The 110,981-nt window shown below is 59.2% G+C and carries 115 protein-coding genes, 1 tRNA gene and 4 pseudogenes (2 of these 120 only partly in view); 67 read left to right on the top strand and 53 right to left on the bottom strand.

The annotated features are described in order from the left end of the window. Positions 1–69: the beginning of an HAD-IA family hydrolase gene (locus tag AC0V6U_RS08185; RefSeq protein ID WP_472645665.1), read on the bottom strand. The gene continues 771 nt to the left of window position 1, outside the view; only the first 69 of its 840 coding nucleotides appear in the window; the start codon lies at positions 67–69; its stop codon lies beyond the left edge, outside the window. Positions 70–160: 91 nt separating this feature from the next. Between AC0V6U_RS08185 and glmU the strand changes: the two genes are divergently transcribed. The 4 genes from glmU to AC0V6U_RS08165 all read left to right on the top strand — a co-directional run bounded on the left by glmU (position 161) and on the right by AC0V6U_RS08165 (position 3,533). Beyond that, a complete protein-coding gene (gene glmU / locus AC0V6U_RS08180; RefSeq protein ID WP_472645664.1) occupies positions 161–1,519 on the top strand; it encodes a bifunctional UDP-N-acetylglucosamine diphosphorylase/glucosamine-1-phosphate N-acetyltransferase GlmU in 1,359 nt (452 codons plus the stop codon). Then, entirely contained in the window at positions 1,516–1,791 is a 276-nt protein-coding gene (locus AC0V6U_RS08175) for an HNH endonuclease (RefSeq protein ID WP_472645663.1), read from the top strand. The genes glmU and AC0V6U_RS08175 overlap by 4 nt, the downstream gene beginning before the upstream one ends. Positions 1,792–1,884: 93 nt before the next feature. Continuing rightward, complete coding sequence (locus AC0V6U_RS08170) at positions 1,885–2,781, top strand: methyl-accepting chemotaxis protein (protein WP_472645662.1); 897 nt, start codon at positions 1,885–1,887, stop codon at positions 2,779–2,781. Between the two features lie 101 nt (positions 2,782–2,882). Further along, a complete protein-coding gene (locus AC0V6U_RS08165; RefSeq protein ID WP_472645660.1) occupies positions 2,883–3,533 on the top strand; it encodes an SOUL family heme-binding protein in 651 nt (216 codons plus the stop codon). A gap of 56 nt (positions 3,534–3,589) precedes the next feature. On the opposite strand, the gene AC0V6U_RS08160 is transcribed toward AC0V6U_RS08165, so the two are convergent. Both AC0V6U_RS08160 and AC0V6U_RS08155 read right to left on the bottom strand, forming a co-directional pair. After that, positions 3,590–3,829, bottom strand: a complete 240-nt coding sequence (locus AC0V6U_RS08160; protein ID WP_472638356.1) for a DUF1153 domain-containing protein — start codon at positions 3,827–3,829, stop codon at positions 3,590–3,592. Between the two features lie 229 nt (positions 3,830–4,058). Further along, the gene (locus AC0V6U_RS08155; protein WP_472645731.1) at positions 4,059–6,104 is read right to left on the bottom strand and encodes a prolyl oligopeptidase family serine peptidase; all 2,046 of its coding nucleotides are present in this window, start codon (positions 6,102–6,104) and stop codon (positions 4,059–4,061) included. Between the two features lie 364 nt (positions 6,105–6,468). Here AC0V6U_RS08155 and AC0V6U_RS08150 point away from each other — a divergent pair, with 364 nt between their 5' ends. Then, the gene (locus AC0V6U_RS08150; protein ID WP_472645658.1) at positions 6,469–6,849 is read left to right on the top strand and encodes a hypothetical protein; all 381 of its coding nucleotides are present in this window, start codon (positions 6,469–6,471) and stop codon (positions 6,847–6,849) included. A 9-nt stretch (positions 6,850–6,858) separates the two neighbouring features. Here AC0V6U_RS08150 and AC0V6U_RS08145 read toward each other — a convergent pair whose 3' ends face one another. Continuing rightward, positions 6,859–7,479 (bottom strand): hypothetical protein, encoded by a 621-nt coding sequence (locus AC0V6U_RS08145; RefSeq protein WP_472645657.1) that lies wholly within the window; start codon positions 7,477–7,479, stop codon positions 6,859–6,861. Between the two features lie 62 nt (positions 7,480–7,541). On the opposite strand from AC0V6U_RS08145, the gene AC0V6U_RS08140 reads away from it, so the two are divergent. Then, a complete protein-coding gene (locus tag AC0V6U_RS08140; RefSeq protein WP_472645656.1) occupies positions 7,542–8,033 on the top strand; it encodes an RrF2 family transcriptional regulator in 492 nt (163 codons plus the stop codon). A 47-nt stretch (positions 8,034–8,080) separates the two neighbouring features. Then, complete coding sequence (locus AC0V6U_RS08135; RefSeq protein ID WP_472645655.1) at positions 8,081–8,683, top strand: SRPBCC domain-containing protein; 603 nt, start codon at positions 8,081–8,083, stop codon at positions 8,681–8,683. A gap of 70 nt (positions 8,684–8,753) precedes the next feature. On the opposite strand, the gene AC0V6U_RS08130 is transcribed toward AC0V6U_RS08135, so the two are convergent. From AC0V6U_RS08130 to AC0V6U_RS08105, 6 genes are all read right to left on the bottom strand, one after another. Next, a complete protein-coding gene (locus AC0V6U_RS08130) occupies positions 8,754–9,011 on the bottom strand; it encodes an ATP synthase F1 subunit epsilon (protein WP_472645654.1) in 258 nt (85 codons plus the stop codon). Positions 9,012–9,032: 21 nt separating this feature from the next. After that, on the bottom strand, positions 9,033–10,490 hold the full coding sequence (atpD, locus tag AC0V6U_RS08125) for a F0F1 ATP synthase subunit beta (protein WP_472645653.1): 1,458 nt from the start codon (positions 10,488–10,490) through the stop codon (positions 9,033–9,035). 23 nt (positions 10,491–10,513) lie between these two features. After that, a complete protein-coding gene (locus tag AC0V6U_RS08120) occupies positions 10,514–11,383 on the bottom strand; it encodes a F0F1 ATP synthase subunit gamma (RefSeq protein WP_472645651.1) in 870 nt (289 codons plus the stop codon). A 131-nt stretch (positions 11,384–11,514) separates the two neighbouring features. Then, positions 11,515–13,044 carry a F0F1 ATP synthase subunit alpha gene (gene atpA, locus AC0V6U_RS08115; RefSeq protein WP_472645650.1) on the bottom strand — a complete coding sequence of 510 codons (1,530 nt, stop codon included), beginning with the start codon at positions 13,042–13,044 and terminating at the stop codon, positions 11,515–11,517. Positions 13,045–13,056: 12 nt separating this feature from the next. Beyond that, on the bottom strand, positions 13,057–13,611 hold the full coding sequence (locus tag AC0V6U_RS08110) for a F0F1 ATP synthase subunit delta (protein WP_472645649.1): 555 nt from the start codon (positions 13,609–13,611) through the stop codon (positions 13,057–13,059). A gap of 176 nt (positions 13,612–13,787) precedes the next feature. Continuing rightward, the gene (locus AC0V6U_RS08105; protein ID WP_472645648.1) at positions 13,788–14,177 is read right to left on the bottom strand and encodes a DUF1304 domain-containing protein; all 390 of its coding nucleotides are present in this window, start codon (positions 14,175–14,177) and stop codon (positions 13,788–13,790) included. 133 nt (positions 14,178–14,310) lie between these two features. Between AC0V6U_RS08105 and AC0V6U_RS08100 the strand changes: the two genes are divergently transcribed. After that, positions 14,311–15,138, top strand: a complete 828-nt coding sequence (locus tag AC0V6U_RS08100; protein WP_472645647.1) for a TauD/TfdA dioxygenase family protein — start codon at positions 14,311–14,313, stop codon at positions 15,136–15,138. A gap of 27 nt (positions 15,139–15,165) precedes the next feature. Here the strand turns inward: AC0V6U_RS08100 and AC0V6U_RS08095 are convergent, their stop codons facing one another. Beyond that, positions 15,166–16,773: a trypsin-like peptidase domain-containing protein gene (locus AC0V6U_RS08095; RefSeq protein WP_472645646.1), complete on the bottom strand. Its 1,608-nt coding sequence runs from the start codon at positions 16,771–16,773 to the stop codon at positions 15,166–15,168. A 59-nt stretch (positions 16,774–16,832) separates the two neighbouring features. On the opposite strand from AC0V6U_RS08095, the gene AC0V6U_RS08090 reads away from it, so the two are divergent. The 3 genes and pseudogenes from AC0V6U_RS08090 (at position 16,833) to AC0V6U_RS08080 (ending at position 18,648) form a co-directional block, all read left to right on the top strand. Further along, entirely contained in the window at positions 16,833–17,897 is a 1,065-nt protein-coding gene (locus tag AC0V6U_RS08090; RefSeq protein ID WP_472645645.1) for a bifunctional transcriptional activator/DNA repair enzyme AdaA, read from the top strand. 1 nt (position 17,898) lies between these two features. Next, entirely contained in the window at positions 17,899–18,087 is a 189-nt protein-coding gene (locus AC0V6U_RS08085; RefSeq protein ID WP_472645643.1) for a hypothetical protein, read from the top strand. Positions 18,088–18,089: 2 nt separating this feature from the next. Next, a pseudogene (locus tag AC0V6U_RS08080) lies at positions 18,090–18,648 on the top strand (isocitrate lyase/phosphoenolpyruvate mutase family protein). Positions 18,649–18,671: 23 nt separating this feature from the next. Here AC0V6U_RS08080 and AC0V6U_RS08075 read toward each other — a convergent pair. Next, positions 18,672–19,685 carry a VOC family protein gene (locus tag AC0V6U_RS08075; protein ID WP_486169424.1) on the bottom strand — a complete coding sequence of 338 codons (1,014 nt, stop codon included), beginning with the start codon at positions 19,683–19,685 and terminating at the stop codon, positions 18,672–18,674. 2 nt (positions 19,686–19,687) lie between these two features. Continuing rightward, entirely contained in the window at positions 19,688–20,386 is a 699-nt protein-coding gene (locus tag AC0V6U_RS08070; RefSeq protein WP_472645641.1) for a glutathione S-transferase, read from the bottom strand. Positions 20,387–20,507: 121 nt separating this feature from the next. Here AC0V6U_RS08070 and AC0V6U_RS08065 point away from each other — a divergent pair, with 121 nt between their 5' ends. Beyond that, complete coding sequence (locus AC0V6U_RS08065; RefSeq protein ID WP_472645640.1) at positions 20,508–20,909, top strand: nuclear transport factor 2 family protein; 402 nt, start codon at positions 20,508–20,510, stop codon at positions 20,907–20,909. Between the two features lie 9 nt (positions 20,910–20,918). On the opposite strand, the gene AC0V6U_RS08060 is transcribed toward AC0V6U_RS08065, so the two are convergent. Together AC0V6U_RS08060 and AC0V6U_RS08055 are read right to left on the bottom strand one after the other, a co-directional pair. Beyond that, complete coding sequence (locus tag AC0V6U_RS08060; protein WP_472645639.1) at positions 20,919–22,481, bottom strand: cryptochrome/photolyase family protein; 1,563 nt, start codon at positions 22,479–22,481, stop codon at positions 20,919–20,921. A gap of 44 nt (positions 22,482–22,525) precedes the next feature. Further along, positions 22,526–24,694, bottom strand: a complete 2,169-nt coding sequence (locus AC0V6U_RS08055) for a primosomal protein N' (RefSeq protein WP_472645638.1) — start codon at positions 24,692–24,694, stop codon at positions 22,526–22,528. 176 nt (positions 24,695–24,870) lie between these two features. Here AC0V6U_RS08055 and fsa point away from each other — a divergent pair, with 176 nt between their 5' ends. From fsa to AC0V6U_RS08015, 8 genes and pseudogenes are all read left to right on the top strand, one after another. After that, the gene (fsa, locus tag AC0V6U_RS08050; protein ID WP_472645637.1) at positions 24,871–25,524 is read left to right on the top strand and encodes a fructose-6-phosphate aldolase; all 654 of its coding nucleotides are present in this window, start codon (positions 24,871–24,873) and stop codon (positions 25,522–25,524) included. An 83-nt stretch (positions 25,525–25,607) separates the two neighbouring features. Further along, positions 25,608–27,446 carry a cobaltochelatase subunit CobT gene (cobT, locus tag AC0V6U_RS08045; RefSeq protein WP_472645636.1) on the top strand — a complete coding sequence of 613 codons (1,839 nt, stop codon included), beginning with the start codon at positions 25,608–25,610 and terminating at the stop codon, positions 27,444–27,446. Continuing rightward, entirely contained in the window at positions 27,443–27,856 is a 414-nt protein-coding gene (locus AC0V6U_RS08040) for an SMI1/KNR4 family protein (protein WP_472645635.1), read from the top strand. Before cobT ends, AC0V6U_RS08040 begins: the two co-directional genes overlap by 4 nt. Further along, positions 27,853–28,512 carry a nitroreductase gene (locus AC0V6U_RS08035; protein ID WP_472645634.1) on the top strand — a complete coding sequence of 220 codons (660 nt, stop codon included), beginning with the start codon at positions 27,853–27,855 and terminating at the stop codon, positions 28,510–28,512. The genes AC0V6U_RS08040 and AC0V6U_RS08035 overlap by 4 nt, the downstream gene beginning before the upstream one ends. Before the next feature lie 109 nt (positions 28,513–28,621). Then, positions 28,622–30,067 (top strand): cysteine--tRNA ligase, encoded by a 1,446-nt coding sequence (gene cysS / locus AC0V6U_RS08030; protein WP_472645633.1) that lies wholly within the window; start codon positions 28,622–28,624, stop codon positions 30,065–30,067. Positions 30,068–30,191: 124 nt separating this feature from the next. After that, a complete protein-coding gene (locus AC0V6U_RS08025; protein WP_472645632.1) occupies positions 30,192–31,130 on the top strand; it encodes a D-2-hydroxyacid dehydrogenase in 939 nt (312 codons plus the stop codon). Positions 31,131–31,220: 90 nt separating this feature from the next. Beyond that, entirely contained in the window at positions 31,221–32,876 is a 1,656-nt protein-coding gene (locus AC0V6U_RS08020) for an acetolactate synthase large subunit (protein ID WP_472645631.1), read from the top strand. Between the two features lie 27 nt (positions 32,877–32,903). Beyond that, positions 32,904–34,344, top strand: a pseudogene (locus tag AC0V6U_RS08015) (aldehyde dehydrogenase family protein). Here AC0V6U_RS08015 and AC0V6U_RS08010 read toward each other — a convergent pair. Together AC0V6U_RS08010 and AC0V6U_RS08005 are read right to left on the bottom strand one after the other, a co-directional pair. Beyond that, positions 34,341–34,775 (bottom strand): hypothetical protein, encoded by a 435-nt coding sequence (locus tag AC0V6U_RS08010; RefSeq protein ID WP_472645630.1) that lies wholly within the window; start codon positions 34,773–34,775, stop codon positions 34,341–34,343. The pseudogene AC0V6U_RS08015 and the gene AC0V6U_RS08010 sit on opposite strands and share 4 nt — an antisense overlap. Beyond that, entirely contained in the window at positions 34,765–35,088 is a 324-nt protein-coding gene (locus AC0V6U_RS08005; protein WP_472645629.1) for a hypothetical protein, read from the bottom strand. The genes AC0V6U_RS08010 and AC0V6U_RS08005 overlap by 11 nt, the downstream gene beginning before the upstream one ends. 124 nt (positions 35,089–35,212) lie before the next feature. Here AC0V6U_RS08005 and AC0V6U_RS08000 point away from each other — a divergent pair, with 124 nt between their 5' ends. Further along, positions 35,213–35,695 carry a hypothetical protein gene (locus tag AC0V6U_RS08000; protein WP_472645628.1) on the top strand — a complete coding sequence of 161 codons (483 nt, stop codon included), beginning with the start codon at positions 35,213–35,215 and terminating at the stop codon, positions 35,693–35,695. Further along, the gene (locus AC0V6U_RS07995; protein WP_472645627.1) at positions 35,676–35,912 is read left to right on the top strand and encodes a S24 family peptidase; all 237 of its coding nucleotides are present in this window, start codon (positions 35,676–35,678) and stop codon (positions 35,910–35,912) included. Before AC0V6U_RS08000 ends, AC0V6U_RS07995 begins: the two co-directional genes overlap by 20 nt. Positions 35,913–35,943: 31 nt before the next feature. Here the strand turns inward: AC0V6U_RS07995 and AC0V6U_RS07990 are convergent, their stop codons facing one another. Then, on the bottom strand, positions 35,944–36,615 hold the full coding sequence (locus AC0V6U_RS07990; RefSeq protein ID WP_472645626.1) for an HAD family hydrolase: 672 nt from the start codon (positions 36,613–36,615) through the stop codon (positions 35,944–35,946). 161 nt (positions 36,616–36,776) lie between these two features. Between AC0V6U_RS07990 and AC0V6U_RS07985 the strand changes: the two genes are divergently transcribed. Then, positions 36,777–37,196 (top strand): DUF3617 domain-containing protein, encoded by a 420-nt coding sequence (locus AC0V6U_RS07985; protein WP_486169423.1) that lies wholly within the window; start codon positions 36,777–36,779, stop codon positions 37,194–37,196. Between the two features lie 115 nt (positions 37,197–37,311). Further along, the gene (locus AC0V6U_RS07980) at positions 37,312–37,953 is read left to right on the top strand and encodes an MBL fold metallo-hydrolase (protein WP_472645730.1); all 642 of its coding nucleotides are present in this window, start codon (positions 37,312–37,314) and stop codon (positions 37,951–37,953) included. 22 nt (positions 37,954–37,975) lie between these two features. Here the strand turns inward: AC0V6U_RS07980 and AC0V6U_RS07975 are convergent, their stop codons facing one another. Continuing rightward, positions 37,976–38,371 carry an MAPEG family protein gene (locus tag AC0V6U_RS07975; RefSeq protein WP_472645624.1) on the bottom strand — a complete coding sequence of 132 codons (396 nt, stop codon included), beginning with the start codon at positions 38,369–38,371 and terminating at the stop codon, positions 37,976–37,978. A gap of 220 nt (positions 38,372–38,591) precedes the next feature. Here AC0V6U_RS07975 and rpmF point away from each other — a divergent pair, with 220 nt between their 5' ends. From rpmF to AC0V6U_RS07945, 6 genes are all read left to right on the top strand, one after another. Continuing rightward, on the top strand, positions 38,592–38,768 hold the full coding sequence (rpmF, locus tag AC0V6U_RS07970; RefSeq protein ID WP_472645623.1) for a 50S ribosomal protein L32: 177 nt from the start codon (positions 38,592–38,594) through the stop codon (positions 38,766–38,768). A 30-nt stretch (positions 38,769–38,798) separates the two neighbouring features. Continuing rightward, entirely contained in the window at positions 38,799–39,899 is a 1,101-nt protein-coding gene (plsX, locus tag AC0V6U_RS07965) for a phosphate acyltransferase PlsX (protein ID WP_472645622.1), read from the top strand. Continuing rightward, complete coding sequence (locus tag AC0V6U_RS07960; protein ID WP_472645621.1) at positions 39,896–40,873, top strand: beta-ketoacyl-ACP synthase III; 978 nt, start codon at positions 39,896–39,898, stop codon at positions 40,871–40,873. The genes plsX and AC0V6U_RS07960 overlap by 4 nt, the downstream gene beginning before the upstream one ends. Before the next feature lie 130 nt (positions 40,874–41,003). After that, the gene (locus tag AC0V6U_RS07955) at positions 41,004–41,306 is read left to right on the top strand and encodes an integration host factor subunit alpha (RefSeq protein ID WP_472638387.1); all 303 of its coding nucleotides are present in this window, start codon (positions 41,004–41,006) and stop codon (positions 41,304–41,306) included. A gap of 3 nt (positions 41,307–41,309) precedes the next feature. Next, a complete protein-coding gene (locus AC0V6U_RS07950) occupies positions 41,310–41,456 on the top strand; it encodes a MerR family transcriptional regulator (RefSeq protein ID WP_472645620.1) in 147 nt (48 codons plus the stop codon). Further along, complete coding sequence (locus AC0V6U_RS07945; protein WP_472645619.1) at positions 41,449–41,733, top strand: MerR family transcriptional regulator; 285 nt, start codon at positions 41,449–41,451, stop codon at positions 41,731–41,733. Before AC0V6U_RS07950 ends, AC0V6U_RS07945 begins: the two co-directional genes overlap by 8 nt. A gap of 51 nt (positions 41,734–41,784) precedes the next feature. Here the strand turns inward: AC0V6U_RS07945 and AC0V6U_RS07940 are convergent, their stop codons facing one another. The 4 genes from AC0V6U_RS07940 to AC0V6U_RS07925 all read right to left on the bottom strand — a co-directional run bounded on the left by AC0V6U_RS07940 (position 41,785) and on the right by AC0V6U_RS07925 (position 47,485). Then, complete coding sequence (locus AC0V6U_RS07940) at positions 41,785–45,207, bottom strand: chromosome segregation SMC family protein (protein WP_472645618.1); 3,423 nt, start codon at positions 45,205–45,207, stop codon at positions 41,785–41,787. A 30-nt stretch (positions 45,208–45,237) separates the two neighbouring features. Next, on the bottom strand, positions 45,238–45,987 hold the full coding sequence (locus tag AC0V6U_RS07935) for a DsbA family protein (protein WP_472645617.1): 750 nt from the start codon (positions 45,985–45,987) through the stop codon (positions 45,238–45,240). Positions 45,988–46,136: 149 nt separating this feature from the next. Then, on the bottom strand, positions 46,137–46,910 hold the full coding sequence (locus tag AC0V6U_RS07930) for a thioredoxin domain-containing protein (RefSeq protein ID WP_472645616.1): 774 nt from the start codon (positions 46,908–46,910) through the stop codon (positions 46,137–46,139). After that, the gene (locus tag AC0V6U_RS07925; protein WP_472645615.1) at positions 46,907–47,485 is read right to left on the bottom strand and encodes a DUF721 domain-containing protein; all 579 of its coding nucleotides are present in this window, start codon (positions 47,483–47,485) and stop codon (positions 46,907–46,909) included. The genes AC0V6U_RS07930 and AC0V6U_RS07925 overlap by 4 nt, the downstream gene beginning before the upstream one ends. 41 nt (positions 47,486–47,526) lie before the next feature. On the opposite strand from AC0V6U_RS07925, the gene AC0V6U_RS07920 reads away from it, so the two are divergent. Further along, positions 47,527–48,609, top strand: coding sequence for an A/G-specific adenine glycosylase (locus AC0V6U_RS07920; protein WP_472645614.1), 1,083 nt, complete (start codon positions 47,527–47,529; stop codon positions 48,607–48,609). Between the two features lie 13 nt (positions 48,610–48,622). On the opposite strand, the gene AC0V6U_RS07915 is transcribed toward AC0V6U_RS07920, so the two are convergent. Further along, positions 48,623–48,844, bottom strand: a complete 222-nt coding sequence (locus AC0V6U_RS07915; protein ID WP_472645613.1) for a hypothetical protein — start codon at positions 48,842–48,844, stop codon at positions 48,623–48,625. Positions 48,845–48,958: 114 nt separating this feature from the next. On the opposite strand from AC0V6U_RS07915, the gene AC0V6U_RS07910 reads away from it, so the two are divergent. From AC0V6U_RS07910 to AC0V6U_RS07895, 4 genes are read left to right on the top strand one after another with little or no spacing between them, the layout of a single operon-like run. Next, positions 48,959–50,266 (top strand): serine hydrolase domain-containing protein, encoded by a 1,308-nt coding sequence (locus AC0V6U_RS07910; RefSeq protein WP_472645612.1) that lies wholly within the window; start codon positions 48,959–48,961, stop codon positions 50,264–50,266. 5 nt (positions 50,267–50,271) lie between these two features. Then, a complete protein-coding gene (gene nudC / locus AC0V6U_RS07905) occupies positions 50,272–51,204 on the top strand; it encodes an NAD(+) diphosphatase (RefSeq protein WP_472645611.1) in 933 nt (310 codons plus the stop codon). Next, positions 51,201–51,914 (top strand): DsbA family oxidoreductase, encoded by a 714-nt coding sequence (locus AC0V6U_RS07900; protein ID WP_472645610.1) that lies wholly within the window; start codon positions 51,201–51,203, stop codon positions 51,912–51,914. Before nudC ends, AC0V6U_RS07900 begins: the two co-directional genes overlap by 4 nt. Positions 51,915–51,930: 16 nt before the next feature. Then, on the top strand, positions 51,931–52,794 hold the full coding sequence (locus tag AC0V6U_RS07895) for a DUF1295 domain-containing protein (protein ID WP_472645609.1): 864 nt from the start codon (positions 51,931–51,933) through the stop codon (positions 52,792–52,794). A gap of 19 nt (positions 52,795–52,813) precedes the next feature. On the opposite strand, the gene AC0V6U_RS07890 is transcribed toward AC0V6U_RS07895, so the two are convergent. Both AC0V6U_RS07890 and mgtE read right to left on the bottom strand, forming a co-directional pair. Continuing rightward, positions 52,814–53,209, bottom strand: a complete 396-nt coding sequence (locus AC0V6U_RS07890; protein WP_472645608.1) for a DUF1489 family protein — start codon at positions 53,207–53,209, stop codon at positions 52,814–52,816. Positions 53,210–53,240: 31 nt separating this feature from the next. Then, positions 53,241–54,704, bottom strand: a complete 1,464-nt coding sequence (mgtE, locus tag AC0V6U_RS07885; protein WP_472645607.1) for a magnesium transporter — start codon at positions 54,702–54,704, stop codon at positions 53,241–53,243. Between the two features lie 131 nt (positions 54,705–54,835). Here mgtE and AC0V6U_RS07880 point away from each other — a divergent pair, with 131 nt between their 5' ends. Together AC0V6U_RS07880 and AC0V6U_RS07875 are read left to right on the top strand one after the other, a co-directional pair. Next, positions 54,836–55,297, top strand: coding sequence for a peptidylprolyl isomerase (locus AC0V6U_RS07880; RefSeq protein ID WP_472645606.1), 462 nt, complete (start codon positions 54,836–54,838; stop codon positions 55,295–55,297). 23 nt (positions 55,298–55,320) lie between these two features. Beyond that, complete coding sequence (locus tag AC0V6U_RS07875; protein ID WP_472645605.1) at positions 55,321–56,262, top strand: alpha/beta hydrolase family protein; 942 nt, start codon at positions 55,321–55,323, stop codon at positions 56,260–56,262. A 122-nt stretch (positions 56,263–56,384) separates the two neighbouring features. On the opposite strand, the gene AC0V6U_RS07870 is transcribed toward AC0V6U_RS07875, so the two are convergent. Continuing rightward, entirely contained in the window at positions 56,385–56,750 is a 366-nt protein-coding gene (locus AC0V6U_RS07870; RefSeq protein ID WP_472645604.1) for a hypothetical protein, read from the bottom strand. 246 nt (positions 56,751–56,996) lie between these two features. Here AC0V6U_RS07870 and miaB point away from each other — a divergent pair, with 246 nt between their 5' ends. Further along, the gene (gene miaB / locus AC0V6U_RS07865) at positions 56,997–58,322 is read left to right on the top strand and encodes a tRNA (N6-isopentenyl adenosine(37)-C2)-methylthiotransferase MiaB (RefSeq protein ID WP_472645603.1); all 1,326 of its coding nucleotides are present in this window, start codon (positions 56,997–56,999) and stop codon (positions 58,320–58,322) included. 13 nt (positions 58,323–58,335) lie between these two features. On the opposite strand, the gene AC0V6U_RS07860 is transcribed toward miaB, so the two are convergent. Further along, positions 58,336–59,262, bottom strand: coding sequence for a hypothetical protein (locus tag AC0V6U_RS07860; RefSeq protein ID WP_472645602.1), 927 nt, complete (start codon positions 59,260–59,262; stop codon positions 58,336–58,338). A gap of 479 nt (positions 59,263–59,741) precedes the next feature. After that, entirely contained in the window at positions 59,742–60,692 is a 951-nt protein-coding gene (locus AC0V6U_RS07855; protein WP_472645601.1) for a hypothetical protein, read from the bottom strand. A gap of 260 nt (positions 60,693–60,952) precedes the next feature. On the opposite strand from AC0V6U_RS07855, the gene AC0V6U_RS07850 reads away from it, so the two are divergent. From AC0V6U_RS07850 to AC0V6U_RS07835, 4 genes are all read left to right on the top strand, one after another. Further along, the gene (locus tag AC0V6U_RS07850) at positions 60,953–61,999 is read left to right on the top strand and encodes a PhoH family protein (RefSeq protein ID WP_472645600.1); all 1,047 of its coding nucleotides are present in this window, start codon (positions 60,953–60,955) and stop codon (positions 61,997–61,999) included. A 12-nt stretch (positions 62,000–62,011) separates the two neighbouring features. Beyond that, positions 62,012–62,500 (top strand): rRNA maturation RNase YbeY, encoded by a 489-nt coding sequence (gene ybeY / locus AC0V6U_RS07845; protein ID WP_472645599.1) that lies wholly within the window; start codon positions 62,012–62,014, stop codon positions 62,498–62,500. A gap of 91 nt (positions 62,501–62,591) precedes the next feature. After that, on the top strand, positions 62,592–63,470 hold the full coding sequence (locus AC0V6U_RS07840) for a hemolysin family protein (RefSeq protein ID WP_472645728.1): 879 nt from the start codon (positions 62,592–62,594) through the stop codon (positions 63,468–63,470). An 81-nt stretch (positions 63,471–63,551) separates the two neighbouring features. After that, positions 63,552–64,436, top strand: a complete 885-nt coding sequence (locus AC0V6U_RS07835; RefSeq protein WP_472645598.1) for a LysR substrate-binding domain-containing protein — start codon at positions 63,552–63,554, stop codon at positions 64,434–64,436. A gap of 30 nt (positions 64,437–64,466) precedes the next feature. On the opposite strand, the gene AC0V6U_RS07830 is transcribed toward AC0V6U_RS07835, so the two are convergent. The 7 genes from AC0V6U_RS07830 to AC0V6U_RS07800 all read right to left on the bottom strand — a co-directional run bounded on the left by AC0V6U_RS07830 (position 64,467) and on the right by AC0V6U_RS07800 (position 68,970). Beyond that, positions 64,467–65,339, bottom strand: a complete 873-nt coding sequence (locus tag AC0V6U_RS07830) for a lysophospholipid acyltransferase family protein (RefSeq protein WP_472645727.1) — start codon at positions 65,337–65,339, stop codon at positions 64,467–64,469. 37 nt (positions 65,340–65,376) lie between these two features. Then, positions 65,377–65,799 carry a Fur family transcriptional regulator gene (locus tag AC0V6U_RS07825; RefSeq protein WP_472638410.1) on the bottom strand — a complete coding sequence of 141 codons (423 nt, stop codon included), beginning with the start codon at positions 65,797–65,799 and terminating at the stop codon, positions 65,377–65,379. Positions 65,800–66,017: 218 nt separating this feature from the next. After that, positions 66,018–66,452: a Ros/MucR family transcriptional regulator gene (locus tag AC0V6U_RS07820; protein WP_472645597.1), complete on the bottom strand. Its 435-nt coding sequence runs from the start codon at positions 66,450–66,452 to the stop codon at positions 66,018–66,020. 129 nt (positions 66,453–66,581) lie between these two features. After that, complete coding sequence (locus AC0V6U_RS07815) at positions 66,582–67,061, bottom strand: GNAT family N-acetyltransferase (RefSeq protein WP_472645596.1); 480 nt, start codon at positions 67,059–67,061, stop codon at positions 66,582–66,584. Then, on the bottom strand, positions 67,058–67,681 hold the full coding sequence (gene tsaB / locus AC0V6U_RS07810) for a tRNA (adenosine(37)-N6)-threonylcarbamoyltransferase complex dimerization subunit type 1 TsaB (RefSeq protein WP_472645595.1): 624 nt from the start codon (positions 67,679–67,681) through the stop codon (positions 67,058–67,060). Before tsaB ends, AC0V6U_RS07815 begins: the two co-directional genes overlap by 4 nt. A 67-nt stretch (positions 67,682–67,748) precedes the next feature. Next, positions 67,749–68,357, bottom strand: a complete 609-nt coding sequence (locus tag AC0V6U_RS07805; protein WP_472645594.1) for a malonic semialdehyde reductase — start codon at positions 68,355–68,357, stop codon at positions 67,749–67,751. Positions 68,358–68,391: 34 nt separating this feature from the next. Beyond that, a complete protein-coding gene (locus AC0V6U_RS07800; protein ID WP_472645593.1) occupies positions 68,392–68,970 on the bottom strand; it encodes a NifU family protein in 579 nt (192 codons plus the stop codon). Between the two features lie 147 nt (positions 68,971–69,117). Here AC0V6U_RS07800 and AC0V6U_RS07795 point away from each other — a divergent pair, with 147 nt between their 5' ends. The 7 genes from AC0V6U_RS07795 to AC0V6U_RS07765 all read left to right on the top strand — a co-directional run bounded on the left by AC0V6U_RS07795 (position 69,118) and on the right by AC0V6U_RS07765 (position 79,198). Next, positions 69,118–72,174, top strand: a complete 3,057-nt coding sequence (locus tag AC0V6U_RS07795; protein ID WP_472645592.1) for a M16 family metallopeptidase — start codon at positions 69,118–69,120, stop codon at positions 72,172–72,174. 212 nt (positions 72,175–72,386) lie between these two features. Continuing rightward, positions 72,387–73,760 carry a class II 3-deoxy-7-phosphoheptulonate synthase gene (locus AC0V6U_RS07790; protein WP_472645726.1) on the top strand — a complete coding sequence of 458 codons (1,374 nt, stop codon included), beginning with the start codon at positions 72,387–72,389 and terminating at the stop codon, positions 73,758–73,760. Positions 73,761–73,943: 183 nt separating this feature from the next. Then, complete coding sequence (locus AC0V6U_RS07785; RefSeq protein ID WP_472645591.1) at positions 73,944–75,005, top strand: GGDEF domain-containing protein; 1,062 nt, start codon at positions 73,944–73,946, stop codon at positions 75,003–75,005. 126 nt (positions 75,006–75,131) lie between these two features. Beyond that, the gene (gene egtB / locus AC0V6U_RS07780) at positions 75,132–76,436 is read left to right on the top strand and encodes an ergothioneine biosynthesis protein EgtB (RefSeq protein WP_472645725.1); all 1,305 of its coding nucleotides are present in this window, start codon (positions 75,132–75,134) and stop codon (positions 76,434–76,436) included. A gap of 15 nt (positions 76,437–76,451) precedes the next feature. Further along, a complete protein-coding gene (gene egtD / locus AC0V6U_RS07775; protein ID WP_472645590.1) occupies positions 76,452–77,438 on the top strand; it encodes an L-histidine N(alpha)-methyltransferase in 987 nt (328 codons plus the stop codon). A gap of 64 nt (positions 77,439–77,502) precedes the next feature. After that, on the top strand, positions 77,503–78,453 hold the full coding sequence (locus tag AC0V6U_RS07770) for an NAD(P)/FAD-dependent oxidoreductase (RefSeq protein WP_472645589.1): 951 nt from the start codon (positions 77,503–77,505) through the stop codon (positions 78,451–78,453). 67 nt (positions 78,454–78,520) lie between these two features. Next, the gene (locus AC0V6U_RS07765; RefSeq protein ID WP_472645588.1) at positions 78,521–79,198 is read left to right on the top strand and encodes a retropepsin-like aspartic protease family protein; all 678 of its coding nucleotides are present in this window, start codon (positions 78,521–78,523) and stop codon (positions 79,196–79,198) included. Positions 79,199–79,282: 84 nt separating this feature from the next. Here the strand turns inward: AC0V6U_RS07765 and AC0V6U_RS07760 are convergent. Both AC0V6U_RS07760 and yghU read right to left on the bottom strand, forming a co-directional pair. Then, positions 79,283–79,357: transfer RNA gene (locus AC0V6U_RS07760), tRNA-Gln, on the bottom strand. 90 nt (positions 79,358–79,447) lie between these two features. Continuing rightward, positions 79,448–80,302, bottom strand: coding sequence for a glutathione-dependent disulfide-bond oxidoreductase (yghU, locus tag AC0V6U_RS07755; RefSeq protein ID WP_472645587.1), 855 nt, complete (start codon positions 80,300–80,302; stop codon positions 79,448–79,450). 230 nt (positions 80,303–80,532) lie between these two features. Here yghU and AC0V6U_RS07750 point away from each other — a divergent pair, with 230 nt between their 5' ends. Both AC0V6U_RS07750 and AC0V6U_RS07745 read left to right on the top strand, forming a co-directional pair. Next, positions 80,533–82,608, top strand: coding sequence for an NAD(+) synthase (locus tag AC0V6U_RS07750; RefSeq protein WP_486169422.1), 2,076 nt, complete (start codon positions 80,533–80,535; stop codon positions 82,606–82,608). Positions 82,609–82,683: 75 nt separating this feature from the next. Continuing rightward, entirely contained in the window at positions 82,684–84,975 is a 2,292-nt protein-coding gene (locus tag AC0V6U_RS07745; RefSeq protein WP_472645586.1) for a methyl-accepting chemotaxis protein, read from the top strand. A 73-nt stretch (positions 84,976–85,048) separates the two neighbouring features. Here AC0V6U_RS07745 and AC0V6U_RS07740 read toward each other — a convergent pair whose 3' ends face one another. From AC0V6U_RS07740 to AC0V6U_RS07730, 3 genes and pseudogenes are all read right to left on the bottom strand, one after another. After that, on the bottom strand, positions 85,049–85,471 hold the full coding sequence (locus tag AC0V6U_RS07740) for a DoxX family protein (RefSeq protein ID WP_472645585.1): 423 nt from the start codon (positions 85,469–85,471) through the stop codon (positions 85,049–85,051). 28 nt (positions 85,472–85,499) lie between these two features. Continuing rightward, a complete protein-coding gene (locus AC0V6U_RS07735) occupies positions 85,500–86,093 on the bottom strand; it encodes an FMN-dependent NADH-azoreductase (RefSeq protein ID WP_472645584.1) in 594 nt (197 codons plus the stop codon). An 81-nt stretch (positions 86,094–86,174) separates the two neighbouring features. Beyond that, positions 86,175–86,889, bottom strand: a pseudogene (locus AC0V6U_RS07730) (pirin family protein). Positions 86,890–87,043: 154 nt separating this feature from the next. On the opposite strand from AC0V6U_RS07730, the gene AC0V6U_RS07725 reads away from it, so the two are divergent. After that, positions 87,044–87,934 (top strand): LysR family transcriptional regulator, encoded by an 891-nt coding sequence (locus tag AC0V6U_RS07725; RefSeq protein WP_472645722.1) that lies wholly within the window; start codon positions 87,044–87,046, stop codon positions 87,932–87,934. A 14-nt stretch (positions 87,935–87,948) separates the two neighbouring features. On the opposite strand, the gene AC0V6U_RS07720 is transcribed toward AC0V6U_RS07725, so the two are convergent. From AC0V6U_RS07720 to AC0V6U_RS07685, 8 genes are all read right to left on the bottom strand, one after another. After that, the gene (locus tag AC0V6U_RS07720) at positions 87,949–88,098 is read right to left on the bottom strand and encodes a hypothetical protein (RefSeq protein ID WP_472645583.1); all 150 of its coding nucleotides are present in this window, start codon (positions 88,096–88,098) and stop codon (positions 87,949–87,951) included. Next, on the bottom strand, positions 88,098–88,331 hold the full coding sequence (locus AC0V6U_RS07715) for a hypothetical protein (protein WP_472645582.1): 234 nt from the start codon (positions 88,329–88,331) through the stop codon (positions 88,098–88,100). The genes AC0V6U_RS07720 and AC0V6U_RS07715 overlap by 1 nt, the downstream gene beginning before the upstream one ends. A gap of 161 nt (positions 88,332–88,492) precedes the next feature. Next, on the bottom strand, positions 88,493–88,798 hold the full coding sequence (locus AC0V6U_RS07710) for a hypothetical protein (RefSeq protein ID WP_472645581.1): 306 nt from the start codon (positions 88,796–88,798) through the stop codon (positions 88,493–88,495). Positions 88,799–88,882: 84 nt separating this feature from the next. After that, positions 88,883–89,254 carry a hypothetical protein gene (locus AC0V6U_RS07705; protein WP_472645580.1) on the bottom strand — a complete coding sequence of 124 codons (372 nt, stop codon included), beginning with the start codon at positions 89,252–89,254 and terminating at the stop codon, positions 88,883–88,885. 36 nt (positions 89,255–89,290) lie between these two features. Then, the gene (locus AC0V6U_RS07700; protein ID WP_472645579.1) at positions 89,291–89,953 is read right to left on the bottom strand and encodes a glutathione S-transferase; all 663 of its coding nucleotides are present in this window, start codon (positions 89,951–89,953) and stop codon (positions 89,291–89,293) included. Then, positions 89,950–90,987 carry an oxygen-dependent tRNA uridine(34) hydroxylase TrhO gene (gene trhO / locus AC0V6U_RS07695; RefSeq protein WP_472645578.1) on the bottom strand — a complete coding sequence of 346 codons (1,038 nt, stop codon included), beginning with the start codon at positions 90,985–90,987 and terminating at the stop codon, positions 89,950–89,952. The genes AC0V6U_RS07700 and trhO overlap by 4 nt, the downstream gene beginning before the upstream one ends. 358 nt (positions 90,988–91,345) lie before the next feature. Continuing rightward, entirely contained in the window at positions 91,346–92,440 is a 1,095-nt protein-coding gene (locus AC0V6U_RS07690) for a branched-chain amino acid aminotransferase (RefSeq protein WP_472645576.1), read from the bottom strand. 657 nt (positions 92,441–93,097) lie between these two features. Beyond that, positions 93,098–93,511: a hypothetical protein gene (locus AC0V6U_RS07685; protein ID WP_472645575.1), complete on the bottom strand. Its 414-nt coding sequence runs from the start codon at positions 93,509–93,511 to the stop codon at positions 93,098–93,100. Between AC0V6U_RS07685 and AC0V6U_RS07680 the strand changes: the two genes are divergently transcribed. After that, a complete protein-coding gene (locus AC0V6U_RS07680; RefSeq protein ID WP_472645574.1) occupies positions 93,498–93,668 on the top strand; it encodes a hypothetical protein in 171 nt (56 codons plus the stop codon). The two genes, AC0V6U_RS07685 and AC0V6U_RS07680, sit on opposite strands and share 14 nt — an antisense overlap. Positions 93,669–93,716: 48 nt before the next feature. Then, a complete protein-coding gene (locus tag AC0V6U_RS07675; RefSeq protein WP_472645573.1) occupies positions 93,717–94,493 on the top strand; it encodes a TlyA family RNA methyltransferase in 777 nt (258 codons plus the stop codon). 120 nt (positions 94,494–94,613) lie between these two features. Here the strand turns inward: AC0V6U_RS07675 and AC0V6U_RS07670 are convergent, their stop codons facing one another. Both AC0V6U_RS07670 and AC0V6U_RS07665 read right to left on the bottom strand, forming a co-directional pair. Then, positions 94,614–95,270 carry a DUF6969 family protein gene (locus AC0V6U_RS07670; protein ID WP_472645572.1) on the bottom strand — a complete coding sequence of 219 codons (657 nt, stop codon included), beginning with the start codon at positions 95,268–95,270 and terminating at the stop codon, positions 94,614–94,616. 60 nt (positions 95,271–95,330) lie between these two features. Continuing rightward, a complete protein-coding gene (locus AC0V6U_RS07665) occupies positions 95,331–95,504 on the bottom strand; it encodes a hypothetical protein (protein ID WP_486169421.1) in 174 nt (57 codons plus the stop codon). Positions 95,505–95,936: 432 nt separating this feature from the next. Here AC0V6U_RS07665 and AC0V6U_RS07660 point away from each other — a divergent pair, with 432 nt between their 5' ends. From AC0V6U_RS07660 to AC0V6U_RS07630, 7 genes and pseudogenes are all read left to right on the top strand, one after another. Continuing rightward, positions 95,937–96,485 (top strand): TspO/MBR family protein, encoded by a 549-nt coding sequence (locus AC0V6U_RS07660; RefSeq protein WP_472645570.1) that lies wholly within the window; start codon positions 95,937–95,939, stop codon positions 96,483–96,485. 194 nt (positions 96,486–96,679) lie between these two features. Further along, positions 96,680–96,931: an accessory factor UbiK family protein gene (locus AC0V6U_RS07655; RefSeq protein ID WP_472645569.1), complete on the top strand. Its 252-nt coding sequence runs from the start codon at positions 96,680–96,682 to the stop codon at positions 96,929–96,931. 90 nt (positions 96,932–97,021) lie between these two features. Next, entirely contained in the window at positions 97,022–99,013 is a 1,992-nt protein-coding gene (locus AC0V6U_RS07650) for a S9 family peptidase (protein ID WP_472645568.1), read from the top strand. 28 nt (positions 99,014–99,041) lie between these two features. Further along, a complete protein-coding gene (gene recO, locus AC0V6U_RS07645; RefSeq protein WP_472645567.1) occupies positions 99,042–99,644 on the top strand; it encodes a DNA repair protein RecO in 603 nt (200 codons plus the stop codon). A gap of 10 nt (positions 99,645–99,654) precedes the next feature. Then, positions 99,655–100,716 (top strand): 3-isopropylmalate dehydrogenase, encoded by a 1,062-nt coding sequence (leuB, locus tag AC0V6U_RS07640; RefSeq protein WP_472645566.1) that lies wholly within the window; start codon positions 99,655–99,657, stop codon positions 100,714–100,716. A 21-nt stretch (positions 100,717–100,737) separates the two neighbouring features. Then, positions 100,738–101,848: pseudogene (locus tag AC0V6U_RS07635) on the top strand (glycosyltransferase). A 35-nt stretch (positions 101,849–101,883) separates the two neighbouring features. After that, positions 101,884–102,189: a GIY-YIG nuclease family protein gene (locus tag AC0V6U_RS07630; RefSeq protein WP_486169420.1), complete on the top strand. Its 306-nt coding sequence runs from the start codon at positions 101,884–101,886 to the stop codon at positions 102,187–102,189. Between the two features lie 51 nt (positions 102,190–102,240). On the opposite strand, the gene AC0V6U_RS07625 is transcribed toward AC0V6U_RS07630, so the two are convergent. Further along, positions 102,241–103,515, bottom strand: coding sequence for a phospholipid carrier-dependent glycosyltransferase (locus AC0V6U_RS07625; RefSeq protein ID WP_472645564.1), 1,275 nt, complete (start codon positions 103,513–103,515; stop codon positions 102,241–102,243). Positions 103,516–103,563: 48 nt separating this feature from the next. Further along, entirely contained in the window at positions 103,564–103,986 is a 423-nt protein-coding gene (locus tag AC0V6U_RS07620) for a hypothetical protein (protein ID WP_472645563.1), read from the bottom strand. Between the two features lie 75 nt (positions 103,987–104,061). On the opposite strand from AC0V6U_RS07620, the gene AC0V6U_RS07615 reads away from it, so the two are divergent. From AC0V6U_RS07615 to apaG, 6 genes are all read left to right on the top strand, one after another. Further along, positions 104,062–104,622, top strand: a complete 561-nt coding sequence (locus tag AC0V6U_RS07615) for a TetR/AcrR family transcriptional regulator (protein WP_472645562.1) — start codon at positions 104,062–104,064, stop codon at positions 104,620–104,622. 10 nt (positions 104,623–104,632) lie between these two features. Further along, positions 104,633–105,850, top strand: a complete 1,218-nt coding sequence (locus AC0V6U_RS07610; RefSeq protein ID WP_472645561.1) for a trans-sulfuration enzyme family protein — start codon at positions 104,633–104,635, stop codon at positions 105,848–105,850. Between the two features lie 226 nt (positions 105,851–106,076). Then, positions 106,077–107,540 (top strand): SulP family inorganic anion transporter, encoded by a 1,464-nt coding sequence (locus AC0V6U_RS07605; RefSeq protein ID WP_472645560.1) that lies wholly within the window; start codon positions 106,077–106,079, stop codon positions 107,538–107,540. A gap of 315 nt (positions 107,541–107,855) precedes the next feature. Continuing rightward, positions 107,856–108,485: a 2-hydroxychromene-2-carboxylate isomerase gene (locus AC0V6U_RS07600; RefSeq protein WP_472645559.1), complete on the top strand. Its 630-nt coding sequence runs from the start codon at positions 107,856–107,858 to the stop codon at positions 108,483–108,485. 114 nt (positions 108,486–108,599) lie between these two features. Continuing rightward, positions 108,600–110,573: an alpha/beta hydrolase family protein gene (locus AC0V6U_RS07595; RefSeq protein ID WP_486169419.1), complete on the top strand. Its 1,974-nt coding sequence runs from the start codon at positions 108,600–108,602 to the stop codon at positions 110,571–110,573. Between the two features lie 143 nt (positions 110,574–110,716). Beyond that, positions 110,717–110,981, top strand: the 5' portion of a protein-coding gene (gene apaG / locus AC0V6U_RS07590) for a Co2+/Mg2+ efflux protein ApaG (protein ID WP_472638450.1). 140 nt of this gene lie beyond the right edge of the window; only the first 265 of its 405 coding nucleotides appear in the window; the start codon lies at positions 110,717–110,719; the stop codon falls past the right edge of the window.

Below are 110,981 nucleotides of genomic sequence, written 5' to 3'. Positions count from 1 at the left end.
ATCGCGAAACGTGTCTAGCAAGGTGCCATCTAGGTCGAAGCCCACGGCATCAAAGGGGAAATCTGTCATGAGGAGGCGGTTGGCCCAACGGACGTGAAATCGCAAGGTTTTGCGAGCGCACGGCTTCACTTCATGCAAGCAGACTTATAAGGGAGGCCGCATGACTGATTTTGCTGCCATCATCCTTGCTGCGGGCAAGGGAACCCGGATGAAATCCGACCTCCACAAAGTGCTTCATCCGATTGCGGGGCGGGCGATGCTCGACCATCTGATGGCTTCGGTTGATGAACTGAACCCTGCGCGGCGCGTGGTCGTGGTTGGCGCTGGCAAGGAGCAAATCGAGGCGGCCGTTGCTGGCCGTGCTGACACCGCTTTGCAGGAGCCGCAGCACGGCACAGGCCATGCGGTTCAGCAGGCGCAGGCGCCGCTAAAGGGCTTTGAAGGCGATGTGCTGGTGCTCTACGGCGATGTCCCCTTTGTGCGTGCGCAAACTATGCAGGCCATGCTGGAGCGGCTGCATCAGGATGATGCACCTGCGGTTGTGGTGCTTGGCTTTGAGCCGGAGGATGCGCTGCAATATGGCCGCGTGATTGCGGATGGCGACGGCGCGATCAGCAAGATGGTTGAATTTAAAGATGCGAGCGACGCAGAGCGCGCTTGCCGGATGTGCAATTCGGGCCTGATGGCGGCGAGCGCCAAGGATATGTTTGCTCTGCTGGACCGGGTCGGCAATGACAATGCGCAGGGCGAATATTATCTCCCCGACATCGTCAATATTGCGATTGCCGATGGCCGGGTTTGCGCAGTCGTATGCACTGACGATCCCGATGAAGTTGCGGGCATTAATTCACGCAGTGAACTCGCCCAGGCAGAAGCGCGTTGGCAAGTGGCGCGCCGCGAACAGGCGATGGTCGATGGCGCCAGTCTTCGCGCGCCTGAGACGGTCTTCTTCAGCCATGACACCAAGATTGGCCGCGATGTCACGATTGAACCCAATGTTGTGTTTGGCCCCGGCGTCACAGTCGCTGACGGCGCGCATATCAAGGCGTTCAGCCATGTTGAGGGCGCATCTGTCGGAGGCAATGCTCAAGTCGGCCCATTCGCACGGCTGCGGCCCGGTGCAGTGCTGGAAGAGGGCGCGTTTGTTGGCAATTTCGTCGAGATGAAGAAGGCGACGCTTGGCCCCGGCGCAAAGGCAAGCCACCTGACCTATCTTGGCGATGCGACCGTCGGCGCGGGCGCTAATATCGGCGCGGGCACAATTACCTGCAATTACGATGGCTATTTCAAATATCAAACCGTGATCGGCGAGCGCGCCTTTATCGGCTCGAACAGCGCGCTGATCGCTCCGGTTACTATAGGCGCTGACGCAATCGTTGCGGCAGGCAGCGCGGTTAGCCGCGATGTTGCCGACGGAGAGCTGCGCATGGTGCGGGCCGAGCAATTCGTGAAGCCCGGCTGGGCCGACCGCTTTCACGACACGATGAAAAAGAAGAAGGCGGCCAAGAACAAGGGGTGAGTGAAGGCGAGGATCTCAATTGCTGGTTGTGCGAGCGTCCGTTTGGCGCGCTGATCCAGTGGCATCACCCGGTTCCTAAGTCGAAGAAGGGGCGGGGCACCGTTCCTGTCCATCCGATCTGCCACCGGGCGATCCACGCCAATTTCACCAATGCAGAGCTGGCCCGCATTGGTGACGAAGCGCAAACCATTCGCGCCCATCCCAAAGTGGAAAAATTCACAAAATGGGTGGCCAATAGACCACCTGATTTTCATGCATCAACCCGCCGATAACAGTCACTTAGTCTGATGGCACAGCTGCGGCCCCTGCCGCGCGGGCCATTATGGTTAGAATTTCCTTAAGTATCCGGCCCTATGTCGCAGTGCATGAGTGATCAGGGTGAACAAAATTTCAGGCAGGCCAAGGTGCTGGCCGAGCAAGTGCTCAACAACGCGCAGCGCGTTAACTCAGCCTCGCTGGAGCGTGCGGCCTTTGTCGACAATCTCACCGAGAGATCGCAGTCTATCGGCGAAGACATCGGTTCACTGCGCGCGCAAAATGAAAGCGCACGCGATGCGCTCAACAATGCCTCGCAAGCTACCAACAATATGTCGAACGAGGTCGACGGTATCGTCGAAACGCTCGATAATGCGCTGAAACAGATCGAAGATTTGTCCTCACGGCTCGCGGAGTTTCAAAGCCGCTTTGCCGAAGTTGAAAGCGTTTCTAAAGCTATTCAACAAGTCGCCAGCCGCACCAATATCCTCTCAATCAATGCTCTGATCGAAGCGGGCCGGGCGGGTGTGCACGGCCACGGCTTTGGCGTTGTTGCACAGGAAGTGCGCGAGCTTGCCAATCTAACCAGCGACAGCGCAACCAGCATTTCCAGCACGATTTCCGAGCTCACCAATGATGTGGGATCATTGGTCTCCAGCTGCAGCAGCCTGGAATCGCGCATGATCAGCAGCACCGAGAGCGGCAAAAAAAGCATCGAGGTACTCAAGACCGTGGACCGCAGTCTCGACGAGTCGCTCTCGCTGGCGGACTCGACCTATGCCGCGTCATCGGCTCATTTGGAGCAGCTTTCCCAAATCACCGACGGTATGGGCAAGCTCAAGGATGACACCATTGCGGCGATTGAAGGCTCAGCAGAGAACATTCAAATCTCGTGCGAGCTTCAAGGCTGCATCGATGAAATGCGTGCGGCCTGGAAGAAGGGCGATCAGCGCAGCGAATCCGTCACTTCTGACACCGAAGTGACCGAAAGCGTCCGAGCCGCCTGACGGGCCCCTCAGCGGCGTCTGAGCCCCTGAAACTAACAGCATCCGGGAACCATTGGCCTGCGTAACTGCTACATAGACAGTCACGCACAGGAGCCGAAGGTATGGGTATCAAGAAATGGATCGCAGCAGGCGTTGGCGTAGCAGCCATCGGAGCAGCTGCGGGTTATGCACAATACCGCGATATTGAAGTGCCTGCCTATCAGGTTGTGAAGGCCGAGGCTCCGTTCGAGCTGCGCGATTACAAGCCGATGATCGTGGCTGAAGTCACTCACACTGGCGATCAAAGCCGCACGCGCGGCGAAGGCTTCCGGCGACTGGCAGCTTACATCTTTGGTCAGGATCGGCCTGAGGGCGGCGAAGACATCGCGATGACCGCGCCGGTCATGCAAGACCGGGCCGTTGATCAAGATGAAGCGATTGCGATGACCGCTCCGGTGATGCGAGACAGCCCTGAGGCGGATCAGTGGCGCACGCGCTTTGTCATGCCATCCAAATACACTCTGGAAACGCTGCCAGCTGCGCCTGCGGATATCACTCTCACAGAGGTGCCCGGGCGAAGGATCGCTGCGGTGCGGTTCAGCGGAACTGCCCGAGCGGGCGATTTGGCCGACATGGAGACTGAGCTTAGCAAGTGGGTTGCGAGCGAAGGGCTAAAGCCAATTGGCGGCTTTGAGCATGCCTTTTACGATGCGCCGATGGTGCCAGGGCCACTGCGCCGAAATGAGGTGATGGTCGAAGTTGCGGCGGAGTAAGGGGCTCCACCGCAACGTTCAGCACCAGGTCGAAGACTAGACCAGTAATGTGAGGCTTACGCCTCTTCGAGAGAGCGGATGCGATAGACGTTTCCGCCCGTCTCGCGTTCCCACTGCTCAAATTCTGCACGGCTGAGCAAATAGCGCTCGCGGGCTTCATCAAAGCTGATCACTTCCTCGCGCACGGCGCGGACAACGTCCGCCTTGCGAGCCTTTGACCAGTGAACCCGGTGTGAGTGGGGTAAGCCTGCACGCTTGATTGCCTCAGCGATGGATATGTCGCGCGGATAAGCCATTAGATAATCTCCTATTACCGCCCCCGGTGATAGAAAAGTGAGCCTCAGAGACTTAATTCCGTCTTTTCAAACATGGTTAATTTTGACCTAACCACCTTATAGGTTCTGTCCGCGCGACGAACCGTTGGAAAAGTGTCGGATGCGCTTACACAGCCCGATGCACAAAGGGCGACCGATGCGTTTTATGCACCGATCGCCCTTCGATTAAGAATCGCTAAGATGCTGAAATTCAGCCGCCAGAGGCGCTTTCGACTTCAGTTTCGCGCTCATCCATAAGGCGCTTCATCAGGTAAACATATTGCAATGCCTGAAGCTTGGCGCGCTGTTCGTTATCAACCCCGCCGGAGTGCCCGCCGGTCATATCCTCATAGTAATAATAGGGCTGACCCAGCGCCTTCAGCTTGGCTGCGCCTTTGCGGGCGTGGGCCGGATGCGTGCGGTCATCGGCGGTTGAAGCCCATAGGAACGGGGCGGGGTAGTCCACGCCCTCTACGATCTTTTGGTAGGGCGAATAGCCCTCGATCCAGGTGCGCTGCTCTGGAATGCGCGGATCGCCATATTCGCCGATCCACGATGCCCCGCGGCCGATCACATGGTAACGCAGCATATCGAACAGCGGGATCGCAACGATTGCCGCGCCGAACAGGTCGGGCCGCTGGGTAAAGGCCGTGCCGACCAGCAAGCCGCCCTGCGACCCGCCTTGGATGCCTAGATGCTGAGGCGAGGTGAAGCCGCGCCCAACGAGATCCTCACCCACTGCGATGAAATCGTCCCAGGTGCGCTGCTTGTTCTCGCGGATCGCCGTTTGGTGCCAGCCTGGGCCAAATTCGCCGCCACCGCGCAGGTTGGCCAGCACATAGGCGCCGCCTTTCTCCAGCCACAGCTTGCCCGTGGTGCCCATATATCCGGGCAGGCGCGGGATTTGGAAGCCGCCATAGCCGCTCATCAAGACCGGCGTGGTGCCATCCATCGCCATGCCCTTGGGTTTGACGATGAAGTAGGGGATTTTGGTCCCATCGGCGCTGGTTGCCTGATGCTGCTCAACTTCCATACCGGTCTTGTCGAACCGGCTGGGCGAGGTCTTGAGCACTTCAGGAGCGCCGCCATCGGAGTAATAGAGCGTCGTCGGATTGAGGAAATCCGTGACGGTGAACATGATCTGGTCAGTTTCTGATGACGATGCAGCAATACCAAGTGTCGCATTGTCGGGCAGGTCAACCTGCTCGCTGACCCATTCGCCATCTTTGAAGTTGAACTGCAGAACCTTGCCAACGACATTGTCGAGCATCGTCACGAACAGAGCATTGCCCGTGATGGCTCCGCCGCGCTTGGTCTGGCGCTCTGCCGGTGCCCAAACAAGGGTCTTGGCCGCGCCGTTTGGATCGGCTTTCCATTCTTCCAGATCAACCGCAATCAGACTGTCTGCCGGGAAGGTTTGGCCGTCCACTTCCCAATCAACATCGGTTGAATAGAGCAAGTGGCCATCGACAATCCCGTAAGGCGATGCCTTCTTAGGGATATCGAGCTGTACCCATTGGTCGTCCTTGGAAACGAAGTACTCGCTTTCGTGGAAGCTTACGCCGCGAAACGCGGTCATTGCATGGACAGTGCCGGTGTTGTCGCGCAGCAGGCTGGCGCCGACCCACACGTCCGATTTTTCACCGCGGAACACTTCACGCGCATCGGCCAGAGCCGTGCCGCGCTTCCACAGCCGCGAGGTGAAGGGATATTCGCTCTCTGTTAGGGTATCGCCGCCAAAATCGCGGCCAACCAGCAACGTGTCTTCATCGAGCCACTGAATGCCGCCTTGGCTTTTCTCAGCGAGCTCAAAACCGCCTTCGACAAAGGTCTTTGTAGAGGTGTCGAACTCCCGCATGATGGTGGCATCTTCGCCGCCATCTGACAGTGCAATCATACACTTATTGAGGGTAGGGGGCAGACAGGTTGAGCCCTGATAGACCCATTCCTTGCCCTCAGCAGCCGCAAGCGCGTCCACGTCCAAAATGGTTTCCCATTCCGGCTCATCGCTTTGGTAGCTCTCCAGCGTCGTGCGGCGCAGCAGACCCTTCGGATTCTCCTTGTCCTGCCAGAAATTGTAGAGGCCATCGGGGCGGAAGCTCACATAGGGAATGCGGTCCTCGCTGTCGAAAATGGCCAGAGCCTCGGCCTTAAGCGCTTCAAAGCGCGGATCAGCCTCCATCGCGGCGAGCGTCAGCTTGTTCTCGTTCTCAACCCAAGCGAGGGCTTCTTCGCTGCGCGCTTCCTCTAGCCAGATGTAAGGATCCTGCTCTGGGCCGGGTACTCCGTCAGCGGCGGGCTTAGCATCAGCGGCATGTCCGTCGGCTGCGGCCGGCTGTCGCGGCGGTCATCGCAAGCACTCCGGCAAGCGCGGCGGAAATTGCGTATTTGGAAACAAGTTTCAAATGTCCTCTCCAATGAGAATTCGCGTCAGATTGTCGGCGTAGAGAGTGGCGATTTGCAGGCCATATGGGAAGCGAAAAGATCACCGAATTGGCGCGGCTCCAAACTCTGCGACGGGCCAAGAGATTTACATCATTTTACAGACCAAAGTTAATCCGCGTTAACTTTTTTGCCGTCTAACGACACGCAGACGCGAACTTCTAAACACGAAGGATCACATGATGCACACGGCAGACAATCACGAACTCGCAAAGGCGACCAGCCTTTCCCTGATGATCAACGGCAAATCAGAATCCGCAGTGATTGTCTGGCTGACGCAAACCGATGCCGAGATCATCGTTGATGACAGCCTGAAGCTGCAAGCGAACCAAAAGATGTTTCTGCTGGTCGCTGGCTTCCTCAGCCTGCCACTGCGCGTTCGCAGCGTTTACGGCAATCATGTCAGCCTGAAATTTGAGCAGCGAGTGCAGCGTTCACTGATCGACTTTATAGCGCAGGAAATGCCAGGTGCAGGCATTGATGAGACCCTCGACGAACTCGAAGAGCGCGCCATGCCACTGCCGCAATGCGCCAGCGTGTTGATGGATGAGGCTGCTTAGGAGGAAGTCCTATTCAGCAACGCCCGGAAACATATCGAAATACTCGCGATAGTCTCGCGGAAGCTCGATCTCATAGAAGCTGCCACCATAGGCTAAGACGATAACCATGCCGACCAATGGCCCCACAGCCAGAGCGAACGCGTGCCACGTTTCAGGCCGGCGAAAATGCAGCGCGGCGAGAATGTGGCTGAATAGAGCGGCCACTGCCAGCAAGTAGTAGGGCGCAAACCCATATTTCAACGGCGTCAATACCAGTGTGCCAGCTGCCCAGTAGAAGTTCGTGTCGAGGCCAATGAGTAAGCGGGTCGTCAGCGCCGCTGTCGTGTGAGCAATCACAAAATATGCGAGATAACAGGCACTCGCGAATTGGACTTTGTGCCAAAAGCCTTTGCGTTTGCGCGCCCTTATGCCGCGTAGCAACCTGATGCCGAGTACAACTTGAGCCGCTAGCGCGATTACGAGGGCGATTTCAAACAGCGGGAATTGATAGAACTCGCGGCCCCATTGCAAGGCGACATTCTGCACGCCGATCCCGAAAATTGCAGAGAAGTGCCCCGCGAAATGGATAGCGAGGAAGAGGCCAATAAAGAACGCCAAGTTGCGATGCGCTTGTTTTGCTGTCCGGCTCATGGCACTTTCCTTAATCGGATATTTAATATCTGGATAAAATATATCCGATTAAGGAGTCAAGCATGCAATTGGGTAAAGGTGTCGAATGGACCACACATATCTGCACCATTCTGGCATTGCTGCGCGAAGGGCAGGGCCTCAGTGTTGATGCGTTGGCTGAGTTCTTTGAGGTGCCGTCAGCCTATCTTTCCAAACAGATGCAGCTGCTGCGCCGCGCTGGGATTGTGCAGTCCGTACGCGGGAAGGGCGGTGGTTACCGCCTCGCGCGCTCGGTCGACGATATCACGCTGCTCGACATTGTGGCTGCGATCGAAGGCCCAATGCCAGCCTTTCGCTGCACTGAGATACGTCAAAATGGTCCGTGCGGACTAAAGCTTAAGGATTGCAATGGGCCATGCGAGATCGCCTCAGCTTTCGCTGATGCCGAGAAGGTTTATCGTGATGCCTTGGCAACGAGAACGCTCGCTACGATCATGCAAGAGGCGGCCATGAATTCAACGCCGGAACACATGGTCCAAATTGCGAATTGGGTCAGCGAGCGGTTGAAGACCTAGTCTGTGCTACTGAACGTTCGTAGGTAGGAAAGAGTGGACGGAGAAGTATGATGAAGCATCTCACGTTGGCCATTGCCCTCAGTTTGGGAGCAAGCGGCCTTTTGCACGCGAAAGAAGCACCTAGCGAAAACGTAATCGACTATGGAGAGGATGATCGCAGCCTCAAACATGTCGAAGAGTTCGATGTACCTGTGGCTGAACTATGGGCGCTTTACAGCCGGGAAGAGGATATAACTCGGTGGATGGCACCGGTTGCAAAAGTGGACTTACGCGCAGGTGGCGCGATCCAAACCAACTACGACCCGTGTGCCAGTATTGGTGATCCAGGCACGATCACGCTCTCTATTCTTGCCTACGTGCCAGAACGCCTTCTCTTGCTTCAGGCCGATCTTGAGCCGCAGCGGGATGCCGCATGGATGAATCCTGAGATATTCGAAAACAGAGAAAGGCTATACAATCTGATTGAATTCGAGGCCGTTGGTGAGGGGCGCAGCCGCATCGTCAGTTGGGGCCTTGGATACGGCCAGGGGGAAGCCTGGAACACAATGATTGGCTTCTTCAATAGCGGCAATGAATGGACTTACGGCCAATTGCGAAAGGCCATCGCTGGAGAAGACGCAATGCCATCCTGCGACACTGGACAGGAATAGCGCGCTCAAAACAAAAAGGGCGACCCGTTAGAGCCGCCCTTTTCAAAATTCATCTGATCTCAGCTCTTGCTTAAGCCTCGACGTGCTCCGCTAGCACAGTCAAGCCAGCGTCGCCAACTTCAGCAAAACCGCCTTTGACTTCAATGGTTTCTGGCTCCGCGCCTTCAGTCTTGTAGATCTGCACCGCACCATCGCGAATGGTCGACATGAAAGGCGCGTGGCCTTCCAGGACGCCGAATTCGCCTTCGGCACCGGGCACAACGACCATGTGGACGTCTTCGCTACGGACCTGACGGGCAGGGGTTACGAGTTCAAAGTGTAGTGGCATCAGACTTACCTTTAAGCGCCCTTAGGCGTCCTCAGCCATTTCAGCGGCTTTCTTGACCACGTCTTCGATGCCGCCAACCATGTAGAAGGCTTGCTCTGGAAGGTGATCGTACTCGCCTTCGACAACGGCCTTGAACGAGGCAACGGTATCTTCGAGTTGCACGAAGCAGCCTGGGATACCTGTGAAGACCTCAGCAACGTGGAACGGCTGCGAGAGGAACTTCTGGATCTTACGCGCTCGGGCAACGGTCAACTTATCTTCTTCAGAAAGCTCGTCCATGCCGAGAATGGCGATGATGTCTTGCAGCGACTTGTACTTCTGCAGGGTCTCTTGAACCTTACGAGCGGTTTCATAGTGCTCTTGGCCAACAACGCGCGGTTCGAGAACGCGGCTGGTGGAGTCGAGCGGGTCAACCGCCGGGTAGATGCCCAGCTCAGAGATTGCGCGGTTCAGCGTGGTCGTTGCGTCAAGGTGAGCAAACGAGGTTGCTGGCGCAGGGTCGGTAAGGTCATCGGCAGGCACGTAGATGGCCTGAACCGAGGTGATCGAACCCTTGGTGGTCGAGGTGATGCGCTCTTGCAGGTTACCCATGTCGGTCGACAGGGTCGGCTGATAGCCCACCGCCGAAGGAATACGGCCGAGCAGAGCGGACACTTCCGAACCCGCTTGGGTAAAGCGGAAGATGTTGTCGACGAAGAACAGCACGTCCTGGCCTTCTTGGTCGCGGAAATATTCCGCCATGGTCAGACCAGACAGAGCAACACGGGCACGCGCGCCAGGAGGCTCGTTCATTTGACCAAACACGAGGGCCACTTTGGAGCCTTCGCTGATCGCTTCGCCAGCTTCGTTTTTGGCGATAACTCCTGCGTCGAGGAATTCGTGGTAGAGATCGTTACCTTCGCGGGTACGCTCACCAACACCGGCGAACACGGACACGCCGCCGTGGCCCTTTGCGATGTTGTTGATCAGCTCTTGAATAAGAACCGTCTTACCAACGCCGGCGCCGCCGAACAGGCCGATCTTACCGCCCTTTGCGTAAGGCGCGAGAAGGTCGATAACCTTAATACCGGTCACCAGGATCGCTGCTTCGGTTGACTGGTCGATGAAGGCAGGAGCCTCTGCGTGGATCGGGGCGGTCATATCCGCGCCGATTGGGCCGCGCTCGTCAATCGCTTCGCCAACCACATTCATGATGCGGCCAAGCGTTTTTGGGCCAACTGGCACAGAGATTTGCTTGCCGGTCGAGATCACTTCGCTGCCGCGGGTGAGGCCCTCGGTCGCATCCATTGCGATGGTGCGAACGGTGTTCTCGCCGAGGTGCTGAGCAACTTCCAGAACGAGCGTGTTGTCGCCGTTCTTGGTCTCGAGTGCGGACAAAATCGCTGGCAGTTCACCTTCGAACTGTACGTCAACGACAGCGCCGATGACCTGGGCAATGGTGCCATTGGTGGTCTGGTTGAGGACGGGTGCGGTAGCCATGGTGTTTCCTTAGCCTGTGATTCTTACAGCGCTTCTGCGCCAGCAATAATTTCGATAAGTTCGGTGGTAATCGCGGCCTGACGGCTGCGATTGTATTGAATTGTCAGTGAGTTGATGAGGTCGCCGGCATTGCGGGTCGCATTGTCCATAGCGGTCATCGAGGCGCCTTGTTCGGATGCCTCACGCTCAAGCAGCGCGCCGAAAATCTGCGTTTTCACATAGCGCGGAAGCAGCTCTTCGAGGATTTCCTCTTCGCCTGGCTCATACTCAACCACAGCGTCGCTGTCCTCACTGACCTCAGGCGAGGGGACCGGGATAAGCTGAGTTGTGGTTGGGTTTTGAACCAGCGCCGATTGGAAGTCAGGGCGGATCAGGTGAGCCACGTCAAATGCGTCGGCATCGAACATCTCGACCAGCTCAGCGGCAATCGCGTCTGCTTCCTCAAAGCCCGGTGTGCGGACGTTGGAGGTGTCGAAATGCTTGGCGATGCCATTAGGATATTCGCGTTTGATCGGCGCGCGGCCTTTTTTGCCGACGAGGTAGAACGAGACATCCTTGCCCTCAGCGATCAGCTTCTTCGCCTGAATCTTGGCTTCTTTGACCAGGTTTGAGTTCAAACCGCCGCAGAGGCCCTTATCTGTGTTGACCAGCACCAGCATGTGACGCTGGTTCTTGCCATTGCCAGCGAGCAGGCGCGGTGCACCATCGCCGCTCACCTTGCTGGCGAGCGAAGCCATAACGGCGGAAAGCCGCTCTGCATAAGGGCGCGCAGCTTCAGCAGCGGCCTGCGCACGGCGCAATTTCGCCGCTGCGACCATCTGCTTGGCCTTGGTGATCTTCTGAGTCGATTTAACCGACCCGATCCGATCTTTCAGTTCCTTGAGACTTGCCATTTTATGTCCCTAATCCGTTCGCCCTGAGCTTGTCGAAGGGCTGTTCTTCACTTTTTGACGTTCGTCCGAAAAGGAATGCAGTGCTTCGACAGGCTCAGCACGAACGGGTTTGTAGGTTTGCTCCTTTGATCCTACGCGAACTGCTTTGCGAAGGATTCGAGCGCTGCGACGGTTTTATCCTTCACATCGCCTTCGAACTTCTTGCTCTCGCGGATTTCGCTGAGGATGTCGGCATGCTCGCTGCGGATGAAGGCAAGCATTTGCTCTTCGTAATCGTTCACGCGCTCAACCGGCACATCATCGATGTAACCGTTGGTGCCAGCGAAGATCGACACGGTCTGCTCTTCGAACGGCATTGGCGAGAACTGAGCTTGCTTGAGCAGCTCGGTAAGGCGCGCACCGCGGTTAAGCAGCTTTTGTGTGGAGGCATCGAGGTCTGAACCGAACTGAGCAAAGGCCGCCATTTCGCGGTATTGCGCTAGGTCCAGCTTCATCGAGCCAGAAACCTTCTTCATCGCCTTGGTCTGAGCGGCGCCGCCAACACGGCTAACCGAAAGACCCACGTTAATCGCTGGACGGATGCCTTGATAGAACAGGTCGGTTTCAAGGAAGATCTGACCATCGGTGATCGAAATCACGTTGGTCGGAATATAGGCCGACACGTCGCCTGCCTGTGTTTCAATGATTGGCAGAGCGGTAAGCGAACCGCCGCCATTGTCGCCGTTCATTTTCGCAGCGCGCTCTAGCAGGCGGCTGTGAAGGTAGAAAACGTCACCAGGGTACGCTTCGCGGCCTGGCGGACGGCGAAGAAGCAGTGACATCTGACGATAAGCCACAGCTTGCTTGGAAAGGTCATCATACACGATCACGGCGTGCATGCCGTTATCGCGGAAATACTCGCCCATCGCGCAGCCGGTGTAAGGCGCGAGATATTGCAGCGGAGCAGGCTCAGACGCGGTCGCGGCGACAACGATGGAATACTCCATCGCGCCGTTTTCTTCGAGTTGCTTCACGATTTGAGCAACGGTCGAGCGCTTCTGACCAACGGCAACATAGACGCAGAAGAGCTTCTTCTTGTCGTCGTCGCCTTGGTTGATGTTTTTCTGGTTGATGAACGTGTCGATCGCAACAGCCGTCTTACCGGTTTGGCGGTCACCAATGATCAGTTCGCGCTGACCGCGGCCAACAGGCACAAGAGCGTCAATCGCTTTGAGGCCGGACTGCACGGGCTCGCTAACCGATTCGCGCGGGATGATGCCCGGCGCTTTTACTTCAACGCGCTGGCGTGAAGCGGCTTCGATTGGGCCCTTGCCATCGATTGGGTTACCGAGAGCGTCGACCACGCGGCCAAGCAGGCCCGGGCCAACGGGAACGTCCACGATGGTGCCGGTCCGCTTAACGCTGTCGCCTTCTTTAATCTCTGCGTCAGAGCCAAAGATCACGACGCCGACATTGTCCGCTTCGAGGTTGAGGGCCATGCCCTGAACTCCGTTGGCGAATTCCACCATCTCACCGGCCTGAACCTTATCGAGGCCGTGGATACGGGCGATCCCGTCACCAACGGAGAGAACGGAGCCGACTTCGCTGACTTCAGCTTCGGTACCGAAATTGGCGATCTGGTCTTTGATGACCTTGGAGATTTCTGCTGCGCGGATTTCCATGTTCGTAGTCCTTTAGGCCTTCATTGCCTGGGCGAGAGAATTGAGACGAGTACGGATCGAGCCATCAATGCGCTGCGATCCAATAGTGACGACAAGCCCGCCAAGAAGCTCTGGGTCGACGCTGGGGTTCACTTTAACAGTGCGACCTTCGCGTGCGGTCAGCTTGTCCTTGAGGGCGGAAAGTTGTTCGGCGCTGAGCGGGTGAGCGCTGGCGACATCGGCGGTAACCTCGCCGCGCTGAGCCGCCGCGATCATCTGAAACGCGCGGATCATGTCGGGCAAAGCCGACAGGCGGCGGTTGCCGGCGAGCACGCCGAGAAAGTTCTGAGTAAGCTCGCTAAGGCCGAGGTGGCCCGCGACGCCTTTAATCGCTGCGGCCTGCTGGCTGCGCGAAAGCTCTGGGTTGGTTGTAACAGCGCGCAGCTCAGCCGAATCGGTGAGCGCAGCAGCAAGACCTTCAAGGTCTGTCTCGACAGCGGTTACAGTCCCGTTCTCCGCTGCCAGCTCGAAAAGAGCTGAAGCGTAACGTCCTGCAAGGCTAGCCTGAATACCGGCGGAAATATCCACGCGTTTAAAGTCCTCTTGGGTCTATCGAAAAAACGATGCATCGCTTTGTCTGTTCCAGAGCCCAAATTGGTCTTCCGGCAAAGCTGGCGCGCGCCTAGCATCGGGTGTGAGGTGATGCAAGCCGAGTCCGCTCTTATTGGTTGCATCTTGTGCAAACGTGCTTGCGTCCTGTGGCTCTATGGCAGTTGGGACCTTGCATTGAGGCGCCCGATAAACAGGCAGATCATCGCCGCAAAAGCTGGTGCAGTTTGGACTATCGCGATCCTTGGGGAAACCGTGAACGCGCCAAAGATGCCCGCTATTGCCACGAACGCCAGAAAGCAAAATGCGACGTTGGCTTGCCACTTCGAATCTGTGATCAGCAGCGACCAGATTAGGCCTGCCGCCAAGAACCCATTATATAGTCCCTGGTTCGCTGCCATTGAGACAGTCTGGGAGAAGAGCTCTGACGGGAACGCAGGGAAAACGCTTGGCCCGCGTGTCTCCCACGCGAAGATTTCAAACCATGCGATGTATATGTGAAGAGCGGCAATGAGGCCGATCAGCACCTTGGCGAGCTTTAGCATTGTGTTGTTCCCCGGATTTAGGCCGCGCTCTGTCTACACGGTGTGCGTCTGGCGGGAAGCGTTAGGTGACTTGGCGGGGCAAACTTGCGCTCAGATCAATTTCTTTTAGAAACGGACCAGAGGAGAGGCAAACATGCACCATACAAAGATGGCGCCGCAATGCGGCGTGGAAGTTTCGGGCGTTTCGCTGGCGGATTGCAGCGATGCTGAGCTACTGGAGATCAAGCAGGCGATTTATGAGCACGGTGTTGCTGTGTTTCGTGATCAGGAATTTTCACCGGAAGATCACATCAAATTTGGACGCCGTTGGGGCGGCATCGATGTGAACAATTATTTCCCGTTGCAGGAAGATTTCAACGAAATCGCGGTGGTGAAGAAAGAGGCCGATCAATCGACCAATATTGGCGGCGCATGGCATACCGATCATTCCTATGACCAAATCCCGGCGATGGGTTCCGTGCTCGTCGCGCGCGAACTCCCTCCGCAAGGTGGAGACACCATGTGGGCACATATGGGCGCGGCATATGATGCTCTGCCGGACGATCTGAAGGCTGAGATTGAGGGGTTAGAGGCCTATCACACCGCGGACCACGTTTACAAGACCGATGGTCTTTATGCGCAAACCGACATGGGGAAATCACTGCGCGGACAAGACCTGAAAACGGGCGCGGTGCATCCTGTGGTGATCCGCCATCCTCAGACAGGTCGCAAGCTGCTCTATGTGAATGGCGGCTTCACGATCAATTTCGTTGGGCAAACGCGCGAGGAAAGCCTGCCTTTGCTCACCAAGCTGCTCGATGCAGCGCTAACCGATGACAATCAGTGCCGCTTGCAATGGGCACCTGGCACAGTGGCAATCTGGGACAACCGGACCAGCTGGCACAATGCGATCAATGATTACGCTTACCACCGCCGCGAGATGCACCGCATCACGCTGAGCGGTGAAGCGCTGGCGGCTTAGTCAGTACGCAGTTGTGGGGAGGGGAGCTCACTCCTCTCCCTCCACCGCATCGCCGCCGGTCGTGCCCGCTGAACTGGCGCGGGATTCGCAGGTGTAGACCAGCCGCTCATTCGGGCGGTCCGGGAGCAGCGCCAGCACGGCGGATTGCTGTTCGCCCAATTGGCTCGCCGCATCGGTGACGCCGCAGGAGGCAGGCTTATATTTGGAGCGCGCCTCGCGGGCCTCCTGCATTGGGCCTCGGCGCAAGAGATACCGGTCAGTTTGGAAAATCCGGGTCTGCGGATCGTAGGAATTCACCGAGACCGCGGCCTCGTCATTGGGAACGAACACGCGCGACCATTCCCCGCCTGCCATGCCATATTGCGTGCGGCCGTTGACGCAGCCGTCTGCGGCCCAATCAAACTCAACATCATCGGTCCGGGCGCCGGTCACGCGGCTGCGCTCTGGAATAAAGGTACATAGCAGCGTGCCATCATCAGCCAGCGAGGAAGGATCATCGCTCGCAGGCGCTTCTGCTTCTTCCATCGCGGCGGCGACCCGTTCTTCAATCTCGGAGAACGCAGGGCGCGTAACCCAGACGATCATTGTGCCAATCAGGGCTGCGCCGCCAATTCCAGCAGCGATCATGACCTTGTTGCCCTTTGCTCCGTCACGGCGGGCCTGATAGGCGATATATCCAGAACCAAGTGCAACAACCGCGAGCAGCATGGCCAGGGCCATCGCATTGTCGCGCTCTTCCATCACTTCAAATTGCGCCTGACGCATGGCAGCGGCGCGTTTGTCAGCGAGCTCGGCCTCGCGCGCGGCGACCAATGCGCGGGCCTCGGCGCGCTCTTGTTCAAAGCGGTCGCGCTCAGCTGCGTTGAGTTCATCGATAGAACGGCAGGGCAGGGCATTGGTGCGCGGCTCTATGTCGTTCGCGCGCAGGAAGGGGAGCAATTCACGCAAGGACACTGCGAAGTAAAACTCCGCATCCGACCCGTCCGAATCGGCCCCAAAGGAATTGACGCCGAGGACACGGCCGCAGCCATCGAGCAGCGGTCCGCCAGAATTGCCGCGCGCAATCGGGGCCGTGTGCAGGATCGTGTCAAATTGCCGGCTGGGGCGCTCGCCAGATAAGAAGCCTCGGCTTTTGACCGGCGGCTGCGCGCGGAAGATGTCGCCGAACTCCAGCCCCTGAGCGACATCGACATTCATCGGATAGCCCACGGCCGAAACCTCGCCCATATCGCTGCTGTGTGCGCCCGCAAGTGTTAGCGGTGGCAGGCGCAGCGAGCCTTCGGTAATTTCAATCAAGGCCAGATCATTGCGAGGGCTGACCGCAATCGCCCGGCCAAAGCCGCCTTCTTCGCCCTCTGTCGGGACAATGCCGATCCGCAATGTGTCATCCTGCAGCGCCTCGCGCACGACGTGGGCGTTTGTGACGATCTTCGTCGGGCTGACCGCAAAGCCGCTGCCATGGCTGATCGGAAAGACTTCTTCGCCATCGCTGCCGATAATGACCACGCGAACAACGCCTCTGGCAGCGGCGTCAACATCGCCGGCATCGGCCTGAGCGCTGATAGGGGTGAGCAGGATAAAGAAGCCTAGCAGGGCAAAGAGAATGCGGTTCATCTCTGCGTATTTGCCGGGCATTCACTTTGACCGCAAGCTTCGGGATGTGACTAACTGCGCATTGGGCTAAGACAGATTGCATGAGCAAGAACGAAATCCCCTTTGAGCAAGCCTGGGCTGCCGTAACGCAGCGCGACCGCAGTTTTGACGGGCGGTTCGTGACCGGCGTGCTGACCACGGGCATCTATTGCCGTCCGTCATGCGCCGCTCGCCATCCTTCACCTGCAAATGTTCGGTTCTTCGCAACCGGGGCTGAGGCGCGCGAAGCTGGGCTGAGGGCGTGCAAGCGCTGCTTGCCCGATGATGTTGGGCGGGACGAAGCGGCAGTGCTGGCCGCGATTGATGAGATCAAGGCCTCTGAGGGGCGGCCAACCTTGGACGATTTGGCTGAGCTCACCGGCTACTCGCCAACCCATTTTCAGCGCGTGTTTAAACGCGCCACCGGTCTGTCGCCCGCAGCCTACTCGCGGGCATTGCGCGAGGAGCGGGTGCGCGAGGCCTTAGGCGAGGAGGCCTCGGTGACTGAGGCAGTTTACGAGGCGGGATATTCGGCTCCGTCGCGGTTTTATGATGAGACGAAAGGCAGGCTCGGTATGTCGGCAAAGGATTGGGCGGGCGGCGGCGCAGGGCGCATTGTGCATTGGAGCGTGATTGAAACTTCGCTCGGCGAAATGCTGGTCGCGGCGACCGATAATGGCGTGTGCTGCCTGGCCTTTAACGAAGGCGAGGCAGAGCTGCGCGCCCGCTTTCCCAAGGCGGAACTGATCGAAGGCAGCGGCGAGTTTCGCGCGCTGTTTGATGAGGTCACCAAAGCGGTGGAAGACCCGAGCATCAATGCAGCCCACATCCCGCTGGATGTGAAGGGCACCGCATTTCAGCAGAAGGTCTGGCAGGCTTTGCGCGAAATCCCGGCTGGCGAAACGCGCAGCTATGGCGAACTCGCCGCCGCGCTCGGCAATCCTAAAGCCAGCCGCGCAGTGGGAGGCGCAAACGGCGCGAACAATATTGCTGTGCTGATCCCATGCCACCGGGTGGTGCAGGCCGATGGCTCAATCGGCGGTTATGCCTATGGGCCCGAAATCAAGGCGGAGCTGCTCAAGCGTGAAGGCGCGGAAAGCGGCAGCGATCAAGAGGAGCTGTTTTAACATGACCAAATCTGAATTTGCAGCGCTCCATATCGCTGGCGAGCCGCTGATCCTGTTCAACATCTGGGACGCGGCCAGCGCTCAAGCGGTTGCCAAGGCCGAGCGCGAAAGCGATTGCAACCGGCAGCGCCGGACTGGCCTAGCGCGCAGGGGTTCGACGATGGCGAGGCGATCCCTTTCGAGGCACTGATCGTGACGGCCAAACAGATTGCCGCGGCGACATCTGGCCTGCCCTTGAGCGTGGATATGGAGAGCGGCTTCGCTGCGAGACTGGACCAGCTCTCAGCCAATGCGGCGGCATTGGCTGAGGCAGGGGCAATTGGTTGCAATCTGGAGGACCGCTTGATCGGAGGCGATGGTCTGCGCGATGTGGCTGAGCAAGCGGAACGTATTGCCGCCGTCTCGGCCGCAGGCCTGTTCGTGAACGCCCGCACCGACACCTTCCTCGGGCCCTTGATGGCAGGTGAAGACCCCAATCAAGCGGAGCTAGTCGATGCAGCCATTGCGCGCGCAGGCTTATCACGAGGCCGGGGCAGGGTGCTTCTTTGTACCGGGCCTAAGCGATCCTGCTCTCATTAAAAGGATGTGCGGGGAAACAAACATTCCGATCAATGCCATGCGCTTGCCCGGCATGGTGAGCAATGCAGAGCTGGCGGCGCTCGGGGTGTCCCGGATCAGCTATGGGCCCGGCCCTTGGCGCGAGGCGATGGCTACCGTTGAAGCCATGGCTGCGGAGGCATTCGCGGCCTAGCTCAGTAGGCTTTTGGCTGCTCGCTAGGGCTTGGCCGCCTGATCCACGTAATAAGAGTGCGGGCCAATGCGGCCATCGGCCTGAACCATTTCGATTGAGAAATCGTCCGGCATGCGGAACGCTGTGAAGGTGTAGACGGTGGGCTTGCCGCGATAGATATAGCGCTGCGGCTCAAAGACTGGCGTGCGGCCATTGGTCGATGCGCCGTCCACCGCTTCTTTGATGTCCTCATAGAGAAAGCCGAGGTGATCGAGACCAATGCGAATTGCGCCTTCTTTGGCCCGAGGGGCGACAGCATCTGTGCTTAGGCCCAATCCCTCAGGCGTGGATAGCACGAGCTTTGCATCTGCCACTTTCAGTTCAGCAGAATGGTCGCTCATTGCGGTGGTTTCGGCATCGAAAATTTCAGCAAAGAAGCCTGCGTTTGCATCGACATCTTCGACCAGAAATTGAATGTGGTCGATCGCATATTGCGCCTCGCCAAAATCCATGTCGGCCCGCTCAACAATGACAATGAGCGCGCCATCTGGCCCCAATATGCCAAAGGCTCTCGCCTCCGGTTCCATTGGTAGAGAGATGTCGCCGGGCGCAAACTGGACCCCATTCGCGGACAGGCTTTGGCGCGCCTCCTCCAGCGATGGTGTCGCAATCGCTAGCCATCTGGCCCCGTAGACTGGCTGGTCAATCTCAGACACTGGATCGATGATCTCAGCCTCAAGCCAGCGCTGGTTGCGATCGGCGGGAAGCTCCTCATAGGGCCCGGTTTTGGTAATCGTTATCGTGGGCCCCTGCCACTTGAGCGACACGAAGCGCGCGAGGTCGAACCGCTCGCCCGGATGCGCCATTTCTCGGCCGCTGAAATTGTCCTCGAAAAAGGCGACTGCGGCCTCCTCATCTCTCACGATGTAATGGATGTCGTCGAGATGGATTGGTGCGATTGCTGTGCCAGATTGCGAAGTGTCAGATGCAGGCGCGCACGCCGCGATCAATGCCGCTATAGCCAGAGCAAGAAGAGACCTTATCGGCGCGTGTAACATAGTCAGAACCCGTTCCACTTTGCATCTGCGGGCGCGGTTCCCCGCCAATCTCGCTGCTCAGCCCGCCTTAGTCGAGTTTCGGCGGAAAGCCCGGTTCTGCCTTGGCCATAGCCGCTTGGTAGGCATCGCGTGCGCCGATCCGCTGCAAATAGGCCTTGAGATTGGGCATATGGTCGATACTCATGTCGTTGAAAGCGCGCGCCGTTGTGAGCGAGAAGCCCATCATAATGTCGGCCGTCGTTAGCTGCGATCCGCCAAAGTAATCCGCTTCGCCCAGCCGGCTGTTCAATCGCTGCCCAGGCATTGGTGATCCGCTTCATCAGAGGCGGCGGCATTTCCGCGCCAACCGCGTTTACAGCGATGCTCATCATGCCGTTCGTCATCAGCGTCGCATTGGCGAAGTGGAACCAATAGAGGTGATCGGCAAAATCGGGGCTGTCCGGGCTTGGGACCAGATCTGTGCTGGGCGCATATTTGCCGATGATATAATCGACGATTGCGCCGCTTTCACCCAGCAGCGTGCCTTTGTCCTCGATCAGCGGGGCGATCTCCATCGGGTGCAGCGCCTTCAATTCCGCCGGGGCCAGCCGCGTTTCCGGATCGCGATTGTAAAGCTTGAGATCATACTCAATGCCCAGCTCCTCACACAGCCAAACAATGCGTTCGGATTGCGAAATGCGAAGGTGATGGACAGTCAGCATGATGGTAAGCTCCCAAAGTGTTTGTGCGGCGAGCTTTTGCGGTAGGAGGCGGGATTGTCGAGCCTTTTGTGGCAATGCGCGCGATTGGCCTCTGGCGTGCTGGTGCTTCTCAAGCGCCGCAATGCCGGTTACCATCGCCGCTATGACTGGACCTGACCTTGCAAAGCAATTGTTCGCCGCATTTGAGAACAACGATCTGGAGCGCGCGCGAGAATGCTGCGCTGAGGGCTTTCGCGGATCACAGAACGGCGGACCCGAAATGGACCGCGATCGGCTGCTGAAATTCACCGGAATGGTGAATGCGGTTGTTCCTGATTTTCGCTACGAAGAGGCGGTTCGCTCGGGCACTGAAACGGGCTTTGTCGAAGAGCATCGGGTGCGCGGGACTTTGCCCGATGGCAGCCAGCTCGACCTGATGGTGTGCGTTGTCGGTGAGGTGTCGGATGGCAAGATCACTATGCTGCGCGAATATGTCGATACCGGCGCTGCGGCGGGCCTAATGAAGGCGCTGTCTGCCGGATAATTCTCCGGTTTAATCGCGCGCCCAGCCATCGCGAGCGGGCTCAAGTGTCTCAAGGAAGCTCTCCGCGCTGGAGAGATATTCCTGCTTCTTCTCATCGCCCATCCGGTCCCACGTCGCATAGATCCTGCCGATGCGGTGACTGCTCGAAAGGCGGTCCCGGTGGCGGTCCATAAAGTGCCAATAAAGCGGGTTGAACGGGCATGCGCCGTCGCCCGTCTTCTTGCTCACGGAATAGCTGCATTCTTTGCAGTAATCGGACATCTTATTGATATAATTGCCGCTCGCCGCATAGGGTTTCGTCGCCAGCGCACCGCCATCGGCATAGAGGATCATGCTGGAGACATTGGGCAGCTCCACCCATTGATAGGCATCGGCATAAACCGCGAGATACCAATCCTGCACCGCGCGCGGATCGATTCCGGCCAGCAGACAGAAATTGCCAAGCACCATGAGGCGCTGAATGTGATGTGCGTGCGCGTTTTCTTTGGTTGAGCGAATGCAGTCCGAGAGGCACCGCATATCCGTCTCACCGGTCCAGAAAAACTCGGGCAGGGCGCGCGTCGCCTCCAGATCATTGGCCTCTTCCAAGCCCGGCATAAAGTGCCAGTAGAAACCTCGAATATACTCGCGCCAACCGATGATCTGGCGGATGAAGCCCTCGACCGAATTGAGCGGCGCGCGGCCATCCTCATAGGCCTGCTCAGCGCGCTCACACAGAGCGATCGGGTCGAGCAACCCGCAATTGATGCTGGTTGAAAGCATGGAGTGGTAGAGGTCGTCTGAGCCGAAGACCATGGCGTCCTGATAGGGGCCGAAATTCTCGATCCGCTCCGCGAAAAACGCATCGGCGGCTTGCTCTGCCTCGGCGCTGGTCACGGGCCACTCGAAGGGTTCCAGATCGCCGAAATGGTCGGAGAATTTGTCCTTGACGAGGGAAAGCATTTCGCGAGTGATTTCATCGGGTTCGAACTTGGGCCGAGCGGGCGCGTCCATATCGCCCTTGGGCGGTTCGCGGTTCTGCTTGTCGAGGTTCCATTCGCCGCCTTTCGGCTTGCCATCGTCTAGCATGAGCAGGCCGGTCTTGCGGCGCATTTCGCGGTAGAAATGCTCCATGGTCAGGTGCTTGCGCCCCTCGGCCCATTCCTCAAACTCGGCGTGCGAGCAGAGGAACCGGTCGTCTGGCAGAATCTCGACTTCGCAGGCGAACTTGCCTGGCCATTCCTCGATGGCTTGTTGGACGCGCCATTCGCTTGCCTCAACCACATGGACTGCGCGCGGATCGTGCCGCTCAATTGCGCGGGCGACTTCGCCAGTAAAGCTACCCGAATTGTCGCTATCCGTCAGCTTCACATAGTCGACCTGCCAGCCTGCCTCTTCCAGCTCTGCGGCAAAATGGCGCATCGCGGAGAAGATGAGCGCGATCTTTTGCTTGTGATGTTTGACGTATGTCGCCTCGTCCCAGACCTCCATCATCAGGATGACGCTATCGTTCTTGGTGCGCCCACGAAGGCTGGCGAGCGTGCGGGTCAGCTGATCGCCGAGGATGGGAATGAGGATAGGGTTGGATGCCATGGGCTTCTAATGCTCAGGCCTGCAAAAAGTGCCGAACTGTTTGTTTAAACGAAACTATAGGGATCGATATCGACGCCGACGCGCAGGCCCGGTGGGAAATCATGCGCATCCAGCCAGCCGCGAATGACCTTTTGCAGATTGGCGGAGCGACGCGCATTGACGAGGAAGCGGTAGCGGTAGCGGCCGCGCAGCAGAGCCAGCGGAGCGGGTGCTGGCCCGAGGATATAGAGGTCGTTCTGATCTGGCCGCGTATCGCCCAGCCGCATGGCCGCAGCGCGCGCTTCCCTCTCATCTTCGCTCGACAATATGATAGCGGCCCACCGGCCAAAAGGCGGGGCGCCTGCGTCTTTGCGGGCTTCGGTTTCAGCCTCGTAAAACGCATCGCGGTCGCCCGCCTCAAGCGCGGCGATGACTGGCGCGTCGGTGTGGCGCGTCTGGATCAGAACCTCGCCCGGTTTTGCTCCGCGCCCAGCGCGTCCAGCGACCTGCGCGACCTGCTGATAGGTTCGCTCAGCCGCGCGCAAGTCGCCGCCTTCCAGGCCTAGATCTGCATCAACGACGCCGACCAAGGTCAGCTCTGGAAAGTGGAAGCCTTTGGTCACCAGCTGTGTGCCGACGATCACGTCAATAGCTCCGCCTTCTGCCTGCGCGATGAATTCAGCGGCGCGTTCGGGCGATCCTAAAGTGTCGGAGGTGGCGACCGCCACGCGAGCCTCAGGAAACAGCTCTGCGACTTCATCTGCGATGCGCTCGACGCCGGGGCCGCAGGCTACGAGGCAATCCGGCTCCCCGCATTCTGCGCATTTGTCCGGGACCGCTGTTTCGTGCCCGCAATGGTGGCAGGCGAGGCGGGCGGACAGGCGATGCTCCACCATCCATGCGCTGCAATTGGGGCACTGATAGCGGTGCCCGCAATTGCGGCACAGGGTCAGCGGAGCAAAGCCGCGGCGGTTTAGGAACAGGAGCGATTGCTCGCCCTTCGCCAGACGATCTTCCAGCGCGGCGACCAGAGGCGGGGCCAGCCAGCGTCCGCTGCCTGGCTGTTCCTGAGTTAGGTCGACGAGGCGAATTTTGGGCAAAGTCGCACCGCCAAACCGGCTCGGCAATTCCAGCCGCTCGTAAATGCCGGTTGATGCCATGTGCAGGCTTTCAAGCGCTGGGGTCGCGCTGGCGAGCACCACTGGAATTTTCTCAAACCGGGCACGCATCACGGAGACATCGCGGGCGTTGTAGCGCACGCCCTCGTCTTGCTTAAAGCTGACCTCATGCGCTTCATCGACGATAATCAGGCCAAGGTTCGCATAGGGTAAAAACAGCGCTGAGCGAGCGCCAACAACAACGCCCGCCGTGCCGTTGGCAATGGCTCTCCAAGCGCGCCTTCGCTCGGTGGATTTGAGCGATGAATGCCACAGCACGGGCGGCGTGCCAAAGCGCTGCTCAAAGCGCACAAGGAAATTCTCAGTGAGCGCAATTTCGGGCAGCAGCACAAGCACTTGTCGCCCCTGCCGGATGGCTTCCGCAACAGGCTCAAAATAGGTTTCGGTCTTGCCCGACCCCGTTACCCCGTCGAGCAGGAACGGTGCATATTCCCGCGCTGCCACCGCTTTCACCAGCCTATCGGAAACCTCGGCCTGATCAGGGGATAGCTCCGGCACCCAATGCTCTGGGTTGGCTGGCGGGAAGGGGCGATCAATCGCGACCGTCAGCGGCTCAATCAGCCCGGCGTTCACCATTCCGCGCAGCACGCCTTCTGATACGCTAGCGATCCCGGCGAGCTCGCGGATGGTGCCTTGCTCTCCCACCAAAGCCTCAAGCGCCAGCTTGCGCTGCGGCGTCATCCGGCCCGAGCCTTCCGATCCGCTCAGACGGTATTCGGTCATGGTCGCAGGGCCGCCGAGCGCACCTCCGCTGGAAAGGACCATGCGCGCCACACTGGCCAGCGCGGCGCAGTAATAATCCGCAGTCCACTCGATCAGCCTGCGCAGTGGCTCTGAGAGCGGCGGGACCGGCAGTACTTCGCGGATCGCGCGCAGTTTACTCGGGTCAAACTCGCGGCCCGGCAAGCGACCCTCGTCCCAGACAATGCCGGTGACTGTGCGCGGGCCAAGCGGGGCGAGCACCACCGTTCCAGCAGGCGCGCTCACCCCGTCCGGCAGCTTGTAATCAAGCGGGCCAAGCGCGGCATTGAGGACAAGGAGGCGGACGCGGTTCATGATCGGCCTTTAATATGGGCGCGGCTGACGACCATCGGCAAGGTGCGGCCGCGCAATAATCATCATATTGCTGACGTTACCGTGGAGAGCAGGCGTCTGCGTGGCTGGTCAGCGTGTCCGCGCTATGCCAATCAGGTCTGACGATTCGTGATCTGCCACCAGGAGCCTGAGACGAGATGAAATTCTTTGCCGACACCGCCGAAATTGACGACATTAAAGAACTGGCTGCGACCGGCCTCCTTGATGGGGTCACCACCAATCCATCGCTGATCCACAAGTCGGGCCGCGACTTTATGGAAGTGACGAAGGAAATTTGCGGGATCACCGATGGCCCAGTGTCGGCCGAAGTCGTCGCGCTTGATCACGAAACCATGATGCGTGAGGCAGAGGTGCTGCGCAAAATCGCCGACAATGTCTGCATCAAGGTGCCACTGACGATTGATGGTCTGAAGACCTGCAAAGCGCTGACCGGGGACGGCACCATGGTCAATGTGACCCTGTGTTTCTCGGCCAATCAGGCGCTGCTCGCGGCGAAGGCTGGGGCGAGCTTCATCTCGCCCTTCGTAGGCCGCCACGATGACAATGGTTTTGACGGGATGGACCTGATCGAAGACATCCGCCTGATCTACGACAATTACATGTTTGAGACCGAAATTCTGGTCGCCAGCGTGCGCCACGTCACCCACGTGCTCGAAAGCGCGAAGATCGGGGCCGACGTCATGACGGCACCGCCGAAAGTGATCAAAGCTCTGTTCAACCACACGCTGACCGACAAGGGCATTGATGCGTTTATGGCGGACTGGGCGAAGACGGGTCAGAAGATCGTTTAGGAGTGTGAGTCCCCGCGCAGGCGGGGACCTCCTCGCTTGTGCTTGGGACTCCCGCCTTCGCGGGAGCTCACAATAGGATTGGAATGGCCGAAGAATCCCCTCTCGACACGTTTAAGCAGGCGCTGACTGGCGCCAGCCGCGCAATTGCGCGCGATGCGGAGGTGGAGGTTGCGTGGAGCGCGGATGTGCCGGGCTCTGCGGGCAATCGTTTTCGCGTGCCCTTGCCGGGCCGCGATTTGCCCGCTGAGCAAGTCACCGAGGCGCGCGGGTTTGCCGACAGCTTCTCGCTCAAACTGCGCCATCACAACGCCGGATTGCACTCCAGCGGCAGCCCGCCAGAGCCGGTGGCGCGCGCGTGCTATGATGCGATTGAGCAGGTGCGTTACGAGGCTCTCGGCGCAAACGCATTTGGTGGCATTCGCTCCAATCTTGATGCGGCGGTGGAGCAGCGCACCGCGACCGATCCAATTGCGCGCGCCCAAAATAACAGTGAGGTCCCGCTCGAAAGCGCACTGTCGCTGATCGTGCGTGAGAAATTGACCGGGCTGGCGGTGCCAGAGCAGGCGCGCGCCGGGGTCGAAATGGTGCGCGAATTTATTGAAGAGCGCATTGGCGATGATCTCAGCAGCCTTGCGGATACGCTGGGAGACCAACAGGCGTTTCAAAAGCTCGCGCTCGATATGCTGCGCGATCTCGATCTCACCCGCCCGCAAGATGCGCCTGATGAGGCGGATAATGACGACGGCGACGAGGAAGAAGGCGCCGTCGACGAGCAAGAGGGCGACGAGCAGCAAGAAGGCGACGCCGATCCGCAGGCCACCGATATGGCGGGCGAACAGGCGGAAGGTGATGGCGACGGCGACGCTGATACCGAGCTGTCCGGCGAAGAGGAAATGCAGGATGGCGAGCCCGGTGAAGACGGCGATGCGAGCAATGCGCCTGTCCGCCCGAACCGCCCGCAGGCCGACATTCCTGATGGGCTGGACTACAAGCCGTTCACCGAGAATTTCGATGAGATTATTGAGGCACCGGAGCTGTGCGATGCGGAAGAGCTCGACCGCTTGCGCGCCTATCTCGATAGTCAGCTGACCGGCCTGCAAGGCGTGGTTACGCGGCTGGCCAACCGCTTACAGCGCCGCCTGATGGCGCAGCAGAACCGCAGCTGGGACTTTGATCAGGAAGAGGGTGTGCTCGATGCCGCACGGTTGGCCCGCGTGGTGATCTCACCGGGCACCGCGCTATCTTACAAGGTGGAGCGTGATGTTGAATTTCGCGATACTGTCGTCACGCTGCTAATCGACAATTCCGGCTCTATGCGAGGGCGGCCGATTTCCATCGCCGCGATCAGCGCGGATATTCTGGCGCGCACGCTGGAGCGCTGCGGGGTCAAAACAGAGATCCTGGGCTTCACCACGCGCGCCTGGAAGGGCGGGCAGTCTCGCGAGGCCTGGCTCGCCGATGGTAAGCCGCAGGGGCCGGGCAGGCTCAATGATCTGCGCCATATCATCTACAAGCAAGCGGATGAGCCATGGCGCCGCGCGCGCCGCAATCTCGGCCTGATGATGCGCGAGGGGCTGCTGAAAGAGAACATCGATGGCGAGGCGTTGATGTGGGCGCATTCCCGCCTGATCCACCGGCCAGAAGATCGCCGGATCATGATGGTAATTTCTGACGGCGCGCCGGTTGATGACAGCACGCTGAGCGTGAATTCGGCGGGCTATCTGGAGGCGCATTTGCGCGGCGTGATCGAGTGGATTGAGAATGTCTCACCGGTCCAACTCGTCGCAATCGGTATCGGCCACGATGTGACCCGGTACTATCGCCGCGCGGTGACGATTATGGATGTCGAGCAGCTCGGCGGCACGATCATGGAGCAGCTTGCGGAGTTGTTTGAGGATGAGAAGGGCAAGGGGCGTCGGTGAGCATTCTCGGAGGTCGAGAATGGTTCGGTCAGCCGGGCGCGAGCGATGCTGAGATTGAGCGCTTGTCTAGGATCGCTCCACGGAAGCTGCCGCTTAGCTATCTTGAACTCCTTCGAGAATCGAACGGTGGTGAGGGACCATTACCGGTTCAACCTTGGAATTTCTGCCTCGACACAGTCGAATTCACGATAAGAGGAGAAACTGAGGGGTGGCAGAAAAAGTTCTTTCCGGACTTCTTTGTTTTTGCCGGTAACGGTGGGGGTGAAGCGCTGGCTTTTGATCTTCGGTCGCCGGAGCATATGCCAATCGTTTGCTATGATATGACAAACTCCGACCACGACGAGAGCGTGTTTGTATTGGCTCCAAGTTTCGACGACCTTCTACCATTGATTGGAGTGCATCAAGAATGAACGTAACCGAAGCCGTCACATCCCGCCGTTCTGTGCGTCAGTTCACCGACCAGCCGGTCGAGCTGGAGACGATCCGCCGCGTTATGGACACCGCGCGTTGGGCCGCGTCTGGCTGCAATTTTCAGCCGTGGGAGGCGACCGTTCTAACTGGCCAGCCGCTCGCAGACCTGCAGGCGAAAATCACCACTACGCCTCCGCAAGCAGCAGAATATGACTGGAATGCACCGGGGCAAGAGGACGCCTACAAAGCGCGCCTCCACGCCGTTTCAAAAGGTATGTTCGGCGCGATGGAAATTGCGCGCGAAGATAAAGAAGGGCGGATGAAGGCGATGATGCGCAACGCCACCAGCTTTGATGCGCCTGCGGTTATGTTCGTCTATTTTCCGCGCCTGATGAAAGAGGCGCAGTGGTCGGACACTGGCATGTGGCTGCAATCGGTCGCGCTGCTGCTGCGCGAGGAAGGGCTCGACAGCTGTTTTCAGGAATACATGGCCTATTACGCGGATGTGATCCGCGATCATCTGGGCCTCGATCACGAGCGCTACATGTTCTTTTGCGGGATGGCGATTGGCTACCGCGACGAGGACGCCCCGGTGAATTGTTATGAGCGCGAGCGCGTGCCGCTGGACGAGCACGTCAAATTTGTGGGCTTTTGAGCAATCGTCACTCCGGCGAAAGCTGGAGTCTAAAACTGCAAAGCTGAACATTACCGCCTAAGATCCCAGCTTGCGCTGGGATGACGCAAGAGGCAAAGCGCGATGCGAAATGACTGACCTCAAGCTCTTCAACTCGCTCACCCGCGAAATCGAACCATTCCGTCCCGTCCATGAAGGCGAGGCGCGCGTCTACACCTGCGGGCCGACGGTCTATAACTATCCGCATATCGGCAATATGCGCGCCTATGTTTTCGCGGATATTCTTGGGCGGACCCTGTCCCACAAGGGCTATGACCTGACGCACATCATCAACATCACCGATGTTGGTCATCTGACCGATGACGCGGATGCGGGCGAGGACAAGATGGAGAAGATGGCGTCTGAAAAGGCGCAAAGCATCTGGGACATCGCGCAGCATTACACCGAGACCTATTGGGCGGATGTGAAGGCGCTCAATATCCGCCAGCCTGCCAAATGGTCGGTCGCGACGGATTACATCGAAGAGATGCTGGAGTTCGCAAAGAGCATTGCTGACAAGCACTGCTATGAGCTGGAAAGCGGGCTTTATTTCGATGTCTCAACCATCGAGGATTACGGGCGGCTGGCGCGCGCCGTAACCGAAGATGGCGAAGGCCGGATCGACACAGTCGAAGGCAAACGCAACGCGGCTGACTTTGCGATTTGGCGCAAGACACCCGCTGGCGAAAAGCGCCAGATGGAATGGGACAGCCCGTGGGGCAAGGGCGCTCCCGGCTGGCACCTAGAATGCTCGGTCATGGGCGAGAAACTGCTTGGTTTTCCATTCGATATTCACACCGGCGGCATTGATCACCGCGAAATTCACCACCCCAATGAGATTGCGCAGAACCAGGCGTTTTGCGGCTGCGGCGGGCTATCCGATGCGCGCAATTCCGGCGCGAATATCTGGATGCACAACAACTTTCTGGTTGAGCGCTCTGGCAAGATGTCGAAGTCTTCCGGCGAGTTCCTGCGCCTGCAATTGTTGCTCGACAAAGGCTATCACCCGCTCGCCTATCGGATGATGTGCCTGCAAGCGCATTACCGCAGCGAGCTGGAGTTTTCGTGGGAGGGACTGACCGCTGCGCTCACCCGGCTCAAGCGGATCGTGATGCTGGTGGAACGCATCGTCGATGCGCCAAGCGGCGGCGCGACCGATCATCCCAAATTTGCGCCTGTACTGGAGAAATTTGAGGCTGCAATCGCCGATGATCTCAACACATCGATTGCGCTCACGGCCTTGGAAGATGCGCTCGCGACCAAGAAGGTTGATGCAGGGATCAAGCGTGCTGTTGTTGAGCTGATCGATAGCGTTCTGGGTCTCGGCCTGTTCGAGCTTGCGCGCACGGACCTACGTATTCGACCGAAAGACGCGGTGATCACTGAAGCAGAAATCGACGCAGCGTTTGAACGCCGCAAGGCTGCGCGCGCGGAGAAAGACTTTGCCGCTTCTGACGCGATCCGTGATGAACTTGCGGCGCAGGGCGTCGAAGTGATGGACGGCGACCCGATGGGGTGGGAGTGGAAACTGTCTTAATTCGTCATTGCGAGCCGCAGGCGAAGCAATCCAAGGAGTAAGCTTGCGTCTTGGTGCCGCGTTGGGCCATGGATTGCTGCGTCGCCCTCCGGGCTCCTCGCAATGACGAGAAAAGAGAGAATACATGACGATCCTTGCCGTATCTGGCCTGATCCGGCCCCTGCTTGAGCCGCAATTGCCCGGCGATGTCGATGTTCGCTGGTTCATGACGCACGAAGAGGCGCTGGAGGCCGTGCCTGAGGCGGAGATCGGCTGGTTCGACATGTATGATCAGGCCGCAATGGCCGATACCTTGCGCGCGGCGAAGAAGCTTAAATGGCTTAATTCGATCTATGCCGGGCTCGATTTTCTGCCGCTGGATGTCCTGATTGAGCGCGGGGTCACGGTCACCAATGGCGCCGGGATCAACGCGATAACCATCGCCGAATATGTCGTGATGGGCATGCTCAATATCGCAAAGGATTATCGCTCTGTAATGCGCGCGGCGGAGCGGCGTGAATGGCTGCTCGACAGTCCGGGCAAGCGAGAGCTGCACGGGTCAAAGGCGTTGCTGCTCGGCTACGGCGCGATTGGCAAATTGATCAAACCGCGCCTCGAAGCATTCGATGTCGATGTGACCGTGGTGCGCCGCTCCGGCGGTGAAGGCGTGCTGACACCGGATGAGTGGCGCGCGAAATTGGGCGAGTTTGACTGGATCATTCTGGCGGTGCCAGCCACGTCTGAAACCGACGGCATGATCGGTGCAGATGAGCTTGCCGCGATGAAATCGGACGCGGTCATTGTGAACATTGCGCGCGGCGCCGTGATCGACCAGCCGGCTTTGATCGAGGCGCTGCAGGCCAAGACCATTGGCGGGGCGTTCTTGGATGTTACGACTCCCGAACCGCTGCCCGAGGATCACGTGCTGTGGACGCTCGACAATGCGCATATTTCCATGCACCTGTCGGGCCGGGCGCAGGACAAGATGTTCATCCGCAGCGCAGCGCGCTTCCTTGAAAATCTTGCAAAATATCGCCGCGGTGAGCCGGTTGCACCGATTTTTGATCCGGTGAGGGGATATTGAGTTAAGACGTAACCGCGGGGGCGGAATTGGCGAAACTTCAAATGCACTCGGCCATTGTCTTCGCACAGGCCGCTTAAGGAGAACGCAGCTATGACCAACACCAAGAAAGCCTCCGACCTTTTTATCGAATGTCTGGAGGCGGAGGGTGTTGAATATATCTTTGGCGTCCCCGGTGAGGAAAACCTCGACTTTCTAGAGAGCCTGTCGAACTCCGATCAGATCAAGCTGGTGCTGACCCGGCACGAGCAAGGCGCGGGCTTTATGGCCGCGACCTATGGGCGGCACACGGGGAAGACCGGCGTGTTTCTGGCGACATTGGGACCGGGCGCGACCAATATGGTCACCGCGATCGCCTATTCGCAGCTCGGCGGCATGCCAACGCTGGCGATCACCGGGCAAAAGCCGATTAAGAAATCCAAGCAGGGCCGGTTCCAAATCCTCGACGTGGTCGACATGATGGGGCCGATCACGAAATACGCTTATCAGCTGCATGCAGGCGACAATATTCCCAGCCGGGTGCGCGAGGCTTTCCGTCTGGCCGAAGAGGAAAAGCCCGGCGCGACGCATCTCGAATTGCCTGAAGACATCGCCGAAGAGCAGACCGATTCTGTGCCCATCGCTCGCTCTGTCGCGCGTAGGCCGTCGGCTGAGGTCAAAGCCGTGCGCATGGCTGTGGAGGCATTGGACGCCGCGCAGCGCCCGGTGCTGGTGATCGGTGCCGGTGCCAATCGCAAGATGACCAGCAATATGCTGGGAGAATTTATCGAGAAGGTGCAGATCCCCTTTGTCACCACGCAAATGGGCAAGGGCGTGATTGACGAGCGGCACCCGCTGTTCCTCGGCTGCGCTGCCTTGTCCGCTGGCGATTTCTGCCACCGCGCGATTGAGGATGCGGACCTGATTATCAATGTCGGCCATGATGTGATCGAAAAACCGCCGTTCTTCATGAACGACAGCAGCGCGACCGTGATCCATGTCTCGACCAAGACCGCAGAGGTGGACCCGGTCTATTTCCCTCAGATCGAGGTGATCGGCGATATCGCCAATGCAATCTGGCAGATCAAAGAGGGCGCGACCATGCGCGATGGCTGTTTGTGTGATCGCATGCTGAAATATCGCGCGGCAGAGGTCGCCCATTCAAAGCCGCTAGAGGCGGACAATCGCTTCCCGATATTCCCGCCGCATCTGGTGCGCCAAGTGCGCGATAGCATGCCCAATGATGGCATCATCTGCCTCGATAATGGGGTCTATAAAATCTGGTTCGCGCGCAATTACACCGCGTACCTGCCCAACACTGTCCTGCTCGACAATGCTCTGGCGACAATGGGCGCTGGTCTGCCCTCAGCGATGATGAGCGCTATGCTCTATCCCGATCGGAAGGTGATGGCGATCTGCGGTGACGGCGGCTTCATGATGAACAGTCAGGAGATGGAAACGGCGGTTCGGCTGGGCCTCAATATGACGGTGCTAATCCTGCGCGACGATGCTTACGGAATGATCCGCTGGAAGCAGGCGAACATGGGCTTTAAGGATTACGGCCTGACCTATGGCAATCCAGACTTTGTGAAATATGCCGAGAGTTACGGCGCGCATGGTCACCGCGTGACGAGCAGTGAACACTTAACCGATGTGCTCGCCCACACGCGCGATACGCCGGGGGTTCACCTGATCGATTGCCCGGTCGACTACAGCGAAAATGATCACATTTTGAACCACGAGATCAAGGAATTGAGCGCGAAGCTCTGAGCCGAAGCCCTGCAAGAGGACATTCCCATGCCAAAGCTTAAAGACACCTATCCGCTCTATCTCAACAATAAAGCTGCGCAGCCCAACACTGATTTGGCGGTGACCGACAAATACACAGGCGAGGTTGCCTTCCGCACGGCGCTCGCCACGCCAGACGTGATTGATGAGGCGATTGCTGGCACCGTGCGCGCGGCCGCGCCAATGGCGAAGCTCGCCAGCTATGAGAAGCAGGACGTGCTGATGCACTGCGTCGCGCGGTTTAAGGAGCGGTTTGACGAGCTTGCCTATTCGCTGTGCGTGGAGGCGGGAAAGCCGATCAATGATGCAGAGGGCGAGGTCACCCGTCTGATCGATACCTTCCGGATCGCGGGCGAGGAGGCCGTGCGCAATTACGGCGAGGTCATGCCGCTCGATATTTCGGCGCGGGCCAAGGGTTATCAGGCGATGTGGAAACGCGTGCCGATTGGGCCTTGCAGCTTTATTTCCCCGTTCAACTTTCCGCTCAATCTCGCCGCGCATAAGATTGCGCCCGCCATCGCGATGGGCTGTCCATTTGTGATGAAGCCCGCGAGCAAAACGCCGCTCGGCGCAATCATCATGGGCGAGGTTTTGGCAGAATGCGATGTGCTGCCCGAAGGGGCATTTTCGATCCTGCTTAGCCAGCCGTGATGGCGCGGACCTGTTCACCACCGATGAGCGGTTGAAGCTGCTCAGCTTCACCGGTTCGCCGGGTGTCGGTTGGGACCTCAAGGCTAAGGCCGGAAAGAAGCCGGTTATCCTAGAGCTCGGCGGAAACGCCGCTGTTATTGTCGATCACGATGCTGATCTGGATGATGCGCTGGAGCGGATTATCTTCGGTGCGTTTTACCAATCCGGGCAAAGCTGCATCGGCGTGCAGCGGATTATCATTCACGCCGATGTCTATGACCGCTTCAAAGATATGCTGGTCGCAAAAACCAAGACGTTGGTCGCGGGCGATCCGAAAGACCGCGACACCTTTATCGGACCGATGATCTCTGAAGGCGAGGCGACGCGCCTTAAAGGCTGGATCGACGATGCGGTCGAGGGCGGGGCGGACCTGCTAACCGGTGGCGGACTGTCGAACGGCAATATGCTGGAGGCGACGCTGCTCGAAAACGTCCATCCTGATGCGGCCGCGATCAATGAAGAGGCTTTCGGCCCGCTCGCGATTCTGCAGAAATTCACGGATTTCGGCTCTGCGCTGGACGAAGTGAACCGCTCCAAATTTGGCCTGCAAGCGGGCATCTTCACCCGCGACCTGTTCAAAATGTACGACGCTTGGGACGAGCTTGATGTTGGCGGTATCGTCATCAACGATGTGCCGAGTTACCGCGTCGATAACATGCCCTATGGCGGGGTGAAAGATTCAGGCCTTGGCCGCGAAGGCATCCGGTTCGCCATGGAAGACATGAGCGAAATCCGGAACCTTGTGGTGCGGCGGAATTAGCTCTCCTCGAGTAGCAACAGCACCGCCGTCACCTGCATGTGCGGTTCTGGCGTGTAATTGCTCTCAACGCTGGAGATCGTTGCATCGGCTACAAGCTGGCTGGGTATGTGAAATTCGTGCTCGGGCAGGGCGGCGATAAACTCCTCACCGACCTTGCAGGCGGCGATCCCGTCGAATTCGAGCACCAATTCGTGGCGTGAGCCGGAAAAGGTGATCGATGCCCAGGGCTTTTCCTCATGCGTGAGCAGATTGCCGCGCCCGCCAGCGAGCTTGAGCAATGCCTCGCGCACCCGGTCGCTGGTTGTGCGCCGTGGGCGATAACGCCGCGCTCGCCGAGCGGCACGCGCGCTCTGAGTGGCTGGCGGCGTGTCGATCATATCCGCTGGAACATCAATATGGCCGCTGTCGGCAGACTTGGTTTCAATAAGCATGGGCGATATCCTGGCCGAGATTTTGAGCGAGTTTCATGCCGAAGGTGCCGGCGTGATAGGTTGGAGCTGGGCCGCTGCTGGGCCGAAAACTGCCGGGTATGGCCTTGAATTCCACTGGAGCGTTTTCGCCCTCGGTGGCTGCGCCGACATAGTCCGACATCCATTGGCGTGTGCGCGCCTCGGTGGCGGCGCGCGGCGTGCGGCCCATCCGCAAATCAAGCACAAAGCGCGGGTCATGCGCGGCCAGCCGTCCGAACTTCGTGGCTGGCATATCGTGGTCCCTCAGGAACTTTTCGATCACTCTGATCAGCATATGATTTCCCCTTCATCTGACTTCAAAAGAGCGAATCATCCTGCTTCGAATCGCTCAATGTTCCTTAAATGTTCCATTCATTTTCCTACTTGTCTAGGAAAAATCTTGCGTGTAGGAAGGAAAAATGAGGAACTCAGAAAAAAACAATCCATCCGACCCGCGTCAGCGCCTGCAGGACTTGTCAAAGGAGCGGGGCGCGAGCCTCGCGAATCTGTCGAAAATGCTGGGGCGTAACGCGAGTTATCTGCAACAATTCATCACGAAAGGCTCGCCTAGGAAGCTTGAGGAAAATGACCGCCGCGTCCTCGCGCAATTCTTTGGCATTGCTGAGACGGAACTAGGTGCTTTGCCTGGTGGTTCGAAGGAAAATTCCTACACAACGTCTGCGGCGGGGCAATTGGGCAGGGGCACGAGTGCGAAAGCGTGGGTCGATGTGCCGCGGCTTGATATTGGGGCCTCCGCCGGACCGGGTACTTTGCCCGATTCAGAAGAGCCTTATGATGCGTTCCAATTCTCACGCCGCTGGCTGACTGAGCAAGGGCTCGAAGGGGCCAAGCTATCCGCGATTACGGTGACGGGCGATCTCGATGGAGCCGCTGCTTCATGATGGCGATGAAATCTTAGTCGACCGCGCTGAGCGTCCTTTCAGGGACGGCGTGCATGTCGTGCGGCTCGGCGACAATCTGATGGTCAAGCGCGTCGCCAGCGCAGGGCCAGGGCGGCTCGCGCTAATCTCGCAAAACCTCGCCTACCCGCCGATCGATGTGGCCGCGGAGGAATGTGAGATCATCGGCCGCGTCGTTTGGAAAGGTGGGCGGATTTGAGGGTGGGTCTTTCCGGGCGCTAGCTGGGCACTCATAGCAATCCGACAATTTCGTGATGGCTGGAGACAACTAGCGACGCCCCATTCGCGAGCAGTCGATCCGCGAGACCCTGATCCGCGTGGCTGCCTCCAACAAATCCAATGGGCAACATGCCTGCCGCGCGCGCTGCCCGAATACCGTTGATGCTGTCTTCGATCACAGCGCATCGTTCTGGCGGGACTTCAAGCTGCTTGGCGGCATGGAGAAACAGGTCCGGGTCTGGTTTCCCCGAGCTCACGGCATCGACCGAATAGATGTGGGGCGCGAAGAGTTCAGCGAGCTTCGTGATCTCCAGCTTCTTGACCAGCTTGTCCGTTGGAGCAGAGGATCCGACGGCAACTTTACCGGAAAACGCCTCGACTAGTTGCGCCACTCCGCCAAGCGGCCGAAGCTCAGCCTCAATCCTAGGCTCTGTGCGTTCATGCAATCGCGCGCCAAAATCTGCCGGGAATGTTCCGCCAACGCGGGCCTGATAATCCGACGCCAACTGCGCGTAGAAATCGGGATAAGACAGTCCGACAAAGCGCGAGAGGTATGCCTCGCGATCATAAGACAACCCAAGCTCAGCAAGCATTTCTCGCTCGACCTCAATGTGGATGACTTCAGAATCGACAAGCACACCGTCACTGTCGAAAATTATGGCTTTGCAAGTTGATAGGTCCATGGCTTGGCAACATCTCCCACAAGTTTCGCAGCAACGCACGATGAGGGCTCTTAGCTCGGGTCGCAAGCTCAACTGCGGCACTCACTTGTATTCCCGGGCGTCTGCCGTCACAGTCCGCGCCCATGAGAGTAGCCTGACCTGCGTTCAAAAGGAGCCCGCTCATGCCGAAAATACCCCAAAGAGCCAATCGAGCGGCTCAGCTCTTATGCGTTGCTACGTTGTGCGTGGGCGCCGCGGATTCGCGCTCGATTGAGTTGAGCGCCGGGCAGTGGACTGTCGATCACACGCTGAAAGCTCCCGAAGCGGGCATGGTCCATAACGAGCAATCGCAGTTTTGCCTGACCGAGGCGAATAACACGATCACCTTCGACAGAATTCTGGCCGATCTGAATTTTGGGCAATGCACAACGCGCAATGTCGTGATCGCTCAGGGCCGGGCGAGTGCGGATATGACCTGTGTTTACGAAGAGGACGGCGGCGTGACGATCACCGGGACCATCGAGGGGACCTATACTAGCGATCGCTACCGCGTTGTGGCCGTGATCAATGAGAATGGCGCGAATTACGAAGGGATCGGCTAAGCGCACCGGAGCCTGCGGTGGCTAGACCCAATCGCGCTAAGCCGGTGTCCGCTTGCAATCCTTAGCGCACACCGCCACATCCTCAGCCATGACTGAACAACCCAAAACGCCCCCGATGAAGGCCGCGATTATTCCGGTGACGCCGCTGCAGCAGAACTGCTCGCTGATCTGGTGCACGACGACGATGCGCGCGGCCTTGATTGATCCGGGCGGCGATCTGCACAAGCTGAAAGATGGCGTGGCGAAGGCCGGTGTGACTCTGGAGAAAATCCTGATCACTCACGGCCATCTCGATCATTGCGGCCAGGCCGGCATGCTAGCGGAGGAACTGGGCCTACCGATCGAAGGGCCGCATAAGGATGATCTGTTCTGGATTGAGCAGCTCGACAATGACGGCGCGCGCTATGGCATGGAGGCCAAGAGCTTTGAGCCGACCCGCTGGCTGGAGCATGGCGACACCGTCACCGTGGGCGAGTTGAAATTGGATGTGATCCATTGCCCCGGCCATACCCCTGGGCACGTGGTGTTTTTCCACGAGCCGAGCCGGTTTGCAGTGGTCGGCGATGTTCTGTTTCAGGGCTCAATCGGGCGAACCGATTTCCCGCGCGGCAATCATCAGGACCTCATCAATGCGATCACCCAGCGGCTGTGGCCATTGGGCGAGGATGTGATGTTTATTCCCGGACATGGCCCGACCAGCACCTTTGGTCAGGAACGCAAAACGAACCAGTTTGTGAGCGATTACATCTTGTCTTAGGTGCGGCGGCGCGCCCTGTCTGTTAGATTACTCGAAGCACAACAAGCGTCGCGGCGACCGCCAAACCTAGCTGTGTGAGCATAGTTATGATCGTGCCGATAAAGCGGCCTTTGCTGAGGCTGCCCCCGTCCATGCCAAACCCATGCGCTACGCGGCCAAGCATATAGAGGCCAGCGACATAGGCGAGCCACGTTCCGCCTCTGCCTGAAAGCTCAATCGCTGCGATCAGGATCAGCACGAAGGCCGTGTTCTCAACAAAGTTCAATTGCGCCCGCATGCGCCGCTCGACGCTCTCATTGCCGCCATCGCCGACGAAGACTTTCGCCGCGCGGCGGACTGCGCCAATCCGGATAGACAGCCAAATGTTCAAGATCGCAGCCGCAGCCGCGGCGGCCAAAGTCACCGGAAGCGTAATCATAAATAGTTCCCTCAAAACGTGTTATTCGGGTGCTAGGCGGGTCAAGAGCGGCTTGCAACGTGCGATTTTTACGCTATAGCGCGCGGCTTGCCCGGCGGTATTGGCTTGGATTTTCGTACGAGGGAAAACTTGTGCGGCACGATAGCTTACCCTAAGGGATCATCATATTGATGCGTAACACTGCGCAAAGACACAGTTTATTTGAGAAACAGGTGCCGGAATGGCTGTCCCTAAGAGAAAAGTATCCCCACATCGCCGCGGCAATCGCCGCGCACACGATCTGCTGAAAGTAGAAGCGCATCACGAATGCAACAATTGTGGCGAGCTGAAACGCCCTCACAATCTGTGCCCGCATTGCGGGTTCTACAACGGGCGTGAGGTTGTCGCAGTCGTTTAAGGCGGCAGTGACTTTGACGGAGAACCAGCCATGAGCCTGCCGCGTATCGCTATTGATGCGATGGGCGGCGATGAAGGCGTGCGCGTAATGGTTGAAGGCGCTGCGCTGGCGCGCCGCCGTCATGAAGATTTCCAATTTCTGTTGGTTGGCGACCAAGCGCGGATTGAAGCCGCGCTTGAGGCGCATCCTGCGCTGCGCAGCGCCTCTGAAATTCTGCACTGCGATGATGTGATCGGCGGCGATGAATTGCCCAGCCGCGCCATCCGCCGGGCAAAGACCACTAGCATGGGACTGGCCGTAAATGCCGTGAAAGTCGGCGATGCTGGCGCCGCGGTCAGCGCGGGCAATACCGGCGCTTTGATGGCGATGAGCAAGCTTGCCCTGCGCACGATGCCGGGCATTGGGCGGCCCGCCTTGGCGGCTTTGCTTCCAACACTTGAAGATCACGATGTTGTGATGCTCGATCTCGGCGCAAACACCGAGGCGAATGCTCGCAATCTGGTGCAATATGCGGTGATGGGCGCGGCTTATTCGCGGATCGTCAACGGCTTTGAACGGCCCAAGGTCCGCCTGCTCAATATTGGCACCGAAGAAATTAAAGGCACAGACGCTCTGCGTGACGCGGCCGCTCGTTTGCAAGAAGCGAGCGAGGCCAGTGATGGCGGGCTCGCGCTCCAGTTCGATGGCTTCGTCGAATCCGACAAGATCAATCGCGGCGAAACCCATGTTGTCGTGACTGACGGCTTCTCTGGCAATATCGCTTTGAAGGCGATCGAGGGCTCCGCGCGCTTTGTCACCGATCTGCTGCGCAACGCCTTCACGAGCTCACTGCGGTCTAAGATTGGTTTTCTGGTCTCACGTCCCGCGACGGAGCTGCTGCGGCATCATCTCGACCCGAACAACCACAATGGCGCGGTGTTCCTGGGCCTGAATGGCGTGGTTGTGAAAAGCCATGGCAGCGCAAATGCCGCGGGCGTGGCCAATGCTGTTGCCGTTACTGCGAGCCTGCTGAAGAACAACCTCACCCAGCGCATTTCGCAAGGGCTGGCTGAACTCGGCGAGGATGCGCTCAAAGAAAATGGCAATGGCGCCGCAAAGGTCGAAAAACCCGATAGCGAGGCCCCTGCGTGACGCGCTCCCGCCTGCGAGGTACGGGGTCGGCATTGCCGGCCAACGTGGTCACCAATGCAGAGCTTGCGGAGCGTGTCGACACCAGCGACGAATGGATTGTAGAGCGCACCGGTATTCGTCAGCGCTACATCGCTGAAGACGGCGAGACGACCTCTACCCTTGCAATCGCAGCGGCGCGGGCCGCGCTGGATGACGCGGGCATGGAGGCAAGCGAGATCGATCTGATCGTTCTGGCCACCGCCACACCGGACAACACATTTCCTGCAACCGCGACCAAGGTTCAGCATGCGCTAGGCTGCAATGGTTGCATCGCATTTGATGTCGCCGCGGTCTGCTCCGGCTTTCTCTATGCGCTCGCTACTGCCGATTCGATGCTCCAATCGGGCATGGCAAAGCGCGCATTGGTGATCGGAGCGGAAACGTTCAGCCGTATTCTCGATTGGGAAGATCGCACCACCTGCGTGCTATTTGGCGACGGGGCGGGAGCAATCGTGATCGAGCGCGATGACGCCAGCTCCAGCGACAGCGCTGACGCGGCTGGCATTATTTCCACGCGCTTGCATGCCGACGGCGCGCAGCACGATCTGCTGTATGTGGATGGCGGGCCGTCAACGACACAGACGGTCGGGCATTTGCGCATGAAGGGCCGCGAAGTGTTCCGCCATGCTGTCGTCAATCTCGCCAGTGTTCTGCATGAAGTCATTGAAGACACTGGTATTTCCACCGATGATATCGATTGGGTGGTCCCGCATCAGGCCAACGCCCGGATCCTTGATGCGACCGCGCGCAAGCTTGGTCTGCCAGCCGAAAAGATCGTGGTGACGGTCGATCAGCATGCGAATACGTCCGCCGCTTCGGTCCCGCTCGCGTTGGATACCGCGCGCCGCGATGGCCGGATTAAGGACGGCGATCTGGTCATGTTAGAGGCGATGGGCGGCGGCTTTACTTGGGGCGCCAGCCTGATCCGGATTTAGTCTTTTCGCCGTCTGGCGTTCAGGCAATGTGCACAATTTTGCAGCAATATTCACCGGCAAGTTGCGAAAATTGCGTGATAACTCTACTACTAGGCCACGCTTTGTGGTCGCACCTACAAGGAGGAATTGCATGATGCGTTCTGTGGGCACTCTTACCCGCGCCGATCTGGCCGAAACGATTAACCGCCGTATGGGCTTTAGCCGCTCTGAATCGCTCGACATGGTTGAGGCAATTCTCGACAAGATGTGCGGCGCTCTCGCGGATGGCGAGAATGTGAAGATTTCTGGCTTCGGCAGTTTCGTTCTGCGCGACAAGCGCGAGCGGATTGGCCGCAATCCTAAGACCGGCGTTGAAGTGCCGATTACGCCTCGCCGCGTGATGACCTTCCGCGCCAGCCAATTGCTGAAAGAGCAAATCGCGAAAGGCGCTTAATCAATGACTGACTTTGACGATGGCAAGGACGAAAGCGCGCTTCGGACTATCGGCGAGGTCAGTGATGGATTGGGTATTAAGCCGCACGTGCTGCGCTATTGGGAGCAGCAATTTACGGCTCTCAAACCCCTGAAACGCAGCGGTGGCTAAGCGCTATTACCGGCCTGAAGACGTTGAACTGGTTGAGAAAATCAATCAACTTGTCAATGAAGAAGGCTATACGCTGAAGGGCGCGCAAGCGGCCCTTCGAGCCAGTAACAGCGCTGGCGGAGATCGCCGCGGTCTTGATCGCCGAGTTGGCGATCGCCGCACCGATGGGGAAGATGTTAGCAGGAGTGTTGCCGCTGCTCCGGCGAAGGATTTCAGTGAAGCCATTGCAAAGCTGAAGTCGATCCGGGTGCGCCTTGCGACCGCCATTGAAGCTTAGTTTTTGATTGAAGTGTTGCCGCGCTACTCCGCGCTGGCAAATCTGATCCCGCTACTCCGCGACCATCAAGGCCGCTTCACCTAGGTCGACGCTGACGAGGCGCGAGACGCCTTTTTCCGCCATGGTCACACCGAACAAACGGTGCATCCGGCTCATGGTCACGGCATTGTGGGTGACGATCAGATAGCGCGTTTGCGTGTTCTGGATCATCGAATCGAGCAGATCGCAGAACCGCTCAACATTGGCATCATCGAGCGGCGCATCGACCTCGTCGAGCACGCAAATCGGCGCTGGATTGGTCAGAAACAGCGCGAAGATAAGCGCAGTTGCGGTCAGTGCCTGCTCCCCGCCGGATAGCAGCGACAAGGATTGCAAACGCTTGCCTGGCGGCTGAGCGTAAATCTCAAGGCCAGCCTCCAGCGGATCGTCGCTATCGATCAGGGCCAAATGCGCTTGGCCGCCTTCAAACAGGCGCGTGAAGAGCTCGCGGAAATGCCCGTCGACCTCCTCAAACGCGGCGCGTAGGCGTTCGCGGCCCTCGCGGTTGAGATTGCCGATCGATCCGCGCAGACGGTTCACCGCCTCGGTCAGTTCCGCCTGTTCACTGGCGCTGCTGCCATGCTCGGCCTCGAGCTTTTCCAATTCTTCCGCGGCCACCAGGTTCACCGGGCCAATGCGTTCGCGGCTGGCGGAGAGGCGCTCCATCTCATTGCCTTCAGCGGTCGCGTCGAGTACCGTTTGTACATCAAATTCAAAGCGTTCCGCCAGCATGGGAGGCGGGCATTGGAACCGCTCGCCAGAGATCCTCGCCATTTCTCCGCGCCGCGCCTCTTGGCTTTCTGCGCGCGCTGCCAGAGTGGCGCGGCCTTCGCGCGCCACTGTGAGCGCTTCGCCTGCTTCGGCCAGCGCACTGTCACAAGTGGACATCGCCGCCTGACATTCCGCCAGCGCTGCCTCGGCCACTGAGAGTTCCTCGCCCAGCCGGGTGCGCAGCGCATCGCCTTGCTCAATTTCTTCGATCAGTGACGCGGGCTTGTCTGCGAAGACTTTGCGCTCTTGCTCAATCTCTTCCAGCCGCCGTCCGGCCTCGGCCATGCGCCGTGCGGCCTCACCAGAGCGTGCCTCCCAGTTCGCGCGGTCAGCCTGCTGGGCCGCATTGCGTTCGCGCGTCACGGCCAGGCCCTGATCATGCGCGGCAAGCTCGGCCATCGCCGCTTGTACGGCAGAGCGCGCGGCCTCGTGCTTGGCCTGAGCCGCCTCCAGACCGGCTCGGCCAGTGTCGGGCGAGGGCAGGGTGTCGCGCTTTTCCTTGGCGCTCGTTAGGTCATTTTCGGCCGCGCTTGTTTGCTCGCCAAGTTCGGAGCGTGAGCTCGCCAACTCCTCGAGCCGCGCGGCAATCCGTTCTTTGGCGGCCTCGGCTTGGTCAAGACGCCGCAGAGCATGGCGCTCTTCTTCGATCGCGCCGGCGATCTCGCGTTCTTGGGCAACGAGGTTCGTTTGTAGCGCCGTCAGTTCCTCGCGTGCGCTGCGCTCTTCGCCCTCTGCCGTTTCTGCAGCATCCCGCAATCCGGGCAAAATTCCTTCAAGCTCAGCGAGGCGGTTCGCGGCTTCCAGCTTGGCTGCCTCAGCTGCGCCTTCGCCGCGCGCAACAAACCCGTCCCAGCGGCGCAAATGGCCTGCTTTTGTGACGAGCCATTCGCCGGGATTGAGCGTTCGGCCATCGTCTTCGTCCGCAACATGCACGAGAGCGAGGCGCGCGCGCAGCTCTTCCGGGCAGTGGGTGAGGTGGCCTATCAGGCTGTCTTTGACTGGCTTTGGCGCGGTGCCACCGGCCCAGAACCGGCCGTCTTTCCCTGCTTCAGGAGAGCCAAGCGGCGACTTGGAATCGCGGCCCAGAACGGCGGCCATGGCGCGCTCATAGCCACGCTCCACCGCGACCTTTTCGAGCGCTTGAGGCAGGCCGGCGCTGTCCTTGGTGCGCTTGGCCCTTGCATCGCGGTCGCGCGCTAGAGCGGAATATTCGCGTTCGATCCCGGCCAATTCTGCTTTCGCTGCCGCAAAAGCCGCCGCTGCATCATCGCGCGCAATCTGTAGATCGGATTTGCGAGCTTGGTCAGCCTCCAGCGTCTCGCGCAGTTTCGCCAGCGCTGCTTCAGCTGCCGCGACATCGGCCTTGGCTGTCTCAACTTCGGCCTCTGGGTCATTGCCAGAGGTTAGCTCAGCCTGTTGCCGTTCGAGCCGCTCGTGCTCGCTCCGCAGCCGCGCAAGCCGCGTCTCTGCCTGCTCAATCGCCGCTTCTGCGACGCGCCATTCTGCTTCAACCCCGGCATGGTCGGCGGTCGCTTTGGCCAGAGCGAGTTCAGCCGTCCGGCTGGCGCGCTCGGTGTCCTCCGATTTTGCGGCCATGGCCGGGCGCAATTCTTCGTCCCGCTTCAGCGCTGCATCGCTCGCCGCCATTTCGCGGGTCAGGCGCTCCAGAGCTTCTGCCGCATCGCTGGTCATGCGGTCAGCATCGCCGCGATCTTCTTCCAGTCGGACGCGCTGCCGCTCCAGGTCAGCCAGCCGCTGCTCTGCCGCTTCTAGTTTCTCAGCGAGCGCAGCCATGCGGTGGCCGTGCGCGCTGCTGTCATCGCGGCGATCAGCCAGCTCATCGCGGGCCTCGGTCAGCTTTGCTGCGGCTTCGGCCTGCGCTTTCTGTGCGATATTGGCCTGCTCTTTGGCGGCTGCGACCTTGTCATCGGCGCCTTGTGCTGCCGCGCGGGCTTCCTTCGCGGCGTCGGCGGCATCGCGCCAGCGCGCAAAGAGCAGTCGAGCCTCAGCGATCTGGATCTGATCGGTCAGTTTCTTATAGCGTTCGGCCTGTTTTGATTGCCGCCGCAGCGAGGCCATCTGCGTGTCGAGACCCGCCATCAGGTCTTCGAGCCGGGCGAGGTTCGCCTCGGTTTGGCGCAGCTTGCTCTCGGCATCCTTGCGCCGCACGTGCAGGCCAGCGATCCCGGCGGCCTCTTCGAGCATTTGTCTGCGCTCGGTCGGTTTTGCCGCGATCACTTGCGCGATCTTGCCCTGGCTCACCAAAGCCGGGGAGTGCGCACCCGTGGCGGCATCGGCGAAGGTCAGCGAGACGTCCTTGGCGCGAACGTCGCGGCCATTGACGCGGTAGGCGCTGCCCGCACCGCGTTCTATCCGGCGGGTGACGATCAGCTCTTCATTGTCATCGTCCGAGGCATGAAGGACAACTTCAGCGAAATCACGCGGCGGGCGCGAGCTCGTGCCTGCGAAGATCACATCTTCCATCCCGCCAGAGCGCATGCTCTTGGGCGAGTTTTCGCCCATTACCCAGCGAATTGCCTCCAGCAGGTTGGATTTGCCGCAGCCATTGGGGCCGACAACGCCGGTGAGGCCGGGTTCGACGCGCAATTCAGCAGGCTCAACAAAGCTCTTAAAACCACTGAGCTTTAGCTTGCTGATCTGCATATGCGGCGTGCCCCCGGCTATCCCGCTCGCTTAACGAGCGCCGGCGCGTTGTAGCGCGGGTTCAAGTTGATCCCAGCCGATTGCTTCGACCCGGGCGCCGTTCAAGAAGAATGTCGGCGTCGCATTGACGTTCAATTCTTCCGACTGCGCGGCGGATGTGTCGGCGATGGCTTGGATGCGGGCACCATCAGCGAGGCAGGTGCGAGCCTGATCCGCGCTGAGGCCGCGTGCGGAGAAAAAGTCGATCAGGCCAGCGGCCTCTGCGATGCCGATAAAGCGTTGATCGACCGGCATTTGACCGGCGGCCTGATAGGCGGCGTTATTGCCCTGGACATTGCCCATAATCGCGGACAGCGAAGCCCATGCCTGGTCAGCCAGGGGCATCATGTTTTCTTTCTGACCGCACCGCACCAGAGTGGCGATGGTGAGATCAACCGGATCGCGCACCAAATTACGCAGTTCAAAGCTGACCACGCCGCTGGTGACGTATTTTTCCTTGAGCGGAGCGACGCCGGTCGCAGCAAAACTCGCGCAGGCACCGCAGGTGTGCGAGGCGAATTCAATAAGCTTTAGCGGTGCGTCAGGATTGCCGACTTGATAGCCGCCTTCTTCGGTGACGACGACAGTGTCGGTCCATGATGTGCCCTCTGGCGCAGGGATCGCGGCGATCGGTTCGCCAGACAGCACGTCGTCGCTGGCTTCTGTGTCATTGCAGGCGGCAAGCGCCAGCGCCAATGGAGCGGCGCAGCCAAGGGCAAGAATGCGGCGGGAAAAGGTCATGAGTTCGTCGTCCTTAAGTCTTGTCGAGAAGCGTATACGAAGGGGAACAGGCGGAAAAGTCCCCTGAGGGCCGCTTGTTCACAAATGTGTGGGTTTGCCGTCAGTGAAGGCATTGTAGAGCCGAGATTGTCCCGAAATCATACAGTTCATCAGTCAAAATGGCTTTCGCCGAGCTGAGGCTCTTTATCAGCGTCTGTTTTGGACTTGATATGCGCGACCAAAATCGGCTCCAGCGAGCGCCATTCATGCACATCCTCCTGCAATTCACCGTCGATTGCAAAGCTGGGGGTGCCTTGGATGCCAAATTCTCCTGCATCGTCGACGGTGTTCTGCATTAGCTGCTGAGCCATCGCATCGTCGGCCAGACACGTGTCGACCTCAATCGCGGAATAGCCGCGCTGCTTGATCATCTTGTCGGTCAGGCCAAGCGCGCTCGACATGTTGGCGCGGGCGGCGCGATCACCGCGGCCCCAGATCGCTTGCTGAGACTGAGGCGCGCCCGCAGCACGGGGCAGCCAATCCCCTTGCGAGCGCATAAACATCGTGTGGTTGCCCTTGAACTTCTCAGGAGCCCCGCAGGCGGCCAACATCGAAATCGTCAGGTCCAGCGCATTGCGGATGTAGGGCCTGATTTCAAAGCGCAATTTGCCCGGCGAGATGAAGGCGATGTCGAGCACTGGGTCGCCTTGCTTTGTGAAGGTCGCGCAGTGCCCGCATGTGTAGCTAACAAATTCGCTGAGCAGCGTTTCAGCCTCAGGATTGCCGATGATGTGCCCATCTTCGGTTTGCTCAGCGGCGGTGTGCCATGGTCCTGAGCGCGTCTGCGTCTCAGAATTCAACTCTTGCGCAGCGGCTGGCGCGCTCGACGCCACCAACGCCATTGCAAAGCCTGCACTAAGGCTGGCTGTCTTAAGCAAATTCACTTCTCGTCTTCCCCACTTTTCTCGCCGTCACTGAGCGTGCGGGCGAGCGATTCCAATACTGTGCGCAGTTCAGGATCGCCAATATCGCGCAGGCTGTCTCCCAATTCCATCGGGATCGGCTTCAGCGATGGCGGCGCTTTCGCAGGTTCTTTGGCATGGGTTGGCTTAACCGCGCCTTGCCGCAACTTAATGCGAGAGACGGCCTGATATCCGAAAAAGCGGTTCACCCGCTCCATAATTTCCGGGATCACTTGCTGGATCAGCGGGGCATGGGCGGGCACAACCACCAATTGCAAGATGCCGTCTGCTTTTTCGCCCGGCGGGAAGCGCAAGGCCTCTGGACTGCACACTTTGGCGTGGTGTGGACCCACAATCTCTGGCCAGCGTGTGACGACGGAGCTTTGCACAAAGCCGAAGCGGCGAAAGGCCGTGCGGCCAATTTCCGGCATCAGCTCGCCAATCGGCTTGGCGCCCATGCCGCGTTTGCGCATGTATTTGCGCCCCGCGGTCTTGCGCGGTGTCTTGGAGGGATATTTCCCCGGCTTTTCACCGCCTGATGATGCGTCTTTGCTCAATGCCCATTCCGATCTGGCTCAGCCTTTGCCATAGCCGTGGCGTGACCGCTAGCAACAAGCATCAATCTTCCCCGAATGTGGGCGAAATATCCGGCGATCTGCTGGATTGGTACGACACCCATGCGCGCAAGCTGCCGTGGCGCAATCCGCCGGGTGTCGCGCGGCCCAAAGATCCCGCCTGGCCATATCGGGTGTGGCTATCTGAGGTGATGCTGCAACAGACGACCGTTGCGGCGGTGAAGCCCTATTTTGCGAAGTTCACGGAGACTTGGCCGAATGTTGAGGCGCTTGCGGCGGCCAGCGAAGATGACGTCATGGCGGCATGGGCGGGGCTTGGCTATTATTCGCGCGCTCGCAATCTGGTGAAATGCGCGGGCGAGGTTGCGGCGCGGGGCGGCTTTCCGAGCACCGAGGCGGAATTGCTCAAACTGCCGGGGCTGGGCGCTTACACAGCGGCGGCGATTGCCGCGATAGCCTTTGGCGAGCGGGCGGTAGTTGTGGATGCCAATGTGGAGCGCGTGACCGCTCGGCTGTTCAATATCACCGAGCCTCTGCCAGCAGCGCGCAAGGCCATTCGCGAGTGCGCGGATCAGATCACGCCGGATACGCGGGCAGGCGACTTTGCGCAGGCTATGATGGATTTGGGATCGAGCCTGTGCACGACAAAAGCGCCCAAGTGCCTGCTGTGCCCGCTCGCCGATCATTGTGCTGCGCGAAAGGCTGGTGAGCCGGAGCGTCTGCCAATAAAGCCCCCCAAGAAGGCCAAACCAGAGCGCATCGGCACAGCCTATTGGATTGAGCGGGGCGAGGGCGCCGCGCGCGAAGTTTGGCTCGTCAAACGTGAAGGCACTGGGATGCTTGGGGGAATGCGCTCGCTTCCCGACAATGGCTGGAGTGCGCGCCAAGACGGTAAAGACGCACGTCCGCTAAGCGGCAAATGGCGCGACCTTGGCGCTGTTCGGCATACATTCACGCATGCGCACTTAACCCTGACGCTCGAACGTTACGAGGGCGAACAGGCCCCGAGTGGCACCGGCGAATGGTGGCCGCTTGACCGCCTAGAGGACGCGGGTCTGCCGACCTTGTTCGCCAAGGCCGCGCGGCTGGCGCTGGCACAGGACTAAGCCGCCGAAAGGATTAGATAATACCGCCGCCCAAAGTCAGCCGGACTGCCGCAATCAGCAGCACAACCAGACAGAAGTTTCGGCCGCTGTCCTTCGATGAAAGCGCGCCCACAACAATCCCGATCACAATCAATGGCAATGCCAGCCAATTGGCCCAACCCAGAAATGGGATTGTGGCTGGAATGACGATGACCAGCGAGAGCAGGCCGATGAGTATAGAAACAAAATTCAGCATGTGTGTTATATGACTATGACACCTTAAAGTTTCAAGGCCCAAATCAAGTCTTAATTGACCACCTACCCTATCTCGCGCAAACAGCGCGCAATCAAAGTTTGGAGAGACCCCCTCATGGCATTTCGCGAATTTCACTCTGGCCCGACCTCGCGCCGGGCTTTGCTGCGCGGCGGCGCTTATCTGGCCGCTGGCAGCGCACTGGCGACTTTGCCACTTGGCCGGATCGCGCTGGCCCATGACGTAAGCGAAAGCTGGCCGAATGTGTCGGCGATGATCAAGAACTATGTCGATACCCGCAAGGTTGCCAATATGATGGTGACTTTCGGCAATGCCCAGGAAGATCACGCGCATACGGTCGGCGGCGGCACTTTGTCTTTGCAAAGCAACAAGCAGGTCGATGAAAATTCGCTCTATCGCATCTATTCCATGACCAAGCCGATCACCGGCATGGCGACCATGATGCTGATCGATGAAGGCAAGCTGGGTCTGGACCAGCCACTGGGTGAAATCCTGCCCGCCTTTGCGGAAATGCGGGTGCTGAACAATCCCGAAGGCGCGCTTGACGACACCGTTCCAACTGAGCGCCCGATCACGATCCGCCATCTGCTGACCCACACCGCTGGCATTGGCTATATGATCACCAGCAAGGGCCCTCTGCTGGAGGCATTTGCCGAGCAAGGTCTGGTTGGCGGGCGGGTTAGCCGTTTCCCTATTCCGGGTCTTCCCGAGGTGACACCAGCGCCGAGCCTTGAGGTTTGGGCGGACCGTTTGGCTGAGCTGCCGCTGATGGCGCAGCCCGGCACAAAATGGATTTACTCCGCCAGCATCGATCTGCTGGGCCGGGTAATTGAAGTCGCCTCTGGCCAAAGCTTTGAGAGCTTCCTGCAAACGCGCATCTTTGATCCGTGCGGCATGGCGAGCACCTATTTCACTCTGCCAAAGAGCGAAACGGGACGGATGACCGACAATTACGGGATCGCGGGCGGCTTCCCAATCCCAATCGATCCGGGGGCCAATTCGATCTATCTCGATGTGCCGACCGTCCCATCGGGAGGCGGTGGCCTCATCAGTTCGCCAAAGGACTATGACCGGTTCCAGCGTATGCTGCTGGGCATGGGGACACTCGACGGCACCAAGGTGATGAGCGAAGAGGCGGTGCGAATTGGCACCTCCAACTTGCTGCCCGATACGGTCGACACGTCGGATTCGTGGATCGCTGGTGAAGGACACGGTGCGGGCGGCCGCAGCGTCGGCACTCAGTTTGGCTGGGGCGGGGCGGCTGGCACGCTCGCCAGTGTCGATTTCGGCACGCAAATGCGCGTCGCCTTGTGGACGCAATATATGCCGACCACCGCGTACCCGATCCGCAAGGAATTCTTGACCGCACTCGAAACCGATATGCGCAGCAGGACAGGCGGCTAAACCGGATGCACAAACCCGTCACCGCGCCGAGCGTTCTCACCACTGGCCCGATTGCGTTTGCAGGTTCGCCGATAGACCGCGCGGATCACATTCGGGTCAATAAAGAGGCCTTGGGCGCGCGGATGGATTGGCGCGCCAAGGTTCTGCTGCTCGATGGTTTGCTGCCGCAAATCGATGAGATGGGCGGCCTGGTCTGGGGCACTTTGGCCGATGTTCCGCAAGAGGCGGAATTGGTGTTTCTGGGCCTGATGGATGACAAGGCCTGCTTTGCCGCCGTGCCAGAACAAGGCGCGACGGGTCCGGCCTATGCCATGCCGCGCGCATGGCAGGCTATTCAGCAGCTTTCCCCGCCTGATCTGGCGATTTACGGCGGCGCGCGCAGCTTGGTCGACTGGCATGCACGCCACCGTTTCTGCGCTAATTGCGGACAGCCAACCAGCCCCGCGAAGGGTGGCTGGCAGCGCAATTGTGCACCGAAAGACGAGGGCGGCTGCGGCGCGCAGCATTTCCCGCACACCGACCCGGTCACCATCATGCTGGTGGAGAACGAGGGGCGGCTGCTCCTTGGGCGTCAGCCGCGTTTCCCGCCGCGCAGTTTCTCTGCGCTGGCTGGCTTTGTCGAACCTGGTGAGACCATAGAAGAGGCCGTCGCGCGCGAAGTGCATGAAGAGGCGGGCCTGCGCGTGCGTGATGTCGAATATATCGCGACCCAGCCTTGGCCATTTCCCAGCCAGCTGATGATCGGTTGCTATTCGCAGACCGATGAAACCGAAATCACGCTCGATGTCGAAGAGCTGGAGGAAGCGCGCTGGTTCACCCGCGACGAGGTGGCGCAGGCACTGGCCAATCCCGGCAGCGAGGACACCGCGTTTTCCGCGCCGCCTCCGGCAGCGATTGCGCATAGTCTGCTCAAATGGTGGCTGGAGAAATCGCAATGAGCGCCGCTGATCAACTGACCATCGACATCTATTCCGATGTAATGTGTCCGTGGTGCGCGATTGGCTATGGCCAATTGACCAAGGCCTTGGATGAGCTAGGCGGAGAGATCGAGGCGCAAGTCCGCTGGCGCCCGTTTGAGCTCAATCCTGACATGCCTGAGACGGGCGAAGAGCAAGAGACGCACCTCCAACGCAAATATCGCCGCTCCGCCGAAGAGGGCGCGAAAATGCGCGGACAGATGAGAGCGATTGCCGAAGGGGCAGGGGTCTCACTCGCCTATGAAGGCGAAGACGCAGACAATGCGCCGCCAGCCATGATGTGGAACACGCGCGCCTGCCATGTGCTGCTGACCTGGGCATTGGAGCAGGCCGGTCCCAAAGTGCAAACCGAACTGAAGCTCGCTTTGTTTGCCGCCCATTTCAACCACCGCCGCAATCTGTCAGACCGCGATGTCCTGCTCGATATCGCCGCCAGCGTCGGCCTGCACCGCGAGGCTGCCAAGGCGGCCCTGAGCGACGAGACGTTGATCGCGGCGGTTGAGGCCGAGGAGCGCCAAGCGTGGGATCTCAACATTTCAGGCGTCCCGGCGATGATCGTGAATGGCAAGTTCATGATCCCCGGTGCGCAAGCCCCGGATGTCTACGTCAACGCGCTGCGCCGAGTGGCGATGAAAGAGCGCGAAGCCGCCGGGGAACCGAGTTCTTCCTAAGCCGTTCGGAAACCTTATGAAAAGCATTCTAGTTGTCATCGTCGTCACGATCTTCGCATTTGGTTTCGCTGCCTTAGCGGGCACGGGCAGTGTCGAGGCGTTCGGATATTCCGCCTTTTTCCTGTGCGCAGTCCTTGCAATGGCGGTGAACTGGCTGGTTTTTATCCCGTCCGCCGCAGCGAAGTCAGACAAGTTTTACGACACCATCGGCGCGGTCACTTACCTGTCGGTCACAGCGTTTGCCGCTTGGGCCGCATGGCCGCTTGATTGGCGCGGCATTGTGATCGCCGTAATGGTCGCGATCTGGTGCATCCGGCTGGGCAGCTTCCTCTACATCCGCATTCACGCCATGGGCGGGACCGACAGCCGGTTTGAAAAGATCAAGGTCAATCCTGCGCGCTTCCTGGTCGCATGGACATTGCAAGGCCTGTGGGTGCTGCTTACGGCATCGGCGGCGCTGGTGGCGATCACCGCAACGGACCGCGCACCAATCGGTGTGTTCTTCTGGCTGGGCGCCGCGGTTTGGCTGCTAGGCATTGCGTTTGAAGCGGTCGCCGATGCGCAGAAAAGCGCGTTTAAGAAAGACCCTGCGAACAAGGGCAAATTTATCAATGTTGGCCTATGGAAATGGTCGCGCCACCCGAACTATTTCGGCGAGATTACCCTTTGGACCGGCATCTTGATCATGGCGCTGCCGGTTCTGTCCGGCTGGTCTTGGTTGGTGGTGATATCGCCGATTTTCGTCACGCTATTGCTCACCAAGGTGAGCGGTATCAACCTGCAGGAAAAACAGGCCAAAGAGCGTTGGGGCGATGATCCAGCTTATCAGGAATATCGCAAGAACACGCCCGCGCTGATCCCGAGCCCGCCGAAGGGGTGATGCGCCGGGTTTAACCCCGCTAAATCAGGCCCAACCGTTCCAGCTTGTCGGCGAGCTTGCCCGGCAAGACATCGCCAGCATCTTCGCCCTCAGCCAGATCGGCGGGTGCGTTTTCTTCTTTGAGATAGCGCCAGCCTTGATGCGCGCGTTTGCGCTGTTGGTGGACGCGGATCAGCTTCGCCTCTAGCTCAATGTGCCAGCGCCCATCGCCAGTTTCAGAGAAGCAAATGATCGGCGAGCGCGCGACCAGCGAATGGTTCAAAATCCAGAACAGCGATCCGCCCACCATTTCCGCATGGCGGGTCGGGCGATATTTTGTGGTCAGCAATTTGGGATTGGGGCTATTCTCATACCAACCGGCAAGGTCATCCCAGCTTTTCGCGCCGAACGCGATCTTGGTCATGTGGAGCGGCATGGGGGCTAAGATAGGGCGCTGAGCGAATTGCTCAAGCGGCCGGAACCAATCCACTCACAACTGCGAGGCCGAGGAACGCTAAAAAGCCCATCGAGTCGGTGATCATCGTTACAAAGACGCTGCTCGCAACCGCCGGGTCCTGGCGCAGGCGCTCGAAAATCACCGGCACCAGCACACCGGCCAGCCCCGCGACCACGATGTTGATGATCATAGCTACTGCGATCACCGCGCCCATCATCGGGCTGAACAGGAAGGCGGCGGCAATCCCGATAAGCACAGCGATGGTCGCGCCGTTGAGGATCGCCACGCGGACCTCGCGCCACACCGTGCGCCAAGTGTTGGCGCGGGTCAGCTGATTGGTCGCTATTGCACGCACGGCCACGGCCATGGTCTGCGTGCCCGCATTGCCGCCAATGCTTGCAACGATCGGCATCAGCACAGCGAGGGCCACGAGTTTCTCGATCGCCGCTCCAAAGAACGCGATGATCGCGCTCGCCACCACGGCTGTGCCAAGGTTCGCGACCAGCCAGCGCACCCGGCTGGAATAGGCCTCTCTGATCGGTTCGTTGATGTCGCCATCGCCCGCGCCGGAGAGCAGCAGGGCGTCCTCGCCCGCTTCTTCAGAGATAATGTGGACGATGTCATCCACCGTCACCTGCCCAACCAAACGCCCGCTTTCATCGACAACAGCGGCGGAAATCAGCGCGTATTTCTGAAACATCAGAGCGACCTCTTCCTGATCCGTTGTCACCGGGATCAAGGTTTGGTCGCGCTTCATCAGATCGGTCAGCTTGATATTGCGCGGGGTGGTGAGGATCCAATTGAGCGCGCAGGTGCCGACCGGATGGTGGCGCTGATCGACAACGAACACCTCCCAGAAATCATGCTCTAGATCGCCGGTTTTACGCAGAAAATCAATGAGGTCGCCAACCGTCATATGCTCAGGCACCGCCATGAAATGACGGTTCATCAGACGCCCGGCGGTCTCCTCTGGATAGGACAGAGCGCTGGTGACGGCGGCCTGCGTCTCCGGCTCCAGCTCGGCGATGATGGCGCGCTGGTCGTCCTCGTCCAAATCTTCGAGCAGCTGAACCGCATCATCGGTCTCTAGCTGCTCGGCAATGCTCGCAACCGCTTCCGGTTCGAGCGCCTCCATCATGTCTTCGCGGACGTGATCGTTGAGCTCGGCCACCACCTCGCTCGACATCAGATCGCTCATCGCGCCCGCTAGGCCCTGCCGTTCGTCAGAATCGAACAGTTCGAGCAAATCGGCAACGTCAGCCGGGTGCAGCGGCTCGACCAGCTCGTGCAGAGCGGTGTTGTCTCCGCTCTCAAACGCGCGCCGCACAGAGCGGACAAAGCGCGGCTTCAGCCGGTTTTCTTCATCGTGCCGCTCATCATCGATCCGGTCGTCCGGGCGCGCGCCATCATCACCGCCATCTTGCGGCAGTTCAGCGACCAACAGGTCTTCATCAAGGCGTGCATCATCAGACATTTGCGCAAGGTCTAGGCTGCGCTGCTTCAAAAGCAAGCGTGTAGGGGCAGCTGGCCCACCGCTATGCTGGGGGGTGACTCGGTTTCAGATATGCGTATAGCGAGGGCCAAATTCATCAGGAGACACTTTACATGGCCGAAACACTCACATTCACCCTCGACTGCGGCGATGGCAAAACCGGCGATGTCGTCATCAAACTGCGCGCGGACCTGGCACCTGGCCACGTTGAGCGCATTTCGGAACTGGCGGCCGAAGGCTTTTACGATGGCGTCATTTTCCACCGCGTAATCGACGGGTTTATGGCGCAAGGCGGCGACCCAACCGGCACCGGCATGGGCGGCAGCGACAAGCCTGACCTGAAGGCAGAGTTTAATTCAGAACCGCACGTTCGCGGCACCTGCTCAATGGCGCGCTCGCAAATGCCAGACAGCGCGAACAGCCAGTTCTTCATCTGCTTTGGCGACACCGAATTCCTCGACGGGCAATACACCGTCTGGGGCCAAGTGACCGAAGGCATGGACTTTGTCGACGCACTGCCAAAGGGTGAGCCGCCTGCGAGCCCGGGTAAGATCGTCAAAGCGACGGTCGCTTAAGCTAGCACGAGACAGGAGATCAGGTGACGCTACGCCGCGCAGCATTAGCATTCTTGCTGCTCACTTTGAGCGGCTGCGTCACCTATCCTAACATCAATCAATCGCGCAGTCCGTGCCGGATGGATCCGGGCGGGTGGTGCGACTTTGTGCGTGAGGCGGCGGAGGTCAGCTACCCTTACGCTCTGGCCGCGACCAATGCCTATGTTGGCGACAGCGACGTCTACGCTGAGCTCGGCAACTCTCTGGTTCGATTGGAGCGTTTGCCGATCGAAGAAGACGATGCAGACACCGGATTTGATTATCAGGTTTTTGCGCAGTTCACGCCTATATCTGGTGATGCCCCGCGCGATGCCGATGAGCGCACACCCGATGCCTATATCATGGCGTTTCGCGGCACCGACTTCGATGGCCCGGCAGATATCTTTTACGGCACGGTTCGCGATGATCAGCTGGAGCTGGCACACAAGTATTTTGACCTAGAGCGCGCGCGTTTTGACGAAGACGCAAAGTGGATCACAACGGGCCATTCGCTGGGCGGAGCATTGGCGGCGGAAATCTCGATCCGGCACGCGGATGTGAAGGCGTGGATGTTCAACGTCTCGCCATTTTACCGCGGCAAATCCATGGTCAATGACGGCAATCGCACGGTGATCAATGAACGCGGCGAGGCGCTCAGAAGCCTGCGAAAATTCCGCGCGGCCCCCGCGTCCGACCTATTCGTAATCAATTGTACGCCGCAAGCGGGCCGTTTCACCAAGCATAAGATCCGCCCGCTGGCCGACTGCATCACGTGGATCGCCGCTTATGAGAGCAAGGATGCCCTGAGCGTCGTCAAAGCGAACGACGTGCGTAAACCGGCGGTTGAATGCGGCGATGACGGCAAAAAGCACCCAGGCCCCGGCGCCGCGCAAACCGAGCCATGCGTGCATATCGCGCGCCGCGATGAGGATGATGCCGACGAGTGATTGAATGCGGCGCGTATTCCCGCAAAGCGCCGTTTGGGGCCAAGCGGCTTGAAGCCATCAACTATTCTGACCCTCCGGCAAAAGAGCTAACCGCTAATTGCTTTCTGGCGCTGTTGCCAAGGTTAAGCAAACTCTGTCCAGAACTTGCCTCCTTGCAAAATTGACAGGATTACCCCGACCGCACTTATACCGGCCATTCCGCTAAGGCAGAAAAGCGCCCTGTTTTTTGTTTTTTGACTGAAGATCATCACAGCAATCATGCAAATAATTAGAATGGTGGCGAAAGCTGCGAGACCTGCTTCTAGACTGATGGAACGTGGGAGAAACGGTTCCAGTATCGCCACGGCTGGCAGGATGAGGATCGCGCCGATAACGTAAGAGGCGTTTGTGACAAACACCAAAAACCAAAATACGATCGTCAGGCTCCAAGCAAGTAGGACCTCCTTTGAAATCATCTCATCCAAGGGATCAAAGTCCGTGAAACTCATCTAATAACTCCGAAAATCAGAAGTTAGTCCTAACAATTCTGGTTTAATGGATAGTGAAAAGACTGTCGTTGAGGTAGTGTTTTTTGCCTTAATTCATTGAACCCTTGCTTACTTTCTCGGATTAAGCGTTGCCCTCGAGAGTGACGAGAAGCCGCAGCCCAGATGCGGACGTCCACGCGAATTCGTTTGTCTCGGCCGTACTTCGTTGCTCGACACAAGCGGATTGGCCAACTAAAGCGCGCTGCGATGAAACCGACTAACCCTCCCAAAACGTACCGCGTCAAAAACTTCGGCTGCCAGATGAACGTCTATGATGGCGATCGGATGGGCGAATTGCTGAGCGAGCAAGGCATCACCCCCGCGCCAGAGGGCGAGGATGCTGATCTGGTCGTGCTCAACACCTGCCACATTCGTGAAAAGGCGGCGGAAAAAATCTATTCCGACATTGGCCGCCTGACCAAGGGAAAGACGCAGAAAAAAGCGCCGATGATTGCGGTCGCTGGCTGCGTCGCTCAGGCAGAGGGCGAAGAGATCATGGCGCGTGCGCCTGCGGTCTCCATGGTGGTTGGCCCGCAGGCCTATCACCGCCTGCCAGACATGCTGGACAAGGCCGTTAAGGGCGAGCGTGCGACCGACACCGATATGCCCGCGATTGCGAAGTTTGGCGCTTTGCCAAAGCGCCGGCGGACCGCGCCCAATGCGTTCCTGACGGTTCAGGAAGGCTGCGATAAGTTCTGCACCTATTGCGTGGTCCCCTACACGCGCGGCGCGGAGATTTCGCGTCCGTTCAGCGATCTCACCGAGGAAGCGCGCAAGCTGGTTGATGCCGGAGCGCGTGAGATCACGCTGCTGGGGCAGAATGTGAACGCTTGGAGCGGCGAGGATGATGCGGGCAGGGCGGTTGGTCTGGCCGGACTGATCCACGATATTGCGCGGATCGATGGGCTTGAGCGCATTCGCTACACCACATCGCACCCGAACGACATGGATGATGCGCTGATCGAGGCGCATGGCGAAGTCGATAAGCTGATGCCGTACCTGCATCTGCCCGTGCAATCGGGCAATGACCGCGTGCTAAAAGCGATGAACCGCTCGCACACCGCTGAGAGCTATCTCAAACTGCTGGAGCGGTTCCGCAAAGTGCGCCCCGACATCGCTCTATCAGGCGATTTTATCGTCGGTTTCCCAGGCGAAACCGATGCTGAGTTTGAAGATACGCTGAGGCTGGTCGACGAAGTCCGCTACGCTCAGGCTTACAGCTTCAAATACTCACCGCGCCCCGGAACGCCTGCCGCGACGATGGACAATCAGATCGCGAAAGAAGTGATGGAAGAGCGGCTGGCCCGCCTACAAAACGCGCTCAGCCGTGATCAAATGGCCTTCAACGCCGCAAGCGCGGGCAAGACCTGCGACGTTCTTGTTGAGCGTAAGGGTAAGCTGCCCGGCCAATGGCTCGGCAAATCGCCGTGGCTGCAAAGCGTGTGGTTCGAAGGCGATGTGCAAATCGGCGACATGGTCCGCACGCATATCGTCGAAGGTCGCCCCAGCTCACTGCGCGGCGAGCTGGTCTAAGACTAGCATCGGCTCACGGCTGAGCTTGAGCCAACTCCATATTGGCAGCGGTTGCCGCGATGCTGCTGTAATATCTTTTTGGCGGGGCATTGCGCGACTTGCTGTAAAGCCCAGAGATAAGTGCCTCATCGAAGACGGTCAGCCCTTCTGGCGCGGCATCGTCCTGAAACAACGTGAGGATCGTTTGCGCGGCGAGAATGTTATCCGCGTCGATCTCGCCAGTCGAAGCAAGCGCGCGCATGGTCGCGTAATCGGCCAATTGCTGGAGCGTTTTTCCATTGGCACTGACTAGTTCGATCAGCACGGCGGCTGACCTAATCTCTGTGGTCGTTGGGTTGCGCAACCGCGAGGTAGAGCGCAGGCGGTTTTGCGCTTGCTGGAACCTGCTGTAACTCCTCTCAGGGATCGGTATCCCGTCTGCGCTTCGTATTTGTATGGTGTTCCAGGCGCGAACAGGGTCCTCTTCTTCAAGGACCCAAATCCGCTGATAGCTGAGCAGATGACTGAGTTCGTCGGAATCGTAAGTAAGCCAATCCACCGGCTCGCCCTTTTCGGGTGGAATGAACTCCACCAGCACATTGTGGATGCAAGGGGCCGAGGGATCGCGGCGGTTTGCGCCTAGTCGAGCGGCATTTTCCTCGATACGCGCTTTTATGACTTTGGCTGCATCATCGGGCAGGCCGACGATTTTTGGACAGATGGCCTCGAAAAAAGTCCCGACTGTGCGGCCCCGCCGAGGCATGCGGAAAATCTCCGTGATCATTTTCTTCAATTCGCGCTGCCGGTCCAGCTTAGTGGCCGGGGCCTCGACCACAATCGTGACCTGATCTTCTGCTGCGCTCGTTTCCGATTGATCGGTCGAGGGCTGGGCGGCTTCTTGCGCGTGGTAGCTCGCAGGCGTTCCGATCAAGATCCCAGCGCTGATCAATAAATCCAGCATAACCATCGTTTTTTCACTCCACCAAAGATCCCAAACGCTCTCCGAAAACATAACTGACGCTGCGGCATTTGGCGAGGCCCGGCTTTTTCCGCGGAATGATACCAGCATACTTGCTTTGTGTCTGAACCAGCTACCCTTTTCGATTCGAGCAAAAGCCTAAGTGCAAAGGATCCTATGGGCCGCAGACCTTCTGATACAATCGATTCGGCGGCATTGCCCGCGCCATTTTTCTAAGCTGAGTGCGACGCTCTCGCGGTTCGACCGGGGCAGTGACACAATTCCATTCTCGGCTCGTTCTTGCTGCTCCGCTGGCGCAGGTTGAGTGGCTGCCTTGTACTCACATCAGGCAACTTGATCAGCGCATGAAACTCTCTCTGTTTTTCACTATCTGTGATGTGCCAAGCACTCGCAATCCCGCGTATCCGGCTCACCTACTAAGCTGACCAAATAGAGAAGACTGCAAGCGATAAGCGCGTCAGCTACTCCGCGCTCTCAAGGTCAACACCAAGCTCATCCGCAAGTAACTTGCGATAGGAGCTTGATGTGGCTTCATACATTGCTGTGTAACGCGCGGATGCGGGAAGGCTGTAAAGCCCTTGGAGCATCGCCTTATCAAACCGGGACAGCTCAGGTGGCGTTCCAATTGGATCGGTGAAGAGCGATAGGATCGTCGAGAATTGCGGCGGCGAATCTTCCTCCGCCTCGTATGTTTGAGCGAGCAAACGCATGGTCGCAAAGTCAGAAAGCTGCGTTAAAGAAGCGCCGTTCAACGCATCTATGTCGAACAGAACAACCGACATGATCATGTCGCGCCGAACCGTATCATTGAGGCGGCCGCCAGAGGTTTGCTGATTGAGAGCCACGTCTCGTCCGGCGCTTTGTCCGCCACCCGTTCCGCCATCAATGCCAATTTCAATCGATTGGAAGGGCTGGCCATCTCGGCCGCGGCTTTGCACCACATTCCATGAACGAACTGCGCTCGCGCCTCTTTCTGCACGGGCGAGCTGGTACTTTTTCAGATCGCCAAAGACATAGCTGTGCTCGTCTTTCAAGCGTTCAAAATCCGTTTCAACATCCTTGACGATTGCTACAAGAGCGTTTGGTGCGCAGCCTTCTTCAGCCAGTTTGACACCAGCCTCTTCAGCATTCGCTTCAATGCGTTGCTGGATGACTTTCGCAAATCGTTCGGAAATGTTCCAAGTCGTCAAACATAGGGAGTCGAAATACCGTGCGACCGGTGCACTTGTGCGTGTCGGGCGGATCAGAGCTTTGCTCTGGTCTTCGATCTTTTCCTGTTCTTTCTCCCAAGCCTCGCCAATCACGACGATTGAGTTTCCTTCAGCGGGCGTCTCGTTTGATTGCGCTGTAGCAGGTGCGGCACATAAGGCTGGCAGCGTTGCCCCGATAATAGCTTTGGCCAAAGTGCGCATAAAACCTGCTCCAATTGTGTGTTCGCTGATGAATCATTTGCTTAAGATAAATATGCTCGTGGCCGCCAATATCAATCGACCAAGAGCAATTGACGACCAATGAAACGCATGATTACTCATGATTTGAGACGTTTGGCGTCATAAGCAGCCAGTATCTGTGAATTGAGACTTTCCACCGTTCGTGCGGCGAGGGATGCTTGCCATCGCGCACATCTGGCTTACCTTTACGACTCAGGCAATTGGCACAGACAAAGGATCCTATGGGCCGCAGACCTTCTGATACAATCGATCCGGCGGCATTGCCCGGTTCCATCAATGCTGATGATGCATCGGCGGCTGACGCCCAAGGCGCGAAGGCAGAGCTGAGCTTTGAAAACCAGTCGCTGCTTGGCCCCTTGTTTGGACAGTTTGACGCCAATCTGGTGCAGGTCGAAAACCGGCTGAGCGTGATGATCCATGCGCGCGGCGATAAGGTCCTGATCGAAGGGCCAGCCGATAATGTGGCGCGGGCAAGGGAAACGCTGACCACGATGTATGACCGGCTGGCTCAGGGGCAGGAGCTGGATGCTGGAGCGATTGAATCGCTGATTGCCATGTCGCATGAACCCACGCTGGAGGGGATTATCTCAGGCGAAGAGAAGAACCCGCCGATCATGATCCGCACTCGGCGCAAGACGATTGTGCCGCGCTCTGCCAATCAGATTCCCTACATGAAACAGCTCTCGCGAGATGAGCTGATCTTTGCGCTTGGCCCGGCGGGCACGGGCAAGACCTATCTCGCGGTGGCACAGGCGGTCAGCCAGCTGATTTCCGGCAGCGTCCAGCGACTGATCCTGTCGCGCCCAGCGGTGGAGGCGGGCGAAAAACTGGGCTTTCTGCCCGGTGATATGAAGGAAAAGGTCGATCCTTATCTGCGTCCGATTTACGACGCGCTGTATGATTGTATGCCGCCCGAACAGGTGGAGCGCCGGATCGCCAGCGGTGAGATTGAGATCGCGCCGATTGCGTTCATGCGTGGACGGACTTTGGCCGATGCCTTTGTGATCCTAGACGAGGCGCAAAACACGACGCGTGAGCAGATGAAGATGTTCCTCACTCGGTTTGGCCAAAACAGCCGGATGGTGATCTGCGGCGACCCGCGCCAAGTCGATATTCCCGGCGGCGACCGCATGTCCGGCCTGGCCGATGCGGTCGACCGGTTGGAGGGCGTGGACGGCATCGCTGTTACGCGCTTTACCGCAGCGGACGTGGTGCGGCACCCAATCGTGGGCCGCATCGTTGAGGCCTATGAAGGCCCGGGCGCGTAAGTTCTGAGCGCCATGCAACTCGACATCGACATTGAAGATTGGCCCGCTAGCGAGTGGGAGGCGCTGGCTGAACGTGTCGCAGAAGCGGTCCAGGGCGTGACCGAAGAGCTCGCCAATCCGCGCCTCAGCGTCAGCCTGCTGTTCACCAACGATGCAGAGGTGCATTCGCTCAACCGCGAATGGCGAGACCGGGACAAGCCGACCAATGTGCTGAGCTTTCCCATGCTGGCACGTGAAGAGCTGCTAGTGCTCGCAGAAGACGGCCCGCCAGAAATGCTCGGCGATCTTGCCCTGGCGCATGAGACTTGCGCGCGCGAAGCGGAGGATAAAGGCATCAGTGTGGAGGATCACACTGCCCATCTGATTACCCATGGCCTGCTGCATCTGGCCGGATATGACCACGAAACATCTGACGAGGACGCCGACGCAATGGAGGCTCTGGAAATTGCAATCCTTGCAAAAATGGGTATCGCAGACCCATATGCTACGCCCAGCACTTAAGGAGCACTCCCGCGAAGGGCCCAAAAACTGACAATGCCCGATTCTCAATCCCCCGCCGGAGACGCGGACAGTAGCAGCGGCGTCCTCAGCAATCTGGGGACCGCATTTCGAAAACTCATCGGCGCCGAGCGACGGTGATCGCTCTTTGCGCGCGCAGCTTGAAGACGCGATCGACGAGCACGAAGACGAAAACCACGATGATGACCGCGAGGATAGCGGCAATGGCAATGGCGATCTCTCGCCGGTTGAGCGCCAAATGCTGCGCAACTTGCTGCATTTCAGCGAGCATGACGCCGATGACGTCGCCGTTCCGCGCGGCGAGATCATAGCGGTTGATGCCTCGATTAGTTGGGAAGAATTGGTCGCCAGCTTTAGCGAGAACGGGCACTCACGCATGCCGGTCTATCGCGAGACGCTCGATGAAGTGATCGGTATGGTGCACATCAAAGACGTGTTCCCATACCTTGCCAACGGCAAACCACCGCCAAAGGATTGGACGACCCTGATGCGTCAACCGATCTATGTGCCGCAAGTGCGCGGCGCGCTCGACGTGCTGGCCGATATGCGCGCGCGGCGTGTGCACCTGGCGATTGTGCTCGATGAGTTTTCCGGGACTGATGGCCTCATCACGATTGAGGATTTGGTCGAGGAAATCGTCGGCGATATCGAAGATGAGCACGATGAGACACCAGAGGCGCTGATCGTCGCGATTGGTGAGGGCATGTGGGATTGCGATGCCCGCGCGGAGCTCGACGATGTGGCTGAGCTGGTCGATCCGCAACTCGCCGAGGTTGAAGAATCGGTCGACACCCTGGGCGGGCTCGCCTTCGTCTTGGCAGAGCAAGTGCCATCGGTCGGCACGCGGTTGGAACATCCCAGCGGCTGGCGGATTGAAGTAACAGCGGCGGATGAAACACACGTTAAACGGCTGCGTCTGCACGCCCCGGTACGTGAGGAAATAACAAGCTAGCTAATAATTATTCGCAGTTAGTTCGATTTTTTGCATCTTTTCTGCTGGTCATGCGTAGCTCCTTATAACAAGGAGTTAGACATGCCATCCCGCCGACTACCCCCACTTCGCGCACTCGAAGCCTTCATGCGAACTGTGCGCCTTGGTTCTGCCCGTGCTGCTGCTGAAGAGATCGGGCTTAGCCCGTCTGCTTTGTCGCGCCGGATCAGCAATTTGGAAGAATTCGTCGGTAAGAAGCTCTTCACGCGCGCGCGGCAATCCATGCAGCTGACCGATGAGGGGCAGGCGTTTTACGAGGCAGTGAATCCGCATCTCGAATCGCTCGCGCGCGCGGTAGAAAGCCAGTCGGACAATATCTCGCTGCTGCGCCTAAGGCTCGGCGTGCTGCCCCTGTTTGGCAGTCAGCGCCTGTTCCCGAGGCTCGGCGAACTGCGCAAGCGGCACCCTCTGCTGCACATTGACATTGATACCGGCCCGCATTTGGAAGACCGGGTGGGTGATACTCTAGACGCGGCGATTATCCTGTCGCGCGGTCCGGACACCGGCCTGCATGCGGTGCGGCTCGACCACAATCTGGTCCATGCGATTTGCAGCAAGGAACTCGCTGCGGCGATTGGCACAAAGGTCGATCAGGAAGCGCTCGAGAAGCAGACCTTCCTCATCCACAATGAGCTGCCCGCGAGCTTTGAGGCGTGGAAGAAGGCGCTGGGTATGGAGGACATGGATCCTTCCGCTATCGATCATTACGATTCGGGACAGTTGATGCTGGAAGCCGCTGCTCAGGGTCTAGGCGTGGCGATCATGCATGACGATCACTTGCGCCGCGCGGCCGACAGCCGCTTGACTGATCTGTACGGCCTCGAGGTCGAAAGCCCTTACAGCTATTGGTTTGTATGCAAGCCAACGGCGCTGGAGCTTCGCCCGGTACGCCTGTTCCACGATTGGTTGGTGCGCGCGGGGCTCTAATCTCGCGCCGTATTTTCCACCGAGGGCGGCTTACTCGGCCTTCTCAACCGGCTTTTCACCCTGCGCCTCGGCGATACGCTGCGCCTCTTCTGGCGCTTCGTATCGGATCGGGTCGACGGTGTGGCGGAAATCGCGCAGCGGCTTGCCGAGAGTCTCCAGTAGAGCTTCCTCAATCCGGCGCCGCGCCTCTGCGCCGATCTTCTTGCGTCCGCGGTAATCCTCGGGGCTGAAGGGCTCCAGAAAGTTCAGCCGCAGCTTAAAGGTGCCGCGCCGTGACAGCACGCGTTTGGCATTGTTGAGGCCCGTTTCATTGCCGATCCAGCCAATTTCCTCGGCCACTTCGCCGTAGTCGAGCAACACAGGCTGCACCATGACGCCGGGCGGCGGCGGCTCCAGCACGCTGAGCATGCTCGTCTTGAAAGGGAGCAGTGATTGCCCATCGGTGGTCGTGCCTTCGGGAAACACGGTGACTGCCCAATTGTCCGACAGCGCTTCTTTCAACGCGTTAATCTGCTCTGCCACGCCCATGCGGTGCTCGCGTTTTACAAACACGGTGCGGTTGAGCGATGCGAGCCAGCCAACCAAAGGCACCTCGGCCAGTTCTGCTTTGGCGACGAATGCCGTCCCGCAGGCCCCAGCCATGGACAGAATGTCGAGCCAAGACATGTGATTTGCGACGTAAAACACATCGCGCTTCAAATGCGTGCCGACCACTTCGACCCGTGCGCCTGATGCCCAGGCGGCATAGCGCAGGAAGTACATCGGGATCGGCGAGCCGTAGGCGAATACCCGCCAAATATAGTGCAGCGGCACACAGACAATCAGGCCAATCACCAACAGGATCGCGCGGTAGGTGAGCCGGAGCCAGCCCATTGCTGAGAGCGGTGTCGTCTCGCCTCGCATCGCGGCTAGGCGCCGCTCCCGGTCGAGCGTTTCGCGTCTAGTCGTCACGAGAGAGGCGAACCCCGTAGAGTTCCATCCGGTGGTCAACCAAGCGGTAGCCCAAACGCTCAGCGATCTGGCGTTGGAGCGATTCCACTTCTGGATCGACAAACTCCACCACTTTGCCGGTTTCAACATCGATCAGGTGATCGTGATGCGCCTCTGGCACAGGTTCATAGCGTGATCGGCCATCGCCGAAATCATGCCGGTCGAGAATGCCGGCTTCTTCAAACAGTCTCACCGTGCGGTAGACGGTGGCAATGGATATCTTTGGATCAATCGCAGAGGCGCGTTGATGCAGCAGCTCTACGTCAGGGTGATCATCGCTTTCCGAAAGGACGCGCGCGATAACGCGGCGCTGTTCGGTGATGCGCAAACCCTTCTCTGCGCATAATTGTTCAAGATCGATCTTTTGCTGCACTTGTTACTCCGCCAGCTGTGCCGCCGCTGTTATTGCTGTGTTAGCCGCTATTTGCGCCGTTTCCTATCGGATATGCGCGCGGTCAGCCCCGCTTTAAAGGGGGCGGGCGGATTGCTCAAGTCAGGCTGGAATAGGGCGGGCATAACCTTTGAAAGCGCCCCAATTGGAAACCAAGCGGGCCAGGGCAGGAAAGACCAACCCAGGCCCGCTTCGCTCCATTACTTCTTACGGCGACCGCGGCCCTTTACAGGCTTGCGGCCAAGCCCGATTTTCTTGGCCAGATCGCGGCGTGTTTCCGCATAGTTAGGCGCCACGAGCGGATAATCGCCCGGCAATTCCCAACGCGCACGATATTCATCAGGTGACATATCGTGTTCAGTTGAAAGGTGCCGTTTCAGCATTTTCATCTTCTTGCCGCAATCGAGGCAAACGATGTGATCTTTCTTGACTGAAGAGCGAATTGATACCGCAGGATCAGGGCGCACTTCTTCTGGTGCATCTGCTTCGCCAAGGCCTGAAAGGGCCGTAAATACGTTCGTGATGAGCGAAGGCACGTCATCAACTGACACGTCATTATTGCTGACATGCGCAGCCACGATATCGCTGGTCAGCGTTATCAGTGTTTCCTTCATCTCGATTTGCAAGTCTTCCATTAGAGTTCCTCATCTCTTTTTTGTTCGGATTTTTCCGATAAATTCGACATGAACCAGCTCCTGTTACAATGCAACCAACCGAACAGATTGTTCGCAATTAAATCAAGATGAGAAACCTCCAAATCAGCACTAGATTGCGCGGCCGAAAGTAATTGCGTCGACCCGTTCTCCGTTTGTCATACGGTAATATTTGGGGCGCTCACCAATCGGTGTAAAGCCGAGTTTGGCATACAGGTGCACCGCCGGATTGCCGCGCCGCATCTCCAGAAAAATCCGCTCAGAACCGCGGTTTCGCGCCGCTTTGAAGAGTTGCTCAATCAATATTTTGCCAAGGCCGCTGCCGCGATTTTCGGGGTGAACTGCGATCAATAGAAGCTCTTCTTCACCGGGAGCCGCGCGGGTCAGAACAAAGCCGCAGGCGCGCTGGCCGTCCGTATTGCCGCCTTCGTCCAATATCGTCCCATTCTGATCCACCAGCAAAGCATGCGTGTTAGACAGAGTTAGTGCGTCGGTGATTTGGCGGCGATTCCATGCCTCGCCGTAAGCTGGATCAAACGCGGCCTCCATCACGGTCATGATGTGATCGATGACGCAGGCGGGCGCTGTCATTGCGGGGCCCTTATTGCTTGCGGCTTGGCATCGGGCGCGCGGCCATAGATTGGTGAGAGGTCTGTGGTCAGCTTCGTTTCGTGCAGCAAGTTCACCTTGCTGGCATCGGGCAACAAATCGAGCGCGCGCCTGGGGCCAGAAAACATCGCTGCGAGTTCCTCGGCGCGGTTGCCGACAATCGTGTCATGTTCACAGGCAAGCTTTGCTGCATCTGGGGCGAGGGAGCGAACCTCATCGCAGCCGCCGCCTTCTGCAAAGTTTTGCACGAACCACTCGCCGTGTCCGCCATTCATGCACACGGTTACGCCGCGCGGAGTTGGTTGCCATGCGCGCACTGCGACCAGCGCCATGGTGGGATAGCCAAGCACTTCGGCGCCCCAAGCAAAGCCGAGCGCGCGGGCGGCGGCAATGCCGATGCGCACGCCGGTAAAGCTGCCCGGGCCAAGCGAGACGAGAATACGCGCCGCGCGGCCATTTCCGGGCAGTTCAGCAATCATCGGGATCAACCGTTCGGCATGTCCGCGCCCCAGCACAGCATGCTCATGCGCGACCAGTTTCGTCCCGTCGAACAGGGCAATTGAGCAGGCTTCGCTCGCCGTTTCTATGGCTAAAGTGCGCATGGGATTGCGCGATGCCCTAGAGCTGCGCTGCCTGCAAGTCTTAGAAATTGCGGCTCAAATGAGAGCGTCAGATAATTGTGTTGAACTTGCCAAAGTCGGGGCGCGGGGAGCGGCCAAAGATGCTTTCCGGATCGCCATATCCGATCGAGCAAATCCAGTCGGCTTTCACGCGCGGACTATCGGCGAAGAACTCCGACGTCACACCATCAAGATCGACGCCAGACATCGGCCCGCAATCAAGCCCAATCGCGCGGGCGGCCAGCATTAGATAAGCGCCTTGCAGAGCGGAATTGCGCCGTGCTCCGTCGATCCGTCCTGCCTCGTCGCCGTCGAACCAGCTCTTCGCATCGGTGTGCGGGAATAGCTCTGGCAGATGTTCGTGAAAGTCGATGTCATAGCCAATGATGACGCAGGCAGGGGCATTAGTGATTTTAGGCTTGTTCGCATCCATCGCATGCTTAGCAAGGCGCGATTTGGCATCGTCCGAGGTGCACCAGATGAAGCGCGCGGGCTGCATATTGGCCGAGGTTGGCGCCATTTTCAGCAAGTCGTGGATCTGATGGATCTGCGCGTCGCTAACCGGCTTGTCCAGCCAGTCATTATAGCTGCGAGCTTCGCCGAACAGCTGGTCGAGAGCGTCATCGCTGAGCACGGTGCCGTGAAATTGCTTGGTCATTGGAGGCTTTCAGTCGGGAGCAGATGGAATTGGCTTAGGCCGCGCGCACTTCGGTTACTTCAGGCACATAATGTTTCAGCAGGCCTTCGATCCCCTGCTTCAGCGTCGCGGTGCTGGACGGGCAGCCAGCGCAGGCCCCCTGCAAAGTGAGATAGACGACCCCGTCGCTAAATCCGCGATAGGCGATATCCCCGCCATCGCCTGCCACCGCTGGGCGAACGCGCGTTTCGAGCAGTTCGTTGATCGCGGCGATGATCTCTGCGTCTTCTTCCGATTCCTCGACCACATGCTCTGCGTCCGCTGGAACCGAGATGTCGCCCGCCGTTGCAGCGTTGAACAGCGGCGCCTCTGACACGAAGTGATCGAGCAGAATGGCCACCACTTGCGATTTGAGCGATCCCCAATCCGCACCGGGAGCCGCCGTGACAGTCACAAAATCGCTGCCGAAGAACACGTTGATCGTCTCGCCCGTATCAAAGATCGCTTGGGCAAGCGGGCTGGCCTCTGCCGCCTCTGGGCTGGAAAATTCGCGCGTGCCAGCGGTCATCACTGTCCGGCCGGGCAGGAATTTGAGGCTGGCGGGGTTCGGAGTGGTTTCGGTTTCTATGAACATGCTGACGTATTTAGGGTCGCTGCGAAGCCGCCACAAGACGTGTCAGCGCTCAAACCCGATAATAAAACCGCGCAAAATGACGCACAATCGCGTCTTATTGTGCAGCATTCACTATCCCTTCACACCATGCTTGCCTATATTCCGCCGATGAACGCGATTTTTCGGGCGCCCAAGGCCCTTTTCCTGCTTGCTGCTTCGGCGGCTTTGACATTCCCAGCGACGGCGCAAAATATAGAGCCCAACAGCTCTGACGAAGCGCCGCCTGAGGCGATCAGCGTGCCGAGCGCAGATCCGATCATTCCTCAGCCGAAAAAGCTGCAAGGCGCGGACGAAGTTCCGTGGCTTTATGAAAACAGCAACATTCCGGTCGACCGCGAGTGGCTATTTGGGAAGATGGACAATGGCCTGCGCTATGCCGTGCGCAAAAATGGCGTGCCGCCGGGACAGGTTTCGATCCGGGTTCGGATTGATGCAGGCTCCTTGCACGAGCGCGATTCTGAGCAAGGCTATGCGCACTTGCTGGAGCACTTGCTGTTCCGTGAGAGCAAATATCTGGGCCAAGCGAAGGCGATTGAAACGTGGCAGCGACTGGGCGCGACCTTTGGCAGTGATGCCAATGCGGAGACCAGCCCGACGCACACCGCTTACAAGCTCGATTTGCCGGGCGTGACGCGCGGGAAACTGGCGGAGAGTTTCAAGCTGCTCTCCGGCATGATCAAATCGCCTGTGCTGAGCGATGAGAATGTCGCGGCGGAATTGCCGATTGTGCTGGCGGAAAAGCGCGAGCGCGGCGGCGCAGCGGAGCGCGTGGGTGAGTTCACCCGGTCAGTGCTGTTCGCAGGCCAGCGTTTGGCCACCCGCACACCGATCGGCACTGAGGAAACCCTGCGCGGCGCGAATGGCGCGCTGGTGAAGGACTTCTATGACCGCTGGTATCGCCCAGAAAACACAGTGATTGTTGTGGTCGGTGATGCTCCGCCAGAGATTTTGGCGGGCCTGATTGAGCAATGGTTTGCCGATTGGGAAGGGACCGGCGAGGCTGGTGTTGCGCCAGATTTTGGCGATCCCGTGCCGCCAGCTGATGCGGCGAACACGCAAAGCGAGAGCGGACCGATTGGCGAGATCGGGGTGATGGTGGAGCCGGACCTGCCGCGCAGCCTGACCTATGCCGTGATGCGCCCTTGGCGGCAGGTGGAAGACACCATTGTCTACAACGAAGGGCTGATGATTGATGCGGTTTCGCAGGCGATCATCAACCGCCGTCTGGAATCGCGCGCGCGCTCTGGCGGCAGCTATCTTTATGCGCAGGTTCAGCAGGACGATGTCTCGCGCTCAACCGATGCGACTTTTGTGACCTTCGCGCCGCTGTCCGAAGATTGGGATGCAGCGATGACCGATGTGCGCGGCGTGATTGCTGATGCGCTGGAAAGCGGTCCGACACAGGAAGAGATCGACCGCGAAGTCGCCGAATTCGACATCGCTTTTGCCAATCAGGTGGAGCAGCGCACAGTCATCGCCGGGTCGAACCTGGCCGATACGCTGATTAATGCGGTCGACATTCGCGAGACCACCGCTTCTCCTGAAGTGGTGCTGGACGTGTTTCGCGGCACGAAACCGCGCTTCACCCCTGACGAAGTGCTCGCCGCGACGCGCAAGCTGTTCCAAGGCGATGTTGTGCGCGGCATCTATGTGACGCCGTCGGCTGGTGAAGCCGATGAGAGCGCAGTTCGCGTCGCGCTGGAACGCGCGGCGACCAGCGATGGCAGCTCGCGCCTCGCCGCCAGCACTGTGTCGTTTGACGAGCTGCCTGCCGTGGGTGAGCCGGGCACGATTGCCTCGCGCGCTCCGATTGGCCTGCTCGACATTGAACAGGTCGATTTTGACAATGGCGTTCGCGCGCTGCTGTGGTCCAACAATGCAGAGCCAGGACGCGTCGTCGTCAAGGTCCGCTTTGGCGCTGGCTACCGCGCATTTGATGATCAAACCGCGCCCTATGCCGCTTTGGGCACGACCGCATTGGTCGGCTCGGGCCTAGGCGAATTGGGCCAGGAAGAGCTCGACCGTCTAGCGACAGGGCGCAAGCTCGGCTTTGAGTTTCAGATCGACGATGCTGTTTTCACCTTCACCGCGCGTACGCGCTCTGCTGATGTGGCCGATCAGCTGTATCTGTTCGCTGCGAAGCTGGGCATGCCGCGTTGGGACAAAGACCCGGTCATCCGCGCCCGCGCTGCGGCTCAACTGGCGTATAATGCCTTTGCCACCAGTCCCAATGGCGTGATCAACCGCGATCTTGAGTACTTGCTGACCAATCGCGATCCGCGTTTTGCCACGCCTGATCCCGATGCTCTGGCTGATTTGACGCCAGAAGGTTTCCGCGAAGTGTGGGAGCCGCTGTTGTCGCAAGGGCCGGTTGAGGTTCTGGTGTTCGGCGAGTTTGACCGCGATGCCACGGTGGAGGCCCTGCGCAACACCTTTGGCGCGCTGGATGCGCGCGATCCGGTGCCTGCAGATGTGGCTGCGCGCGTGCCGGAATTCCCGGCTGGCGCTGGAGAGACGACGGTTCTCAATCACCGCGGTGACAAGAACCAGGCCGCCGCTGTGATCGCTTGGCCGAGCGGTGCGGGCGTCCAAAGACTGCGCGAATCCCGTCAGCTCGAAATCCTGATCCAAGTCTTCAACAACCGCCTGCTCGAGGCGATGCGGGAGCGTGCTGGCGCAAGCTATGCGCCGCAAATCCTCTCCAATTGGCCGACCGATTTGGAAAGCGGCGGGACGATCACCGCGCTGGCTCAATTGCAGCCGCAAGACGTGCCAGTGTTCTTCAGCGAGGCGGATAAGATCGCGCGCGATCTGGTCAACACGCCGCCGACCACGGAAGAGCTCGATCGGGTGACCGAACCGCTGCGGCAATTGTTCAGCCGTGCGTCCACTGGCAACACCTTCTGGCTGTATCAGCTGGAAGGCGCGACCACGGATCGCCGCCGGATTGCTTTGCTGCCAAGCCTGCTCAACGATTATTCGCAGACCACGCCGCAGGTGATGCAAGTGCTCGCAGGGCGGTATTTCGGGCGTCAGCCTGGATGGCGATTGGCGGTTATTCCTGAGGGCACCGAACTGGCCGAGGCATTGCCAGTGCCAGCGGGTGAGGGCGCTCCGGCGGCCGCCGCCGCGCCTGCGCCCCGCCCAGAGGTGATTGGGCGATAGCGGTAGGCCGGGCGCTTTTCAGGCGGTTTTTGACCGCTTTGAGGTGTCCACCAATCGGTTGAAGCGATCACAGCGACGCGAAATAATGTTGTCGCTGGGGCTATTGCGGCTTTACACATGTAACCTAGGGGCGATAACGGCGCTCCCTACAGGCGAGGGCATTCGGCAGTACCGCCATGCCTCTCGCTACAATTTTGGAAGAAGAATTCGACGTGTCAAACAATTGGTCCCCTGAAAGCTGGAAGTCCCACGAAGCAAAGCATTTGCCGAAGTATGAGGACCTGTCCGAATTGGCTGAGGCAGAGGCGACATTGGCGGCCTATCCGCCGCTGGTCTTTGCCGGGGAAGCGCGCGCGCTGAAATCCGATTTGGCGGACGTTGCCAATGGCAAGGCGTTTCTGCTGCAAGGCGGCGATTGCGCTGAGAGCTTTGCTGAATTCCACCCGAACAACATTCGCGATACCTTCCGCGCGCTGCTGCAAATGGCGGTAGTGCTGACCTTCGCCAGCAAGCATCCGGTAATCAAGGTCGGCCGGATGGCGGGCCAGTTTGCCAAGCCGCGTTCTTCCGACACAGAGACGGTCGGCGATGTGACCTTGCCGAGCTATTTCGGCGACAACATCAATGGGATCGAATTTGATCCGGTCCAGCGCCGCAATGATCCTGGCCGGATGGTGCGCGCCTATTCTCAAGCTGCGGCGACACTTAATCTGCTGCGCGCCTTTGCGGGTGGCGGCTATGCAAACCTGCGTCAGGTTCACCAATGGACGCTCGACTTTATGGGCCGCACGCCGTGGACCACTAAGTTCGCACAAATGGCGGACCGCATCGGCGAGTCGCTCGATTTTATGGAGGCTTGCGGCGTTGATCCTGCAACAGTGCCGCAACTCCAGGGCACCAGTTTTTACACTAGCCACGAAGGCCTGCTGCTGCCGTATGAGCAAGCGCTCACGCGGCAGGATTCGCTGACTGGTCAATGGTTTGCGACCAGCGCACACATGCTGTGGATTGGCGATCGCACCCGCTTCCCGGGCAGCGCGCATATCGAATTTGCGCGCGGCATCGGCAATCCGCTGGGCATGAAATGCGGGCCGAGCCTTGAGCCGGATGCTCTGATCGAATTGCTCGATATCCTGAACCCATCGCGCGAAGCGGGCCGGATCACGCTGATCTCTCGCTTTGGCCACGACAAAGTCACCGAAGGCCTGCCTAAGCTGGTCCGTGCGGTTGAGCGCGAGGGCCATCCGGTGGTGTGGAGCTGTGATCCGATGCACGGCAATGTCGTGAAGTCTGAGACCGGGTTTAAGACGCGGCCATTCGACCGTATCCTGACCGAGGTGAAGGGCTTCTTTGATGTGCACCGCGCAGAGGGCACGCATCCGGGCGGCATCCATATTGAGATGACCGGCCAGGACGTGACCGAATGCGTCGGCGGCGCGGTGGCGATCACTGATGAGCGCCTGGGCGATCGTTATCACACGCATTGCGATCCGCGCCTCAATGCAGAGCAGTCGCTTGAGCTGGCGTTTTTACTCGCTGAGATGCTTAATCAAGAAGTTGTCGGACGTCAGGCCAACGCGGCGTAATCGCGCGACACCCTAAGCCGAACTGACTGATTTCGCTGCGGCGGCGAGCATTATGCTTGCTGCGCCGTAAAACGCGCGCCTCCATGCATTAGGTGAAAACCCGCATACGGCCCCGGCCAAGCGGTTGACGCTTTCCCGCTAACGCCTGGCGATTATGGATCGAGGGCACATCACGGGGCCGGTATGTTGACCGGGGAAGCAGGGAACAGCGCGCTGTTTGCCGCCTGCATCCTGTTGGGTGTCGTGGCGATGGTGTTCGTCGTCGCCACGGTGAATGCACGCCGCGAGAGCCGCTTTGCCGCGCGCATCGCTCGCGAACGCGGCGAACGCATGAGTGAGCTGCTCCGCACGGTGCGCATGGCGGAAAACATCGCTGACCTTGGCATCTGGCAATACGACCCCGCAAACGGCGCGCAGCAATGGTCCGATGGCATGCGCACGCTGTTTGGCATGGCGAAGGATGAAGAGTTCATCGATGGCGACGCAGAAACCGTCCTGTTTGCCAATGATATCGACTTGGTCGGCCAAGTCACTGCGCGGTCCAAGGAAGTTGGGCCGTACGAACTGCATTATGACATTCATGGCTATGACGGCATGCCGCGCTCAATCTCGGTTCAGGCGTGCAATCTGCACAATGGCTCTGGCGAGGTCGCGCGCGTTGTTGCCGTGGTGCGCGATGTGACCGACCAGGTTCAGCGCGAACGCAAGCTGGAGCGCTCCCGCGTCTCGGCGCTGCAAGAGGCGAGTGTTGCCCGCAAGCTAGCCGAAACCGATCCGCTGACCGGGCTCGCCAATCGCCGCCGGGTGATGGCGGTGCTCGATCAACAAGTGGTGCAATCCCAAAAGAATGGCGAGCCGCTCTCTCTGATCCTGTTTGATATTGATCACTTTAAATCGGTGAACGACACCTATGGCCATCCGCATGGTGACCGCGTGCTGCAAGAGGTAGCCAAGATCGCCATGGAGCAAGCGCGCGAAGGCGATGTCGTTGGCCGGGTTGGCGGCGAGGAATTCGTCTGGATCGTGCCCGGCGCTGACAATTCCTATACTCGCATCATTTCAGAGCGATTGCGGCTGGCGATTTCCATGGGCACCGCCATCGAGGACAAGCCTCCGGTGACCATAAGTGTTGGCTTCACCAGCCTTGTAGCAGGCGACGCGCCGCTCAAATTGTTCGCCCGCGCTGATACGGCTTTGTATGATGCGAAAGGCGCGGGGCGTAACCGCGTTCGGATGGCGGCCTAAGCAACTCAGCCCGGCAAGTTTGCAACCTATTGTTGCGGGCTGCGCCTTTCAATTTTCACAAGTTTCGGGCATTGCGCCATTGCTGAGCGATTGGAAACGCTCGCAAATTGGGAGGCGCGCGTGCCGCTGACATCGCCGGAACACCCAGTGCGCAAGGCGGAGCCTCGCCCGGATTTGGCTGAGCAATATTGCTCGACCCGGGCGCTGATGGAGGCTTTGACCGAGCGTTTGTCGGACGCCGACGCCACGGTGCAATCCATGGAAGACGCCTCGCCAGCGAAATGGCATTTGGCGCACACCAATTGGTTTTGGGAGACCTTCCTGCTGCGCGATTATGCGCCGGGTTACACGCTCTATAACGAAGACTGGCCGTTCCTGTTCAACTCGTACTACGAGGCGGAAGGGGAGCGGATTGCGCGCTTTTCCCGCGGCGCTTTATCGCGCCCGGCGCTGGATGAAATTCGCGATTGGCGCAGAGCTGTTGATCGCGCGATGGAGCCGCTGATCGGTGACCCAGCGCGCGCTGATCTGATCGCTTTGGGCATCGCGCATGAGCAGCAGCACATCGAATTGCTGCTGACCGATATCAAACACGCGCTGTTCCAAAACCCGCTCGGCCCCGCGATGTGGGACGGGTCGCCAGAGGCAGCGATGTCGGCGGGCGGTGCAGGCGGCGTGGCCGATGCGGGTTGGAATGAGCATCCCGGTGGCATTGCTCTGATCGGGCATGACCATAATGAGAGCGCCGAGTTTGCGTTCGACAATGAGGGGCCGCGCCACCGCGTCCTGCTGGAGCCGTTTGCCATGTCACGCCGACTGGTGACGAACCGGCAATGGGACGAATTTATCGCCGATGGCGGCTACACCACCGCGTCTTTATGGCTCTCAGACGGCTGGGCCTGGGCGCGGGAAAACGGCATCACCTCTCCCCTCTATTGGCGCGAGCGCGGCGGCGCGGGCGAGCATTTCACCCATCAAGGCTGGCAAATGCGCGATCCCGATGCGCCGGTCACCCATATCTCTTATTTTGAGGCGGATGCCTTTGCCAGCTGGGCGAGAATGCGCCTGCCGACCGAGTTTGAATGGGAAGCGATTGCGCGCGGCCAGGATGGGGAGGGCAGCGCGCCTGCTCACGATGCCTCGTCCGGCAACCAATTGGACGGCGCCCATGCCCCGGCTCAGCATGGCGGGGAGGCTTTGTTCGGCGATTGCTGGCAATTCACACGCTCGGCCTATCTGCCTTACCCCCGCTTTGCGCCCGCAGGCGGCGCGGTGGGCGAATACAATGGCAAATTTATGAGCGGTCAGTTCGTTCTGAAGGGCGCCAGCTGCGCCACCGTGCGCGGGCATTCGCGCGCGTCCTATCGCAATTTCTTCTACCCGCATCAGCGCTGGCAATTCACCGGTCTGCGCCTTGCCAAAGACCTTTAAGGCCAAGGATAATTGATGAGTTCTCAAGAAGGCATTGCGCTCGTGAACCGCGATGATGATGGAGTGGATACCGCGTTTCGCAGCGATGTTCTGGCCGGGCTGTCGCAGCCGCAAAAGGCGATTTCTGCGCGCTGGCTGTATGACGATGCCGGATCGCAATTGTTCGAAGACATCACGCAGATCCCGGAATATTATCCGACCCGCGCCGAGACCGAGATTTTACGAGAGCGAGGCGCAGAATTTGCTGAGCTGATCGGGCCGGGCCGCGCTGTGGTGGAGTTCGGCTCTGGCAGCTCGGTGAAAACGCCCCTGCTGCTCTCTGCGATTGAACCCAGCGCCTATGTCCCGCTCGATATCTCGGGCGATTTTTTACGCGCAGCGGCGGCGGATCTGGCGGCGAAATTTCCCGGTCTGCCGGTCCATCCGGTAGAGGCTGATTTTATGCGGCAGGTTGCATTGCCCGATGCGGTTTCTGACCTGCCGAAGCTCGGCTTTTTCCCCGGCTCGACGATTGGCAATATGGTGCCGCGCACGGCGGTCGATTTGCTGCGCAATATGCGTGAGACATTGGGTGAGGGCGCCCGCCTGCTGATCGGTATGGATCTGATCAAGGATCGCGCAGTTCTGGTCGATGCCTATGACGATGCCGCCGGGGTAACGGCAGATTTCAACCTCAATCTGCTGCGCAGGGTCAACCGCGAGCTCGGCAGCGATATTCCGACGCAAGCCTTCGCGCATGAGGCGCGTTGGAATGATGACTTTGCGCGCATTGAAATGCATTTGGTGGCGCAGAGCGATCTCGATTTTTCCGTTTCAGGCACGCATTTTGCGATGACGCGCGGCGAGACGATCCACACAGAAAACAGCCATAAGTTCAATCGCCGCACGGCAAACATGCTGCTGCTCGCGAGTGGATGGGACCCGCAGCAGCGCTGGCTTGACAGCGAAGAGCGTTTTTCGCTGATCCTGGCCGAGGCGAAGCCGCCAAAATCCGCGCCATAAGCGCTTTCTAACAAGCCCCTCAATTCCTTCGAAACCGAAAGGCGCGCCCGCGCGTTACCCCGCCATGGCACATTCAATCGAAACCGTCGCAATCATCGGCGCTGGCATGGCCGGGCTCAGCTGCGCCGCGCAATTGGCGGCGGCGGGCAAGCAGGTCGTGATCTTTGACAAGGGACGCGGCCCCGGTGGGCGCATGGCTGCTCGGCGCGCAGAGATTGCGGGCGAAACGGTCGGCTTTGATCACGGGGCGCAGTTCTTCACCGCGCGCGATCCCGCTTTCAAAGAGGCTGTGCGCGAGTGGCAAGAATTGGGCGTGGTCGCGCCTTGGCCAGCGGCGGGTGACGATGCCTTTGTTGGGACACCGGGCATGAATGGTCCGATCCGCGCGATGGGCAGCGCGCTTGGCGTTGAGTGGGGCACCCGGATCGAACGCCTGCACCGCGATGGTGACCGCTGGAAGCTGGAGACAGCCGATAAGAGCTTTGCCGCAGACGCGATTGTGTGCGCGGTTCCGGCGGAGCAAGCGAGCGTTTTGCTGGCCGAGGTCGCGCCAGAACTGGCCGCCGCCGCATCGCAGGTGCAATCTGCGCCGTGCTGGGCCGTGATGGCGGCGTTTGGCGAGAAGCTCGGCATTGAGGCGGACTGCCTGCGCGATCCCGAAGCGGGGATCTCTTGGGCCGCGCGCAATTCGGCCAAGCCTGAAAGAAACGGCGGCGAATGCTGGGTGCTGCACGCCAGCCCAGAGCGCAGCCGCGAAGTGCTTGACCTGCCTAAGGAGGAGGTGGCCGAGATTTTGCTCGCCGACTTCTTCGCGCAAACCGGGGCAGCGCCCGCGAAGCCGATCCACTTAACCGCGCACCGCTGGCTTTATGCGATGGCTGAGCCAGTCGCGGGCGAACCAGCGCGTTATGACGATGATAAACGGATCGGCATTGCCGGGGATTATCTGCACAGTCCGCGCGTTGAAGGTGCGTTTCTGTCAGGCCGCGCTTTGGCCGCAAAAATGCTCGGCTAGAATTGCTCACGGCGCGAGCGCGCTCGTTCATGGAAAAGCACGGCAATTGTTCCTATGTTTAGAGGCAATGAGCCTCGACAACCTCTTTTCCAACATCGCTGGCGCGTTCACCGCCGTTCCGCGCTCGGAATTGTTGATGCTCGCGGTGGCAGCGGTGATGGCCGGAGTGCTCGGCTCGCTGATGATCCGCCGCGAGGTTGCGTTCGGCAAATTTGTGCGCGCGGGCAGCACTTTGGTGCTGGTCGGCATTCTGTGCACCGTCATCATTCAACTGTCGCGCTTTGACCCGCGCATCGAAGTGGCTGTGCCGCAGCTTGGCCTGCCTCAGCAAGTTGTGGAGGGCGGCGAGACCCGCATTCCGATCAGCCAAGATGGACATTTCTGGCTGCGCGCGGAGCTCAACGGGGTGCCTGCCAATTTTCTGGTCGATACTGGTGCGACGCTGACCGCGATATCGCAAGGTTTGGCGGATCAGGCAGGCATAGAGCCGCGCACGGGTGGGCTGCCAGTCACCATCGGCACAGCGAACGGACCGGTGGAGGCGTCTCTTGGCACAATTGACGAGCTGCGCTTTGGCAATGTGGCTGCGCGCGGGCTTGATGTCGTGATCGCGCCTAGCCTGGGCAACACCAATGTGATCGGTATGAACCTGCTGTCGCGGCTCGCATCATACCGCGTCGACAATCAGACCAATGAGATGATCCTGGAGCCGAACAATCCGCAGGAGCCATTGGAGCTGCGCTGAGGCACTTGGCGAAGACGCGTGTTTGCGGTGCACGTTATCGGCGTTCGATTAAGTGCGCGATTTCAACGATTTGGGTAAGGAAAATGGCTGGGGTGGTAGGGATCGAACCTACGAATGCCGCTACCAAAAAGCGGTGCCTTACCACTTGGCCACACCCCAGCAGAGCGCGCTATATAGCGCCGCCATTTTATATGTGAAGGGGCGCAAGGCACATTTTTGCCTGTGCGCCCCTTTTATCGCTTCAGCCGGTCAGATTGCCTTGCCTTCAAAGTCCGCCGCAGAGTGACGCTCTAGCAGCTGCTCATTTTCTTCGCCCCAGGCTTTGTTGACGATCCGGCCCCGTTTCACAGCCGGGCGAGCGGAGATTTCCTCCACCCAGCGGGCGACGTTCTTGTACTCATCGATCGACAGGAAGGTCTTGGCTTCGTTGTAGATTTTGCCCTCGACGAAAGGCGCAAGCCACGGGTAATTGGCCATATCTGCGATGGTGTATTCAGCGCCGCCAAGGAAGCGAGATTCGGCCAAGCGCTGGTCTGCGACATCGAAAATCCGCTTCGTTTCCATTGCATAGCGATTGATCGGATATTCGTATTTCTCCGGCGCATAGGCATAGAAATGGCCAAAGCCGCCGCCGATGAACGGCCCGGTACCAACCTGCCAGAACAGCCAGCTCATCACCTCTGCGCGCGCAGCCGGTTCTGTTGGCAGAAACGCGCCGAATTTCTCTGCAAGGTGCACCAAAATGGCCGCCGATTCGAACACGCGGAACGGTTTGTCGCCGCTCTTGTCGAGTAGGGCAGGAATTTTTGAATTCGGGTTGATCTCCACAAAGCCGCTGGTGAATTGCGCGCCTTCGCCGATGTTCACGGTGTAGGCGTCATATTCTGCGCCCGTGTGGCCTGCTTCCAGCAGCTCCTCCAGCATGATCGTGGCCTTTACCCCATTGGGCGTCGCCAGCGAGTACAGCTGAAACGGATTGTCGCCTTGCGGCAATTCCTTGGTCTCGCGCGCACCCGCAGTTGGGCGGTTGATGCTGGCAAAACGTCCGCCGTTTTCGGTGTCATTGGTCCAGACTTCTGGCGGGGTGTAAGTGGGATCGGCCATTCTATGTGCTCCTTAGCTGGGAGGGGGGTGTCGTTCTGACCCGTGGGCCATGAAGTGGGGCATGTTTGCGCCGCGTGCAACCATGACGGATGGGGCAGCGGGTTCATTTTCGCTGCTAGCCAGAATAGCGAAACTTTGCGCAGGTGATTGCAGCACCATCTCTCATCCCTTTGATGCGCGGTGATAAACCGCTAAAGGGTCCGCCAGACACCAATTCGGAGCGTGCCCACGTGACAGCCAGCAGCCATTCTTTTTACGACATGCACAGCCACGGATTTGTGCGCGTGGCGACATGCACGCCGTGCTCGCGCCCTGCCGATGTGGCTTACAACACCGCTGGCGTGATCGCCGAGGCGAAGAAGGCGCATGCGCAAAATGTCGATCTGGTGGTTTATCCAGAGCTGACTTTGTCGTCCTATGCGATTGACGACCTGCTGCTGCAGCAGGCTTTGCTGGTCCGGGTGGAGGAGGCGATGGGCGAGGTGATCGAGGCCTCGCGCGATCTTTCGCCCGTGCTGGTGATTGGCGCGCCGCTGAAACGCGGGGACAAGGTTTACAATTGCGCTGCGGTGATTGCGAATGGCGAATTGCTGGGCGTGATCCCGAAAAGCTATCTGCCCAATTACCGCGAGTTCTACGAGAAGCGCTATTTCGCGCATGGGCGCGGCTGCGAAGATCTATGGATCGCGGTGAACGGCGAAGAAGTTCCGTTCGGCACGGATGTGGTCTTTGCCGCGAGCAACCTGCCCGGTTTCACATTCGGCGTGGAGATTTGCGAAGATTTCTGGGCGCCCAATCCTCCCGGAACTATGGCCGCGCTCGCCGGGGCTCAGATCCTGTGCAACCTTTCCGCTTCGCCGATTACCATTGGCCGCGCGGATGACCGCCATTTGCACTGCCGCTCCAGCTCCGCCCGCTCGATTTGCGCCTATGTCTATTCGGCCAGCGGCCACGGCGAAAGCACCACCGATCTCGCATGGGATGGGCAGGGCGTAATTTACGAGCTGGGCGGATTGATGGCGGAGAGCACGCGCTTTGATCTGGAGCCGGAGCTGTGCGTGGTCGACATTGACACTCAGCGGATCGCGGCTGAGCGCGTTCGCAACCAGACCTTTGCCGACGCGGCAGAGGCGCATGGGCGGCCAGAGGACAGCTATCGCCGGATCGTGTTCGACCATGCTGGTGTTGCCGAGGATGGTGCGTTGGATAAGGGCCTGATCCGTCCGGTTCGCCGTTTCCCATTTGTGCCGAACAACGCAAAGACGCTGGACGAGGATTGCTACGAAGCGTTCAACATTCAGGTCGATGCCCTGATGCGGCGGATCACCGCGACCCATGCCAAGTCTTTGATTATCGGTATTTCTGGCGGGCTCGATAGCACCCATGCGCTGATCGTATCGGCGAAAGCCTGCGACCGGCTGGGGATGCCGCGCACCGCCATTCGCGGCTATACCATGCCCGGCTTTGCAACCTCTGACAGCACGAAGTCGAATGCGTGGAAGCTGATGGAGGCAATGGAGATCACCGCTGAGGAGATCGACATAAAGCCAGCGGCCACGCGGATGCTGGAGGATATGAAGCACCCGTTTGCGGGCGGTGAGCCGGTCTATGATGTGACCTTTGAAAACGTTCAGGCCGGGCTGCGCACCGATTATCTGTTCCGCCTGGCCGGGCAGCACTCCGGCTTTGTCGTGGGTACCGGCGATTTGTCAGAGCTGGCGCTGGGTTGGTGCACATATGGCGTTGGCGATCACATGAGCCATTACGGCGTGAATGCGGGCGTGCCGAAGACGCTGATCCAATATTTGATCCGCTGGACGATCCAGACGGAGCAATTCAGCAATGTCTGCAGCGATGTCTTGGGCGCAGTGCTCGACACCGAAATCTCGCCAGAGCTGGTGCCAGCGGGCGAAGATGGCGCGATCCAGAGCACAGAGGAACGGATTGGGCCGTATGAGCTTAACGACTTCTTCCTCCACCACACCATCCGCTATGGTCAGCGCCCGTCCAAGGTCGCGTTTTTGGCCTATCACGCGTGGCGCAATGCGCAGGCGGGCAAATGGCCCGATGGCTTTCCAGAAAATCGCAAGAACGAATACGACCTTGCCACCATTGCCGGTTGGCTTGAGAGTTTCGTCAAACGCTTCTTCGCCTTCAGCCAGTTTAAACGCAGCGCCTTGCCCAACGGGCCAAAGGTCAGCTCGCAAGGCGCGTTGTCGCCGCGCGGCGATTGGCGCGCGCCATCGGATGCAGTGGCCGATGTGTGGCTGGAAGATCTAAAAGCCGGGCTTCCCAGCCTAAAATGATGACTAATGCGCTGTTAACTTGTCCTTAGCTCGTCTCACGTAAAACCCCGAAAATATAAGAAGTTGGGGTGAGAGATGGCAATCGAGATATGGCTGGCGCTGGCATGCGTGCTGGTTGCCGGAATGCAGATTGGTTTTCTGTTTTTAGAGGCTGGATTCGTCCGCTCTAAGAACAGCATCAACGTGTCGATGAAGAACCTCGCGGACTTCGTCGTCGCCGTTCTCGTGTTCCATATTGTTGGCGCGGCCATCATGTTTGGCGGGGGCTTTGGCCTCATTGGATTTGACGCTGGTTTGCTCGGCTATTCGGGCGAAGGCTCGGTCACACTCTTCCTCCTATTCCAAGCTTTGTTCTGCGGCACGGCGGCGACCATTGTCTCCGGCGCGGTTGCAGAGCGTATGCGTTTCTCCGCCTATATTTTCATGACATTGCCGCTGACGGCGCTGATCTATCCCATGATCGGGCACTGGGCCTGGGCAAGCTATTTGCCTGGTGGCAGCGGTGAAGGTTGGCTGCAGCAATTGGGCTTTATCGATTTTGCTGGCAGCAGCGTCGTTCACCTCGCTGGCGGCGCAGCGGCTTTGGGCATCTTGCTGGTGGTTGGCGCGCGTGATGGCCGCTTTGACCGCGGCGAAGGCGAAGATGATGACGCCATGCGCGCAATCCACGGCCACAGCCCGATCCTGACCGGCGGCGGCGCGCTGATCCTGCTTGTCGGCTGGCTCGGCTTTAACACCGGCACTTTGGAGCCGGGCAGCGACGATTTTGCGCGCGCTCTATCCAACACCCTGTTTGCGGGCGCAGCAGCAGCCTGTGCCGCAGCGGTCACGGGCTATTACCGCGACGGTTATTACCGCGCTGACAGGATCGTCAACGGTCTGCTCGTCGGCCTGGTGGTGATCACCGCCAGCGCGCCTTACGCGCATTCCTTGGGCGCGATTGGTGCGGCCGCTTTGATCGCCGTTGGCAGCGTCTTCTTCGCCGACTGGCTGGAGCGCACACACCGTGTTGATGATGCGGTTTATGCGGTCAGTGTGCACGGGTTTGGCGGTTTCTTTGGGACATTGGCTGTCGCCTTTATCGTGCCAGCAGATCGCCTCAGCCACGGCGTTCTCACACAATTGGGCGTGCAAATCCTCGGCGCGTTCAGCATTGGCGTGTTCGCATTTATGACGATGGGTCTGATTGCAAACGCCATGCACACGCGCGGCAAGTTGCGCGTGCCGCTGGAGGACGAGCGGCGCGGGCTGAACCTGTCGGAACACCGCGCTCTGTTGGGCAATGCAGAACTGTCGCGGACCTTGAGCAAGATCAACAGCGGCGATGCCGATCTCAGCACGCGCCTTGATGTCGATCCGTTCGAAGAGGGCGGCGATATTGCCGAGGAACTCAACGCGTTTCTCGACCGGGTGCAAGCCACCGAAAGGCTCGCGGCGGACAAATTGCGCGCGGAGCAAGATGAGCTTGCGAGCATGGTGACGCGGGAGCGCGACCGGGCGGATACCACCACCAAAGTGCTGCGCGAGTTTCAGAGAGATTTTGCCGGACTGGTGCAGCAATTGAACGCGCAGGCCCGCGATCTGGCAACCGGGTCTGAACGGCTTGCCGCCCATTCGCATGAGTCCGGCGAACAAGTCGGTCATGCCAGCGCTCAGGCTGATGCAACGCTGAGCATGGCGGAGCAGATGGCCAAGGGGGCGCAGCTTCTCAGCGAGACCTTGGAGCTGGTCGGAACGCGCGTTGCCGATGCCAATGCGGCGGCCACCCATGCGGATCAAGCGAGCGATCGCGGCGCGCAAATTGCCGGTCAGCTGGAGCTGTCAGCGAAGGAAATCGGCAAGCTGGTCGCGATGATCAAATCGATCTCGGACAGGACTGGATTGCTCGCTCTAAACGCGCGGATCGAGGCCGCGCGCGCTGGCGAGGCGGGCAAAGGTTTCTCCGTGGTGTCGAGCGAAGTGGCGCAATTGTCCAAGCAGACCCAGGAAGCCTCGAGCGAAATCTCGACCATCGTCGGATCGCTGTCTGGCCTGATTGGCGAGTCCATCGCGCAATTCCGCGCGATTGATGCCTCGATTGAAACCGTGGGCGAGATGGCCGCAGTTGCCGCAAGCTCGGTCGAACAGCAACGCACGACCAGCGCGGAACTGACCGGATTGATCGACGGTGTTCGCCGCAAGGCTTTGGACAGCGGCAGCGCGGTTGCGCAAGTGTCAGAGAACTTTGCGTTGGCCAGCAAGACGATTGATAAAATCGACAACAGCTCAGGCCAATTGGAGGCCTTGGCAACACAGATCGACCGAGAGGTTGAAAGCCTGCGTCAGCGCTTTTCCGACGATGGCCTGTCCGCCGAACCCGCCGAGTAATTCGCCCGAGGTTCCAAACACAAACGCGCCGGACAACACGAAGGTCATCCGGCGCGCCAGCTTTGTGCAAAGACTATTTCCGATCGATCGAAAAGCGCCCTGGTCCGAAGGCGGCGATCGCAAATAGGCCGCCCGCAATCGCGAGGTTTTTAAGGAACATCGTGACCTCGGTTTGCTGACTGAAATCATTGTGAAAGAAGACGGCGGTGAGGACGGTGAAGATCCCCAAAGCGCCTGCGCCATAGCGGGCCTTGAAACCCAGCGCGACCATCAACCCGCCGACGATCTCAATGGCTACCGTGCCAAAGTAGACGAGCTCGGGAAGCGGCATTCCAACCGATGCGATGTAGCCGACGGTTTGCTCCATCGCGCTAAGCTTGTTGATGCCTGCAAGGATGAAAAGAGCGGCGAGCAACAGGCGGGCGGCGAGGGCGAGGGTGTCTTGCGATTTGCTTGATCCGCCCAATTCAGCGCTTTGTGTTCCGATAGTGGTCATGGCGTTTCTCCGAATTTTGATTGGGGGATTAGATTGCGATTGCTTCGATTGCGGCGTGGGCTGCGGCGATTTTCTCTTCGCCATCCCGGCCCATGATCCCGTCGGCTGCGATGATTTCTACATCGGAAATGCCGAGGAAGCCGAGGAAGAATTTGAGCCAGGGGGTCATATGGTCGAAATCACTGCCCACTGGCGTGCCGCCGGATGCGACCGTGATATAGGCCTTTTTGCTTTCGAGCAGTCCGACCGGGCCATTCTCTGTGTATTTGAATGTGGTTCCGGCGCGGGCGACCAAATCTGCCCAGGCTTTGACCGATGCGGGCACTCCAAAATTGTAGATCGGCACGGCAAAGACGATGGTGTCAGCCGCTTGCAGCTCTTCGATCAGAGTGTCGGCAATGCTCGCAAGCTCTCCCTGCTCCGGCGTGCGGTCAGCCATTGGCGCGAGGTTCGCGGCGAAGCGGTCCGCATCGATGAAGGGTAGGTCATTCCGGCTGAGATCGCGCGCCGTCACGGTGGTGTCTGTGCCCGCGCTCAGGCGTTCGACTAGCTTGTTGCCGAGGCCGCGTGAGACCGAGCTGTCGCCTTGAATGCTGGCGGATACGTAAAGAATATTGGTCATTGAAACTCTCCTGGGAAGGGATGCTGAAAGGAAAAGAAGAGCTGGCCGCTGAGGGGGAATTCGCGGCCAGCTCTCAAGAGGTTAAGCGGCGTCCACGAGGACAATTTCGCTGTCTTCAAGGGCGGTGATCGTCACCTGGCCCAGCTGAGTGATGGCTACACCGTCACGTGCTTCGGCCTCGACATTCTCCACGCGGACCTTGCCGGTGGCAGGGACCAGATAGAGGTGCCGTGATGGGTCAGCGACATCGTAGGTTACGCTTTCGCCAGCCTTGATCGTTGCGCCGAGCACGCTTGCATTGGTGCGGATTGGAAGCGCGCCGTCATCATTGGCAGCCTCGTTTTCAGTTCCGCTGGCAAGGGTCACGAATTTGCCTAGCCCGATCTCCCTTGGGGAAGGGTGCTGCGCCCCAATTGGGCTTGCCGCCACGCTCGGTCGGAATGATCCAGATTTGGAAGATTTCGGTGTCTTCATCTTCGCGGTTGTATTCTGAATGCTGCACGCCGGTTCCAGCGCTCATCACTTGGACATCGCCGGCCTCTGTGCGGCCTTCATTGCCCATGCTGTCGCGGTGAGTGATCGCCCCTTTGCGGACATAAGTGATGATTTCCATGTCCTCGTGCGGGTGGGTGGGAAAGCCAGTGCCGGGAGCGATTGTGTCGTCGTTCCAAACCCGAAGGCTGCCCCAATTGACGCGGGCGGGATCGTGATAGCCGCCAAAGGCAAAGTGATGGTGGGCATCCAGCCAGCCGTGATTGGCAGCGCCCAATGAATTGAAGGGACGAAGTTCGATGATAGGTGCGCTCATGGTCTGTCTCCTATTTGTGCTGATCGGTTCGTGTGTGGATCAGCATGTTTGCGTTGAGACAGGAGATAGAAGGTGTTTTGTAATCGCATAAGTGCGATAAAACTTGCCAAAATGTTCAGATTATCCGAACATAATCGCCAATATGCGTTTGGGCGATCCTACTCTTGATCAATTGCGCATCTTCCTGGCGGTGGCGGAAGAGGGCAGCTTTGGCGGCGCTGCGCGGCGCATGGGCCGGGCGGTGTCGGCGATCAGCTATGGGATTGCTCAGCTGGAGGCGCAGCTGGCGGTCACTCTGTTCGCGCGGGAGGGCTCTCGCAAACCAGTGCTGACCGAGGCGGGTAATGGCCTGCTGCCCGAGGCGCGAGCGGTGTCCGACGGCGTCGACGCGCTCCTCGCCAAAACGCAAAGTCTGCACGCTGGGCTGGAGAGCACGGTTTCACTGGTGCTTGATGTGATGGTGCCCGGCGATGTGACCGCGCGGGTCTTGCGCGATTTTCGCACGATGTTTCCAACGGTTGCTTTGCGCTTGCAAATTGAGGGATTGGGGGCGGTTGCCGCCTGCCTGATCGACGAGGAAGTTGATCTTGCGATTGGCGGCCCGGAGATCGCTGACCAGCCTGATTTGGAGCGGCAAGTCATTGGCGGTGTTGAGTTAATTCCTGTGGCAGCACCAAGCCATCCGCTCGCAGCGCCAAATATCAAACCGGGGGAAACGCGCAAGCATTTGCAGCTGGTCCTGTCTGATCGTTCAACTCTAACGGAAGGACGCGAGTTTTCTGTGCTCAGCCCAACAACTTGGCGGCTGGGCGATTTGGGCGCGAAGCACGCTTTGCTGAAAGAGGGGCTGGGGTGGGGCAATATGCCGCGCCACCAAGTGGAGGGCGATATTGCGAGCGGCACATTAGTGGAGCTCGACCTGCCGGAAAAGCCTGGCGACATTTACCCGTTTAGCGCTCTGTGGCGCCGTGATGCACGGCCAGGTCCAGCGGCGAGCTGGCTGATCGATGCGCTAAGGCAGCAATTGGGCTAGCAAGCTTAGCCGGATCAACGATCCGCGCGCAGCCATGTCAGCGCGTCGGGCTTGGCATCGAAAAACTCGACATCAATGCCTTCGCTCAGGCGCTTATATTGCAGTTTAGCCAGTGGGGATGCACCCAGGATTGCAACGCGCTTCAGCCCAAACTTTTGCGACATCAACAAATGGTCGCGAATTGCGTCGCCTGTTTCGCGATCTTGCGGCAAAACCCAGAGAAATCGACCAGAGCGTAGATCGGCGAGCGCGATTTCACCAATGGCACGGCCACTTCATTGACCGCATCAAAATAGGTCTGGATCGTCTCTACGTTCCAAAATCCGCTGACGACGGAATGGGTTTCACAATGCTGTTCTAGCAGGGTGGCGGAGTGGAATGGTTCGTTGCTTGTCATGAGTTTGATTTAGCCGGTTAAGGTAAATTTCGAGTAAAAACCTATGACGCGGTTCAGTGTTTTGCCGCCGTGTTCGAGCCGATCAGAGCGGCTGACGAATCCATTCAAGCCCGCTGATCCGATCATCGAAAAACTCGACCTCAATCCCGTCGCTCAGTCGCTTATATTGCAGCTTTACCAGCGGTGAGGTGCCCAGCGCGGCGATGCGCTTTAGGCCAACCTCGTGCGGCCCCAGCCAAGTGATTGCGAATGGCGTCGCTGGTTTCGCGGTCCTGCGCAACGAAGTCGGTAAAGTCGACGAGTGCGACGATCGGCCCAGGGTTCTTGATCAGAGGGAACGCCTCTGCATTGACCGCAGTGATGTAGCCATCGATTTCCTCACGCGTCCAAAAGCCCGAGATCGAGGTGTGGATCTCGCGCTTGTCGACCAGCACGGAAATGCTGTGAGAGGGCGCCTTCGTTGCCATACTTAGAGGTCTAGCAAGGAATGCTGAAGTTTTGGTAAAATGCGGCAGTGCGCGGCAAGGCTCTGGCCTGCGGTGCTGGCCTGCTTAGTCTTGGCGCAGCCATTCCTTGGCCGCTTGCGGCTCTTCGAAGAACTCCGCGTTCAAGCCTTCGGTGATGCGGCGATATTGCAGCTTCACCAGCGGCGATGTGGTGACCAGCGCAAGGCGCTTCACACCGTAATTCAAAGCCTCTTTGTTGCTGTTTTCAATCGCGGCGGCGGTCGCGCGGTCTTGCGGCACGAATTCGCGCAGGTCGCCTAGCAGGCTGTAAGGCTTGCCGGTTCCGACCAGTGGCGCGGCGACCGTATGAGCCTCTTGCAAGAAGTCTTGCACCAGCTCTTCATTCCAAAAACCACTAAGCGAAAAGTGGAGTTCAGAGTGATCGAGGTCGATTGAAATAGAGTGCTTAGGTTCCATACTAAGCGATCCTACTAGTGTATGGTTAAACCTTTATTATTGCGCAGTCATACTTTCTGCTGGCCCAAAACGCGTTGGCTGATCGCCCGCTTTCCAAGGGTCGAGCTTGGGCATGATGCTCTTGAAAATGTCGGAGGATAGATGCCCCTCCAGCCATTTTTGCAAATGCGGGATCGGTTGCGCATCAAACCATTCGCGGTCCGTATTGGCGAATTGCCGAATAAACGGGAACAGCGCCATATCGGCCAAAGTACGGGTCTCGCCGCACAGAAATGCCTGAGCCGCGAGCCGCGCATCGAGGTCTTGCAGGATCGCATAGCCTTCCGCGCGGTGATCAACCTGGCCATGATCGGCCTCATCCTCATAGCGCGATGGGTATTTGTAGCGGTCAAGGTGATGCTTAAACACGCCGTCATTGCGCGCGATCAGCTCCGCATCATCACCCGTCAGCCAGCCCTCTGGATCATTCTTGCCCAGCGCCCAGCGCATGATCTCAATGCTTTCCTCCAGCACCGGACCATCGACCGATATCAGCACTGGCACGGTCGCCTTGGGCGAGATTTCGATCAGGGCAGGGGGCTTATCCGACAGCTTCACCTCGCGCAGGATCACGCCGATTTCCGCCACCCACAGGGCCATTCGCGCGCGCATCGCATAGGGGCAGCGGCGGAAGGAATAGAGGATCGGCGGATGCGTCATTTCGGATCGCTCAGCGTGTCTGGCGCAAGGCCGCCGGGGAAGTTTGCTTCCCAGCTTTCGCCCGCGTCAAAACCGTCGTCGCTCGCGTCTCCCGCAGAGGTCTCAATCGGCTTGCCGATATGCGCTTCGCCGCGCTGCTTGGCGAGTTCCTTTTGCCGCTGCCGCTCAACATAGCGGGCGCGCTGCTCATCATTGCGGGCATCGATGCAATGCGAACAGCTGATCCCCTCGGCATAGTCGGGTGAGGCCATCTCCTCCGCGCTCAGGGGATGGCGGCAAGCAAAGCATTGCCCGTAAGACCCGAGCTCCAGCCCGTGTTTCACCGCAACGCGCTGATCAAATACGAAGCATTCGCCGTGCCACAGGCTTTCGTCTTCCGGCACGTTTTCAAGGTATTTGAGAATGCCGCCCTTGAGGTGATAGACCTCGTCCACGCCTTCGCTGCGCAGGAAGCTGGTCGATTTCTCGCAGCGAATGCCGCCAGTGCAATACATTGCGACCTTGGGCGTTTTGCCTTCGCCCAGCAGCTCTTCACGGCGATTTCGAAACCAGGCGGGAAAATCACGAAAGCTCGGGGTCTTGGGATCAATCGCGCCTTCGAACTGGCCGATTGCGACCTCATAATCATTGCGCGTGTCGATCACGATGGTGTCGGGATCGCTGATCAGATCGTTCCAATCATTGGGATCGACATAGCGGCCCACGCTGGCACGCGGATCAATCCCCGGCTCGCCCATCGTGACGATTTCACGCTTCAGCCGCACCTTCATCCGGTGAAACGGCATGCTCTCGGCATGAGAGTATTTGACGTCAAAGGTCTCGCAATCGGGCAGAGTGCGGATGTGCGCGAGCACGGCTTCGATACCCTCCGGCGTTCCAGCGATGGTGCCGTTCACGCCCTCTGGCGCGAGCAGAATGGTGCCGCGCGTTCCCGCCGCATCGCATGCCGCCTGCAAGGGCCCTTGCAGCGCAGAGGGGTCATCAAAGGGCGCGAAATTATAGAGCGCTGCAACTTGGATGGGGTTGTTGGTCATGAGTTCGATTTCAAGGAAGTTTGGCAGGCTTCAGGTGCCACTCGCAAATGTGTATCGCGGCGTTCAAGAACGACCTCCATAGCTATTCTGCAAGTTCTTTGCACGCGCGGTGCAATCGTGATCTCTCGCGTGCTGCCCTGTTCTGTTTTCACAGTCATGGTTGGGTGGTTGCCATCAAAGTCGGCGTGAGTCCCGAACGAGAGAACGGTCGCTGATACAAGAACTGGATCAGTGTTGACGACCTGCTCGGCCCGGACCGCAAACAGCGCAATCACCCCAAGCAGTCCTGCCATTAGAGCGTAAAACGCCCAGCTGCGCTTCATCCTATCTACAAAAGTAGGGGCCAGAGGGTCCGTCATTATCCGACCAGCTTCACCCAGCCATGCGTGTCATCCACGCTGCCGCGCTGGATGCCGACCAGCTTCTCGCGAATTTTGCTCGTCACTGCGCCGGGGCCGCCATTGCCGATTACGAATTCGCCATCAGCGCTATCGACTTTACCAACCGGAGTGACAACCGCCGCCGTGCCGCAGGCCATCACCTCGACGAGATCGCCGCTGGCCGCATCGCTGCGCCATTGCTGGATCGAATAGGGTTCCTCGCGCACACTCAGCCCTTCTTCGCCCAGCAGGGTGATCAGGCTGTTGCGGGTGATCCCGGGCAGGATCGTGCCGGTTAGCGGCGGAGTAACAACGCTGCCATCGCGCATGACGAAGAACAGGTTCATGCCGCCCAGCTCCTCGACCCATTTCTTCTCGACCGCATCGAGGAATAGGACCTGATCATGGCCGCGTTTGAACGCCTCGCCGGTGGGCACCAGGCTGGCCGCGTAATTGCCGCCGGTCTTCGCCGCGCCTGTGCCGCCGGGGGCCGCGCGGGTGTATTCCGATTGCCAAATGCTGACCGCTGGCGAGCCAGATTTGAAGTAATTGCCCGCCGCGCTCAGAATGACGATAAACTTATATTGCTTGGCCGGGCGCACGCCCAGAAACGCCTCGGTCGCGAACATGAACGGGCGGATGTAGAGCGAGCCGCCTTCAACGCTGGGAAACCACTTGGCATCTGCGGTGACCGCTTTGTTTACGGCCTCTAGAAACAGCTCCTCAGGCAGTTCAGGCATCGCCATCCGCCGCGCGCTGGCGTTGAACCGGCGGGCATTTTCCTCTGGGCGGAACAAGGCGAGCTCGCCATCCGCCAGGCGGTAAGCCTTCATTCCTTCGAAAATTTCCTGCGCATAGTGCAGAACGCTGGCCGCCGGATCGAGCGCAATGGGTTCGCGCGGGCCAATGCGCGGGGAATGCCAGCCGCCACCGACACTGCCCTCTGCGCCCTCATCATAGTCAATCGTGACCATGTGATCGGTGAAGACCGTACCAAAACCAGGATCGGCGATGGCGGCTTCGCGCGCATCATCAGCCATTGGCGAGGGGTGGGGGATCGTCTCAAATTGCATGGGGAAGCGCGTAATACCGTGAGCGCGCAAGGGCAAGATTTGTGTGAGGTTGGGGTGTGTTGGTTTGTTTGTTTGTTTGTTTTCCGCAAGCGCATCCGCGCTCGCGATATCCTCGCTCACGCGATCAAAGATCGCGTCGCTGCGGGCGGGCGGTCGCCCTTGCGGCGCTGCGCGCCGTGCTCCGCGACCAAGCCGGATGTTAGGCAGTGGATCGAACCCGGTAGGGTTCGCAAGGCCGACTGGCCGTCCGCAGCGATGCGACCTTCAGGTCGTAAGAGCGAGGATAGCCAAGCGAACGGATGTGAGCGCTGGCGCTTGAAGCCCACCAAAAAACTGAGAAGGGCAGCTCCGCCTCAGCGGAACTGCCCTTCGCATGGTCAGCGGCCGGAAGTGCCGCTCACAAAGCCTTACTCGGCGTCTTTTTCCGCGAGGGAAACTACCGAATATGCTCCGTAGGGATCTTCACCGACCTCGCTACTGAACCATGAGACATCGGATCACCTCCTTTCGCGCTATTAAGCCAAGACCCTGCCGTATCATCGGGGGGCCGAGTACTGCGTTCGCCGCTGAACTCGAGGATCAATCTGAGTCGTTTTGAGTTCGAACACAAGTCTTGTAAAAAACTTTTCCCACGTCAGAATGTGCGGCCTCGCTAAATCACCGGCAGTCTTCGATCACGCGGGTCACTTCGGCCCACGCGGGCAGGTATAGCGTCGGCATCCCGGCGGTCTCAATCGCAAAACGCCCCTTTGACAGCGCCATTGCATCCAGCACCGGATCATTCGCGTTGATCTCAAAGGCGACCAATGGCTGTCCGCTGTCGCGCGTGGTCGCCATATCTTCCTTCGCCCGAGTTTCAGAGCGAATCCGCATTGCCGCGGCGCTCGCGGCTAGGCCAAACCGGCCAATCCCAACTTGGCGCGTGTCCAAATCGCAGCGGATGATCGCCTGCGCGTCTTGGACGCTGCTGCCGAACAGAGCGAAGGTTTCATTGCGCTCCACGATGTAGCGCCAATTGCCTGGGGTTTGCGGAGCATCAAGAAAGGACAATCCGCCGGTGAGCGGCGGCAAGGTTGCGGCCGGTTTCGGCGGTGCTGGCAAGGGGCTGGGCGCGGGTGCAGGCGTGCTTGTCGTGGCAGGAGCGGAGGTTGCGACGCTGGGCGGCTCTGAGGATGGCACGCAGGCGGCAATGGTAAAACTGAGAGCGACGGCGCCGATGGCGTTGTAGGTGATTGCTTTCATGCCGCATCAATGCGCGCTAACGAGGCCCTCGTCTATGCCGAAAACACCGAATTCCTCAGCGAAATCCGCTCCTAAAGCAAAAAAGAAGCGTGTCGATCACTTGCTAGCCGAGCGCGGCCTGGCGGAAAGCCGCACGCGCGCTCAGGCGCTGGTGATGGCGGGCGCGGTGTTCGTCGGCGAGCAAAAGGTGACCAAGCCGGGACAGCAAATCGCCGAGGATGCGCCGCTGGAGGTGCGCGGGCGCGATCACCCTTGGGTCAGCCGCGGCGGGATTAAGCTCGCCCATGCGATTGAGCATTTTGGGCTCGATCCCAAAGGCGTGGCGGCGATGGATGTCGGGTCATCGACTGGCGGATTTACGGACGTGCTGCTGACAAATGGAGCGGCGCATGTCTTTGCGGTCGACAGCGGGACCAATCAGCTCGCCTGGAAGCTGCGCCAAGACGATCGCGTCACTGTCTATGAACAGACCAGCGCGCGGGTACTGACGCCGGATCATATCACTCAGCCGTACAGCTGGGTGGTGTGCGATGCGAGCTTCATCAGCTTATCCAAAGTGCTGGAGCGGCCGCTGGAATTGGCGGCGAAGGAATGCCAGCTGGTGGCGCTGATCAAGCCGCAGTTCGAGGTCGCCCGCGCGGAAGTGGGCAAGGGCGGGGTGGTGCGCGATGCGGCGCTGCATACCCGCGTGTGCGAAGAAGTGCGCGACTGGCTGGAGCAGGCGGGGTGGCGCATTCAGGGTATTGTCGAAAGCCCGATCACCGGTCCGCAAGGCAATGTGGAATTTCTGGTGAGTGCGAGAAGATCATAGCCGCGCGTCATTGCGAGTAGCGACAGCGACGAAGCAAACCATGGCCTAGCCACTTAGGTCAAAAAATTCCGGAATTGGTCTATAGATTGCTTCGCCTAGGGCTCGCAATGACGAGTGATCTTAATCCAGATCGAGAGCTGAAATCTTCTCGTCGAGATCAATCGGGATGGAGCTTAGCACCTCGACTCCGCAGTCCTTTTCATAGCCCTTTGGACCATGCTCGGCGACCAGTTCAGCCTGACGGACATCGCGCTGGCGCAGCAGCTCGGCGATCTCTTCGCGGTACAGCGCGACCATGGCAGTGACCAGACGGTTCACCAGCTCATCTTCCTGTGTCTTATCGACATTGTAGAGCTTCAGATGCTTGATCATCGTCTCTGCGGGATAGAGAAATTCGTTGGTGACGAAGCGGTTGGTGGTGAACCACGACATTGGAATGCCGCTCGTATTAACCGACAGTGCGACCAGATGGGTCACATGCGCTTTGGCTTTCTCGCCTTCCGGCGGCATCACGGCAACCTGGCTGCCCTTGATCAGCTGATCGCGGTGCAGGAATAGGTGGAAATGGCCGTGTTCGTTCGCATCGCGCTGACCCGGTGCGTGCACGTGGTAATACCAGCGCGATTTAGTTTTGGCGTCGCGCGCGTCCTTATCCGGATAATGCTTCCAGAAATGCACATCTTCGGCGGGCAATACGCGTGCCATCAGCGGGCGCTGCTCGCTGGCCATTTGCGTGATCGTTTCAATAACGGTGAGCGCGGCTTCTTCAGGTGTCATAAGCTGTGTCTAAAAAACAAAGAGGCTGGCGACAACCACGTTGTCACCGGCCCACAATGCTTAGCTTTGCTGAGCTGAATTATTCAGCAGCGGCACAGCATGCAGCTGCACAGCAAGCAGCAGCACAGCAGCCTTCAGCCGCACATGCAGATGCTTCACAACCTTCAGCTGCACAAGCAGATGCTTCGCAACCTTCAGCAGCACAGCAACCAGCGGCACAGCATGCAGCTGCACAGCAAGCCACTGCAGTGGTGTCTGCGTCGGTGCTTGCTTCGTCAGCAGGTGCTGAACACGCAGCAGTAGCGATTGAAAGGCCGCCAGCGATCGCCATCATCGATGCGAGTTTGGTCTTTTGCATAGAAATTTTACCTCATTGGGTTGAGCGCCCCACTCCAACGTTCCTCACCGTCGTGCGCTCAAGAATCACGGCAAGAATGTGGCAGGCCTAGCAGATGCTTTGAAAGTGGCCCAATGGTTTTGTTGATAATTTGGTAATAAATTGCGCTGAGCTGCGTTTCTTCCCCGACGATCTAACGTTTCAGCGGCCGGGCGTGATTGGCGCGCGCTGCGGCGATGTGTATCCCGGCTGGCTCTGATCGCACCCGCGAGATCGCGCCGTATTCTGTCCGAATTATGGCCGTTTGCGCGGCTCTCTCGAGGATGGATATGAGTTTTCTCGCTTCCAAAGCGCAATTGCGGGCCAGTTTGCTGCGCTGGACTTTGTTTCTGGTGCCCTTGATCGTTTTGCTGGGTTTCGTCGCTGGCCAGCTGGGCAGCCCGAACACGGCCTGGTTCCAAGGTCTGACCAAGCCGAGCATTTTCCCGCCTCCTGCCGCATTCGGCATCGTCTGGACGATCCTTTACATGATGATCGGCTTTGCCCTGGCCTTGGTCGTCAGCTCTTGGGGAGCCTATGGCCGGGGCCTCGCGGTTGGTCTGTTTGCGGTGCATTTCGTGCTCAACCTGGCTTGGACACCGACGTTCTTCGGCGCTCAGAATATCGTCGGCGGGCTCATCGTCCTCAGCCTGGTTTGCGTGACACTGCTGGCCGTGATCTGGGCGTTTTACCGGGTTCGGAAACTCGCGGCTTTGCTGCTGCTGCCTTATCTCGCCTGGGTCATATTCGCGACTGTGCTGAATTATCAATTCATGGTGGAGAACCCGGACGGCGGGACATCGGGCGAGGGCGCCGCGGCCCAGCGGATTGAGTTATAAGAAAGGGCTCGCGGCTTGTGTCTCTTGCGGCCGGAGCCACCCGCACCCTCCACCCTTCCACCCGGAACAGTTTCGGATACGATCCGGGTGGAAGGGTGGAGGGCGCGGGTGGCCTGGCAACGGACCGGTTAGATAAGCGAGTCACGCACAACACTCCTCTAGACAAATCCCGCTCGCTTCACCATCTGAAGCCCATGCAAAGTGAAAACCCGATCATCGCCGACTTCGTCAAACTCGCAAACAGCGCCGCTGGCACCATGGTCGGCATGACGCGCGAGGCCCGCGAGGGCGCGCGTGAGAAAATGCGCGAAGCCTTGGGCGGGGTCGATTTTGTCAGCCGCGAAGAGTTTGAGACGGTCAAACTGATGGCGCAAAAGGCGCGCGAGCAGAACGAAGCGCTCGAGGCGCGGATCAAGCAGCTCGAAGCCAAGCTCTCCAAGAAGTAATCTGCCCAAAAATACCGGCCACGGCGGGATTGCAAGCCTGCGGCGTTCCTCTAGGTTCGCGGGCAATTGCTCTGTTATGAAAGGCCGTCCATGCTTCGCACATCGCTCCTTGCCGCCACTGGCGTAATTGCCCTGTTGCCTTCCGCTGTCTTGGCGCAAGACGCAGAGGAAAGTTTCGGCGGGGCTAAGGGCGCAGACCTCTCTATCGAAGCGATGGAACCCGACGGTAGCGATGTGTCGATTGGCCGTGCGGGAGAGCATCCGGCGGACATTGCGCGCTATCTGCTCGCAAATGGTCCGGGTGCAGCCAACCTTTCGCCCGATGGCGAGACAATCGCGTTTAGCTGGGATGTAACCGGACAATCGGAATTGTGGGTGATGCCTGCCAGCGGCGGTGTGCCCAAGCAAGTGACCTTCAAAACCGGGGTGAGCGCGCCGGTGTGGACGCCCGATGGATCCCGCCTGTTCTATGCCGCCGACCGTGATGGCAATGAACAGCCGGGCTATTTCACCATCACCCCAGACGGCAAAGAAGAGACCGAAGTCCTGCCAGCGGCACGCGGTGATTTCCGCGTGTTCGGTGATTTTGCGAGCGATGGCAGCTTTGTCTACGCCTCTACCGCGCGCGGCGCAGGCGTGTTCGACATTTATCGCGGCACTATGACTGGCGAGAGCGAACTGATTGTCGAGAGCGAATTGGGCCTCATTCCGGAATCGATCTCGCCAGATGGGAAATACGCCATCGTCACTGAAACGGTGGGCGAGGATGCCGACAATCTCTATCTGCTCGATCTCGCGACTAAGGAAATGACCACGATTTCCAAGCCGCCCGTGGATGACCGCGCGAGCCATACGGTCGGCGGGTTTGAATGGGGCGAGAATTCAGAAGCAGTCTATTTCTCGACCAACCTGGGCCGCGAATATTCTGCTCTGTCGCGCTATGATCTGGGTAAGGACGACATCAAAACCGCCTTTCGCCCGAAAGCCGACGTCGAGAATGTCGAGCTGTGCGGGCCTGGCGGGAGCGTCATCGCCTACACTGAAAATCACAACGGGTTTGACCGGCTTTTCATACGGAGCAAAGACGAAGGTCTACAGATGACCGTGCCCAAATTGCCCGATGGCAATTACACGCTCGATTGCGAGGGCGGGGCCGACCCCAAGCTGATGGTGCGGGTCAATGGCTGGCAAACGCCGGGCGAACTCTGGATGATCGACCCTCTGGTAGGGACGGCGGAAAAGATCATGGAGGCCAATCTGGCTGGGCTTGATCCGGCTCGCCTGATTTGCCCGAGGGTCGTTCGCTATGATGCCCGCGATGGCCTGGAATTGCAGGGGCTGCTCTATCTGCCAGAGGGCGCGGGCACGGGCGAAAACGCGCCGCCGGTCGTCTTCTCCGTCCATGGCGGACCAACGGCTCAATCGCAGGCAACCTTTGATGCGATTGCGCAATATCACGTCGCGCGCGGCGTTGCGGTGTTTGAGCCCAATGTGCGCGGCTCTACCGGGCTAGGGCGGACCTATACGACGCTGGATGACCGCGAGAACCGCTTGGATTCGGTGCGCGATCTGGTTGACTTGAAGAACGCGCTGGCCGCCGATGGCTTGATCGATGGCGATAGGGCGGCGGTGATGGGCGGCTCTTATGGCGGCTATGCGGTGAACGCGGTGCTGGCCGAATATCCTGGCGAATTTGCCGCCGGGGTCTCGCTGTTCGGTGTGGCGGATTGGGTGACCGCTTTGGAGATCGCCTCGCCTGCGCTCAAAGCCTCTGACAAAATCGAATATGGCGATATCGAAGAGGAGCGTTGGCGCGAATATTACACGGTGAACTCGCCCATCCGCAAAGCCGATCAGATCAATGTGCCGGTGCTCTATTCGCACGGCGTAATGGATCCCCGGATCGATATCATGGAGACCGAAACCATGGTGAAGACGCTGCGCGCAAATGGTGTACCAGCGCCATTCATCCGTATTCCGGACGAGGGGCATGGCTGGCGCAAACTCAGCAATCAGCTGTTTTATTTCCGCAAACAAGCCGAATTTATCGAACAGCATCTGGGGCTGAGCGAGGAGCAGTGACACCCCGTACGCTGCACCGCAGACTTCCATGAATATCAGAGCGCCTGCCATCCTGGTCGCCTCGCGCGCTCATGGCGAAACCGCCGCGATTGCGCGCATGCTGACCGAGGAGCATGGGCTCGTTGCAGGCTATGTCGCGGGCGGGCGCGGTCGGCGGCTGCGCCCGGTGATGATCCCGGGCAATTCGATAGAGGCGGAGCTGCGCTCCAAATCGGACAACCAATTGCCGTTTGCGCGGATCGAACTTTCGGAAAGCCGCGGGCCGTGGATGACAGAGCCGCTGCCAGCCGCCGCGATCACATGGGTTTGCGCGCTGACGGCCACCGCCCTGCCAGAGCGCAATCCTTATCCCAGCCTCTATCAAGCGCTGAATGCGCTGCTGGGCGCGATTTGCCATGCGCCCTCGGCGCGCGGATGGCTGTCTGTGCTGGTGACTTATGAGGCGATGCTGCTGCGCGAGCTGGGGTATGGCGGCGGCAAGCCTGATGCAAATGGCGATTTGGCCGAGCAAATGGCGCAATTTAAGGCGCTTGAGGCGCCGCTTGCGCGATACGTGCTTGCCGAGCGGCCCTTCGATGTTATGGCCGCGCGAACGCTGCTTACAGAGCGGCTGGCCCGGATGATGACGTGAAAGTTTGCCAATGAAGATCGCAGTTTTTCCCGGTGATGGGATTGGCCCAGAGGTGACGAAAGAGGCCTTGCGGGTGCTTGATGCGCTCTCGCTGCCGGGTCTCACCCTGTTTGAGGGCGATATTGGCGCGATCGCTTACAAACGTCATGGCCACCCCCTGCCCGCAGAGACGCTGGAGATGGCTCGCGCGGCCGATGCGGTGCTGTTTGGCGCGGTGGGTGATCCCTCTTGCGACATTCTGGAGCGGCATTTGCGCCCGGAGCAAGCGATCCTGGGCCTGCGCAAAGAGCTTGATTTGTTTGCCAATTTGCGCCCGGCCAAGGTGTTTGACGGGCTGGAGGAGCTTTCTCCGCTCGCGCCGGAACAGGCGGCGGGTTTTGATCTGCTGATCGTCCGCGAGCTGACCGGAGACGTTTATTTCGGAGACAAGGGCGAGCGCGTGAACGACGCCGGCGAGCGCGAGGGGTGGGACATGATGTCTTACTCCGTCAGCGAGGTCCGCCGGATCGCGGCCATCGCCTGGAACGCGGCCAAGACGCGCGGCGGCCGCGTGACCAGCGTCGACAAGGCTAACGTCCTGGAAACCAGCCGTATTTGGCGCGAAACCGTGCTGGAATATGCGGCGGAGCAGAACGACAACATCGCGCTTGATCACATGTATGTCGACAACGCCGCGATGCAGCTTGTCACCGGGCCATCGCAATTTGACGTGATCGTTACCGGCAATCTGTTCGGCGATATTCTGTCCGATCTCGCCAGCGCGGCGGTCGGCTCAATCGGTCTGTTGCCGAGCGCCTCCATGGGCTCACGCCAAACTGAGCACGGCACGTTCGGCCTGTACGAGCCAATCCATGGCAGCGCGCCCGATATTGCCGGGCAGGGCAAGGCCAATCCGATGGCGACGGTTCTGTCAGCGGCGATGATGCTGCGCCATTCCTTCGGGCTGGAGGCGGAGGCAGCGCGGATCGAGGCGGCGGTGGCAAAAGCGCTGGCTGACGGCATTCGCGGCGGCGATTTGGGCGGCTCACACGGCTGCGAGGCGATTGGCAGCGCGATTATCGAGCGGCTGTGAGCGCTCGGGGCTGCATGCACAATGACGGCCGGGCTTGAACTTGCGATTATCCTGCCGACGCTGAACGAGCGCGGCAATCTGGCGCCCTTGGTGGAGCGAATTGATGCCGCGCTGACCCCGATTTTGGGCGCGAACGGCTGGGAAGTGCTGATTATCGACGATAACAGTGCCGATGGCACGGCGGATGAGGCGCGCGCGATTGCGCTGGGCGATGCGCGGGTGCGCGTGATCCAGCGGATTGGCCGCATGGGGCCTAGCCAGCGCCGCGATTGAGGGTTTTTGCGCCACCGCCGCGCCATTCGTCGCGGTGATGGACGCTGATCACCAGCACGACCCGGAATTGCTCGGGCGTATGTTGGATGCGGTGCGTAGCGAGGAGGTGGACGTAGCGGTCGCTTCACGGTTTGCTCCGGGGGCGAGTACAAAGGACTGGGCAGCGCCAGAGCGAGAGCGTCTGTCCGGCTTTGCCAATGCGATGGCACGGCGTTTAACCGGGGCTGATCTGACTGACCCGATGAGCGGCTATTTTCTGCTGCGTAGTGACACCGCGCGTGCGCTTGTGCCGCGCCTGTCCGGGATTGGATTCAAGATTCTGCTCGACTTGCTGGCGACCTCTGGCAAGACGTTGAGCGTAAAGGAATTTCCGCTAAAATTTGCCAAACGCCGGGAGGGCGAAAGCAAGCTTGACCGCGCGATCCTGTTCGACTTTTTGGCTGGGCTTTATGACAAGACTTTGGGCCGCGTAATCCCGACCCGTTTCGCGCTGTTCGGCACGGTCGGAGCGCTGGGCGTGATCGTGCATATGGCGGTGCTCGCGCTGCTGCTGCTTTGGCTGGAAGAGGCCTTCACCATCGCACAAGCGGGCGCTGTGTTCGCGGCAATGAGCTTCAATTTCTGGCTCAACAATTGGTTGACCTACCGTGATCAGCGGCTGCGCGGGCCGGGCGCGGTGCTGCGCGGATGGCTTGGCTTTTGCGCGACCTGCGCAGTGGGCGCTTTTGCCAATGTCGCGGTGGCGACGCTGCTGGAAAGTCAGGGTGTTTACTGGGCGCTGGCCGCGCTCGCCGGGATTCTGATCGGATCAGTGTGGAATTACGCGCTATCCAGCCGGTTCGTCTGGGGAAGATATTGAGCCTCGTTGTCATTGCGAGCGTAGCGAAGCAATCCATGGACCGGTCCTCAAATTTTCAACCCGCCGTGTACATAATGGCGAACCACAAGAACGGCACGATCTACACGGGCGTGACCTCGGATCTGCCGAAGCGGGCGTGGGAACATCGCAGCGGAGCGGTCAAAGGCTTTACCAAAAGGTACAATTGCAAGCGGCTCGTGTGGTTTGAACTGCACTCGACCATGGAACATGCGATAATGCGAGAGAAGCAGCTTAAAGCTGGCTCGAGGAAGGCCAAGATTTCGCAAATTGGGGCTTCGAACCCAGACTGGCGAGACCTGTTCTTTGATATTGCCCTTTAGGCCATGGATTGCTTCGCCTTTGGCTCGCAATGACGAAGGGAGGGCTATTCCCTACCTCCACCCCTCAATCCAGGTCCAATGGACAAAGCTCATCGGGCCATCGAGCTCCGCGGCGGTCAAGATTTTGAAAAATAGCGCAAACATCGCGGCACTACCGAGCAGAACTCCGTAGCTGGCCCAGCGAAATTTGCTGCGCGATAGATCGCCGAGCGTCAGGGCCAGCGCGCTCAGCAGGAACAGGCTCGGCATGAAATAATGGTAATAGAATTGGATCGGCTTGTTCGCGATCAGCCATAGCCCGAGGCTGGCGGCATAGCCCGCGACAACCGCTATCTTGGCCCAATTGCGAGTGGTCGCGCCGCTGAGCGCGCACCAAGCAAGCGCGGGCAGGCCGAGCAGCATAGTGAGCGGATTGCCGATCAGCAGCACGCCGCGCTGAGCATTGTCAGTAAACTCATAGAGATACCAAATGCCGCGCGTGTTCAGCGCCCATTGGTCCCACGTGCTTTGATAGGGATGCGGCTGTTTGACGGAGGCCTGCAGCTCGATCATCTCGCGGTGGAGGCCGATCAGGCCTTGCTCTGCCAGCGGCGAATTGAGCAGGCCGTAAGCGGGCAGATAAGTCGCGGCATAGGCGGCGAGCGGGACAATGCCGAGCCACAGGAACGCCTCGGCCAGCGAAATGCCCGGCACCGGAATGCCGCGTGTGCTGGTGAGCAGTCGCTGCCGACCGGCGGAGAGGCGCGCAGCGAAGAAAGCGATGCCCGGTAGTACCGCAATCGGCACCGCGTTCCACTTGGACGCCATCGCCAGGCCCAGCGCAATGCCGCAGGCCGCGAGGCGCACGCGTCCACGCTCTGCCTCTCTGATCGCACCGGCGAATTGCCATGCCGCGATGCACAGGAACGCGGCCATAAACACGTCGAGCATCGCGATGCGGGCATGGATGAAGAGGTGAAATCCGCTGGCGACCAGCACGCCAAAGGCAATCGTGGCAAACCGGTCAAAGCTGGCCTGCCACATGGCGCGCATCGCCGCGAATAGGGCCAGAGCGCCCGCGATCATCGGCATGATCCGCCAGCCCAGCGCATTATCTCCAAACAGAGTAATCCCCAGCGCAATCAATTGCTTGCCGAGTAGAGGATGCTCACGATTGAGATAAATGCCGTCTTCCAAAATCGCGCGCGCGGCGGGCAGATAATGGATCTCATCAAACATCGGACCCGAAGGGATCGTCAGCCGCACCCACGCCAAAGCGGCGAACACAGCCGTGATGCCCAGACAGGCCAGCCATGGGTCGCGCGGATGGGGAGGGGCTTCGCTCATTTCGGAGGAGCGATTAGCGGCGCCCCTCCTCAGCGGCAAGTGTTTGGATCAGAACAAATTGTCAGGTTTGCTCGTTTCCGCTTGGCTTTCGAGCCAGAACAGGCGCGCAGCCATTGCCAGCAAGGCAATGCTGGCCGTGGCAAGGATCGCGAGCGTCCACAGCGGCACATTCATACCCACAGCCCGGGCGCGCGGCGCGATCAAAAACAGCGCGATTCCAACGGAAAACAGCAGATCCCACCAGACCTGAACGCCCCACATATTGTGCGTGTGATTGGTCCAGACAGTCTGCAATCCCTCGCTGTAAATGGTCACCCCGCTATAGGTTAGGAAAGCGGCGCACAGCGCAGCGGCGATGGCCGCGCTGCCAATCTTGCGATCCGCCATCACGATATAGGCGGCGACACCGGCGATGGAGATCAGACCAGCGGCGGCCAGAATTTCGAGCGGGGACATTTCAAGCGGGTTCATGGGTCGATTCTCCGTGCATATGTAGCGAGTGCTACAGGCGCTTGTAACGCAGTGTAGCGTTCGCTACAAGAGCTTATGTCAAAACTCATATCCAAGCCGCAAATGTCGAAGGAATCGCTGCTGCCACTGCTCGCGCAGCATATTTTGGAGCAAGGTCTCGGCGGGGCAAGCCTGCGCCCCTTGGCGAAGGCTGCGGGAACCAGCGACCGTATGCTGATCTATCATTTTGGCAATAAAGAACAATTGCTTACCGATGTTCTGGAGCATATCGCCGGGATTTATTCTGCGGCGCTGGATGCCGGTGTGGGCGATGAAAAGGCGGTGACGCGGCAGCAATGCGTGGCCCGCATCCTTGCGCAGGGCCGCGAACCGGCGATGCAGCCTTTTATGGCGCTGTGGTGGGAGATTGTGGCGGGCGCGGCGCGCGGCATTCCCGGCTACCGCGAGGCGGCAGAGAGCATGATGGCGGAGCTGCTCGGCTGGCTGGAGACGCAAATGCCCGCCGATGATCCTGACCCTGCGGGCGGGGCGCGCTATCTGCTGACCCTGATTGAGGGCAGTTTGATGCTTGGCATGGTCGGCCATGCGCGCACGGCGCGTGAAGGACTGCTTGCGAGTGATCTGTCTCCCTCTTAGAAGCGCCCTCATGAAAAAGACCACTGGAATGGACCGCGCGGCGACGCGCAATTGGCGGCCTGCAACGCGCGCGGTGCGCGGGGGAACCTGGCGCAGCGAGCATGGCGAGACGAGTGAGGCGCTGTTTCTCACCTCCGGCTACACCTATGACGATGCGCAAACGGTGGCAGACCGGTTCGCGGGTGATGCGCAAGGCATGACCTATTCGCGCCTGCAAAACCCGACCGTTGCGATGCTGGAGGAACGGATTGCGCTGCTCGAAGGGGCGGAGGCCTGCCGCGCGCAAGCTAGCGGAATGGCGGCGATGACGGCGGCTTTGCTGTGCCAAGTGTCTGCCGGGGATCATGTGGTGGCGGCGCGCGCGGCGTTTGGTTCGTGCCGCTGGCTGGTGGATGAACTGCTGCCGAAATTTGGCGTTGAAACCAGCGTGATCGACAGCGCGGATGATGCCGCGTGGGAGGCTGCGATCCGGCCAAACACCAAAGTGTTCTTCTTTGAGACCCCGGCCAATCCGACACTGGATGTGGTCGATCTTAAACATGTTTGCGGGCTCGCAAAAGCGCATGGCATCACCAGCGTGGTCGACAATGCCTTTGCCTCGCCAGCGCTGCAGCGGCCAATGGAATTTGGCGCAGACGTTGTTGCCTACAGCGCGACCAAACTGATGGACGGGCAGGGCCGCGTGCTCGCCGGGGCGATTTGCGGCAGCGAAGAGTGGATCAATGAGACGCTTATGCCGTTTCAGCGCAACACCGGCCCGACGATCAGCGCGTTTAACGCCTGGGTCGTGCACAAGGGGCTGGAGACGCTTGGGCTGCGCGCGCACAAGCAAAGCGAGCAGGCTGTGGCGCTCGGCGAATTTCTGGAGCCGCGCATATCAAAGGGCGGCGGGCATATGCTGCATCCCGGCCTGCCAAGCCATCCGCGCCACAATCTCGCGAAGGCTCAGATGGATGCAACCGGGCCGATCTTCGCCTTTGATGTCGGCACACGCGCGCGCGCCTTCGCTTTGCTCGATGCGCTCGAACTCGTTGATATTTCGAACAATATTGGCGACGCGCGTAGCCTGATGTGCCACCCCGCCTCCAGCACCCACGCAGGGATGAGCGAGGAAGGCCGCGCGGAAATGGGCGTGACGGAAGGACTGCTGCGGATCAATGTTGGCCTGGAAGATCTGGCCGATTTGACAGAGGATTTGGACCAGGCCTTGGGGAAGGCCGGGCTCTAAATCCTGCTCGCCAGTTAGCGAAGCAACTCCGGCCGCAAAGCACCCGTGGCCAAAGCGCCTCACGCACCCAAAACCGCGAATGAATACGCATTCGCGCGGTTGTGCGTTGCAGCATAAAAGCCTAGGGGCGCGGCAATTCAATCGGTGAAGGGGGTCTTCGCCGCACTCAAGCTTTGGAATTCTTTATGGCTGCGGATGCCACGTTCATTGGCAATTTCCGGCGCGATTGGCTGGCTCAGCCGCGCGCAGACATCCTTGCTCGAGCATCGTTGTTGCGCTTGCGCTGATCCCAGAGGCGATCGGTTTTGCCCTGATCGCGGGTGTTGACCCGAGCGTAGGGCTGTATGCCTCGGTCGCGATTGCGATGGTGATTGCGCTCACCGGCGGGCGTCCTGGCATGATCTCTGCGGCGACCGCTGCGGTGGCCGTTGTGGTGATCCCGCTGGTGAAAGACCACGGGGTTGAGTATCTGTTCGCAGCCACCATCCTCATGGGCATTTTCCAAGGGATTGCGGCGGTCCTAAGGCTCGATCTGCTGATGCAATTCGTCAGCCGTTCGGTCATCACCGGCTTTGTAAACGCGCTCGCGATCCTGATTTTTCTAGCGCAAATTCCTCAGCTTACCGGCGTCGGGTGGGAAACCTATGCGATGGTCGCCGCTGGCCTCGCGATCATTTATGGCTTCCCGCGCATCTCCAAGGCCGTGCCCAGTCCGCTGGTCGCGATCGTCCTGCTGACGGCGGTGGCGATCTATTACAATCTGCCGGTCAACAATGTCGCGGGCGAGGGCGAATTGCCCGATGGCTTGCCGGTGTTCGCCCTGCCTGACGTGCCGCTGACATGGGAAACGCTCAAGATTATCGCGCCCTATTCGGCGACGATGGCGGCGGTTGGCCTGCTGGAAAGCCTGCTGACGGCGCAAATCGTCGATGACATGACCCACACCGACAGCAACAAACAGCGCGAAAGCGGCGGCCAAGGCATCGCCAACATCGTGGCCGCATGTTTCGGCGGGATGGGCGGCTGCGCCATGATCGGCCAGTCAGTGATCAACGTTGCATCGGGCGGTCGCGGGCGTTTGTCGACCTTTACCGCGGGCGCGTTTCTGCTGTTCTTGCTCACCGTGCTCGGTAGTTATGTAGGCCAAGTGCCAATGCCTGCGCTGGTCGCGGTGATGATCATGGTGTCGATCGGCACATTCAGCTGGAATTCGATCCCCAATCTGCGCCGCCATCCGCCCACCAGCTCTGCCGTGATGATCGCGACCGTCGTGGTCGTGGTGTGGACGCATGATTTGGCATTGGGCGTGCTGGTCGGCGTGCTGCTGTCGGGCATTTTCTTCGCAAACAAGGTCCGCAACCTGTTCTCGGTCGAGCGCATTCGCCGCGAGCACAGCGCGGTTTACGTCGTGACCGGCGAGATATTCTTCGCCAGCGTCGACAAGTTCCAAAACGCGCTCGGCCCGGAAAGCCAGTATGACGACGCCGCGCATTACGTCGTGATCGACGTGTCCAAGGCGCATTTTTGGGACATTTCAGCGATTGGCGCGCTGGAAAAAGCAGTCGACCGGATGCGCCGCAACGGCCGCCACACGCGTATTGTGGGCTTGAACACGGCGAGCGCGGACCTGTTCGATAAGTTCGCACTGGAAGACCGCACCGGTCTGGAAACGGGGCTAGCGCCGCATTGATTTTGACGAAGGCGCATCCGCGCCTTCGTCCTCGGGGCTATTCCTCCGCTTCGCTACGGGCCCCTGCGGGCGGCCAGTCGGCCTTGCGACGCCTGCGGCGTCGATCCAGTCCAAAACTAATGGCTTGGTCGCGGAGCTCGGTCGGCGTCTAGCCGACCGCAAGGCCGACCGGCCGCCCGGAGCTACCGTAGGGAGTGAGGATATCGCGCTCGCGGATGCGAGTGCGCAAAAACAAATACTCTTTCCGCTCACTCTTGCTCTGCCAACGACCGTGTGCAACCCATTCTCCCCAACAAGAACGGGAGAAAATACCACATGGCAAACCGCGTTGAGCTCACTTTCGATTTCGTCAGCCCAAACGCCTATCTGGTGTGGTGGCCGCTGCGCGAGGTGCTGCGCCGGACCGGGGCAGAGATCGATGTAATCCCGGTTTTTCTCGCAGGAATGCATAAGCTTACCGGCAATGCCCCGCCATTCATGCGCGATGCCGATGTGAAGGGTAAGAATGAATATGCGATGCTAGAAATGCAGCGCTTTATCACCAAGCACGGCCTCAGCCATTACCGCATGCACCCGCAGTTTCCGTTCAATTCAATCACATTGCAGCGGATGCTCTACGCCGCCGATCAGGATGGGCGCGGGGTCCAATTTGTCGAAGCCATGCTGAAGGCAATTTGGGAGGAAAGCATCGACTTTACCGACCAAGATGCCTTGGGCGCGGCGCTCAGCGCAGCAGGCTTCGACGCGGCGGATCTATTCACGCGCAGCCAGAGCGACGAAGTGAAAGAAGGGCTGGTCCAAGACACATCCGCAGCGGTTGAACGCGGCGCATTTGGCATTCCGACAATGTTCGTCGGCAAAACCGGCGCCGATCCTTCCACCTATGAAATGTTTTTTGGCAAAGAGCGCTTGGACCAAGTCGAGGAAGAATTGGCGAAGGGGTGAGTGAGCATGGCTTGCGCGCGTCTTTGCGCTTGTCTTTTGCGCGCTCCATTATAGGCTCTGCGGGAGCCGCAACTTGGGGAAGTTCCGGTCCGTTTGATTTGGGGCGCTGAAGCTATGCGATGGTTTTTCTTGGCTACGCTTTTGTTGGCGGTACAGCCTGCATTGGCACAAGATCAGGTCGCCGATGTCGCTCAAACGGCGGTCACCAAAGCAGACCGAGCGAGTCCGCCTCCCAGGATTGCGACCGAAGACTTTGCTGGTCGCAGTGCGTTTCGCGATTTTGTGATGTCACCTGATGGCGCGCATCTAGCCGTCGTGCGGAAGATTGAAGGTACGTCTGAAATTCTGCTTTTGGATGCTGCGTCTGGTGAGGCAACCAAGCGCTATACGGTGGCAAAGACCGAGCACATTGATTGGGTCCGATGGGCAGGCAATGATAAGTTATTGATGTCAATTTCCGGCACCGGAAGCTTCCTTGGTTTGCCAATACGTATCAACAGGCTTTACATTCGCCAAATTACGGACGACTCTTGGTTTGCGCTCGAGGTTGACGACAAGGTCCTGTGGGGCGGAGACCTAGTGCATCTTGCCGAAGATGGATCGTACGCGCTTATCTCAGTCCAAGGCTCATTGCGCCGCTATCCCGCCGTCTATCGCTATGAACTTGCACCTGAGGGCGAGATCGAGCGAATTGTTAAGCCAAAGACTGGTGTTTGGAATTGGCACGCGGACGATGATGGCATTGTGCGCCTCGGGATGGGATGGCGTAATAAACGGCTGCGGGTCTACTACCGCCCTGATGCGGAGAGTAAGTTTGATCTTGTTGGCAAGATAAAGGCTAACGACGAGGAAAGCCGATACTGGAGCGTCGTCCAGATTGTTTCAGGATCCGATCGCGGGTATGTGCTCGAGGAGGGTGAAGATGGCCGTGTCGGCGTACGTCTGTTTGACTATGCCGCTGGTGAGCCTGTTGATACCTACTATGAGAACCCGGATTGGGACGTGGAGGAGCTCTGGCTCCAACCTGACGGCACGCCGCTTGCCGCACTTTATACCGATGATCGCGACCAGATCGTGTGGTTCGATGACGAAAATGAACAACTCTACAAGCGGTTGAAGAATGCGCTCAAAATGGAAGAAGTTCGCGTTCTATCGAGATCGCGAGACAATAAGCGGATGCTTATCTGGGGCGGCAGCGAATCAGACCCAGGGGCGCTTTACATATTCTCTCCCGATGAACAGAAGCTCGACCTTCTAGCCAATTACCGACCGGAGCTCGACTTTCGATTGCTCGTGAAGGCTAAGCCGGTGCGTTATACCGCTCGTGATGGGCTCGAAATTCGGGCCTATCTGACCCTCCCTGAGGGGCGATCCCCCACAGGTTTACCATTGATCATTATGCCGCACGGCGGCCCCTTTGGAGTGCGGGACAAGCTTCAGTATCACGACGAAGTCCAGCTTTTGGCCAATCGCGGCTATGCCGTTTTGCAACCCAATTATCGTGGGTCAGGTGGCTATGGAGATGCCTTCTATGAAGCCGGAGAAGGGCAAGTCGGGCGCGGCATGCAAGACGACCTTGATGATGCGATGGACTGGGCTGTCGCAGAAGGCATCGCCGATCCCTCGAGGGTCTGCGTGGTTGGCGCATCATATGGCGGCTATGCCGCTTTATGGGCGGTGTTGCGCAATCCAGAGCGTTACCGTTGCGCAGCGAGCTGGGCAGGCGTGACGGACTGGGACGAAATACTCAAATACGATCGCCGGTTCCTGACTCGAAAGGCGAGCCGAGACTGGCGTCAAAAGGTCGAGGGTGATGAAGATTTTGATCTCGATCAGGTGTCGCCGGTACATCGTGCTGCTGAATTGTCGCGACCAGTGTTGCTAGCGCACGGTACGGCCGACAGGAATGTGCCATTCTCGCAGTATGAGGCTTTTGAAAAGGCGACCAGAGGCGCGGCAATCAGACCAGAGACACTTGTGTTAAAAGGCGAAGGACACGGTTTCTCCAAGCCTGAAAACGAAAAGGCATGGTACGATGCGCTGGAAAAATTCCTCGCAGAGCACAATCCAGCTGACCCCGCGAGTTAGTTGTTTCCGAGGGCGGAACACTCAATGCGGCCCTAGGCACTGTCCCTAATTTGCGGCAATTCGCGATGAATCTGGGATACAGGGGGGATTAAGCGCGTTGGTGCTCTTGTGAAGGGCCTGAGAATCGTTACCTTGAGAGACCTATGAAAGAGCTGTTTCAACACGCTGCTGTGACCGACGGGGTAACCGTCCGGGTCGCTGTCAATTTTCTACCCGAGCAATCGCAGCCTGAGGCGGGCAAGTGGTTCTGGGTCTATCACATCCGGATCGAAAACGGCTCGCACGAGACGCTGCAACTGCGCACCCGCCACTGGCGGATCACGGATGCGCGCGGCATGGTGAACCATGTCGATGGCGAGGGTGTGGTTGGCGAACAGCCCAAGCTCGCACCGGGCGAAAGCCATGATT

The organism is Erythrobacter sp. W36 (genome assembly GCF_057364935.1).
Note: the sequence above shows the minus strand (reverse complement) of the source record. Positions and strands in the feature narration are given on the sequence as shown.

Bases quoted from the DNA above. Each gene is read 5' to 3' on its own strand.
- AC0V6U_RS08055 (WP_472645638.1), bottom strand. From the start codon at position 24,694: ATGAACCGCGTCCGCCTCCTTGTCCTCAATGCCGCGCTTGGCCCGCTT.
- AC0V6U_RS07740 (WP_472645585.1), bottom strand. From the start codon at position 85,471: ATGACCACTATCGGAACACAAAGCGCTGAATTGGGCGGATCAAGCAAA.
- AC0V6U_RS07660 (WP_472645570.1), top strand. From the start codon at position 95,937: ATGAGTTTTCTCGCTTCCAAAGCGCAATTGCGGGCCAGTTTGCTGCGC.
- AC0V6U_RS07700 (WP_472645579.1), bottom strand. From the start codon at position 89,953: ATGACGCATCCGCCGATCCTCTATTCCTTCCGCCGCTGCCCCTATGCG.
- AC0V6U_RS07735 (WP_472645584.1), bottom strand. From the start codon at position 86,093: ATGACCAATATTCTTTACGTATCCGCCAGCATTCAAGGCGACAGCTCG.
- AC0V6U_RS08065 (WP_472645640.1), top strand. From the start codon at position 20,508: ATGCCGGTTACCATCGCCGCTATGACTGGACCTGACCTTGCAAAGCAA.
- AC0V6U_RS08145 (WP_472645657.1), bottom strand. From the start codon at position 7,479: ATGAGCCGGACAGCAAAACAAGCGCATCGCAACTTGGCGTTCTTTATT.
- AC0V6U_RS07725 (WP_472645722.1), top strand. From the start codon at position 87,044: ATGCGTTTGGGCGATCCTACTCTTGATCAATTGCGCATCTTCCTGGCG.
- nudC (WP_472645611.1), top strand. From the start codon at position 50,272: ATGCACAAACCCGTCACCGCGCCGAGCGTTCTCACCACTGGCCCGATT.
- AC0V6U_RS07830 (WP_472645727.1), bottom strand. From the start codon at position 65,339: ATGCGAGGCGAGACGACACCGCTCTCAGCAATGGGCTGGCTCCGGCTC.
- cysS (WP_472645633.1), top strand. From the start codon at position 28,622: ATGACTGACCTCAAGCTCTTCAACTCGCTCACCCGCGAAATCGAACCA.
- AC0V6U_RS07600 (WP_472645559.1), top strand. From the start codon at position 107,856: ATGGCAAACCGCGTTGAGCTCACTTTCGATTTCGTCAGCCCAAACGCC.
- AC0V6U_RS08070 (WP_472645641.1), bottom strand. From the start codon at position 20,386: ATGCTGACTGTCCATCACCTTCGCATTTCGCAATCCGAACGCATTGTT.
- AC0V6U_RS07710 (WP_472645581.1), bottom strand. From the start codon at position 88,798: ATGGCAACGAAGGCGCCCTCTCACAGCATTTCCGTGCTGGTCGACAAG.
- glmU (WP_472645664.1), top strand. From the start codon at position 161: ATGACTGATTTTGCTGCCATCATCCTTGCTGCGGGCAAGGGAACCCGG.
- AC0V6U_RS07675 (WP_472645573.1), top strand. From the start codon at position 93,717: ATGCCGAAAACACCGAATTCCTCAGCGAAATCCGCTCCTAAAGCAAAA.
- AC0V6U_RS07880 (WP_472645606.1), top strand. From the start codon at position 54,836: ATGGCCGAAACACTCACATTCACCCTCGACTGCGGCGATGGCAAAACC.
- AC0V6U_RS07835 (WP_472645598.1), top strand. From the start codon at position 63,552: ATGCCATCCCGCCGACTACCCCCACTTCGCGCACTCGAAGCCTTCATG.
- AC0V6U_RS07895 (WP_472645609.1), top strand. From the start codon at position 51,931: ATGAAAAGCATTCTAGTTGTCATCGTCGTCACGATCTTCGCATTTGGT.
- AC0V6U_RS07655 (WP_472645569.1), top strand. From the start codon at position 96,680: ATGCAAAGTGAAAACCCGATCATCGCCGACTTCGTCAAACTCGCAAAC.
- AC0V6U_RS07890 (WP_472645608.1), bottom strand. From the start codon at position 53,209: ATGCCGCTCCACATGACCAAGATCGCGTTCGGCGCGAAAAGCTGGGAT.
- cobT (WP_472645636.1), top strand. From the start codon at position 25,608: ATGGCCGAAGAATCCCCTCTCGACACGTTTAAGCAGGCGCTGACTGGC.
- AC0V6U_RS07650 (WP_472645568.1), top strand. From the start codon at position 97,022: ATGCTTCGCACATCGCTCCTTGCCGCCACTGGCGTAATTGCCCTGTTG.
- fsa (WP_472645637.1), top strand. From the start codon at position 24,871: ATGAAATTCTTTGCCGACACCGCCGAAATTGACGACATTAAAGAACTG.
- AC0V6U_RS07910 (WP_472645612.1), top strand. From the start codon at position 48,959: ATGGCATTTCGCGAATTTCACTCTGGCCCGACCTCGCGCCGGGCTTTG.
- AC0V6U_RS08020 (WP_472645631.1), top strand. From the start codon at position 31,221: ATGACCAACACCAAGAAAGCCTCCGACCTTTTTATCGAATGTCTGGAG.
- miaB (WP_472645603.1), top strand. From the start codon at position 56,997: ATGAAACCGACTAACCCTCCCAAAACGTACCGCGTCAAAAACTTCGGC.
- egtD (WP_472645590.1), top strand. From the start codon at position 76,452: ATGAGTTCTCAAGAAGGCATTGCGCTCGTGAACCGCGATGATGATGGA.
- AC0V6U_RS07850 (WP_472645600.1), top strand. From the start codon at position 60,953: ATGGGCCGCAGACCTTCTGATACAATCGATCCGGCGGCATTGCCCGGT.
- AC0V6U_RS08060 (WP_472645639.1), bottom strand. From the start codon at position 22,481: ATGGCATCCAACCCTATCCTCATTCCCATCCTCGGCGATCAGCTGACC.
- AC0V6U_RS07715 (WP_472645582.1), bottom strand. From the start codon at position 88,331: ATGACAAGCAACGAACCATTCCACTCCGCCACCCTGCTAGAACAGCAT.
- AC0V6U_RS07615 (WP_472645562.1), top strand. From the start codon at position 104,062: ATGTCAAAACTCATATCCAAGCCGCAAATGTCGAAGGAATCGCTGCTG.
- AC0V6U_RS08135 (WP_472645655.1), top strand. From the start codon at position 8,081: ATGATGAAGCATCTCACGTTGGCCATTGCCCTCAGTTTGGGAGCAAGC.
- AC0V6U_RS08000 (WP_472645628.1), top strand. From the start codon at position 35,213: ATGAGGAACTCAGAAAAAAACAATCCATCCGACCCGCGTCAGCGCCTG.
- AC0V6U_RS07870 (WP_472645604.1), bottom strand. From the start codon at position 56,750: ATGAGTTTCACGGACTTTGATCCCTTGGATGAGATGATTTCAAAGGAG.
- AC0V6U_RS07765 (WP_472645588.1), top strand. From the start codon at position 78,521: ATGAGCCTCGACAACCTCTTTTCCAACATCGCTGGCGCGTTCACCGCC.
- AC0V6U_RS08165 (WP_472645660.1), top strand. From the start codon at position 2,883: ATGGGTATCAAGAAATGGATCGCAGCAGGCGTTGGCGTAGCAGCCATC.
- AC0V6U_RS08100 (WP_472645647.1), top strand. From the start codon at position 14,311: ATGCACCATACAAAGATGGCGCCGCAATGCGGCGTGGAAGTTTCGGGC.
- AC0V6U_RS07670 (WP_472645572.1), bottom strand. From the start codon at position 95,270: ATGACACCTGAAGAAGCCGCGCTCACCGTTATTGAAACGATCACGCAA.
- AC0V6U_RS08005 (WP_472645629.1), bottom strand. From the start codon at position 35,088: ATGCTGATCAGAGTGATCGAAAAGTTCCTGAGGGACCACGATATGCCA.
- AC0V6U_RS07900 (WP_472645610.1), top strand. From the start codon at position 51,201: ATGAGCGCCGCTGATCAACTGACCATCGACATCTATTCCGATGTAATG.
- AC0V6U_RS07805 (WP_472645594.1), bottom strand. From the start codon at position 68,357: ATGACCAAGCAATTTCACGGCACCGTGCTCAGCGATGACGCTCTCGAC.
- AC0V6U_RS07595 (WP_486169419.1), top strand. From the start codon at position 108,600: ATGCGATGGTTTTTCTTGGCTACGCTTTTGTTGGCGGTACAGCCTGCA.
- atpD (WP_472645653.1), bottom strand. From the start codon at position 10,490: ATGGCTACCGCACCCGTCCTCAACCAGACCACCAATGGCACCATTGCC.
- AC0V6U_RS07915 (WP_472645613.1), bottom strand. From the start codon at position 48,844: ATGCTGAATTTTGTTTCTATACTCATCGGCCTGCTCTCGCTGGTCATC.
- AC0V6U_RS07975 (WP_472645624.1), bottom strand. From the start codon at position 38,371: ATGATTACGCTTCCGGTGACTTTGGCCGCCGCGGCTGCGGCTGCGATC.
- AC0V6U_RS07745 (WP_472645586.1), top strand. From the start codon at position 82,684: ATGGCAATCGAGATATGGCTGGCGCTGGCATGCGTGCTGGTTGCCGGA.
- AC0V6U_RS08140 (WP_472645656.1), top strand. From the start codon at position 7,542: ATGCAATTGGGTAAAGGTGTCGAATGGACCACACATATCTGCACCATT.
- AC0V6U_RS07630 (WP_486169420.1), top strand. From the start codon at position 101,884: ATGGACCGGTCCTCAAATTTTCAACCCGCCGTGTACATAATGGCGAAC.
- AC0V6U_RS08010 (WP_472645630.1), bottom strand. From the start codon at position 34,775: ATGCTTATTGAAACCAAGTCTGCCGACAGCGGCCATATTGATGTTCCA.
- AC0V6U_RS07985 (WP_486169423.1), top strand. From the start codon at position 36,777: ATGCCGAAAATACCCCAAAGAGCCAATCGAGCGGCTCAGCTCTTATGC.
- AC0V6U_RS07785 (WP_472645591.1), top strand. From the start codon at position 73,944: ATGTTGACCGGGGAAGCAGGGAACAGCGCGCTGTTTGCCGCCTGCATC.
- yghU (WP_472645587.1), bottom strand. From the start codon at position 80,302: ATGGCCGATCCCACTTACACCCCGCCAGAAGTCTGGACCAATGACACC.
- recO (WP_472645567.1), top strand. From the start codon at position 99,042: ATGAATATCAGAGCGCCTGCCATCCTGGTCGCCTCGCGCGCTCATGGC.
- rpmF (WP_472645623.1), top strand. From the start codon at position 38,592: ATGGCTGTCCCTAAGAGAAAAGTATCCCCACATCGCCGCGGCAATCGC.
- AC0V6U_RS08120 (WP_472645651.1), bottom strand. From the start codon at position 11,383: ATGGCAAGTCTCAAGGAACTGAAAGATCGGATCGGGTCGGTTAAATCG.
- AC0V6U_RS07980 (WP_472645730.1), top strand. From the start codon at position 37,312: ATGAAGGCCGCGATTATTCCGGTGACGCCGCTGCAGCAGAACTGCTCG.
- mgtE (WP_472645607.1), bottom strand. From the start codon at position 54,704: ATGTCTGATGATGCACGCCTTGATGAAGACCTGTTGGTCGCTGAACTG.
- plsX (WP_472645622.1), top strand. From the start codon at position 38,799: ATGAGCCTGCCGCGTATCGCTATTGATGCGATGGGCGGCGATGAAGGC.
- tsaB (WP_472645595.1), bottom strand. From the start codon at position 67,681: ATGCGCACTTTAGCCATAGAAACGGCGAGCGAAGCCTGCTCAATTGCC.
- AC0V6U_RS07610 (WP_472645561.1), top strand. From the start codon at position 104,633: ATGAAAAAGACCACTGGAATGGACCGCGCGGCGACGCGCAATTGGCGG.
- AC0V6U_RS08150 (WP_472645658.1), top strand. From the start codon at position 6,469: ATGATGCACACGGCAGACAATCACGAACTCGCAAAGGCGACCAGCCTT.
- AC0V6U_RS07940 (WP_472645618.1), bottom strand. From the start codon at position 45,207: ATGCAGATCAGCAAGCTAAAGCTCAGTGGTTTTAAGAGCTTTGTTGAG.
- AC0V6U_RS08025 (WP_472645632.1), top strand. From the start codon at position 30,192: ATGACGATCCTTGCCGTATCTGGCCTGATCCGGCCCCTGCTTGAGCCG.
- AC0V6U_RS07625 (WP_472645564.1), bottom strand. From the start codon at position 103,515: ATGAGCGAAGCCCCTCCCCATCCGCGCGACCCATGGCTGGCCTGTCTG.
- AC0V6U_RS08075 (WP_486169424.1), bottom strand. From the start codon at position 19,685: ATGTTACACGCGCCGATAAGGTCTCTTCTTGCTCTGGCTATAGCGGCA.
- AC0V6U_RS07705 (WP_472645580.1), bottom strand. From the start codon at position 89,254: ATGGAACCTAAGCACTCTATTTCAATCGACCTCGATCACTCTGAACTC.
- AC0V6U_RS07795 (WP_472645592.1), top strand. From the start codon at position 69,118: ATGAACGCGATTTTTCGGGCGCCCAAGGCCCTTTTCCTGCTTGCTGCT.
- AC0V6U_RS07800 (WP_472645593.1), bottom strand. From the start codon at position 68,970: ATGTTCATAGAAACCGAAACCACTCCGAACCCCGCCAGCCTCAAATTC.
- AC0V6U_RS07720 (WP_472645583.1), bottom strand. From the start codon at position 88,098: ATGTCGCAAAAGTTTGGGCTGAAGCGCGTTGCAATCCTGGGTGCATCC.
- AC0V6U_RS07690 (WP_472645576.1), bottom strand. From the start codon at position 92,440: ATGCAATTTGAGACGATCCCCCACCCCTCGCCAATGGCTGATGATGCG.
- AC0V6U_RS07820 (WP_472645597.1), bottom strand. From the start codon at position 66,452: ATGGAAGACTTGCAAATCGAGATGAAGGAAACACTGATAACGCTGACC.
- AC0V6U_RS07950 (WP_472645620.1), top strand. From the start codon at position 41,310: ATGACTGACTTTGACGATGGCAAGGACGAAAGCGCGCTTCGGACTATC.
- trhO (WP_472645578.1), bottom strand. From the start codon at position 90,987: ATGACCAACAACCCCATCCAAGTTGCAGCGCTCTATAATTTCGCGCCC.
- AC0V6U_RS08130 (WP_472645654.1), bottom strand. From the start codon at position 9,011: ATGCCACTACACTTTGAACTCGTAACCCCTGCCCGTCAGGTCCGTAGC.
- AC0V6U_RS07935 (WP_472645617.1), bottom strand. From the start codon at position 45,987: ATGACCTTTTCCCGCCGCATTCTTGCCCTTGGCTGCGCCGCTCCATTG.
- AC0V6U_RS07620 (WP_472645563.1), bottom strand. From the start codon at position 103,986: ATGAACCCGCTTGAAATGTCCCCGCTCGAAATTCTGGCCGCCGCTGGT.
- AC0V6U_RS07855 (WP_472645601.1), bottom strand. From the start codon at position 60,692: ATGCGCACTTTGGCCAAAGCTATTATCGGGGCAACGCTGCCAGCCTTA.
- AC0V6U_RS08095 (WP_472645646.1), bottom strand. From the start codon at position 16,773: ATGCCCGGCAAATACGCAGAGATGAACCGCATTCTCTTTGCCCTGCTA.
- atpA (WP_472645650.1), bottom strand. From the start codon at position 13,044: ATGGAAATCCGCGCAGCAGAAATCTCCAAGGTCATCAAAGACCAGATC.
- AC0V6U_RS07860 (WP_472645602.1), bottom strand. From the start codon at position 59,262: ATGCTGGATTTATTGATCAGCGCTGGGATCTTGATCGGAACGCCTGCG.
- AC0V6U_RS07990 (WP_472645626.1), bottom strand. From the start codon at position 36,615: ATGGACCTATCAACTTGCAAAGCCATAATTTTCGACAGTGACGGTGTG.
- ybeY (WP_472645599.1), top strand. From the start codon at position 62,012: ATGCAACTCGACATCGACATTGAAGATTGGCCCGCTAGCGAGTGGGAG.
- AC0V6U_RS07815 (WP_472645596.1), bottom strand. From the start codon at position 67,061: ATGACAGCGCCCGCCTGCGTCATCGATCACATCATGACCGTGATGGAG.
- AC0V6U_RS07995 (WP_472645627.1), top strand. From the start codon at position 35,676: ATGGAGCCGCTGCTTCATGATGGCGATGAAATCTTAGTCGACCGCGCT.
- AC0V6U_RS07955 (WP_472638387.1), top strand. From the start codon at position 41,004: ATGATGCGTTCTGTGGGCACTCTTACCCGCGCCGATCTGGCCGAAACG.
- AC0V6U_RS08085 (WP_472645643.1), top strand. From the start codon at position 17,899: ATGACCAAATCTGAATTTGCAGCGCTCCATATCGCTGGCGAGCCGCTG.
- AC0V6U_RS08090 (WP_472645645.1), top strand. From the start codon at position 16,833: ATGAGCAAGAACGAAATCCCCTTTGAGCAAGCCTGGGCTGCCGTAACG.
- AC0V6U_RS08160 (WP_472638356.1), bottom strand. From the start codon at position 3,829: ATGGCTTATCCGCGCGACATATCCATCGCTGAGGCAATCAAGCGTGCA.
- leuB (WP_472645566.1), top strand. From the start codon at position 99,655: ATGAAGATCGCAGTTTTTCCCGGTGATGGGATTGGCCCAGAGGTGACG.
- AC0V6U_RS07770 (WP_472645589.1), top strand. From the start codon at position 77,503: ATGGCACATTCAATCGAAACCGTCGCAATCATCGGCGCTGGCATGGCC.
- AC0V6U_RS08105 (WP_472645648.1), bottom strand. From the start codon at position 14,177: ATGCTAAAGCTCGCCAAGGTGCTGATCGGCCTCATTGCCGCTCTTCAC.
- AC0V6U_RS08035 (WP_472645634.1), top strand. From the start codon at position 27,853: ATGAACGTAACCGAAGCCGTCACATCCCGCCGTTCTGTGCGTCAGTTC.
- AC0V6U_RS08170 (WP_472645662.1), top strand. From the start codon at position 1,885: ATGAGTGATCAGGGTGAACAAAATTTCAGGCAGGCCAAGGTGCTGGCC.